General features: G+C 62.1%; 84 protein-coding genes and 41 pseudogenes (1 of these 125 running past the window's edge). 75 read left to right on the top strand and 50 right to left on the bottom strand.

The window, feature by feature from the left end:
• Both A4G99_RS24025 and A4G99_RS24020 read left to right on the top strand, forming a co-directional pair.
• On the top strand, positions 1-866 hold the 3' portion of the coding sequence (locus A4G99_RS24025; protein ID WP_066148923.1) for an aryl-sulfate sulfotransferase. It extends 535 nt beyond the left edge of the window; only the last 866 of its 1,401 coding nucleotides appear in the window; the start codon falls outside the window, past its left edge; the stop codon is at positions 864-866.
• Positions 867-988: 122 nt separating this feature from the next.
• On the top strand, positions 989-1,963 hold the full coding sequence (locus A4G99_RS24020) for a glycosyl hydrolase (protein ID WP_066148921.1): 975 nt from the start codon (positions 989-991) through the stop codon (positions 1,961-1,963).
• Between the two features lie 60 nt (positions 1,964-2,023).
• Here the strand turns inward: A4G99_RS24020 and A4G99_RS26360 are convergent, their stop codons facing one another.
• The 6 genes and pseudogenes from A4G99_RS26360 to A4G99_RS23995 form a co-directional block, all read right to left on the bottom strand.
• The gene (locus tag A4G99_RS26360; RefSeq protein ID WP_190303877.1) at positions 2,024-2,182 is read right to left on the bottom strand and encodes a hypothetical protein; all 159 of its coding nucleotides are present in this window, start codon (positions 2,180-2,182) and stop codon (positions 2,024-2,026) included.
• A gap of 54 nt (positions 2,183-2,236) precedes the next feature.
• Positions 2,237-3,897 (bottom strand): annotated as a pseudogene (locus A4G99_RS24015) (NADH-quinone oxidoreductase subunit D).
• Positions 3,894-4,505, bottom strand: a pseudogene (locus A4G99_RS24010) (NADH-quinone oxidoreductase subunit B); the annotation flags it as partial. The pseudogenes A4G99_RS24015 and A4G99_RS24010, both read right to left, overlap by 4 nt.
• Before the next feature lie 174 nt (positions 4,506-4,679).
• Positions 4,680-5,977 (bottom strand): annotated as a pseudogene (hflX, locus tag A4G99_RS24005) (GTPase HflX).
• 265 nt (positions 5,978-6,242) lie between these two features.
• Positions 6,243-6,817 (bottom strand): annotated as a pseudogene (locus A4G99_RS24000) (DsrE/DsrF/DrsH-like family protein).
• A gap of 3 nt (positions 6,818-6,820) precedes the next feature.
• Entirely contained in the window at positions 6,821-7,078 is a 258-nt protein-coding gene (locus tag A4G99_RS23995; RefSeq protein ID WP_066148918.1) for a sulfurtransferase TusA family protein, read from the bottom strand.
• 209 nt (positions 7,079-7,287) lie between these two features.
• Here A4G99_RS23995 and A4G99_RS23990 point away from each other — a divergent pair.
• From A4G99_RS23990 to A4G99_RS23970, 6 genes and pseudogenes are all read left to right on the top strand, one after another.
• Positions 7,288-8,482 (top strand): annotated as a pseudogene (locus A4G99_RS23990) (MBL fold metallo-hydrolase).
• Between the two features lie 17 nt (positions 8,483-8,499).
• Positions 8,500-9,006, top strand: a complete 507-nt coding sequence (locus tag A4G99_RS23985) for a YeeE/YedE family protein (protein WP_066148916.1) — start codon at positions 8,500-8,502, stop codon at positions 9,004-9,006.
• A complete protein-coding gene (locus tag A4G99_RS23980; RefSeq protein WP_066148914.1) occupies positions 9,003-9,473 on the top strand; it encodes a DUF6691 family protein in 471 nt (156 codons plus the stop codon). Before A4G99_RS23985 ends, A4G99_RS23980 begins: the two co-directional genes overlap by 4 nt.
• Before the next feature lie 415 nt (positions 9,474-9,888).
• Entirely contained in the window at positions 9,889-10,029 is a 141-nt protein-coding gene (locus A4G99_RS26355; protein ID WP_190303881.1) for a hypothetical protein, read from the top strand.
• Positions 10,030-10,031: 2 nt separating this feature from the next.
• Entirely contained in the window at positions 10,032-10,997 is a 966-nt protein-coding gene (locus A4G99_RS23975) for a sulfite exporter TauE/SafE family protein (RefSeq protein ID WP_066148949.1), read from the top strand.
• A 79-nt stretch (positions 10,998-11,076) separates the two neighbouring features.
• Positions 11,077-11,475: a helix-turn-helix domain-containing protein gene (locus A4G99_RS23970; RefSeq protein WP_066148912.1), complete on the top strand. Its 399-nt coding sequence runs from the start codon at positions 11,077-11,079 to the stop codon at positions 11,473-11,475.
• A gap of 56 nt (positions 11,476-11,531) precedes the next feature.
• Here A4G99_RS23970 and A4G99_RS23965 read toward each other — a convergent pair whose 3' ends face one another.
• The gene (locus A4G99_RS23965; protein WP_066148910.1) at positions 11,532-12,176 is read right to left on the bottom strand and encodes a hypothetical protein; all 645 of its coding nucleotides are present in this window, start codon (positions 12,174-12,176) and stop codon (positions 11,532-11,534) included.
• 130 nt (positions 12,177-12,306) lie between these two features.
• On the opposite strand from A4G99_RS23965, the pseudogene A4G99_RS23960 reads away from it, so the two are divergent.
• Positions 12,307-13,646: pseudogene (locus A4G99_RS23960) on the top strand (MFS transporter).
• A gap of 171 nt (positions 13,647-13,817) precedes the next feature.
• Here the strand turns inward: A4G99_RS23960 and A4G99_RS23955 are convergent.
• The 3 genes and pseudogenes from A4G99_RS23955 to A4G99_RS23945 form a co-directional block, all read right to left on the bottom strand.
• A pseudogene (locus A4G99_RS23955) lies at positions 13,818-14,578 on the bottom strand (SDR family oxidoreductase).
• Positions 14,579-14,787: 209 nt separating this feature from the next.
• A pseudogene (locus A4G99_RS30170) lies at positions 14,788-15,749 on the bottom strand (cytochrome d ubiquinol oxidase subunit II).
• The gene (locus A4G99_RS23945) at positions 15,742-17,136 is read right to left on the bottom strand and encodes a cytochrome ubiquinol oxidase subunit I (protein ID WP_066148909.1); all 1,395 of its coding nucleotides are present in this window, start codon (positions 17,134-17,136) and stop codon (positions 15,742-15,744) included. The pseudogene A4G99_RS30170 and the gene A4G99_RS23945 overlap by 8 nt, the downstream one beginning before the upstream one ends.
• A 151-nt stretch (positions 17,137-17,287) precedes the next feature.
• Here A4G99_RS23945 and A4G99_RS23940 point away from each other — a divergent pair, with 151 nt between their 5' ends.
• The 4 genes from A4G99_RS23940 (at position 17,288) to A4G99_RS23930 (ending at position 21,118) form a co-directional block, all read left to right on the top strand.
• Positions 17,288-17,719: a universal stress protein gene (locus tag A4G99_RS23940; RefSeq protein ID WP_066148907.1), complete on the top strand. Its 432-nt coding sequence runs from the start codon at positions 17,288-17,290 to the stop codon at positions 17,717-17,719.
• Positions 17,720-17,916: 197 nt separating this feature from the next.
• Positions 17,917-18,873, top strand: coding sequence for an ABC transporter permease (locus A4G99_RS23935; protein WP_223302222.1), 957 nt, complete (start codon positions 17,917-17,919; stop codon positions 18,871-18,873).
• Positions 18,874-18,945: 72 nt separating this feature from the next.
• Entirely contained in the window at positions 18,946-19,374 is a 429-nt protein-coding gene (locus A4G99_RS28280) for an ABC transporter permease (RefSeq protein ID WP_223302221.1), read from the top strand.
• Positions 19,375-19,594: 220 nt separating this feature from the next.
• Complete coding sequence (locus A4G99_RS23930; RefSeq protein ID WP_223302220.1) at positions 19,595-21,118, top strand: glycosyltransferase family 39 protein; 1,524 nt, start codon at positions 19,595-19,597, stop codon at positions 21,116-21,118.
• Between the two features lie 16 nt (positions 21,119-21,134).
• On the opposite strand, the gene A4G99_RS23925 is transcribed toward A4G99_RS23930, so the two are convergent.
• Positions 21,135-22,205 (bottom strand): phosphotransferase family protein, encoded by a 1,071-nt coding sequence (locus A4G99_RS23925; protein WP_066148902.1) that lies wholly within the window; start codon positions 22,203-22,205, stop codon positions 21,135-21,137.
• A 211-nt stretch (positions 22,206-22,416) separates the two neighbouring features.
• Here A4G99_RS23925 and A4G99_RS30165 point away from each other — a divergent pair.
• Positions 22,417-23,440, top strand: a pseudogene (locus A4G99_RS30165) (Gfo/Idh/MocA family protein).
• Positions 23,441-23,499: 59 nt separating this feature from the next.
• Complete coding sequence (locus A4G99_RS23915; protein WP_066148900.1) at positions 23,500-24,774, top strand: MFS transporter; 1,275 nt, start codon at positions 23,500-23,502, stop codon at positions 24,772-24,774.
• Here A4G99_RS23915 and A4G99_RS23910 read toward each other — a convergent pair.
• Together A4G99_RS23910 and A4G99_RS23905 are read right to left on the bottom strand one after the other, a co-directional pair.
• Positions 24,742-24,954, bottom strand: a complete 213-nt coding sequence (locus A4G99_RS23910; protein ID WP_066148898.1) for a DUF6684 family protein — start codon at positions 24,952-24,954, stop codon at positions 24,742-24,744. The genes A4G99_RS23915 and A4G99_RS23910 overlap by 33 nt on opposite strands.
• On the bottom strand, positions 24,954-26,726 hold the full coding sequence (locus A4G99_RS23905; RefSeq protein WP_082838051.1) for a cbb3-type cytochrome c oxidase subunit I: 1,773 nt from the start codon (positions 26,724-26,726) through the stop codon (positions 24,954-24,956). Before A4G99_RS23905 ends, A4G99_RS23910 begins: the two co-directional genes overlap by 1 nt.
• A gap of 330 nt (positions 26,727-27,056) precedes the next feature.
• On the opposite strand from A4G99_RS23905, the gene A4G99_RS23900 reads away from it, so the two are divergent.
• From A4G99_RS23900 to A4G99_RS23890, 4 genes and pseudogenes are all read left to right on the top strand, one after another.
• Positions 27,057-27,623: a hypothetical protein gene (locus tag A4G99_RS23900; RefSeq protein WP_066148894.1), complete on the top strand. Its 567-nt coding sequence runs from the start codon at positions 27,057-27,059 to the stop codon at positions 27,621-27,623.
• A 98-nt stretch (positions 27,624-27,721) separates the two neighbouring features.
• Positions 27,722-29,300 (top strand): annotated as a pseudogene (locus tag A4G99_RS23895) (acetolactate synthase large subunit).
• 8 nt (positions 29,301-29,308) lie between these two features.
• A pseudogene (locus A4G99_RS29230) lies at positions 29,309-29,533 on the top strand (phosphorylase); the annotation flags it as partial.
• Positions 29,534-29,622: 89 nt separating this feature from the next.
• Entirely contained in the window at positions 29,623-30,240 is a 618-nt protein-coding gene (locus A4G99_RS23890) for a purine nucleoside permease (RefSeq protein ID WP_255359206.1), read from the top strand.
• A 96-nt stretch (positions 30,241-30,336) separates the two neighbouring features.
• Here the strand turns inward: A4G99_RS23890 and A4G99_RS23885 are convergent, their stop codons facing one another.
• Positions 30,337-31,884, bottom strand: coding sequence for a hypothetical protein (locus tag A4G99_RS23885; protein WP_066148892.1), 1,548 nt, complete (start codon positions 31,882-31,884; stop codon positions 30,337-30,339).
• Entirely contained in the window at positions 31,881-32,741 is an 861-nt protein-coding gene (locus tag A4G99_RS23880) for an ABC transporter ATP-binding protein (RefSeq protein ID WP_066148890.1), read from the bottom strand. The genes A4G99_RS23885 and A4G99_RS23880 overlap by 4 nt, the downstream gene beginning before the upstream one ends.
• Before the next feature lie 195 nt (positions 32,742-32,936).
• On the opposite strand from A4G99_RS23880, the gene A4G99_RS23875 reads away from it, so the two are divergent.
• A complete protein-coding gene (locus A4G99_RS23875) occupies positions 32,937-33,581 on the top strand; it encodes a TetR/AcrR family transcriptional regulator (RefSeq protein ID WP_066148945.1) in 645 nt (214 codons plus the stop codon).
• A gap of 88 nt (positions 33,582-33,669) precedes the next feature.
• Here A4G99_RS23875 and A4G99_RS23870 read toward each other — a convergent pair whose 3' ends face one another.
• The 6 genes and pseudogenes from A4G99_RS23870 to A4G99_RS30160 form a co-directional block, all read right to left on the bottom strand.
• Entirely contained in the window at positions 33,670-34,488 is an 819-nt protein-coding gene (locus A4G99_RS23870; protein ID WP_066148887.1) for an aldo/keto reductase, read from the bottom strand.
• Between the two features lie 90 nt (positions 34,489-34,578).
• Positions 34,579-35,409 (bottom strand): phosphosulfolactate synthase, encoded by an 831-nt coding sequence (locus tag A4G99_RS23865; RefSeq protein ID WP_066148885.1) that lies wholly within the window; start codon positions 35,407-35,409, stop codon positions 34,579-34,581.
• Between the two features lie 185 nt (positions 35,410-35,594).
• Positions 35,595-35,780, bottom strand: coding sequence for a hypothetical protein (locus A4G99_RS23860; RefSeq protein ID WP_066148883.1), 186 nt, complete (start codon positions 35,778-35,780; stop codon positions 35,595-35,597).
• A 121-nt stretch (positions 35,781-35,901) separates the two neighbouring features.
• The gene (locus A4G99_RS23855; RefSeq protein ID WP_066148881.1) at positions 35,902-36,234 is read right to left on the bottom strand and encodes a hypothetical protein; all 333 of its coding nucleotides are present in this window, start codon (positions 36,232-36,234) and stop codon (positions 35,902-35,904) included.
• A 158-nt stretch (positions 36,235-36,392) separates the two neighbouring features.
• Entirely contained in the window at positions 36,393-36,731 is a 339-nt protein-coding gene (locus A4G99_RS23850; RefSeq protein ID WP_066148878.1) for a hypothetical protein, read from the bottom strand.
• 355 nt (positions 36,732-37,086) lie between these two features.
• Positions 37,087-38,429: pseudogene (locus tag A4G99_RS30160) on the bottom strand (MmgE/PrpD family protein).
• Positions 38,430-38,594: 165 nt separating this feature from the next.
• On the opposite strand from A4G99_RS30160, the gene A4G99_RS23840 reads away from it, so the two are divergent.
• From A4G99_RS23840 to A4G99_RS29220, 3 genes are all read left to right on the top strand, one after another.
• A complete protein-coding gene (locus A4G99_RS23840) occupies positions 38,595-39,056 on the top strand; it encodes a cupin domain-containing protein (RefSeq protein WP_066148876.1) in 462 nt (153 codons plus the stop codon).
• Between the two features lie 197 nt (positions 39,057-39,253).
• A complete protein-coding gene (locus tag A4G99_RS29225; RefSeq protein WP_255359205.1) occupies positions 39,254-39,778 on the top strand; it encodes an MFS transporter in 525 nt (174 codons plus the stop codon).
• Positions 39,700-40,455, top strand: a complete 756-nt coding sequence (locus tag A4G99_RS29220) for an MFS transporter (protein ID WP_255359213.1) — start codon at positions 39,700-39,702, stop codon at positions 40,453-40,455. Before A4G99_RS29225 ends, A4G99_RS29220 begins: the two co-directional genes overlap by 79 nt.
• Positions 40,456-40,630: 175 nt before the next feature.
• On the opposite strand, the pseudogene A4G99_RS23830 reads toward A4G99_RS29220, so the two are convergent.
• A pseudogene (locus A4G99_RS23830) lies at positions 40,631-41,007 on the bottom strand (MaoC/PaaZ C-terminal domain-containing protein); the annotation flags it as partial.
• A gap of 87 nt (positions 41,008-41,094) precedes the next feature.
• Here A4G99_RS23830 and A4G99_RS23825 point away from each other — a divergent pair.
• The 5 genes and pseudogenes from A4G99_RS23825 to A4G99_RS23805 all read left to right on the top strand — a co-directional run bounded on the left by A4G99_RS23825 (position 41,095) and on the right by A4G99_RS23805 (position 45,023).
• Positions 41,095-41,898: an alpha/beta fold hydrolase gene (locus tag A4G99_RS23825; protein ID WP_066148874.1), complete on the top strand. Its 804-nt coding sequence runs from the start codon at positions 41,095-41,097 to the stop codon at positions 41,896-41,898.
• A pseudogene (locus tag A4G99_RS23820) lies at positions 41,891-43,527 on the top strand (AMP-binding protein). The gene A4G99_RS23825 and the pseudogene A4G99_RS23820 overlap by 8 nt, the downstream one beginning before the upstream one ends.
• 133 nt (positions 43,528-43,660) lie before the next feature.
• The gene (locus A4G99_RS26350) at positions 43,661-43,816 is read left to right on the top strand and encodes a hypothetical protein (RefSeq protein WP_190303876.1); all 156 of its coding nucleotides are present in this window, start codon (positions 43,661-43,663) and stop codon (positions 43,814-43,816) included.
• 149 nt (positions 43,817-43,965) lie between these two features.
• Positions 43,966-44,175 (top strand): hypothetical protein, encoded by a 210-nt coding sequence (locus tag A4G99_RS23810; RefSeq protein WP_066148871.1) that lies wholly within the window; start codon positions 43,966-43,968, stop codon positions 44,173-44,175.
• Between the two features lie 146 nt (positions 44,176-44,321).
• Positions 44,322-45,023 (top strand): helix-turn-helix domain-containing protein, encoded by a 702-nt coding sequence (locus tag A4G99_RS23805; protein ID WP_066148869.1) that lies wholly within the window; start codon positions 44,322-44,324, stop codon positions 45,021-45,023.
• 2 nt (positions 45,024-45,025) lie between these two features.
• On the opposite strand, the gene A4G99_RS23800 is transcribed toward A4G99_RS23805, so the two are convergent.
• Together A4G99_RS23800 and A4G99_RS28255 are read right to left on the bottom strand one after the other, a co-directional pair.
• Positions 45,026-45,733 (bottom strand): alpha/beta hydrolase, encoded by a 708-nt coding sequence (locus A4G99_RS23800; RefSeq protein WP_066148867.1) that lies wholly within the window; start codon positions 45,731-45,733, stop codon positions 45,026-45,028.
• A complete protein-coding gene (locus A4G99_RS28255) occupies positions 45,658-45,975 on the bottom strand; it encodes a hypothetical protein (RefSeq protein ID WP_223302216.1) in 318 nt (105 codons plus the stop codon). Before A4G99_RS28255 ends, A4G99_RS23800 begins: the two co-directional genes overlap by 76 nt.
• A 472-nt stretch (positions 45,976-46,447) precedes the next feature.
• On the opposite strand from A4G99_RS28255, the gene A4G99_RS23795 reads away from it, so the two are divergent.
• Positions 46,448-46,666, top strand: a complete 219-nt coding sequence (locus tag A4G99_RS23795) for a hypothetical protein (RefSeq protein ID WP_066148865.1) — start codon at positions 46,448-46,450, stop codon at positions 46,664-46,666.
• A gap of 107 nt (positions 46,667-46,773) precedes the next feature.
• On the opposite strand, the pseudogene A4G99_RS23790 reads toward A4G99_RS23795, so the two are convergent.
• Positions 46,774-47,630, bottom strand: a pseudogene (locus A4G99_RS23790) (SDR family oxidoreductase).
• 948 nt (positions 47,631-48,578) lie between these two features.
• Here A4G99_RS23790 and A4G99_RS23785 point away from each other — a divergent pair.
• The 6 genes and pseudogenes from A4G99_RS23785 to A4G99_RS23760 all read left to right on the top strand — a co-directional run bounded on the left by A4G99_RS23785 (position 48,579) and on the right by A4G99_RS23760 (position 54,790).
• Positions 48,579-50,000: an ABC transporter substrate-binding protein gene (locus tag A4G99_RS23785; RefSeq protein WP_066148864.1), complete on the top strand. Its 1,422-nt coding sequence runs from the start codon at positions 48,579-48,581 to the stop codon at positions 49,998-50,000.
• A gap of 1 nt (position 50,001) precedes the next feature.
• Positions 50,002-50,768, top strand: a pseudogene (locus A4G99_RS23780) (ABC transporter ATP-binding protein).
• Positions 50,765-51,463 carry an ABC transporter ATP-binding protein gene (locus A4G99_RS23775; protein WP_066148863.1) on the top strand — a complete coding sequence of 233 codons (699 nt, stop codon included), beginning with the start codon at positions 50,765-50,767 and terminating at the stop codon, positions 51,461-51,463. The pseudogene A4G99_RS23780 and the gene A4G99_RS23775 overlap by 4 nt, the downstream one beginning before the upstream one ends.
• Positions 51,460-52,495: pseudogene (locus A4G99_RS23770) on the top strand (branched-chain amino acid ABC transporter permease). The gene A4G99_RS23775 and the pseudogene A4G99_RS23770 overlap by 4 nt, the downstream one beginning before the upstream one ends.
• A gap of 124 nt (positions 52,496-52,619) precedes the next feature.
• Positions 52,620-53,775, top strand: a pseudogene (locus A4G99_RS23765) (branched-chain amino acid ABC transporter permease).
• Positions 53,772-54,790: pseudogene (locus A4G99_RS23760) on the top strand (3-oxoacyl-ACP synthase). The pseudogenes A4G99_RS23765 and A4G99_RS23760 overlap by 4 nt, the downstream one beginning before the upstream one ends.
• 6 nt (positions 54,791-54,796) lie before the next feature.
• On the opposite strand, the gene A4G99_RS26345 reads toward A4G99_RS23760, so the two are convergent.
• Positions 54,797-54,952 carry a hypothetical protein gene (locus A4G99_RS26345; RefSeq protein ID WP_190303880.1) on the bottom strand — a complete coding sequence of 52 codons (156 nt, stop codon included), beginning with the start codon at positions 54,950-54,952 and terminating at the stop codon, positions 54,797-54,799.
• 141 nt (positions 54,953-55,093) lie between these two features.
• Between A4G99_RS26345 and A4G99_RS29215 the strand changes: the two genes are divergently transcribed.
• A complete protein-coding gene (locus A4G99_RS29215; RefSeq protein ID WP_255359204.1) occupies positions 55,094-55,216 on the top strand; it encodes a hypothetical protein in 123 nt (40 codons plus the stop codon).
• 148 nt (positions 55,217-55,364) lie between these two features.
• Positions 55,365-56,861, top strand: a complete 1,497-nt coding sequence (locus A4G99_RS23755) for a stage II sporulation protein M (protein ID WP_066148861.1) — start codon at positions 55,365-55,367, stop codon at positions 56,859-56,861.
• A gap of 29 nt (positions 56,862-56,890) precedes the next feature.
• On the opposite strand, the gene A4G99_RS23750 is transcribed toward A4G99_RS23755, so the two are convergent.
• Positions 56,891-58,570, bottom strand: a complete 1,680-nt coding sequence (locus A4G99_RS23750) for a TrkA family potassium uptake protein (protein ID WP_066148860.1) — start codon at positions 58,568-58,570, stop codon at positions 56,891-56,893.
• Between the two features lie 38 nt (positions 58,571-58,608).
• Positions 58,609-59,298 carry a hypothetical protein gene (locus A4G99_RS23745; protein WP_066148858.1) on the bottom strand — a complete coding sequence of 230 codons (690 nt, stop codon included), beginning with the start codon at positions 59,296-59,298 and terminating at the stop codon, positions 58,609-58,611.
• A 233-nt stretch (positions 59,299-59,531) separates the two neighbouring features.
• On the opposite strand from A4G99_RS23745, the gene A4G99_RS23740 reads away from it, so the two are divergent.
• The 7 genes and pseudogenes from A4G99_RS23740 (at position 59,532) to A4G99_RS29600 (ending at position 63,699) form a co-directional block, all read left to right on the top strand.
• The gene (locus A4G99_RS23740) at positions 59,532-60,488 is read left to right on the top strand and encodes an ABC transporter ATP-binding protein (RefSeq protein ID WP_066148856.1); all 957 of its coding nucleotides are present in this window, start codon (positions 59,532-59,534) and stop codon (positions 60,486-60,488) included.
• Entirely contained in the window at positions 60,485-61,333 is an 849-nt protein-coding gene (locus tag A4G99_RS23735; RefSeq protein ID WP_066148854.1) for an ABC transporter permease, read from the top strand. The genes A4G99_RS23740 and A4G99_RS23735 overlap by 4 nt, the downstream gene beginning before the upstream one ends.
• A 64-nt stretch (positions 61,334-61,397) precedes the next feature.
• Complete coding sequence (locus tag A4G99_RS23730; protein ID WP_066148852.1) at positions 61,398-62,183, top strand: HAD-IIA family hydrolase; 786 nt, start codon at positions 61,398-61,400, stop codon at positions 62,181-62,183.
• Between the two features lie 9 nt (positions 62,184-62,192).
• A pseudogene (locus tag A4G99_RS29210) lies at positions 62,193-62,402 on the top strand (deoxyribodipyrimidine photo-lyase); the annotation flags it as partial.
• A 103-nt stretch (positions 62,403-62,505) separates the two neighbouring features.
• Positions 62,506-62,820, top strand: a complete 315-nt coding sequence (locus A4G99_RS29205; protein ID WP_255359212.1) for a deoxyribodipyrimidine photo-lyase — start codon at positions 62,506-62,508, stop codon at positions 62,818-62,820.
• Positions 62,762-63,307 (top strand): annotated as a pseudogene (locus A4G99_RS29605) (FAD-binding domain-containing protein); the annotation flags it as partial. The gene A4G99_RS29205 and the pseudogene A4G99_RS29605, both read left to right, overlap by 59 nt.
• A complete protein-coding gene (locus A4G99_RS29600; RefSeq protein WP_342764566.1) occupies positions 63,256-63,699 on the top strand; it encodes an FAD-binding domain-containing protein in 444 nt (147 codons plus the stop codon). The pseudogene A4G99_RS29605 and the gene A4G99_RS29600, both read left to right, overlap by 52 nt.
• Positions 63,700-63,907: 208 nt before the next feature.
• On the opposite strand, the gene A4G99_RS28235 is transcribed toward A4G99_RS29600, so the two are convergent.
• The 4 genes from A4G99_RS28235 to A4G99_RS28225 form a co-directional block, all read right to left on the bottom strand.
• Positions 63,908-64,669: a BBE domain-containing protein gene (locus tag A4G99_RS28235; RefSeq protein ID WP_223302213.1), complete on the bottom strand. Its 762-nt coding sequence runs from the start codon at positions 64,667-64,669 to the stop codon at positions 63,908-63,910.
• Entirely contained in the window at positions 64,552-65,307 is a 756-nt protein-coding gene (locus A4G99_RS28230) for an FAD-binding oxidoreductase (protein ID WP_223302212.1), read from the bottom strand. The genes A4G99_RS28235 and A4G99_RS28230 overlap by 118 nt, the downstream gene beginning before the upstream one ends.
• A gap of 176 nt (positions 65,308-65,483) precedes the next feature.
• Complete coding sequence (locus A4G99_RS23715; protein WP_066148850.1) at positions 65,484-66,272, bottom strand: winged helix-turn-helix domain-containing protein; 789 nt, start codon at positions 66,270-66,272, stop codon at positions 65,484-65,486.
• Between the two features lie 28 nt (positions 66,273-66,300).
• Positions 66,301-66,633 carry a hypothetical protein gene (locus A4G99_RS28225; RefSeq protein WP_223302211.1) on the bottom strand — a complete coding sequence of 111 codons (333 nt, stop codon included), beginning with the start codon at positions 66,631-66,633 and terminating at the stop codon, positions 66,301-66,303.
• Between the two features lie 158 nt (positions 66,634-66,791).
• Between A4G99_RS28225 and A4G99_RS28220 the strand changes: the two genes are divergently transcribed.
• From A4G99_RS28220 to A4G99_RS28210, 4 genes and pseudogenes are all read left to right on the top strand, one after another.
• Positions 66,792-67,259: an HpcH/HpaI aldolase/citrate lyase family protein gene (locus A4G99_RS28220; protein ID WP_255359202.1), complete on the top strand. Its 468-nt coding sequence runs from the start codon at positions 66,792-66,794 to the stop codon at positions 67,257-67,259.
• A gap of 92 nt (positions 67,260-67,351) precedes the next feature.
• A complete protein-coding gene (locus tag A4G99_RS23700; RefSeq protein WP_066148846.1) occupies positions 67,352-68,320 on the top strand; it encodes a thermonuclease family protein in 969 nt (322 codons plus the stop codon).
• Between the two features lie 102 nt (positions 68,321-68,422).
• A pseudogene (locus A4G99_RS28215) lies at positions 68,423-69,388 on the top strand (choice-of-anchor I domain-containing protein); the annotation flags it as partial.
• A complete protein-coding gene (locus A4G99_RS28210) occupies positions 69,388-70,203 on the top strand; it encodes a choice-of-anchor I domain-containing protein (protein WP_394337494.1) in 816 nt (271 codons plus the stop codon). The pseudogene A4G99_RS28215 and the gene A4G99_RS28210, both read left to right, overlap by 1 nt.
• A 68-nt stretch (positions 70,204-70,271) precedes the next feature.
• Here the strand turns inward: A4G99_RS28210 and A4G99_RS23690 are convergent, their stop codons facing one another.
• Complete coding sequence (locus A4G99_RS23690; RefSeq protein WP_066148844.1) at positions 70,272-71,144, bottom strand: PHP domain-containing protein; 873 nt, start codon at positions 71,142-71,144, stop codon at positions 70,272-70,274.
• A gap of 304 nt (positions 71,145-71,448) precedes the next feature.
• Here A4G99_RS23690 and A4G99_RS25550 point away from each other — a divergent pair, with 304 nt between their 5' ends.
• From A4G99_RS25550 to A4G99_RS30155, 3 genes and pseudogenes are all read left to right on the top strand, one after another.
• A complete protein-coding gene (locus tag A4G99_RS25550; protein WP_150123239.1) occupies positions 71,449-71,754 on the top strand; it encodes a hypothetical protein in 306 nt (101 codons plus the stop codon).
• Positions 71,755-71,758: 4 nt separating this feature from the next.
• Positions 71,759-72,199 carry a VOC family protein gene (locus tag A4G99_RS23685; RefSeq protein WP_066148841.1) on the top strand — a complete coding sequence of 147 codons (441 nt, stop codon included), beginning with the start codon at positions 71,759-71,761 and terminating at the stop codon, positions 72,197-72,199.
• Between the two features lie 107 nt (positions 72,200-72,306).
• A pseudogene (locus A4G99_RS30155) lies at positions 72,307-73,325 on the top strand (NAD(P)-dependent alcohol dehydrogenase).
• Positions 73,326-73,348: 23 nt separating this feature from the next.
• Here the strand turns inward: A4G99_RS30155 and A4G99_RS23675 are convergent.
• Positions 73,349-73,744, bottom strand: a complete 396-nt coding sequence (locus tag A4G99_RS23675; protein WP_066148839.1) for a nuclear transport factor 2 family protein — start codon at positions 73,742-73,744, stop codon at positions 73,349-73,351.
• 211 nt (positions 73,745-73,955) lie between these two features.
• Between A4G99_RS23675 and A4G99_RS26340 the strand changes: the two genes are divergently transcribed.
• Complete coding sequence (locus A4G99_RS26340) at positions 73,956-74,111, top strand: hypothetical protein (protein ID WP_190303875.1); 156 nt, start codon at positions 73,956-73,958, stop codon at positions 74,109-74,111.
• Between the two features lie 84 nt (positions 74,112-74,195).
• Here A4G99_RS26340 and A4G99_RS23670 read toward each other — a convergent pair whose 3' ends face one another.
• On the bottom strand, positions 74,196-74,594 hold the full coding sequence (locus A4G99_RS23670) for a helix-turn-helix domain-containing protein (RefSeq protein WP_066148837.1): 399 nt from the start codon (positions 74,592-74,594) through the stop codon (positions 74,196-74,198).
• 241 nt (positions 74,595-74,835) lie between these two features.
• Here A4G99_RS23670 and A4G99_RS28195 point away from each other — a divergent pair.
• From A4G99_RS28195 to A4G99_RS23660, 3 genes and pseudogenes are all read left to right on the top strand, one after another.
• A pseudogene (locus tag A4G99_RS28195) lies at positions 74,836-75,213 on the top strand (NAD(P)/FAD-dependent oxidoreductase); the annotation flags it as partial.
• Between the two features lie 97 nt (positions 75,214-75,310).
• Complete coding sequence (locus tag A4G99_RS28190; protein ID WP_223302239.1) at positions 75,311-75,781, top strand: hypothetical protein; 471 nt, start codon at positions 75,311-75,313, stop codon at positions 75,779-75,781.
• Positions 75,769-76,407, top strand: a complete 639-nt coding sequence (locus A4G99_RS23660; RefSeq protein ID WP_394337493.1) for a class I SAM-dependent methyltransferase — start codon at positions 75,769-75,771, stop codon at positions 76,405-76,407. Before A4G99_RS28190 ends, A4G99_RS23660 begins: the two co-directional genes overlap by 13 nt.
• Here the strand turns inward: A4G99_RS23660 and A4G99_RS23655 are convergent.
• On the bottom strand, positions 76,401-77,201 hold the full coding sequence (locus tag A4G99_RS23655; protein ID WP_066148835.1) for an aldo/keto reductase: 801 nt from the start codon (positions 77,199-77,201) through the stop codon (positions 76,401-76,403). The two genes, A4G99_RS23660 and A4G99_RS23655, sit on opposite strands and share 7 nt — an antisense overlap.
• A 329-nt stretch (positions 77,202-77,530) precedes the next feature.
• On the opposite strand from A4G99_RS23655, the gene A4G99_RS23650 reads away from it, so the two are divergent.
• Positions 77,531-78,340, top strand: a complete 810-nt coding sequence (locus tag A4G99_RS23650; protein WP_066148833.1) for an alpha/beta hydrolase — start codon at positions 77,531-77,533, stop codon at positions 78,338-78,340.
• Between the two features lie 96 nt (positions 78,341-78,436).
• Here A4G99_RS23650 and A4G99_RS23645 read toward each other — a convergent pair whose 3' ends face one another.
• From A4G99_RS23645 to A4G99_RS23635, 3 genes are all read right to left on the bottom strand, one after another.
• Positions 78,437-79,090, bottom strand: coding sequence for a helix-turn-helix domain-containing protein (locus tag A4G99_RS23645; protein WP_066148941.1), 654 nt, complete (start codon positions 79,088-79,090; stop codon positions 78,437-78,439).
• Between the two features lie 239 nt (positions 79,091-79,329).
• Entirely contained in the window at positions 79,330-79,692 is a 363-nt protein-coding gene (locus tag A4G99_RS23640) for a hypothetical protein (protein WP_066148831.1), read from the bottom strand.
• A 7-nt stretch (positions 79,693-79,699) separates the two neighbouring features.
• Positions 79,700-80,839: an aromatic ring-hydroxylating dioxygenase subunit alpha gene (locus A4G99_RS23635; protein WP_066148829.1), complete on the bottom strand. Its 1,140-nt coding sequence runs from the start codon at positions 80,837-80,839 to the stop codon at positions 79,700-79,702.
• 167 nt (positions 80,840-81,006) lie between these two features.
• Here A4G99_RS23635 and solA point away from each other — a divergent pair.
• From solA to A4G99_RS23605, 8 genes and pseudogenes are all read left to right on the top strand, one after another.
• Positions 81,007-82,148 (top strand): annotated as a pseudogene (solA, locus tag A4G99_RS30150) (N-methyl-L-tryptophan oxidase).
• 181 nt (positions 82,149-82,329) lie between these two features.
• Positions 82,330-84,839 (top strand): annotated as a pseudogene (locus A4G99_RS23625) (FAD-dependent oxidoreductase).
• 33 nt (positions 84,840-84,872) lie between these two features.
• Positions 84,873-86,110: pseudogene (gene ilvA / locus A4G99_RS23620) on the top strand (threonine ammonia-lyase).
• A gap of 424 nt (positions 86,111-86,534) precedes the next feature.
• Positions 86,535-87,335 (top strand): BCCT family transporter, encoded by an 801-nt coding sequence (locus A4G99_RS29180; RefSeq protein WP_255359200.1) that lies wholly within the window; start codon positions 86,535-86,537, stop codon positions 87,333-87,335.
• On the top strand, positions 87,332-88,252 hold the full coding sequence (locus A4G99_RS29175) for a BCCT family transporter (RefSeq protein ID WP_394337492.1): 921 nt from the start codon (positions 87,332-87,334) through the stop codon (positions 88,250-88,252). Before A4G99_RS29180 ends, A4G99_RS29175 begins: the two co-directional genes overlap by 4 nt.
• 179 nt (positions 88,253-88,431) lie before the next feature.
• A complete protein-coding gene (locus A4G99_RS29170; protein WP_255359199.1) occupies positions 88,432-88,557 on the top strand; it encodes a hypothetical protein in 126 nt (41 codons plus the stop codon).
• A 221-nt stretch (positions 88,558-88,778) separates the two neighbouring features.
• On the top strand, positions 88,779-89,927 hold the full coding sequence (locus tag A4G99_RS23610; protein WP_066148827.1) for an acyl-CoA dehydrogenase family protein: 1,149 nt from the start codon (positions 88,779-88,781) through the stop codon (positions 89,925-89,927).
• Positions 89,928-90,366: 439 nt separating this feature from the next.
• The gene (locus tag A4G99_RS23605; RefSeq protein ID WP_223302207.1) at positions 90,367-90,714 is read left to right on the top strand and encodes an MOSC domain-containing protein; all 348 of its coding nucleotides are present in this window, start codon (positions 90,367-90,369) and stop codon (positions 90,712-90,714) included.
• Between the two features lie 167 nt (positions 90,715-90,881).
• Here A4G99_RS23605 and A4G99_RS30145 read toward each other — a convergent pair.
• Together A4G99_RS30145 and A4G99_RS30140 are read right to left on the bottom strand one after the other, a co-directional pair.
• Positions 90,882-91,106, bottom strand: a pseudogene (locus tag A4G99_RS30145) (PaaI family thioesterase); the annotation flags it as partial.
• A gap of 57 nt (positions 91,107-91,163) precedes the next feature.
• Positions 91,164-91,397, bottom strand: a complete 234-nt coding sequence (locus A4G99_RS30140; protein WP_394337491.1) for a hypothetical protein — start codon at positions 91,395-91,397, stop codon at positions 91,164-91,166.
• Positions 91,398-91,539: 142 nt separating this feature from the next.
• Here A4G99_RS30140 and A4G99_RS23595 point away from each other — a divergent pair.
• Positions 91,540-92,333: pseudogene (locus A4G99_RS23595) on the top strand (enoyl-CoA hydratase/isomerase family protein).
• Between the two features lie 9 nt (positions 92,334-92,342).
• Here A4G99_RS23595 and A4G99_RS23590 read toward each other — a convergent pair.
• Positions 92,343-93,932 carry a class I adenylate-forming enzyme family protein gene (locus tag A4G99_RS23590; protein WP_066148825.1) on the bottom strand — a complete coding sequence of 530 codons (1,590 nt, stop codon included), beginning with the start codon at positions 93,930-93,932 and terminating at the stop codon, positions 92,343-92,345.
• Between the two features lie 270 nt (positions 93,933-94,202).
• Here A4G99_RS23590 and A4G99_RS23585 point away from each other — a divergent pair.
• Positions 94,203-95,004: pseudogene (locus A4G99_RS23585) on the top strand (N-acyl homoserine lactonase family protein).
• Position 95,005: 1 nt separating this feature from the next.
• Positions 95,006-96,320: pseudogene (locus A4G99_RS30135) on the top strand (hydroxyacid-oxoacid transhydrogenase).
• On the opposite strand, the pseudogene A4G99_RS23575 reads toward A4G99_RS30135, so the two are convergent.
• Positions 96,317-97,990 (bottom strand): annotated as a pseudogene (locus A4G99_RS23575) (acyl-CoA synthetase). The pseudogenes A4G99_RS30135 and A4G99_RS23575 overlap by 4 nt on opposite strands.
• A gap of 221 nt (positions 97,991-98,211) precedes the next feature.
• Here A4G99_RS23575 and A4G99_RS23570 point away from each other — a divergent pair.
• The 5 genes and pseudogenes from A4G99_RS23570 to A4G99_RS30130 all read left to right on the top strand — a co-directional run bounded on the left by A4G99_RS23570 (position 98,212) and on the right by A4G99_RS30130 (position 105,017).
• Positions 98,212-99,772: pseudogene (locus A4G99_RS23570) on the top strand (long-chain fatty acid--CoA ligase).
• 169 nt (positions 99,773-99,941) lie between these two features.
• Positions 99,942-101,560 (top strand): annotated as a pseudogene (locus A4G99_RS23565) (long-chain fatty acid--CoA ligase).
• A 152-nt stretch (positions 101,561-101,712) separates the two neighbouring features.
• Positions 101,713-103,078, top strand: a pseudogene (locus A4G99_RS23560) (NAD-dependent succinate-semialdehyde dehydrogenase).
• A gap of 115 nt (positions 103,079-103,193) precedes the next feature.
• On the top strand, positions 103,194-104,576 hold the full coding sequence (locus A4G99_RS23555; RefSeq protein WP_066148823.1) for an aspartate aminotransferase family protein: 1,383 nt from the start codon (positions 103,194-103,196) through the stop codon (positions 104,574-104,576).
• 52 nt (positions 104,577-104,628) lie between these two features.
• A pseudogene (locus A4G99_RS30130) lies at positions 104,629-105,017 on the top strand (Rid family detoxifying hydrolase).
• Positions 105,018-105,027: 10 nt separating this feature from the next.
• Here the strand turns inward: A4G99_RS30130 and A4G99_RS23550 are convergent.
• On the bottom strand, positions 105,028-105,681 hold the full coding sequence (locus A4G99_RS23550; protein WP_066148821.1) for a hypothetical protein: 654 nt from the start codon (positions 105,679-105,681) through the stop codon (positions 105,028-105,030).
• Between the two features lie 448 nt (positions 105,682-106,129).
• On the opposite strand from A4G99_RS23550, the pseudogene A4G99_RS23545 reads away from it, so the two are divergent.
• Positions 106,130-107,763, top strand: a pseudogene (locus A4G99_RS23545) (BCCT family transporter).
• A 64-nt stretch (positions 107,764-107,827) separates the two neighbouring features.
• Complete coding sequence (locus A4G99_RS23540) at positions 107,828-109,165, top strand: aminotransferase class III-fold pyridoxal phosphate-dependent enzyme (RefSeq protein ID WP_066148817.1); 1,338 nt, start codon at positions 107,828-107,830, stop codon at positions 109,163-109,165.
• Positions 109,166-109,180: 15 nt separating this feature from the next.
• On the opposite strand, the gene A4G99_RS28175 is transcribed toward A4G99_RS23540, so the two are convergent.
• The 3 genes and pseudogenes from A4G99_RS28175 to A4G99_RS23530 all read right to left on the bottom strand — a co-directional run bounded on the left by A4G99_RS28175 (position 109,181) and on the right by A4G99_RS23530 (position 111,750).
• Entirely contained in the window at positions 109,181-109,486 is a 306-nt protein-coding gene (locus A4G99_RS28175; protein WP_223302204.1) for a hypothetical protein, read from the bottom strand.
• A gap of 1 nt (position 109,487) precedes the next feature.
• Positions 109,488-110,469: pseudogene (locus tag A4G99_RS23535) on the bottom strand (threonine/serine dehydratase).
• Positions 110,466-111,750: pseudogene (locus tag A4G99_RS23530) on the bottom strand (amidohydrolase). Before A4G99_RS23530 ends, A4G99_RS23535 begins: the two co-directional pseudogenes overlap by 4 nt.
• A gap of 137 nt (positions 111,751-111,887) precedes the next feature.
• On the opposite strand from A4G99_RS23530, the gene A4G99_RS23525 reads away from it, so the two are divergent.
• On the top strand, positions 111,888-112,865 hold the full coding sequence (locus A4G99_RS23525) for a D-2-hydroxyacid dehydrogenase (RefSeq protein WP_066148815.1): 978 nt from the start codon (positions 111,888-111,890) through the stop codon (positions 112,863-112,865).
• Between the two features lie 7 nt (positions 112,866-112,872).
• Here the strand turns inward: A4G99_RS23525 and A4G99_RS23520 are convergent.
• The 3 genes and pseudogenes from A4G99_RS23520 to A4G99_RS29150 all read right to left on the bottom strand — a co-directional run bounded on the left by A4G99_RS23520 (position 112,873) and on the right by A4G99_RS29150 (position 115,228).
• A pseudogene (locus A4G99_RS23520) lies at positions 112,873-114,055 on the bottom strand (M24 family metallopeptidase).
• Between the two features lie 163 nt (positions 114,056-114,218).
• Positions 114,219-115,106, bottom strand: a pseudogene (locus A4G99_RS23515) (FAD-dependent oxidoreductase).
• A complete protein-coding gene (locus tag A4G99_RS29150; protein ID WP_255359196.1) occupies positions 115,103-115,228 on the bottom strand; it encodes a hypothetical protein in 126 nt (41 codons plus the stop codon). Before A4G99_RS29150 ends, A4G99_RS23515 begins: the two are co-directional and overlap by 4 nt.
• Positions 115,229-115,343: the final 115 nt, after the last annotated feature.

Genomic DNA, 115,343 nt, shown 5'->3' with positions numbered 1-115,343 from the left:
GTCTCGAAAAGGACAAAATCGTCTGGCAGTGGCATTTCACCAACTACTACGACAAGAACCAGGGTGGCGAATTCACCGGCGACTGGACGCACCTCAACAACGTCCAGCAGATCGCGCCGGGTAAGTTCGCGGTGGACCCGCGAAACATGGATCAAGTCCTCGTCATCGACCGGAAGACGAAGAAAGTCACGATGAAACTCGGTGAACCCGGGAACACCTCCATCCTCAACAAACAGCACAATCCCGACTACCTCGAAAGCGAGTCGGGCAAACCGACGTTTCTCGTCGCCGACTCCGAGAACAACCGCGTCGTCGAGTACGAGAAGGATGGGAACGACTGGAACCGGACGTGGACGCTCGGGTCGTCCGACACGCTGACGTGGCCGCGCGACGCCGACCGCCTCCCGAACGGCAACACGCTCGTCGTGGACTCCTCGGACCACCGCGTCATCGAAGTCACTCCCGAAGGAAAAATCGTCTGGGAGTTCTACGCACCGTGGCTTCCGTACGACGCCGAGCGCATCGGCACCGGCGACGAATCCAACGGTCCGACCATCGCCGACCAGAACGCCTCCGGAACGTACCAAATCTCCGGCAGCGCGAACCTCGACCCCGGAACCGGAAAGAGCCTCAGGATGTCGGTCTTCCTCGGCCACGCCTTCGCCGGAACGTCGATGCAGGACACGATGCGCCACTACGGCGAGCGATGGGACCAAGTGACGCCGTTCATCCGTCCCATCTGGATGAGCGAGTACGCGTTCATCGCCGTCATCTTCGCCATCCTGCTCCTCGTCCTCTGGTTGCTCGGCGAACTGGTGTACCAGCGAAAACGGATTTCGAACGGGCTGAAATACCGACTGGGCTGAGTTCCCTTCGGTAACACCTCTTCTCTTGTAGCCGTCCGGTCGGCAACGCTCGAAATTGAAAATAATTCTACACAAACGCGCTTTCGGGAGCGTTTAAGCCAATCCTGACGGATTTCTTTCGTATGCTCATCGCAGGAAGCGACGACGGCGTGTATCGAATCTCCAGCGTCCGCGGGCCGGGTGAAACGACGGACGAAAAACTGCTCGACGCGGAACGCGTGTTCCGAGTGAAATGGTTCGACGCTCTTTCCGGACCCTTCGCGGCCGCGAAATCCGGGCTGTATCACGCAGCGGACGGAGACGACTGGACGAAGCTTCCGTTCCCGGACGAGGAAGTGTACGCCGTCGCCACCAATCCGTCCGGCGACAGGCTCTACGTCGGGACGCGCCCCGCCCGCCTGTTCGTCGCCGACGTGGAGTACGGACTCCCATCCGAGGCGGCGGACTGGGACGAGGTCGTCGGCTTTCGGGAGTTGCGCGAGCGGTTCGACTGGGGACTGGAGCGCCACGACGGACTCGCGCAGGTTCGAAGCCTCTGCACCCACCCGGATGCTCCCGACCGACTCGTCGCTGGCGTCGAAGTCGGCGGCGTGCACGTGAGCGACGACGGCGGCGAGAGTTGGCAGGAGCGGTGTATCGACCACGACGCGCCGAATACGGACGACATCCACCACCTCCACATGGCCGACGCGGAAACCCTCGTCGCCTCGACGGGGAGCGGTTGGTACCGCTCCACTGATGTCGGACGGTCGTGGTCGCGGTTGGACGGCGAATACGATCAGCGGTATTTCCGCGGGGCGTTCGTCCACGGCGGCACCCTTTACGCGGGCGGCGCACCCGGTTCGTCCCCGTCGTGGGACGACGGCGGCCACGCGCTGTTCGAAAGTCACGACGGGGAAACGCTGGAATCGGTGTCGTCACCGACCCCGGAGGAGGTGGCAATCGGTTGGTGCGTGGTCGATGGCGACGTGCTGGCCGTGACCCACCGCGGGACGCTCCTTCGGCGCGAATCCGACGGCTGGAACGTCGTCGGATCGGTGCCGACACCCGGACGCCTCAGGGGGCGATACCTCTCGCTGACGTGGTGTGAAGACTGAGCGGGTCGGAATCCGTGGTCTCGGACGCTCACGGAAGAAAATACGGACCGAAAATCGCGGTTATTCCGTCGCCGTTTCGAAGTCGATTTCGTCGATTTCGTCGTCCTCAAGCATCTGCGGTTTGCCGAGCGGGAGCGATCCGAAGAGGACGTAGTGGACGGCGAACGCGACGCCGACGAGCGCGACGAGCAAGGCGAGGCTGCGTTTGAGGCTTGCCATATTCGGGACCACGAAGGCGAAAAGAAAGAGTGCTTCGGTGTGTTCTCGGGAAACCTACCGATCCACCTCGCCCAACACGATGTCGAGGCTGCCGAGCGAGGCGATCAGGTCCGGCACGAACTCGCCTTCGGCCATCTCCGGCAGCGCCGAGAGGTTGTGGAAACACGGGCTTCGGATCTTGAACCGCGCGGGCTTGGCGGTGTTGTCCGAGCGGATGTAGACACCGAGTTCGCCCTTCGCCCCTTCGACCGCGCGATACGTTTCGGCGTCCATCGGCGGTTTCAGGGTTCGCGGCACGTTCGACTGCAAGGTCCGTTCCTCCTCGGGCCAGTTGGCCAGCAGTTCGACGCACTGCTCGACGATTCTGGCGGACTGTTCGACCTCGCGTAGCCGAACCAACACGCGGGCGTAGTTGTCACAGCCGTCTTCGGTGACGACGTTCCAGTCGAGTTGGTCGTAGTAGCCGTACGGGTCGTCGCGGCGCAGGTCGTAGTCGATTCCCGACCCGCGGGCGACTGGACCCGTCACGCCGTACTGTTTTGCGACCTCGGGTCGAGGACGCCGGTATCGACACAGCGCAGTTGGAAGAGTTCGTTCTCCGTGAGCAGGGCGTGGTACTCTTCGAGCGCGGCCGGGAGTCCGTAGACGAAGTCCAGCGTCTTGTCGAAGAACTCCTCCCGTGGCTCCGGAACGTCCCAGATGACGCCGCCGAGGCGGAAGTAGTTGAACATCATGCGCTGACCGGTCAAATCCTCCAGGACGTTCTGAACGATTTCTCGGTCGCGGAACGCGTACTGGAAGATGGCCGTGAAGTCGCCGTACACGTCGAGCGAGAAAGTGCCGAGCGCGAGAAAGTGACCCGCCATGCGCGAGAGTTCGACGCCGAACGTCCGCAGGATTTGGGCGTATTCCGGAACGTCGATGTCCGCGAGGTCCTCCGCGGCCCGCGCGTAGGCCCACTCGTTGGTCATGTTCGCGGTGTAATCCCAACGGTCGGGATACGGCATGATTTGGTGGCGATACGTGCCGTTTTGGGCCATTTGCTCCTCACAGCGGTGCAGGTAGCCGATGTCGGGGTGCACGTCGATCACCTGCTCGCCATCGAGGACGCGCTCGATGTGGAGGACGCCGTGGGTCGCCGGGTGGTGCGGCCCGATGTTGATGAACAGCGTATCGGCGTTGTCCGCGTACTCGTCCTTCGCGATGGGATTCTTGTGCTTCTCGAACGGGACGATCTGGGTCTTGTACTGATCGTAGTCGAGCGAGAGCGGGTGGCCCTGCCAGCCCCGCGGGAGGAGAATCCGCCGCAAATCCGGGTTGCCGTCGTACTCGATTCCGACGAGGTCGAAGGCTTCGCGTTCGTGCCACTCCGCCGTCCGAAAGACGGGTTCCGCCGTCTCGCTCACGGGGTCGTCGGTCGTGGTCGGAACGACGATGCTCACCTCCTGTGTCGGGTCCGCGTACTTCTTGAGGTGGTAGATGCTCTCGTAGCGGTCCTCGTACTGCTGGGCGGTCAGACACGAGAGATGGTCGAATCCGGCCTCGTCCCGCAGTACGGTCAGGACTTCCTGCACTTCGTCCGGCCGAATCACGAACCCGGGTGCGTTCAGGTGGTCGTCGCGGGAGAGCACGTGACCGCCGAGCAGTTCCGCCAGTTCGTCGCGGTCGAACTCCTGCGGACGCGTTCGCCCTCGTTCCTCCGTCTGGGAACTCATTCTTCCACCCAGTTGTAGCGCATGACGAGGGTGTCCTCGTCGATTTCGTCCGCGAGCGAACGCACCAACTCGTCGGGTTCCAAATCGCCGAACCGCTCCAGTTCGTACGGTTTGACCACGACCGGTGCCGCCTCGCCGTTGGCGATTCGCTCCTGAAGATGGGTGATTCCGTAGATGAGCGCCTCGGGTCGCGGCGGACACCCGGGGACGTGAATGTCGACCGGGATGACCTCCTCCGCGCCCTTGATGACGTTGTACCCCTGCTGGAACGGCCCGCCCGAGCAGGTACACGACCCCATGCTGACGACGAACTTCGGTTCGGGCATCTGGTCGTAGACGCGCTTCATCCGCGGCGCGAACTTCGAGACGATGGTTCCCGGCACGATGATGACGTCGGCCTGCCGCGGCGAGGCGCGCGGAACCCCCGCCCCGAAACGATCCAAATCGTGTTTCACGGCGTAGGTGTGCATCATCTCGATGCTACAGCAGGCGATGCCGAACTGCAGCATGAACATCGACGACCCCCTGACCCAGTTCATGAACTTATCGAACTTCGTGAGGATGAACGGCGAGGTACCGAGCGAGTCCCGGAGTTTCGAGTCGAAACGCCCCGGCAGTTCCTCCTTGCCCTGTTCCCGATTCGTCGGGGCGACGAATTCCCGTTCTGACGCCCCCTGCTGTCGTTTCGGTGGCTGTGTTTCACTACTCATGGTCCCCAGTCCCCCGTGCCCGTCGCGGGCATCGAACGAGGTACGGGCGGGAACGCTATGAATATTCGGCCGTTACCCTCGGCTTACCATCGCGTCGGCCTTCGAAGTCGCTCGTTTCGCCACGGACGGGACGGCGGCGAACTCCACGACGACGCGCTCTCCCGACGGGTAGCACACCTCCTCGACGCGAGCGTGGTCGTAGAGCCACGAGAGCAGCGCCATGCCGTCGTCCGTGTTGGGAAGCCGTATCCGCTCCTCCCTCAACGCCGGGAGTTCGTCGGCGATTCGTTTTTCGAGGCTATCGATTCCGTCGTCCTCGATGACGCTGACCACGACGGGATTCGGGGCGAGGTCGGCCACGCCTTCGAGTCGTTCGTCGATTTCCGATGAAGAAAGTTCGTCCGCCTTGTTCAGTACCGTCACGACCCGCTCGACTTCGTCGTCGAGGAGGTCGCGTGAGGTTCGCAGTTTCTCGCGTAGTTCCGCTACCGGGTCGCTCACATCGGCGACGAGACAGACGAGGTCCGCCTCGTACGTCTCGGTCAACGTCGTCTCGAACGATTCGACCAACCAGTGGGGCAGGTCCTGAATGAACCCGACCGTGTCGGTGACGAGCGTCCGTCGCCCGCGAATCTCGGCCCGTCTCGTCGTCGTTTCGAGCGTCTTGAACAATCTATCCTCGACGCCCGCGCTCTCGTGGAGGTCCTCGTGGCGTTCCGGGGAGACCTCCATCTCGTCGGCCACTCTACGCAGGAGCGTGGACTTCCCGGCGTTCGTGTACCCCGCGAGGCGACGAGGGAGAACCCCTGGTCGCGGCGCTTTTCGCGCCGCTGCCCGTCGATGTCCGAGAGGTTGTCGAGTTTCGTTTCGATCGTTTCGATTCGGTCACGGATGTCGGTGACGCGCCGGTCCTCCTTCTCGCCGAGGCCGTTCCGCGACCGCCGCTCGTTCGCGACTTCCTTCTCCAACCTGATTTCGGCCTGGACGCGCGGTAGTTCGTACCGTAACTCCGCGAGTTTGACCTGTAGCTGTGCTTCCTTCGTTCCGGCCTGCTGGGCGAAGATTTCGAGGACGAGACGGTATCTGTCGAGGATTTCGGTTTCGTCCGGACACAGTTCCCCGATTTCGAACGTCTGTTGTGGCGAGAGCGGGTTGTCGAAGACCACGGAATCGGCGTCCGAATCGTCGATCCGTTTCGCCAGTTCCTCGGCCTTTCCGCGACCGAACTGATAGTTCGAATCCTCCGTCCGCGATTGGGTTATCGTCCCGACCACTTCGTAGCCCGCCGCGTCGGCGAGCGCGCTGATATCGTCCGTTTTCGGACGTCCGTCGTCCACTCGTTTCGCGATGATTGCTGAACCTGATTGCATGCCTGAATTCTTTCGCAGTACTTCGGCGAAGACGCCGCTCTACGCTTTCGGGTTCGAATTCCGACCGGGAACGGGTCACTGGCGGCCGCTACGCTGGCGTAACGAACGGGTAAACGGCGAACTGACCCGGAGTATCCGGTCAGTGAAGGAGAGTGGTGGTCATGGTTCGACCTTGCTCACTGAAACGAGTATCTCCGCAAAAAAACTTGTGAGAGTGTGACAATCCTCGGCATGAGGAAAAGGAAATCGCGATGAGACGGCCGATCTATACGAGCAACTGCACGTCGGAATCGGCCATGTGTTCGAGAGCGGTGGCGGCCCCGACGCCCGAGACGACGCCGTCGTAGAATTCGGCCTCGTCGTAGTCCATCAGGTCCATCGTCATCTGACAGGCCTGCAGTTCGACGCCGGTCTCGATCGACACGTCGATGAGTTCCTCGATGGTCGCCGTCCCGTTCTCCTCGATCTTGCGCTCCATCATCTTCGTCGCCATCGAATCCATGTAGGGGAGCGCCGCGAGCGCGTCGGCATCGGCATGCTCGGGTTGCCGACCGCGCTGAGTTTGAGGCTCTTCGATTTCTCCTGATGGAGGATGTCGAGCCCCCAGAACGTGTGGAAGACCACGACGTCCCAGCCGAACGCGGCGGCGGTGCTGGCGAGGATGAGCGGCGGGTAGGCCATGTCCAGCGTGCCTTTCGTGGCGATGATGGTCATCTTCTTCTGCCCGCCGACTTCCTCCTTCAGGTCGGCTAGTTCCTCCTCCAACTCTTCGATACGGCTGGCGAGAGCAGTTTCGTCATCGACGCCGTCACCGGTAGCGGTCGTTGTGTCCGTGCTCATGGGTCACTCCGTCTTCCGAACGTAGTGGCGGAACACCGCTTCGCCGTTCTTTTCACCCTCTTCCTGGTCGAGGAGCTCGACGCCGTCGGTGGTGTCGGCCCATCCTTTCAAGTCGCTCATGCTCCCCGAGTCGGTCGCCACGACTTCGAGGACCTCCCCTTCCGAGAGCGAGTCGGTCGCCTGCTTGGTCTTCACGACCGGCATCGGGCAGTTCATTCCCATTACGTCGAGCGTCTCCGTGATATCGAATTTCGTACTCATGGTTCGTGTATTGGACGTATCGGACAATATTGGTTAGGACGTTAAAAGTGTGTTGATTATTGTAGAGACCATCCACTACCGATAATAAGTTATTGTACATTGTGCGCTCCTACACGCAATTAATCAGTTACGACAAATTCGGTATTGCGGGAAATTCGGAATACTATACGAACGTTTTTGTATCTGTAGGCGATAGCAGTGGATACACAATGAGCGAATCAGCGTTTCCAGACCCGGACGCCGAAGTGGCGTCTGTAACGCCGGACGAACTGTACGAGCGTATCGACGCGGGAGACGCCGTCACCATCCTCGACGTTCGGGCGACGGACGAGTACGAGAAGTGGCATATCGACGACGAGAACGTCCAAACCATCAACGTTCCCTACTTCGAATATCTCGCCGACGATCCGGACGACGAGCTTTTCGACCCCGTTCCGGAGGACGAGGAAGTCACCGTCCTCTGTGCGAAGGGCGGGTCGAGCGAGTATATCGCGGGACTGTTCGCCGAGCGGGAGTACGACGTGAACCACCTCGAAGACGGGATGAAGGGATGGGCACGCGTCCTCGAACGGACGGAAATCGAGAACGACACCTCGGACGCGACGGTCGTCCAGTATCAGCGGCCTGTCGAGCGGTTGTCTGTCCTACCTCGTGGTTTCGGGCGACGAGGCCGCCGTCATCGACCCGCTTCGGGCGTTCGCGGATGAATACGTGGCGGACGCCGACGAATATGGCGCGAATCTCCGCTACGCCATCGACACGCACGTCCACGCCGACCACGTCAGCGGCGTGCGTTCCGTCGGGGACGTGAGCGATGCCGAAGTCGTGGTTCCCGCGCTCGCCGAGAACCGTGGCATCGACTACGACGAGTCCTACCGAACGGTCGAGGACGGCGAGGAACTCCCGTTGGGCGGGACGGAAATCGAGGTCATCCACACGCCGGGTCACACGACGGGGATGACGTCCTACCGCGTGGGCGATGTGCTCTTCACGGGTGACGGCCTGTTCACCGAGAGTGTGGCCCGTCCCGACCTCGAAGAGGGTGACGACGGCGCTCCCGAGGCCGCGGGGACGCTCCACGAGACGCTGCAGGAGAAGGTCCTGTCGCTCCCGGACGGGACGGTCGTCGCACCCGCCCACTTCAGCGACGCAGCGACGAGTGCCGACGACGGAACGTACACCGCGACCGTCGGCGACCTCCGAGCATCGATGGACGTCCTCTCGATGGACCGCGAGGAGTTCGTGGAGTTCATCCTCTCGGACATGCCGCCGCGCCCGTCGAACTACGAGGACATCATCGGAACGAACTTGGGTCAACAGCACACAGACGATGAAGAGGCGTTCGCGCTCGAACTCGGGCCGAACAACTGTGCCGCGAGTACGGGTTCGCTTACGGACGACTAACGCGGCAGGAGAAAACCATGCATCCACTGCCAGTATTCGCGTTATTGGACATCCTTCCCAACGAACTGTTTCCGAACGGCGTGAGCCGATACGCCATCGGTGGCGTCTTCATCGGCCTCGGCGTCGCCGTCATCTACCTCGGCACCGGCATCATCGCCGGAGCGAGTACGTTCCTGGAGTCCACGCTGTCGTACGTCTCCGACGTACCGCGCTTCCAGAAACCGAAGTACGTCGCCTCCCGTGACTGGCGTGTGCTGTTCACGCTCGGAATGGTCGGCGGAGCGGCCATCTATCAGTTCACCTTCCACGGTGACATTTGGACGACCGACGTGCAGTGGTGGCGACTCCTCGGTGGCGGATTCCTCGTCGGTGTTGGCACGCGACTCGGTAAGGGCTGTACGTCCGGACACGGCGTCTGTGGCGTCGGCTCCGCGTCGTTCACTTCCATCGTCAACGTGGCGACGTTCATGGTGGTGGCCATCGGCGTCGCGCAACTGATGCAAGCCCTACAGGTGGTACCATGAGCGCGAAACCGGACCAGGGAGGGGTGCTGTTCTCCCTCCTCATCGTCGCGGGCGGCCTGCTGTTCGGGTTCGGACTGGGCTTCAGTCACATGGCCCAACCCGAGGTCGTCCTGCACTTCCTGCAGTTCCAGGACTTCGGTCTCCTGTTCGTCATGGGCGGTGCGGCGGTCGTCACCGGGACGACGTTCGCGGTCGCCACTCGACTGTTGGGGCGGGCACCGCTCACAGGAAAGGCCTACGTCCGCAGGCTGAAATCGTTCGACCGGAACGTCATCGTCGGTGGCGTCATCTTCGGCGCGGGTTGGGGCATCTCCGGCATCTGTCCGGGTGCCGCCTACGCCAGTTTCGGGATCGGGAACTTTCCCATCCTCTTCGCCATCGGCGGGATGTTCCTCGGCGCGTACGCACAAGGCGTCTGGCGGAAACTCGGCGCGAGCGACCGTTCGACGCCGTCACAAGCGGACTGAGTTACGCTCCTTTCTCGCGGTACCCCACTACCGATCCGAGTGACCGCCGTCGTCCGTTCTTCGAATAGTGATTCTCCCTTTTCGGTGTCATCGTCCCTACCGACGGGGTACCGAAACGGCGATTCCGGGGTCCGGGGTGTGGGACGATCAATGTTGTTCAATAAGAACACAGCCATCCGGACGATATCGCTGAATGATCCAAACCGGTTCGATGATCTACAGAAAAAACACCCCGATAACGGCGTTTTTGACCCGGTGATCTCCGGTAGGCGCTAGCGAGACGGTTTCACTCTCCCGAAGAGGTATTGTATGATATTTACAAAACTATTAAGGGGCGTCGGCGGGTAGGCTGTATCGAGCAGAAAAGTATGATCCATACACAACCGCGGTCAGTACGGAACGGGGGTCGATGAAGATGTTCGAAGCACTGAGTGGATTCAACGCGGCCGGAACGGTCGGCCTCGTCCTCGGGGAAGCGGTCGTTCTCTACGCCGGATACGGTGTCGTCGTACAGTCGGTCGGCTCGAACGTGATCGATGCGCTCACGGGTGAGTGATCGTGGACCCGCTCATCATCGCCGTCTTCATCGGTTTCGGTCTGATCATCGGAATCCTGTTCGGATTCTTCGGCATGGGAGGATCGTTCCTCGTTACACCCGCCCTGTTGGTGTTCGGCTATCCGGCGAAAGTTGCGGTCGGAAGTGGACTGGCGTTCGTCTTCGGCACGTCGGTCATCGCGGCGCTCCGCCACCGGAACCTCGGACAGGTCGATTACAAACTCGCATTGATGTTCATCGTCGGCATGACGACCGGTATCAAGGTCGGGGAGCAAGTCGTGTTGTGGCTCGAAGCGACCGGTATCGCCGATGCGGTCGTGGGAATCGCCTACGTCTTCCTATTGGCCGCTGTCGGTCTCTTCACGCTCCGTGACGCGCGTGGCGGCGGGGGCGATTCGTCGCTCCCGGACCGCTTCGAGGCGCTCCAGATTCCGCCGATGGTTTCCATCAGCGGGGGCGTGGAGATTTCGATTTGGCTCACGCTCGGCATCGCGCTGTTCGTCGGCATCCTGTCCGGTTTCCTCGGCGTCGGCGGCGGCTTCCTCCTGATGCCAGCGATGGTGTACGTCCTCGGCGTTCCCGCCGTCGTCGCCGTCGGGACTGACGTGCTCCAGATCACCATCTCCGGCGGTTTCGGTGCGTTCTCCTACGCACAGAACGGGGCCGTCGAACTCGCCGTCGTCGTCCCGCTGTTGGCCGGAAGCGCCCTCGGTGCGCGCATCGGCGCGGCCGCCACGAGCCTCACCGACGAGGACGACATCAAGGGGTACTTCGCGGCCATGCTCCTCGCGGGCAGCGTCGCGGTCGCGAGCAACCGAATCGGGGATGTGCTCGGTATCCAAATCCTCGACAAGGTGAGCCTGGTGCTCATCTTCGGGTCCGCGCTGCTGGTCGCCGCGGCGGTCGTCTACAGCGCGCTCGTCTCCCTGCGCAACCGCGAATCGCAGACGGTGGTGACCGCCGAATGAATGGCACGTTTCCAGGACGTAGTTTTGCACGAACCATGCAAAATCCTTATACGTGCGAATTACCTACTTCGACTCGATAATGGCGAACTCGATGGCCGAATACCTCCAGCAAGACATGGAGTGTGAAGGACTGCTGGAGTGTATTCACGGACTCAAAGAACTCGACAAGCAGTGTTATCAAGTCGTGATACGGAGCGACGACCCGTTGACCATCGACGACATCGCGGACCGCATCGACCGCGAACGCTCGACTGCCTACCGTTCCATCCAACGACTGCTTCAGTCCGGATTCATCCAAAAGGAACAGGTCAACTACGACCAGGGTGGCTACTATCACGTCTACAAACCGACCGACCCCGGCGAAGTGTGCCACAACATGCAGCGGATGTTGAACGAGTGGTACGCGAAGATGGGACAACTGATCCAGGAGTTCGAGGACAAGTACGACGAGATAGAACAGCCCGAACAGGCGGTCTAACCTCTCGTTTCCGTCTTTCGTCTTCGTTTCCGTCTCCATCTTTCGTTTTTCGGCAGTCAGACGACGACTTTGACTCTGTTGTACGGGAGCCATCGCAAGTCGGCGTCGAGATACTCCGCGACGTGCGCGACGAACTCGTCTTCCTTCAGCAGGCCGCCCTCTTCTCCGTCCTCGCTCAACTGAAGGGTGACTTCGTCCACGTCGTCCAGAGCGTCGCTTCCCACCATGACGGAAAACAACTCCGCGGGAGTGACGGGTTTGCCCGCGTTGATAGCCGCCGTGACGTCGTCCACTGCGGTTTGTACGGTCGTTTCGACGTCGAACTGCACGTCAACCGACACCGCCTGTCCGAGCATCTTGGCCGCGTGTGCTTCCTCCGCCTTTCGGACGGCCGGTTCCAGCGCGTGGGAGAACTCGGCCCCGCTCCCGTCCATCCCGACGTAGACGAACGAGAGCATGGCGGTCAGTCCGTCCATGAACCCGTCGTCCTCCAGCGTTCGGTCGAACACCTGTCGTCGGTCCTTCTTCTTCAAGTGGTGGATGAGTATCGGGAAGTCGAGAACCGCGTCCGTGATTCGCTGGCGAATCCGCGCCTCCGCGTTGCGCTTGGACTGCTCGTGTTCCATCGCCGCCTCGCCGAGCAAGTACGCTCGGTCGGCGGGCGAGAGTATCCCCCGACCTCTGTCTGTTTCGGGTTTCATAATCGAAATCGGATTATATAGCGTCCGATTCTATCCGAAGCTATTTGAAGAGTGTGGAACAACCACCGACAATGGCGCTTCTCAACGTGACGATGCGGATACTACACGCGGTTTTCGAGGGGGCGATCTGATGGCGAGCGAGGATTCGAGCGACGAGTCACCCGACGGGTCGGACGAGGGCTTCAACAAGGCGCTGGCGACGGTGTTCGCCATCGTCTTCGTCGACCTGCTCGGGTTCGGGATTCTGATCCCCATCATCCCGCTGTACGCGGAACATTTCGGGGCGAACGAGTTCGTCGTCGGCCTGCTGCTCGCGTCCTACTCCCTCATGCAGTTCCTCTTCGCGCCCGTGCTCGGCCGTCTCTCCGACGAGCGCGGCCGCCGACCGATACTCCTCCTCTCGCTGTTCGGCAGCGTCGTCGCGGTGGACGACTGTTCGGCGTCGCGGATAGCCTCCTCTTTCTGTTCGCCGCTCGAATCCTCGCGGGCGTGATGGGCGGCAACATCGCCACCGCACAGGCGTACGTCGCGGACATCACCGCGCCGGAGGACCGGGCGAAGGGACTGGGTCTCATCGGCGCGGCGTTCGGTCTCGGCTTCGTGTTCGGCCCGGCGCTCGGCGGTATCTTCTCCAGCGACGCCGTGCTCACGTTCGCCCGCACGTCCCTCCCCGCGTTCGTCCCGATAACGCAGTTCTCGCTCCCGAGTTTCGTCGCCGCCGCCATCTGCGGCGTGAACCTCGTCGTCGCCGCGGTCGTCCTCCCTGAAACGCGCGAACGGCGGGAGGAATCCGACGACGAAACGACATCACACGACCGGGAGTCTCGCCTCAAGCGTCTCGCAAAGTCGTTCTCCAACCCGGCACTCGCCGGACTCATCGCGGTCGTTCTTCCTCCTCTCGCTGGCGTTCTCCTCGATGGAGAGCATGTTCGTCCTCTTCACCGACCAGCAGTACGGCTTCGGCCCGGAGATGAACGGCTTCGTCCTCGCCTACGTCGGCGTCGTCATCGCTATCGTGCAAGGTGGTCTCGTCGGCAAACTCACGGACCGCTACGGCGAGCGAACGTCTTCGCGCTCGTCGGCGTCGGCCTCGAACTCGTCACGCTCTCGTCGCTCCCGTTCTCGCCCGTCATCGGGAGCTATCTCCCCTCCATCGGGCCGATTTCCGGTGGGCTGTTCGTCCTGCTGTTCATCCTCATGCCCCTCGCGGCGGGCAACGGTTTCGCGAACGTCTCGCTGACCACGCTCGTCTCGAACAGCGCGACGGAGGACACGCAGGGTGGCGCGTTCGGCCTCACCCAGAGCGCGGGCAGTATCGCCCGCGCCGTCGGCCCGATAGTGGCGGGCGCGCTCTACGCGGCGGTTGCCTACTGGCTTCCGTTCGTCCTCGGCGGCCTCCTCATGCTCCCCATCGGCTACGTCCTGTTGACGACGTTTCAGGCCAAGGGCAGACCGATAGCGGCGGACTGAGCGTCCCGATTCGATTCTCGATTCCCGAATTTTATATACGAACACGCGGCCACTCGTTCCCGAATGTCGTGGACGAATCGAATCGTCGTGTGGAGCCGAGCCAGCGAACTTCGGCTGTTTTGCCTGCTATCGTTTCTCCTTCCCGTCGTATCTCCCGTCGCTCCATTCGACTCAGAACGCGTGCCGGTGCCAGCCACCATCCACGGGCAGCGTCGCGCCGGTGATGTACTCGGCGGCGGGCGAGGAGATGTACGCGACGGCGCGGGCGAACGACTCCGGCGTTCCGAGGTCGGACAGCGGCAACTCGTCCGTCCGGCGCTCCTTCGCCGCCTCCTCGCTGATTCCCTCGCGTTCGGCCAGTTGCGAGATTTTGTACTGGATCCGGTCGGACATGACGCCACGGGGAGAGACGCAGTTCACGCGCACGCCGTCGGCACCGAACTCCTCGGCGAGCACCTTCGAGAGTCCGTAGATTCCCGGTCGGAAGACGTTCCCGAGCACGCCGCTCGCGGACGGTTCCAGCGCGGAGGCGGCGACGAGGTTGGTGATCGCACCGCCGCCGTCGCGGAGCGCCGGAAGCGCCGTCTCGCAGGTGAGTATCGTACTCCGGAGGATTCCCTGATAGGCCTCGTCGAACGCCGACAGGGACGTTTCGGAAAACGGTGCCGTCGATGGCCGCCGTGGTTCGTCACGAGCACGTCGAGCCCGTCCAAGCGCTCGATGGCGGTTTCGGTCGCGTTCCGAACCGAGTCCTCGTCGGCGAGGTCACAGACGACCCAGTCGATGGCGTCAGCGTCACAACCCGTCGCCTCCCGAATCGTCTCCGCGGCCGTTTCGAGTCGTTCCTCGTCCCGGGACGAGACGACGACGTTCGCGCCCTCCCGGACGAGCGCTTCGGCCACCGCGCGTCCCAGTCCGCTGCTCGCCGCCATCACGTACGCCCGCGTTCCGTCGTATCCGAGGTTCATACTCGCCACTCTCGCGTTGAGTCGCAAATACGTTCCCCTGAAAGGGTACCAAATTATACTCGCTTTTCGTGTGTGATTATAGAACACGATACGACGAACGACGGCGCACCGTCGTTCCGAATCCGACCATCGGTGCACCGGCAATCGGTACTCCCTACCGAACCGGTTCCGTCTCAGTACGTCTCCGAGGGCTCGGCGGGGCCGCGGAAGACGGAGTAGACGACGGCGAAATACACCACCACTATCGGCAGGATGAACGCGGCGGCGACGGTCAGCATCGTGAGCGGCAGGCTCGAAACGACGCCTTCCTGCACGGTCAACCCGGCGGCCGGGTCGATGGCTGGATACAGGAGGTTGGCGACGAACGCGACCAGCGCGTACGGGAGACCGGCGGCGGCGACGAATCCAGCGCGGAACCGCTCCGCTCTCGTGGTGACGACGAACCCGCCGACCAGCAGGACGGAGACGACGACGCTGACGATAGAGACCGGCGATACGAGCGCATCACGCAGGTCCGGGCGGTCACAGCCAGATAGCCGATGACCACGACGACGAGCGCGAGGTACACGAACGAGAGACGCCGACCGTATCGCATCATCTCGGAGCGCAACCCGCCCCGCGTCTTCAGGCCGAGGTACGCGGACCCCTCGACGAGCGTGATCGCGACGAGCGTGAGTCCGAAGGCGAGTGCGGCGATGGAGACGATACCCGATGCACCGAGCACCCAGTTGGCCGCGAACATGCCGAGGAAGAACGGTGCCGTCGTACTTCCGACGATGAACGCCCGTCCCCACCATCGGTGCCAGCGGTCGTCCGAGCGTTGTTCGTACAACTCCGGTGCGATTCCCCGGAGGATGAGCGCCGCGAGGATGGCGAACATCAGGAGGTAGTAGCGGCTGAACAGTCCGGCGTACGCGGCCGGGAAGACGGCGAAGAGCGCCCCGCCGAACACGACGAGCCACACTTCGTTACCATCCCAAACCGGTCCGATGGCGGCCAGCAGCGTCTCGCGTTCCTCCTCGTCGTCGAGGGTGGCGAACAACATGCCGACGCCGAAGTCGAACCCATCGAGGAACAGGAACGTTCCGAGGAGCACGAACACGAGCGCGAACCAGAGATTGGCGAGATCAATCATCCACGGCCACCTCCTGACCGGGCATCTCGCGGCGTGTCCGTTGCACTTCGGGTGCCCCGCCCCGGATGATACGGCGGACGACGTACCCGTACACGACCAACAGCGCCGAATACGCGCCGACGAAGCCGAGAAGCGTCAGCGTCGCTTCCCCGCCGGTGAGTCCGGACGAGACGCCAGCGCTCGTCTTCATCACCCCCTGCACGACCCACGGTTGACGGCCGACTTCGGTGACGATCCACCCGACCTCGACCGCGAAGAATCCGAGCAGGGACGACCAGATGAGCGCACGGAGGAAACGGTTATCTTCGAACAGTTCGCCCGCCCGCCAGCGGAACCCGCCCCACAGCGCGAGGGCGATGAACCAGAAGCCCAACCCGACCATCAGGCGGAACGACCAGAAGACGATGGCGACCGGCGGCGACCCTTGGAACTGGTTGAGTCCCGTGATTTGGGCCTGTGAGTTGCCGCCGCTCACGAGCCACGACGCCCCGCCGGGGATACCGATACCGAAGATGTCCTTCGCCCGTGGGTTGAGGATGTCGCTGAGCGACGTCGGGAAGGCGACGATGTACTCCGGAACGTACGACGCGGTCTCCCACACCGCCTCCATCGCGGCGAACTTCTGTGGCTGTGTGATCGCGACGTGGCGGGCGTACGCGTCGCCGTGGATGACCTGCAACGGTGCGGTGATCAGCATGGCGACGAGCGCTATCTTGAGCGTCGCACGCCAGAATCGCTCGTCGTCGGCCCGTCCGCGCCGGATGTAGTACGCCGCGACACCGGCCATGAACAGCGCGACCGAGAGGACGGCCGCGTTCTGCATGTGAACGAACATCCATGGGAATCGCGGATTGAGGTAGGCGGCGATCGGATCCACGAGCGTGATAACCGGGTGTCCGTTCTCCATCGCCACCGAGTACCCGCGTGGCGTCTGCATCCACGAGTTGGCGACCAGAATCCACACCGCCGAAAGCCACGTGCCGAGTCCGACCAGAATGGAGGAAAGTAGATACAAACGGTCCGAAACGCGTTCACGGCCGAAGACGAAAATTCCGAGGAACGTCGCTTCGAGGAAGAAGGCCATCATCCCTTCGACGGCCAACGGGCCGCCGAACAGGTCGCCGGACGCGGCGGCGAACGCCGCGAAGTTGGTCCCGAACTCGAACTCGAGAACGAGTCCGGTGACGGTCCCGACGACGAAGCTGACGGCGAATATTCGCACCCAAAACCGTCGAAGTTGTTCGTAGATCGCTTCTCCCGTCCGTACCTCCTTCCACGTGAAGTAGACGAGGAACGGAGCGAGCCCCATGCTCATCACGGGGAAGATGATGTGTACGATTGTCGTCAGTGCGAATTGAAGTCGGCTTGCAGTCGTCGGATCGAGCATGATACCTCCTGTTTCGAACTTCGCGTAGTATCGGTTTTAGAACACGGCTGATTCTCGTCCCACGATAATCAGTTACTGGGAATCATAAATGTTCGCCCCATAACAAGTCCCACCAGTACAGCTTTGAGTCTCGGTGGCGTGTGTTATCCGGATGTACGAACGGATTTTACTGCCCACGGATGGAACGCCGTCCACCGAGCGGGCCATCGAGCAAGCACTCGAACTCGCTGACATGTGTGGCGCGAGCCTTCACGTCCTGTCGGTCGTCGATAAGACCATCGTCCCGACGGACGTTCGTGCCGACATCCTTTACGACGAACTCGAAACGGAGTGTGCAGAAGCGGTGGCGGAGGTCGAAGCAGCGGCGAACGAGGCGGGAATCGACGTGGAAACGACGATAGAGCACGGAACGCCGCACAAGATCATCCTCGACTACGTCGACGAACACGATATCGACTGTATCGTGATGGGAACACACGGGCGCAAGGGACTCGACCGATATCTCCTCGGGAGCGTCACCGCGAAGGTCGTTCGCCTCTCGAAGATACCCGTGCTGACGGTCAGAATGAACGGATATGGGTGAACAGGGAGAATAAGATGAGTGAACGGGTCGAATAATTCGGTACGCCACGAACCCGAATACGGTATAATCTTGCGTTTCAGGCCGTTAAGACGGGATTTATCGTCATAGACTTTTGTCGGATGACGCCGTAGACGGTTTCGGGTGTACGAGAAAATGAGAGACACGCGAACTGACACACCGAGAACGGACACGGGCGGATGAACGTTCTCGAAAGTATTCGAATCAGCTGGCGGAACATTCGGGAGCACAAACTCCGCTCGACGCTGACGACGCTCGGCGTCATCATCGGCGTGGCGGCGGTCATCACGTTCGTCACGCTCGGCGCGAGTTTACAGGCGGATATCGTCAACACCGTCGCGGGCGGAAACGCGGCGACGATGTACGTTTCGGCACAGTCGCCGAGTCAGAACGGCATCCCGAACTTCGGAGGCACCGGCGGACAGACGATCTTTACTCAGCACGATGTCGATGGCATCCGGTCGCTCGACGGCGTGCAAGCCGCCGTTCCGGAGAGTGGTATGGCTGCTTCGACGGTAGCGTTCAACGGGACGAGCGTCGGCCGTCAGTGGGTGGTTGTCACGTCACCATCGTACTTCAGCGTGAAGGACCAGCAGTTCGTCGCCGGGAAGTCGTTCCGGAGCGGGAAACGCGAAGTCGTCCTGAACGAACCGGCCACGCGAATGTTCGGTGACGGCAACGTCTCCGTCGGGGACAAGATCACCGTTACCCGTGCGGCTACCGGTCAACAGATAAACGCGACGGTGACGGGAGTCGTGAAGGCCTCGGGCGAAAGCACGTTGGGTATCAGCAGCGGCCCGACACCACGGATTTTCGCGCCGACCGATCCCTTCTATCAGCGAACGGTGAACAGCCCAGCGACGAACAGCACGCAGCGGGTGTACGGTCGCATCCTCGTGCTCTCGAATAACCCCGCCCGCGTGGATGCGGTGCAGGGCCGCGTCTACACGTACCTCGGGGAGCACTCGGACGCACGAAAACTGAAATCGCAGAATTACAAATTCAAGGTGACGACACAGGAGGAACTCGTCAATCAGGTCAAACGGGTCAGCGACACGTTCACGGCGTACATCTCCGGCATCGCCCTCATCTCGCTCATCGTCGTGCCATCGGCATCGCCAACATCATGCTGGTGAGCGTGACCGAACGACCCGTGAAATCGGGATCATGAAAGCCGTCGGCGCGGGGAGAGCACCGACGTCCTCCAGTTGTTCCTGTTCGAGGCGATACTCCTCGGCATGTTCGGGTCCGCGTTGGGTGCGCTCGTCGGGTACCTGGGAGGCTACGTCGCCGCACAACTCATCGGGCTTCCGCTCACCTTCCGGGTGGAGTGGTTCGGCATCGCGGTGGTGGTCGGCGTCTTCGTCGGCATCGTCGCGGGAATCTATCCGGCATGGGACGCGTCCCACTCGACCCCATCGACGCGCTCCGCTACGAGTGAGACGGGTGTTGGACCGCTGGGAGAGGACGTTTGGGCGACCTTGGCCGCTCAAACCGTTCACGTGAACTGTTTCAGCGGTTCCAAAAACGACCGCGACGGAGCGAACTGTTTTTTCGCCGTTCGTTCGGAAAATCGGTCGCTGCACAACAGCGCGTTACCCAGTACGGAACCCGTACCTACCTTCCCTTCATCGTAGGTATTGCTTGCTATCTCGCGGATAGCCACTGGATAACAAAGAGTGAATCCTGCGATAGTTTTCTCCGAACGAGAACCCGGCCGCTCCTCCGCTTCGGAGCGGTCGCTCCCCACTACACACTATGGCTAGTCATCAGACGGATTCGAAAACGACGCAGGAATCACGAGGGTTGAGCTACGAGTTACCATGGCTCATTCCCGCGCTTTTAGCCGGTGTCTGTGTGCTGTATTTCTATATCGGGACACATCCGTACGGGTCGTTCGGTGCCGGACTGTACTTTCACATCGCCGAACAAATACAGACCAACGGCTACGTTCTGCCGAAGACGATTCCGAATTACACCCCTGCTGGCGTCCCGTTCGCGTACCCGCCGCTCATGTTCTACGTGGTGGCTCTGCTCCAGAACGTGACGCATCTGGATGCGTTCACCATCGCCCGGTTTCTCCCCGGATTGGTTTCGGTCGCGTATCTCGTCCCGCTCTACTTCCTTGCGCGAGACCTGTTCGGTTCGCGCCCGCAAGCGGCGCTCGCAACGCTCATCGTCGCCGTCAGTCCGCCGGTGCTCCAGTGGCACATCTCGTCCGGTGGTATCGTTCGCGCCCCGGCGATGCTGTTCTCGCTGGTGGGAATATATGCCGGATTACACCTCTTCCGTGACGGGGATGAACGATGGCTCGCGCCCGCACTCATCGCGTTCACGCTCACCGTGCTCACTCACCCGATGTACACCATCTTCTTCGTCATCAGTTTTCTCCTGCTCTACGCGCGGTTCGACAGGTCGCTTCGCGGGATGGGCTACGGCTTGATCGTCGGTCTCGGCGGCCTCGTCCTCACGGCACCGTGGTGGTTGTCGGTCATCGCCATGCACGGTTCGTCCGTCTTCAGCGGCGCGGCCGGAACCCACGGCGGCCTCGGCGGTGCGGTTCCGGCGTTGTACGCGCTCCTCAGGCAGCAGATACACGAACCGCCGTTCCTCTCGGCGTGGCACTTGCTCCCCGTAGTCGGGTGTCTCTGGCTGGTCTGGCGGAAGGAGTACTTCCTCCCCGCGTGGCTGGTCGTCATCATGGCGACGATGGACGAGGCTCGATTCGTCTTCCTCATCGGGGCGCTCATCAGCGCCCGGTTTATCTTCGAGGGCATCCTTCGATGGATCCGGAAATCGGCGTCCGTCGGTCGGAACGAAATCGTCACCTTCTCGGTCGTGTTGCTCGCCACCATCGGCCTCAGCGGCGGGATGTTGTACGCGACGGGCGGACTGAACGCTCACGCTGGCAGTCCGTCGCTGCCGGGGTTCGTCGATAACAACGACGTGGAGGCGATGTCGTGGGCGAGCACGAACACCGACCCATCGGCGCAGTTCGTGGTCCTCGGCGACGCGGCGGAGTGGTTCCCACAGCAGACACACAGGACCATCGCCGTCGGGCCGTGGGGCGTCGAGTGGAAGGGCCATCAGCAGTATCGCTATCAGTTACATCACTTCCGGACGTTATCCCGGAGCCACACCGCCGCGGCGCTGACGAGCAAACTGATGCGGATGGACGTTCACCCACAGTACGTCTACGTGCCGAAGGGGGCGTACACGATTCGCGGCATGCGTCACACCCAACCGTCGATGATGCTGTCCACGATGCAGTCGTCGCCGCAGTATCATCTCGTGTTCGAGAACGACGGCGTCGCCGTCTTCGAGATGGCTGACGGTTGGTATCCGTCGGGTCCCGGCCCGAGCGGACCGATGCCGGTGTGAGCGCCCGACGGATTCGCTACAGTTCGAATTCACCGTCGATGATGCTGTTCGCTACTATCCCCATGTACTCGATATAGGGGTCCTCTTCCGGTTCCGTCCCGGATTCGACATCGTGGCGGTGAAGGTCCTCCCACACCACCGCCAGCAGAAATGCCGCGTGCGCCCGATAGAACCGTTCGTGTTTGAATGAGAATCCCGTTCGTTCCTCGTAGCGGGCAACCAACTCACGCCTGGTCGGACTGCCGGGCTTTGCCGTGAACGGGGCCAGTCCGTTCTCGTTGTCCTCGCGCAACTCCCGTATCGAGTCGTGATTCGGATATTTCGCTTCGAGTTCGTCGAGGGATAGCGTCGGGTCCCCCTCGTCACGCCAGCGGAGCAGGAGATAGCCGAGTTCGGTCAGCGGGTCGCCGAGTTTCGCCGATTCCCAGTCGAGAACCCCGGTGATTTCGGGACGATTCGAGTTCGAGAAAAGGACGTTTCCCGGCCTGAAATCTCCGTGAATGAGGGTCGTTTTTGAATGCGAGGGAGCATTCCGCAGAAGCCATTCTCCAGCGGACTGGAGTTTTGGCACGTCGTGTTCCGTCACGCTCGTCGCCGCGTCGAGCCGTTCGACGGCATTCTCGACTTGTTCCCGTGCGGTCCGCCGCTCACAAACATCCGCGAACGGTTCGACTGCCTGCGAGTGAACGTCGGCGAGTGTGTCAATCAACTGGTGGGCTATCCGTTCCCGAGACCGTGGATTCCGAAACCGTTCGGGAAGGTCGGACCCTAAGGAGACCGTTTCGCCGTCGAGGGCGCTCATGACGAAGAACGGACCGCCGAGAACCGATTTGTCGTCACAAAACGCGAGCGGTCGCGGCATCGGTATCGGCGTATCGGCGAGTCGTCGCATCACCTTGTACTCCGTCTCCACGTCGGTCATGTAACTAGCGTCCCGCAACTTGGTTTCCCGGCGTACCACGTACTTTTCATCGTCCTCGGTCGAAATCCCGAGAATCAAATTGAGCCCGTCGGCGAGTACATCGACTTCGTCCACGTCGATTCCGAGTTCCGCCGCGAGATACGATTCGAGTGCAAGCGTCTTCATTTCTGCCGTAACGTGACGGAATACACCCTCCAGCAAAAGTCTCCCGTAAGTGTGAGATGACAACGCATGCGTTGCCGTCCTGTTACCGGAGTGACGGACCTGCTGCGACTCATGATTGGCCTGAAGAACTTCCGCCTCGACTGCCGTGAAAGATAAGTCGTGACCCTTCCTATCCACGGGTCGTACAGATTTCTTCAAACCGGAGTAACTTATGTCAGGACATTCACCACAGTCGGAAAAGGTACGCGTCGGCGTCATCGGCGGCGGATTCATCGGAACGACCGTCGGCCGTGCGTTCGAGGAGGACCCACGTTCGACCGTCGTCGCCATCGCGGACGTGAGCGAGCGGCGCGGGAGGAAGCCGGAAACGCCCTCTACGTCGGCCAAGGCGCGCGCTACGAAAGCCACGAGGCGATGCTCGACGAGGAGGAACTGGACGCGGTGCTCATCGGGACGCCGCACGTCTTCCACTACGAACAGATCATGGACGCGCTGGACCAGGGGCTTCACGTCCTCTGTGACAAGCCGCTCACGACCGACCGCGAGAAGGCCCGCGAAGTCGTTCAGCGGAGCGAGGCGGCCGAGGATCAAGTGCTGATGGTCGGCTACCAGCGGCACGAAACGAGGCGTTCGTCGAGGCGCGCGACCGATGGGCCGAAACCGACCTGTCGCCGAACTTCATCACCGCGGAAATCACGCAGAACTGGATTTCCCGGTTCGAGGACGCGTGGCGAACCGACCCCGACCTCTCGGGCGGCGGCAACCTCTACGATACGGGAAGCCATCTCGTCGACGCGGTCCTCTGGACGACGGGCCTGACGCCCACCTCCGTCCAGGCGAACATGACCTTCGCCGACGACGAGAACCGGGTGGACGAGTGTGCTCAGCTAACCGTCGAGTTCGAGAACGGTGCCTCGGCGAGTATTTCGGTGTTCAGCGACGCGCCGTGCGTCCGCGAGCACATCCACATCTGGGACGACGACGGTGCCGTCTACCTCGAAGGCCGACAGTGGGAACCCCGGCAGTTGACCGAAATCCGTGCCGACAGCACGGTCATCGTCCCGTACATCGACCACAAGCTGAGCGACGAGAAGGCGGCCGTCTTCATCGACTGCATCGAGAGCGGAGCGACGCCGCCAGCGACCGCGCGGGACGCGTACGCCGTAACCGCGCTCACCGAAGCGGCCTACGAGTCGGCCCGGAGCGGCGAGCGCGTGTCGATAGACCTCGACTGACGGTCGTTTACCTCGCCGCTTTCATCCGTTTTTTCTCCTTCGAGTGACGACACTCGACAATGACGAACCGAGCGTGGAATCGGCTTTCGAGCGTGTCGGAGTACGACACGCTGTTGTTGACGGCCGGAATCTGGTTTCTGGCGAAGTTCCTCCGCTTTTCGTTTCCGGCGCTGTTTCCCACCTTCCGGACGGAGTTCGGCGTCTCGAACGCGTTTCTGGGCGGGGTGTTCACTGCGACGATGTTGGGCTACTCGCTCATGCAGTTTCCCAGCGGCGTCCTCGCGGACCGGTTCGGGGCCGTCCAGGTCATCGCCGTCGGGGCCGTGCTCGCGGCCGCCGGAGCGCTGGTGCTCGGATTTCACATCCCGCTCGTCGTCCTCATCGTCGGCATGCTCCTCGTCGGCCTCGGGACGGGCGTCCACAAGACCGTCGCAATCCGGTTGCTTTCGCGCGTCTATTCCGAGCGAACCGGCCGCGCGCTCGGCCTGTTCGACACGCTCGGTGCCTTCGGCGGCGTGGCGGCACCCACGGCGGTACTGTTCGTCACCGGGATTGGAAACTGGCACGCGCTCTTCCTCGTCGGGGCGGCGATGGGACTCCTGCTCGCGGCTGGCGTCCTCGTGTACGTTCCGCGCCGGAGGGAGTCCGCGGACGCCGAATCGGCGTCCGCGGCGAGCGCGACTGACGGCGGGGAATCGACGGGGTCGTTCGAACCGCGGCGCTACCTCGCGCTGTTTCGAAGTCGCCGGTTCACGCTGTTCGTCGGCGTGACGGTTTGCTTCAGCTTCGCGTACAACGGCGTCGTCGCATTTCTCCCGCTCTATCTCACCACGCATGGGCTCTCGGATTCGACGGCGTCGCTGGTCTACAGTCTGTTGTTCGCCGTGAGTCTCGTTCAGATCCTTACCGGCGACCTCTCGGACCGGATCGGACGGCTTCCGTTGGCGATGGCCGTCCTCGCCGTCGCCGCGGGCGCACTGGGTGCGCTGTCGGTGGTCGGAAACGCGAGCGCGCTCGTCTTCGGCGCTATCGTCGTCGCGCTCGGACTCGGTAGCCACGGATTTCGACCGATCAGGGGGGCGTACCTCGCGGCATCGATTCCCGAGGACGTCGCCGGTGGCGGCCTCGGCATCGCCCGAACGATTCTGATGGGTGTCGGTGCGTTGGCCCCCGCGGTCGTCGGGGTGCTTTCCGACGCTGCCGGGTTCGGGGTTGCGTTCGGTCTCCTCGCGGTCACGATGGCAGGTGGAGCGCTCTTGGCCGGTGTGACCGCGCTGGTGGAGCGCCGCGTGACGTCGCCGTTATCCGACGTAACGGGCGGCGACCCACGTTAGCAGTGCGAGCAGAGCGAACGGGACGATTACCAGGATGAGACTCAGATACTGGTAGAGTAGGTTCCGCGGGTACGGCGTATAGAAGAAAAAGAGGAGGAAGAAAAACCCGAGGATGACGAGGGGAACGATGTTCACCACGATGTCGAGGAGGGTTTCACGGTCGAACGGAGAGTAGGACATCAGTTCTCACCTCCCGTGCCGTCCGATCCGCCGTCGGTTCGCCCGCCGTCATCGCCACCGTCCGCCGCGAGGGCGGTTTCCTGCTTCTTCTCGAACCACGCCCATTCGGGCGAGAGCATCCCTTCGTCTTCCAACTGCCACGGGTCGCCGGTCGTGACTTTTGCCCCGTCGAGCCAGGACTGGGCGATGTTCCAGACGAAGATGACCTGACCGATGGCGAGGATAAATGCCCCCACGGTTGCCACTTCGTTCCACGTGGTGAACTGTGGAAGGTAGGTCGCATACCGGCGCGGCATCCCGCCGTAGCCGAGGAACAGCATGGCGAAGAACGTCACGTTCGACCCGACCATCGTCAGCCAGAAGTGCCAGTGAGCGAGTGATTTGTTGTACATCCGTCCCGTGACGAGGGGAAACCAGTAGTACACCGCTCCGAAGAGGGCGACGGCGATGGCCCCCATCACGAGGAAGTGGAAGTGACCGACCACGTAGTAGGTGTCGGTGAGTATCAGATCGACGGGAATTGCGGCGAGGAAGACGCCGGTGACGCCGCCGATGATGAAGTTCTGCACGAACCCGATCATGAACAGCATCGGCGCGGTCAAACGGAGGTTCCCGTTCCACATCGTCGTGATCCAGTTGAACGTCTTGACGGCGCTCGGCACCGCGATGGCCAGCGAGACGGCCATGAAACTGAGTCGGAGTCGCGGGTCGATGCCGGTGGCGAACATGTGGTGGGCCCAGACGCCGAACGAGAGGACGCCGATGGCCAGCGTCGAGTAGACGACGAACTTGAACCCGAACAGCTTCCGACCCGCGAACCGCGGTAAGATGAGGCTCACGAGTCCCATCGGCGGCAGGACGATGATGTACACCTCCGGATGGCCGAAGAACCAGAACAGGTGTTGCCACAGAATCGGTCCGCCACCCCCGGTCGGAGCGTAAAACGTCGTCCCGAAGTTTCGGTCGAGCAGTATCATGATGATGGCGCTCCCGAGCATCGGGAACGCGAAGAGGACGAGACCCGCCTGCGTGAGCACCGTCCACGAGAACAGGTCGAGGTTCTCCCAGCCGATGTTCGGGCCGCGCTCGGTGAAGATGGTGGCGATGAAGTTTATCGCACCCATCGTGGTGCTGATGCCGGAGAGGTGTAATCCGAGGAGCATCAGGTCGGTGGCCGGACTCGGTTGTTGTACGGAAAGCGGCGTGTACATCGTCCAACTCGTCTGGGACGGCTGGATTCCCGTCCCGAGCGCGCCGAGCGGGAAGCCGACCCAGATGAGGGCTGCACCGGCCGGGAGCATCCAGAACGCGATGGCGTTCAGTCGCGGGAACGCCATGTCGTCCGCGCCGATGAGCAGCGGGACGAAGTAGTTCCCGAACGCGAATATCATCGGGGTGGCGAACAGGAACAGCATGGTCAGTCCGTGCGTCGTCATCAGGGCATTGTACTCCGTGGCCGTGAGAATCCAGGATTCCGGCTTCAGGAGTTCGACCCGCATCAGCATGACGCCGACGCCCGCCCACGCGAACGATATCATCCCGAGCACGCCGTACAGGATGCCGATATCCTTGTGATCGACGGTCGTCAGCCAGCGTATCACCCCCGATGGCTTCTGTTCGTAACCGGTTCGTTGCTCTCCGCCTTGCCTCACCCCCCCTCCAGTGGGTGTGTACGACCGCCAATCTTCCACTTGGAGGATGAAGTAGAAGACCGCGATGAGGAACACACCCATCAGAATGGTGAGCGCCAATGATGTGCTGAACGCTGCCATCGTCAAACAGTCGGTCGGAAAGGAGTAATTCGTTTCGGTGGTTTGTCATTTATTCCGGAACGACTCGGGTCCCATCTATGACCTGAATTGTGTACGACGTGAATAGTCACGTGAAAAGAAGTGTCGTTGGAGAGGGGATCACCGAAACGGGAGGTTTCGCTCGACCGCCTCGATTTCACGGGTCGAACGAGGAAACCTCCGTCACCGGCCCCACCCATTTTGTCGATCGATCCGTCCGTGGACCAACGCCGACGGGTATCCGACGAAAGACCTCTCTCCGAGACGGTCAAAAAAGGTAACATATCGCATACCCATTCTCCCTCGACTCACATGGAACCGAAACGACACACCTGGACCCGGCGAAGCGTCCTCAAACGAAGCGGCCTCGCCGTCGCGGGCACCGCTTTTGGGAGTTCGTCGGCCATCGGTGCGGCGAGCGCGACCGAGTGTTGTAAGACCTGTTGGATGGACGTGAAGCCCGGTTGCTGCCCGAACAGGATCGACGCGAGGAAAAACGAAGTGTTCACCGTCTACATCGGGTGGCCGAACGTGAAACCCGAGAGCATCCGGTTGCGGCCGTCCTCGACGCGAGCAACGTTCGACACGCCGACCTGCCAGAAGTACCGCAATCCGCGGTGGAAGCAGGTCTCCTGTTCCGACATCGAAGGTCTCCTCGCGGAGACCGACGGTCGGGCGGCGAGTCCGTGTCACCTAACGGTCGAGGACGTCGATAACGATGGGGACAACGATACGGTGGTGCGGTTCAACAGTTGTGCCCTCGAACTGCGCCGCAACGACTGCAACCTGCTCCTCGAAGCGGAAACGGGCAGCGGTTGTCGCCTGCTCGCCATCGATAGCGTCGCACCGTGCAATTGCGGAACTTCCAAGGGGAACTAATCGCGGAACTGGCAAGGAGCACAATCGCAGAACTACCAAGGAGCGCTAATCGCGGAACTGCCAACAGGCACTAATCCTCGGTCGTCCTATTTCGACCGATGAAGGCATCCGATTTACTCGTGGAGTGTCTGGAAGCGGAGGGAGTCGAGTACGTCTTCGGCCTGCCGGGCGAGGAACTCGGCGACGTGCTGTTTTCCATCCGCGATTCCGACATCGAGTTCATCCCGGTACGACACGAACAGGGCGCGGCCTTCATGGCCGACGTACACGGGCGCGTGACCGGGAAAGCGGGCGTCTGTCTCTCGACGCTCGGCCCGGGCGCGACGAACCTCCTGACGGGGGTCGCCGACGCCCACCTCGACAAGAGTCCCGTCGTCGCCATCACCGGGCAGGCGGGACTGGAACGACTCCACAAGGAGAGCCACCAACTCATCGACGTGATCCACACGTTTCGGTCGGTGACCAAGTGGAACACCCAACTGAGCGATCCGGAGATAATCAACGAATCGGTGCGCAAGGCGTTCAAACTCGCCCAATACGAGAAACCCGGCGCGACGCACCTCGAATTTCCGGAAGACGTCGCGGCCGAGGAGACGGACGCGGAACCGCTCGTCACCCGTCGTCCTGTCCGCCGTTCCGACCCCGACGAACGGTCCGTCGAGTACGCCGTCGAACTGCTCCAGGACGCCGACCGACCGCTCGTCATCGCGGGTAACGGCGCGGTTCGGGAGCAGGCCGCCGAAAGCCTTCGGGAGTTCGTCTCGGAAACGGCCATCCCCGTCGCCGCGACGTACATGGGAAAAGGGGCGCTCTCGACGCCGACGAACATTCGCTGTTCACGCTCGACTCGGGCGAAAACGGCGAAGCCGAAGACGCCATTCGGGAGGCCGACTGCGTGCTCACGCTGGGCTACGACATCGCCGAACACGACCCGGAGAGTTGGAACCCCGACCGCGACAAGGACGTCGTCCACCTCGATTCGGAACCCGCCGAGGTGTACGAACATTACAACCCGAACGTCGAACTGGTCTGTGACATCTCCGCCGGACTCGACGCGCTTCGGGACCGACTCGACGTCGCCTGTCCCGCCGGATGGTACCGCGAACAGCGCGAAGCGCTCGTGGAACAGACGACGCGGTGGCCCGACGCCGACGACCCGGTTTCGGTGGAAAACGTCCTCCCCGTCCTCCGCGAGGCGATGGCGGGTGGACGACGACGTGCTCGTCTCGGACGTCGGCAGTCACAAGATGGCAATCGCCCAGGACTTCCCGACCTACGAACCGAACACGGTCCTCGTCTCGAACGGCCTCGCCAGCATGGGTATCGGCGTTCCGGGCGGCCTCGCGGCGGACCTCGCGCTCGATTCCGAGGTCGTCGTCGCAACGGGTGACGGCGGATTCCTGATGAACGGCGCGGAGATCGACACGGCGACTCGCCTCGACTGCGATTACACCATCATCGTCTTCAACGACGACGAGTACAAACTCATCACCGAGGAACAGGAGGAGGAGTTCGGCGAACACTTCGGCACCGGACTCACGAACCCCGACTTCGTGAAGTTCGCCGAGAGCTTCGGTATCGACGGCGTCGGCCGAGACGTGGGACGAGATCGAGGAAGCGCTGACCGAGGCCGTCGAGAGCGACGGCATGACGCTGGTCGAGATTCCGGTGGAGTGAGTTCGCGTATGACGGAGACGAAGGGGCCGATTTCGCTCGACGTACTCCTGTTGCCCGCCTTCGCGGCGGACGATTTCGAGATGAAAAAAGACCTCCCCGACGAGTTCGAACGGTGGCTCTCGACCTACGAGTTCGAGAACTCTGCGTCGGTCCCCGGCGCGAACATGCCGGTTTACTACACCGACGACGGCATCGGAATCACGTCAACCGGGATGGGGAAACCGGAAGCGGCGGCCACCGTGACCGCCATCCTCGCTTCGCGGAAATTCGACTGCTCTTCGGCGTACTTCGTCACGGTCGCGTCGCGGGGACGCCGCCGGACGTGGGAACGCTCGGGTCGGTGTTCGTCGCCGACGCCATCGTCGATTGGGACAAGAAACATCGCTGGGCGGCCCGTGACGGCGAAACGGAGGAAGAACGAACTCACCCCCTCGAACCGTTCTCGTATCGACCGCACGACTACGTCTATCACCTGAACGACGAACTCGTGACGACGGCCCTCGATGCCGGGAAATCGGTCGAGCTACGCGATTCGGGGGCTTCGAGGGCGTATCGGGATCACTACTCGACGGACGTCGCGCGGTCCGATCCGAGCGTGGCCGTCGGAACGACGCTCTGTAGCGACGAGTTCTGGCACGGCGGGACGGTCGCCGAGCAGGCTCAGTGGCTCGTGGACGAGTACGACGCGGGAACCTACGCGACGACGGAGATGGAGGAGATGGGAACCGCGACTGCCCTCGACCGATTCGGGTTGCTGGACAGATATCTGAGCGTCCGCGGCGTCGTCAACTTCGACCGGCCGTACGACGGCCAGTCGATTCGGGAGAGCCTCCACGACGGCGTGGAGAAGGAAACGTTCGACGCCACGCTGGACAACGTCGTCAGCGTCGGAGCGGCCATCGTGGACGAACTCCGCGCCGTCGGCGGGGAATCGGACTGAAAGCCGTTCGTATCGGCCGTGAAAAGCGGTTCGCTCACCAGACGCCGTCCGTTCTCGTCCCGTTACAAACTAAAATACTCCATCGGCGATATCGCTCTATTTTGCGTGCCTGATGAACCACCATCCAAAAACGGAAATGGCGATACCGTGGCTACACACACCGAGAAGGAGATAAACGATCCACTCTCCGCCTCCCCCGACGCCGACGACGAACGCCTTTACCGGCCAATACATCGGAAGCACTCCGATGGCAAATTGAATCGGTTCGGGGACCAATGCGATGACCGCGGACGGTCCCAACATGATGATGTTAGCAAATTTACTCACCGCGATACCCTCGACGGTATTCGAGGCCACTGCGCCCAACGAGAAGGCGAACAGCGGTGCGGTGAGGGAACTGACTGCTGCGGTCCCGACGATGATCGCTGGCGGGACCGGAATAAGACCGGTCAACCAAACCGTGGGAATCGTGACGATAACGCTCAGGAGATAGGTGGTCGTGAATCGATACCCGAGATAGCCGGTGGAGGAGAGCGGACTCGTTACGTAGGCCGTGAGTACACTCTGTTCCCGGTCTTCGAGGACGATTATTCCGATGACGAACCCGAAGATGCCGGGCGCAGCCAACGCCATCGAACCGACGATGAGCGAATAGTACTGATGCAACGGTATCGCTGGCCCGGCCATAGTCGCAAGCCAGGGAACACCGAATCTCACCATCAGCGCCAGTAAAAGTGGTGTGAGAAACGTGAACCAGAGCAACGGATCTCGAATTAGGTTTCTGAAATCCGCACGAGCCATCGCTTTCCAGGGGGATGACGGTACTAGTTCCCGATTTCCTCGCTGTCTCGTCGAGATACGTCCACCAAATCCAACGCTCGGACGCTTCGTCTCGCCGCGAACGATGTACTTTTCGAACGCCAATTTTGCCCCTTTGTATGCGACGACATCACCGATCAGCAGATAGCTGATGGCGTAGAGGAGCTTCCAGTGAGCAATTGGACGGAATCCCGCCTCCACGATGAGTAGTACTGGCTTCGTCGGGAGTAAGTACAGGAGTGGACTGTGGACGAAGCCGAGATAACCGAATATCGGTGGAACGAACAGGACGCCTGCCCAGACGACAGAGCTGAGGAAGTATTGGTTGATCGAATCAAACCGCGCGACACCGATCACCCCGATGAACACGAACAGCGGTGCCGAAAGCGCAATTCCGATAATCAGTATCGCTATTCTCGGTGTCGTACTCCGAACGAAGAGCGCGATGAGAACTCCCGATGAGATCGCAATGAGGGACAGTGTAACTGCTTTTGAGAGGAGATAATCACGGACGGTGAGAGACGAGACCACTAACGCGTCTAACACGCCCTCGGTCTTCTCGAATATGATCAATGTGGCGATAAAGTAGAAACCGAGGCTCGTGGGATTGGAGACGATTACGAGTACCCCGAGATCAGTTCGAAGTCCGGCCGGTCGCAGTTGAAGTCCGACGATGAAAATACCCGTCAAGATGGCGTACACGAGGTATAACCCATATCTGACCTGCAAGCGAATATCCGCGAGAACCATCGCCCGTAGCGGGGTTTGAACTGAACTCGACCCCGATTTGTTACTCTCCGCCACTTCATTGTGGTTCGAACTCATACTAAGGTTTCACCAGTGATGTCGAGGAACACATCTTCGAGCGTCGCCTCTTCCGTGTGAATCGTTTCGACGCGAGTTCGTTGCAACAACTCCTGAAAGGCCTCGTTCGTCCCGAGATTCGAAAGCGGGAATTCCGCGGATTCGAGTGCTCCGTTCCGCCGGAATTCGACACGGACTGCCGCTTGGCCGTGTTCCAATTTGAGCTCTCGGGGAGCATCGATGACCGGAAGGCGACCATCGATCATGAACGCGATAGTGTCACACAACTCGCTAGCGACGCTCATGTCGTGAGTTGTGAGGAAAACCGTATTCCCCGCGTCCCTGTACTCCTCTATGATACTCTTGACTTCTTTTGCATTCGTCGGATCGATGCCCGCGGTCGGTTCGTCGAAGAACACTAACTCCGGTTCGTGAACGAGTGCGCGGACGAAGTTCAATCGCATCCGCATGCCCTTCGAGTACTCCTCGACGAATTGATCGACTGCATCGCCCATTCCGACTCGGTCGAGCAACTCGAACGGGTCTCGCTTCGCGCCGCCGTAGAGCGACGCGAACAGTTCGAGATTTTCCCGTCCGGTTAATTTATGATACAAGTTTGGGGTCTCGGCAGCGATTCCGATTCGTTTGTAGTATTCGGGTCCCCAGTCGCGAACTTCCCGGTCAAACACGGTCGCCCTCCCTTCGTAGTCGTCTAACAGTCCGATCAGAATTTTCTGGGTCGTGGTTTTCCCCGCTCCACTCGGTCCGAGGAATCCAAATATCTCTCCGGGTTCGACATCGAACTCCAGTCCCTCTAATGTTGGTGAGTTCGCTCCAGCGTACGTGAATCGAAGGTCCTCGGCTTCGATGACGCTCATAGAACCCGCTCCGGACTACCTGACGTAAAAATCGCTGTGTCCTCGTTTTCGAGAACTCCACTTATAGATCGTATCGAGGGATTTCGCGTCCGGTGCATACCACTTGCTTGGACTCATAACTGTATATCCATTTCGGTCATACGATCGTGAATGAGGAACAATATAGTCATCACTCACATCACTAGTGGTAGAAGTATGCACAACTTCAGTGACGAGGAACGAGAGGAGATCAGAGAACAGCTGATCGAAACTGCACAAGAACTGTTCACGTTGCTAAGCTACCAGAAAACCACTATCGAGGACATTACTGAACCGGTGGGGATCGCAAAAAGTACGTTTTACCGTTTCTTCGACACGAAGGGAGAAATCTATGTGGAGGTTCTGCACAGACAACAAGACGGGGTAATCGATGTCGTCGAAGCCGAGTTGAAGGAATTACAAGCTCCCGAGCGACAACTCGAACGACTCTTCCAAACGTGGACCACCGAGTTCGAGAAACGACCGCTGTTATTACGGAGCCATGAAGCACCGCTGGAGATACTCCGAGAGGTTGATGCGCAGAAAGTCGAAGAAGTAAAAGCGAACGTTATCCGTCGGATCGCACCGCTAATCGAAGATATTCAAGCACGGTGCGACGGATTGATCCGCGATCTCACTCCCGAAATGGTCATCGAGCTGTTGTCCGTCCTCGAACTGGTAGTCGCTCAAAAAGAGGGTCACGAGAGCTACGGTTGGAGCGGTTATTCCCAGTTCAAAGACTCACTGATACGAATATTCATACTTGGGCTGCTGTCTGAGGGCTGGGTAAACGATCCTGCTGGGAATACCGAAAGCGACTGAGAACGCCGACGATCTATCTCTCTATGGCTGATGTTCCGCTTGTAGAACTGCTGAGTGGAGCGGATTCGACGGAGATACCGAACGGAAATTACCGCCCCAATCGACCGCGAACCATCGAGAGTCCGGTTCGGAGGCGGGACGGGCGGGCGATCAGCGCCATCTCCGTTTCGGTCAATTCGAAGTCGAACACGTCGAGGTTCTGTTTCAGGTGCTCCTCGCTCGTGGACTTCGGAATCGTGACCACCTTCTCCTGTTGTGTCACCCATCGAAGCGCGACCTGTGCGGGCGTTTTGTCGTACTTCTTGCCGAGTTCAGTGAGCACGTGGTCGTGCATGGCTCCGCCGTGTGCGAGCGGACTGTAGGCCGTCAACAGCACGTCGTTCTCTTGGCAGTATTCCAGTAGCTCTTCCTGCGGGTTGAACGGGTGAAACTGGAGTTGGTCGGTGAACACGTCCACCGTGGCCTCGTTCCGAGCCTCCTCCAACTGCTCGACGCCGAAGTTGCTCACGCCGATGTGTCGCGTCAACCCGTCGTTCTGGAGGTCGGACAGCGTCCGCATCACCTCTCCCGTCGAGGCGAGCGGGTTCGGCCAGTGGATGAGCAACAGATCGACGTATTCGGTACCGAGCTTCGTGAGACTCTCGTTGACGGAGTTCACGATGTCGGTCCGTTTGCGGTGCATCGGCCACACCTTCGTCGTCAGAAACACGTCATCGCGGTCGACGTCCGAGTGTTCGATGGCCTGCCCGACCTCCCGCTCGTTGCCGTAGGCCTGTGCGGTGTCGATGTGTCGGTAGCCGAGGTCGAGCGCCGTCGAGACCGCATCGCGGCACGTCCCACCTTCCATCCGCCACGTTCCGAGGCCTATCTTCGGAATCTCCTCGCCGCCCATCGTCTCGTACTCCATGTGCTGTTGGTGGACGGACAACCCTAAATATCGACTGGCGGACTGGTGGGGTTCGGGTCGATCACTCCCCCTCGTACGTGCTTCGAGGCTTCAATCGGTGCCGAACGTGACGGTGCGCCCCCAACTGTCGAACTTGCCCCACAGGCCGGAACGCATGCATTCGAGTTCGACGACCTGTGAGTTGTCGACGAACAGGTTGACGTTCGGGCCGAAGTTCTTGATGTACCACTCGAACATATCGGGGGCGGGTGCTTCGAACACCAGGTTTTCGATACCCAACTCGTTGGCGATCTGGAAGGCCACGTCCGTGCGCCATTCCGTGACTTCCTCGGTGATTCCTTCCGCTTCGACCATCAGTAATTCGGCACCGGCTTCGAGGTGTCGCTTTCCTTCCTCGATGGCCTGCTCGGGACTCTGCTGTCCGCCGCGCTCCAAGTCCTCCGGATCGGAGGCACCGCCCGCACCGAATTGGACGTTGATCTCGGGTTTCGGCTCGATGTCGTACTGCTGAACGAGTTCTGTGAGCCGAATCATATCGTCGGTACCGGTCGCCAGGAACCCGCTGGAAATCTCGACGATGTCGAAGCCGAGGTTCTCCGCTTCCTCGATGTACTTCTCGACCTTGTCGTGGTCGCGCACGAGGACGTTCTCGATGAACCCGCCGGTCGAGACCTTGACGTCGTGCTCGTGACAGATGTCGATGAGTTCGGTGACGGCGTCCTCGGGCATCAACGCGAACGATCCGCCGCTGAATTTGTAGATGTCGATGTACCACCCCATCGTTTCGAGGATGTCCTTCAGTTCACGGGGCCCCATCGGATCGTAGTATGGCCCCCGCATCTCGGTGATACCGGTCTCACGCGGTTTGTCTGGTCGGTCGTTGTGGTGTAGGAAGTCGAACGCTCGATTTTCTATAGGCATGGTTGTTGATGGAACTATGGTTGTCGGTTACGGGGCGATTCGCGGCTCGTTACTTTGCAGAAGTCGAATATCCTGCCGGTCATGAAACCCCCGAACGGGCTACGACGAACAGCTACAAAAGGAGTTGGGCGGCACGCGTTCGTTGGACTCGGACGAGGTTCGTTGGATCCAGTCGAGAACCGAACTCAGTCACGGGCGCGGACGTAATGTATCACCCCGAAGACGACGATACCGGCGATCAACCCGGTCGGAATCCCGACCAGTAACGAGGGCCAGATGCGCTCCCGGAGGAGTTCCGTCGCGAGCACGCCCACGACGAGAAACGAGAGCACCGCGATACCGACTTCGATAACAGCGTCCCGAGCGTTCATCGTACAGTGATTCCGCTACCGTGTAGTAACGATTTCGCACGTCCGCCGCCGCACAACGGTGTGAGTTCGTCAATCCCCGTGAAATTCAGTATTTTCGGTGTAGTTCGCTATTGCCCGTCGCCTACAGCGGCACCCACGGCGGATCGCCGATGTGGTCTATCTGTTCACCTTCCGGAAATCGGGTAAACTCGTTCTCGTGACAGCCAGCACCGTAGCGTTTGACGTGCCACGCGACGTGGTCGCCCGCTCCGGCGTCCGGGGAACAGCTATTGGCGACCGAATCGGGGTGCTGCGGCGATGGTGCTCCCGCGAGGACGCCGACGCTCGCCATCGACGAGAGGACGACGACGAAAACGACGGCGACGACGTGTGCTCTCCGACTCACCTTCCTACGTCGTTCGTCACGCTCGGTCGAGTCGTCCGCGTCGGCCGGGATTCCTTCGTGTATGGTCATAGCTTGATGAAATGACGGATCTATCGTGCTTTGTTATTTGGCGACCACTCGACGCACAACACCGATTACTGGTCGTCGTGACGTAGACGGCCGGAAAAATTGACGAATTGGTTATCAGTTGGGGACGAATCCCCTGCGGTCAGTACCGCGTTGAAAGCTTAGTTTTCTTGTTCGTTCCAGTTGCCTGCTCCGGACCACGCGGCTTGCGTGTTGTCGTTGTTCTGGTAGCTCGCTTGAACCGAGTACGCGTCGCCCGATTCGGCTTCGCCACCGTTCCAGCCGACCGCAGCGGAGATTGCGTAGCTGTCTTCCTGCGAGTTGGCGTTACCCTGTGCGACGTACTGCTCTTGGTCTACGTGCGAACTTGCCCACTGGGCACTGTGCTGGGAGTCTCCTGCGTGATGGTGTCCGTATGCGGCCGCGTTACCGGCGAAGCCAACCACGAAGACACTGGCCACGACGGTCATCACGAGCAGCATTCTAAGTCCTTTTTTCATTGTATCTACCTTGGACGACACCGGCACGTTGCCTGTGTTCGTCGTCCACTTTCTCGTGTCGCCGCAACTGTATTTCAACCCCTGGTACCGTTTTATCGAACGGTTTGCCGGGTATCATTCGGCTATCCGACTCGGAACCGAATAAGCGCGACATGACGTCTGCAATGCTTGAATTCAGGCCTTTCAGACCGAATTCTTCGAGCGACCTTATCCGATAAAGCCCACCCGACCGGATTCGTAGTGTCTGGTAATCGTCAGTATTGTCGAACTGATTGCTGAGTTATATGCTATCCATTCACAACCTATACGTCGAGTAGCCTCACACGAATCACGAGATTACCCAGGACTACCTCTGTCAGTCCAACAGTTCCACGAGGTCGACGACGGTGTGATCGTCCATTCCGCGTACCGTCCCGACGATTTCCTCGCGCCGCGAGTCGTCGTAGGCGCTCGCTATCCGGTCGAACTTCGATTCGACCTGTTCCCACGACATCGAGTTGTTCGGATGCCCCGCGAAATCGTCCTTCTCGACTCGGTAGGTCGTGCCATCGTCCATCTCTATGTCGATGTTGGCCGGCATCTCGCCAGCCTCGAAACGGTCGGTCAACGCCTCGTCCTCCTCGACTTCGACGGTTCGGAGCAGTTCCTGAACGTCGTCCCGCTGAATTCTGTCGGGGTCGTACTGTGTGTTGGTCATCTCGCGGTCGATGAGCGCGGCGGCGAGCATGTACGGCAGGGAGTGGTCCGCCTGCGCTTTCGTCTCGACTTCGTAGCGCGACCCTTCGCCGCCGCCGATGATGAGTTTCGCGCCCGCGAACGTGTCGAGATGGATCGACTCGACGTGCTCGGGGTCGATGTCCTCCTGCTCGGCCAGTTCGATGATCCCCTCCACGGCGGATTGGGCGTACGTCTCGGCGACGTAGCGTTTCGTCATCACGTCGTGGACGCGCTCGCCCGGCGACAGGTCCACGTCGAACTCCCCGGCGACTATCTGTTTCCATCCTTTCTGTCCCTCGAAGAGGTTCGTCGGTCCTCCACGCCGTTCTTCGCCAGCATCGCGGAGTAGACGGCGTTTCGGGCGGTGTTCGCGGAGGCGAGTCCCTTCCACTCCGAGATTCCTTCGGTTCGCGTCACCCGGAGGGCGTTGTGCGCAGTCCCGGCGATACCGATCGCCGACCGGGTTTCCTCCCGATTCAGGCCGAGCAGTTTCGACGCCCCCGCACTCGCGGAGATGACGGTGTGGGTGACGTGGTCCCAACCGCGGTCCCGAACCGGCGCGTTCCACGCCAGTTCCGCCTGTATCTCGTAGGCGATGGCTATCGCGGCGATGAGTTCCTCGCCGGTGCTATCGGCGTACTCACCGCAGACGATGGCCGCCGCGATGTTGTCGCTCGGGTGCGGCGTCTCGCCGGGTGCGAGAAACGAATCCATGTAATCGAGGTAGCGAACGTACGCGGTGTTCAGCATGGTCGCGTCCGGGGGGGACGCACCCCCTCCTCCCCAGAGGGTGCAATCTCCTCCGTCGTTCATCTCCTCGACGGTCGCTCGCACCGCTTCCACGGGTTCCTCCCCCATCGCACCCACGGCGATTCCAACCGAGTCGAGCACGCGCTTTTTCAGTTCGTCCACCGTGTCCGCCGAGAGGTCGTCGTAGCTCGTTTCCGCCACGAAATCCGCCAGTTCGGCTGTCGTCGTCATGGGTCATGTGGGCAACGGGCACGGGTAAAAATACAGTGGGCGAGTTGGCCCGGGTCGAGCGGCGGACTGCGAGCGAGCACGGCAAACCCGGCGACCCAGGCGATCCCGGCGACAGTTTCAGTGCACGCCAAACCGTTATGCATCTCGCCGCGAATCCCGACCGGAATGAAAAAAGTCGCAATCGAAAACCCCGGTGAGGACGAGGACCGCTCACGGTTTTTCCACCCGCTCTCGGAAGCGCTCGGGACGACCGGCCTCGCGATCAACTACTTCGAACGCGCTCCCGGCGAACACGTCGGTCATTGCTATCACCGTCACCTCGAACAGGAGGAGGTGTTCTACGTGCTCTCGGGGACGGCGACGTTCGAAACCGAGGACGGTGACGTCGTGGTCGTTTCGGGTGAACTGATACGGTTCGCGCCGGGCGAGTGGCAACAGGGACGGAACAGCGGCGACGAACGACTCGTCGTCCTCGCCCTCGGCGCGCCGCGCGACGACGAACCGATGGAACTCCGCCGCACGTGCCCGTCGTGTGACGAGCGGACCCCGGCAGTCCCCGAGGAGATAGATGGCGGAGTCGCGTTCTATTGTGAAACCTGTGGTGCTGAAACCGGGAGATACACCTGACCAACGAGTCCGGGAGCGTTCGTGTGCCACCTCTCCCGACTTCGTGTTTACTGACCAGTCAGTAAGTTGCATTCTGACCGTCTATCGTCCGTTACGAAACGAAAGAAGATGTTGGATAAACACCCGATACGGGCCGTCACTGGTCGGTGGTGACGAAACCAACAAGTTAAATGGGGAGTTAGACCTATGACTGTCCGATGAGTACATCTACACGAACAGTTACGGATCGTTTTTCCCCTGCCGTTCTGGCGACGGCGTTCGCAACGTTCGTCGCGTTTCTCGGAATCGGCGTCGTCGACCCGGTGCTCCCCATCATCGGCGACAAGATGGGCGCGTCGGGGGCGGAAGTCGAACTGTTGTTCACCACCTACCTGATCGTGATGGCGGTCGCCATGCTCGTATCGGGCGTTTTGAGTGCCAGATTCGGCAACAAACGAGTCATCATCGTCGGTCTCGCCATCGTCGTCGTGATGGCGACACTCGCGGGACTGTCGAACTCCATCACCGAACTCGCCATCGTGCGCGGGGGGTGGGGTTTCGGTAACGCGTTGTTCACCTCGACGGCACTCGCCGTCATCGTCGGCCTCGCGGAAGGCGGGACTGAAGAAGCCATCATGCTGTACGAGGCGGCGCTCGCCTCGGCATCGCGGGCGGCCCGCTTCTCGGCGGCTATCTCGGTTCGTTCTCGTGGCGCTACCCCTTCTTCGGTACGGCGACGCTGATGGCGCTCGCCCTCATCGTCTCGCTCGCCTTCCTCCGTGAACCGGAAGGAAAGGAGCAAGCGACGCCCGCGGACATGATCATGGCGCTGAAAAATCCGCCCGTGCTGGTCAACGCCCTCATCGGTCTCTGTTACAGCTTCGGGTTCTTCACCATCCTCGCGTACTCGCCGCTTACGCTTCCGGACCTCTCGGCCACGGCGCTCGGCGTGACGTTCTTCGCGTGGGGTGCGCTCGTGGCGATTTCCTCGGTGTTCGTCGTGAACTGGTTGACGAGCAGGTTCGACGCATCGAAAGTGTTGTTCGCTGACGTGCTTGGAATGGCCCTCGTCCTCGCCGCGGCCGGATTCGCGGAAGGACAGGCGGAACTACTGCTCCCAGTCATCGTGATTTCGGGTATCTTCTGCGGTATCGCCAACGCGATGTTCACGACGTTCGCCATTCAGGTGTCGCCGTTCACGCGCTCGGTCAGCAGCGGCGCGTACAACTTCCTGCGGTGGTCGGGTGCGGCCATCGCGCCGGTCCTCGCCGGATACTTGAAGGACGCCTATTCGCCGGGCGTCCCGTTCTTCGTCGGCGCAGTCGTCGTCTTCGTCGGCGCGGTCGGTCTCTTCGGCGGTGGATCGTTCCTGCTCAACGCCATCAACCGAAACGCGGCGGAGCACGTTTCGGCTGACTAATCACCCCCGATCATTCTCCATCTTGTACCAACACTGCTCCAGCCGATGCTATCGACCCCGAAAACGGAAATCGGCGGATTCGAGGCGGTATCGTGTCGAACTTCGCGTAAGGTGAGAAAACCGCCGCCAGTAGAATATCGGGACCGATCGAACTACTCGGCGCTATTCGTGCCGGCGACATGATCGTCGTCTCACCTGAGAGCACCTGTCTGTCGGTTTCAGCGTCGATTTCCACCGCGAGTCGGTCCGTTCCCAAATCCTCGGTTACGGTCGCGGTTGCGCTGACGGTTTCGCCCGGCCGGACGGGTTTTCGAACTCCAAATTTTGCGAGAGATAGACGATGTCGCCGGGAAGCGCCGCGAGCGCGGCGCTGACGACGCTGGCCGTGAGCGCGCCGTGGGCGACGCGGCCGCCGAAGAGGCCCTCTTCGGCGTACTCCTCGTCCACGTGGAGCGGGTTTTCGTCGCCGGTGAGTGCGGCGAACTGGTCGATGCGTTCCTGAGTCAGTTCCAACGTCGCCGTTTCGGCGTCCCCGACGGATGCGACTGGCATACCCGAACTCGGTTCCGCGCCGGAATGAATCTCCGGGTTAACATGTAAAACAGGGGGTTGATTACGCGAACACGCGTCGCCCTTCGTATGCCATTTACCGACAACGACGGCGTCTCGCTCTTCTACGAGGAGGGCGGTCCGACGGACGCCGAAACCATCGTTTTCGTGGAGGGACTCGGCTACGGACGATGGATGTGGCGTTGGCAACGCGAAGCGTTCGAGGACGACTACCACGTCGTCGTGTGGGACAACCGCGGAACCGGTAAATCCGACGCGCCGGACGGCCCGTACAGCATCGAGGAGATGGCGAGCGACCTCGACGCCGTCATCGACGCGGTCGGCGTCGAATCCGCCCACATCGTCGGGGCGAGCATGGGCGGGATGATCGCCCAGGAATACGTCCTCGATTACGACCGCGCGGAGACGCTGTCTCTGCTCTGCACTACGCCTGGCGGCGAGAACGCGGTGCCGACGCCGCCCGAGACGCAGGAGAAGATGTTCGACGTGCCCGAGGGGTACGACGAACGCGAGGAGATTCGCTACAAGATGGATCCCGCGATGACCGACGAGTTCGCCGCGGAACACGACGACGTCGTCTCCGACATCGTGGACTGGCGACTGGAGGGCGATGCCTCCGACGCGGGGAGGGAGGCGCAGGCCATGGGTGTGATGAACTTCGACGCCAGCGACCGACTCGGTGAAATCTCGATTCCGACCCTCATCGCGCACGGAACCGCTGACCGCGTGCTTCCGGTCGAAAACGGGGAACTGCTCGCGGAACTGCTTCCGCACGCCGAACTCGAACTGTTCGACGGCGGCCCACACCTCTTCTTCATCGAGCAGGCCGACGCGGTAAACGAACGACTCCGCACTTTCATCGACGATGCCTGATCACTCCACACGACCGTACGACTGGGTCGGCGCGTGGAGCGAAAAACGGGCGCAACTCTCACCCGAACGGGTGGGAGTCGTGGAGCGCCACGACGGGCGAGCGCTACACCTATCGGGAACTCGACCGGCGGGCGAACCGAACCGCCCGTCTGCTCCGCGAGCACGGGGTCGAAGACGGGGAACGCGTCGCCGCTATCTCCCGAAACCGGCCGGAACTCATCGACTGTTTCTTCGGCACGGGAAAGACCGGCGGCGTGCTCGCACCGCTCTCACACCGCCTCGCGGCGGGCGAACTCGTCCAGATGCTGAACGACGTGGATCCGGAACTGCTCGTCGTGGAGGAACCGTTCTCGGAACTCGCGGACGACGTGCTCAACACACCACGCCCGCGAGTTCGAGAGTTCGGTACTCCGTCTACCGACGAGCGATTCGGACTCGCCGAACGAGTCCGAATCGCAGGTTTTGGAGGCCAAATCGTGGAATGCGGCGCTTCCGGCGGACGATTCGCCGGTCGAGACGGCCTCGCTGTCGATGGACGACCCGCATCTCTTCCTGCACACGGGCGGTTCGACGGGCGTCCCGAAGGAGACGGTTATCACGCACGGGTCCATCGTCTGGAACTCGTTCAACACGATTACGGCGTGGGGGCTTCGCCCCGAGGACGTGACGCCGATGGTGTTCCCGCTGTTCCACACCGGCGGGTGGAACGTGCTGACGGTTCCACTGTTCCACCTCGGCGCGCGGGTCGTCATCGCCCGCGAGTTCGACCCCGAATCCGTGCTCCGGATGGTGGAATCCGAGGGTGCGACGGTTCTCGTCGCGGTGCCCGCCGTCCTGCGGATGATGTGCCGCCACGACGAGTGGGCGGACACCGACCTCTCGACGCTTCGATTCGCCAAGAGCGGCGGCGGCCCGTGTCGCCACTCCGTGATGGAAGCGTGGTGGGACCGGGACGTCGAACTCACGCAGGGCTACGGCCTCACGGAGTGCGGGCCGAACAACTTCACCCTGCCCGACGGGTGGCCCCACGAGAAATCCGACAGCGTTGGCGTCCCGGCGATGCACGTCGATGCCCGCGTCGTGGACGACGACGGCGAACCGCTTTCGACCGGTGAAATCGGCGAACTCGAACTCGCCTCGCCCCACGCCGCCGACCGTTACTGGAAGAATCCCGAGGAGAGCGTGGAGACGTTCGGTATTCCCGTGAGCGAAGCGAACGGGAGCACTGAAGGCGAGCGGAGCGAGTCTTCCGGCGACTGGGTTTCGACGGGGGACCTCGCGCGCGTAGACGACGAAGGATACGTCTACATCGAGGGGCGGAAGAAGAATATGTACGTCAGCGGCGGCGAGAACGTCTACCCCGCCGAAATCGAGGACGTCATCGCCGACCATCCGAAGGTCGAGGAGGTCGTCGTCATCGGTGTCCCCGACGAGAAGTGGGGACAGGTCGGGAAGGCCGTCGTTCAGGGGGACGAGTCGCTCACGCTCCCGGACGTGGAGGAATTTCTGGACGGCAAACTCGCCCGGTTCAAGCGTCCGCGCTACCTCGCGTTCGTGGGCGAGATGCCGATGTCCGGGCCGTCGAAAATCGATCGGGAAACCGTTACGGCGGAGTTCGGCGGGGAATAGACTGGAATTCCGTTTTCACGGAAGTGGCGAACGGTTCGGATCTGAGGTTACCAGTACTGGTTAGTTAGTTGAAAATAATGTGACGTTCATGAAGACGATGCGCCCGGAAAATCCGTCGATATTCATACCCGGTATGGTAGTCTTCGGAATGGTGACGTGGCTACTCGTCGGTCTCTTATTTTCGGGTGACCCGGTCGATCAGGTGGTTTCGGGTGCCCAGACGGGGTTCCTTCTCTCCCTCGTCTTCATCCTCGAACGATGGATAAGAGACGGATATCGACGTAGTTGATCCGCGTGAGAGCTTTCGGCTTTTCTGGAGCGCCGCCGAAGTTTCCGTTCCTGCAGAATTTCGGTGGGGAACGGGCTTCAAGGGTGAACGATTCGGTGCACACCCCCATCTTCCAACATTTATTTGATTGTGTGAAACAAATATCGGGTATGGTGGAATTCAACCTCCAAAACCCGTGGATTTTCGTTCCGGTCATGGTCGTGATTTGGGCTGTCATCTGGGCGGCCATCGGGACGCTCGTCTTCGACAAACAGGGGTCTTACCAGTTGTTCATTGGTGGTATGGGTGGCCTGGCGTTCGGACTCATGACCGTCTATCTCCGCCGAGACGAATGGAAAGCGCCGAAAAATAATTCCTAGTTTCGTTTTGGACTTCGGTACGACTCCCTGACCGCCCTCGATTACCTCGCTCGGAAATCGACCGTCAGTAATCAACTTCCTCCAACAGATAAGAAAACTATTTTAACTCGTCTTACGTATGGTTCGCGGTAACAGAGCGAACGATAATGATAGACCTCACGATGGACATGGAGCAGTACGACTGCCCGTTCATCGACACCTCCGACGACTACGGGGTGACGTACTCCGCCGTCCACTGGGATTTCGACCGCTCGGCGGAGGAGTTGGAGACGCGGCTGGTCGTGGAGGGGGAGGACAGGAACGAACTCGAACACGGGTTGCAGGCGCTCCGCGAACACGACAACATGCACGGTTGTTCGCTGCTGTCGAAGCGGGACAACGTCGCGCACATCCGTACCGTCATCGGACAGACGGAGGCGATGGAAGCGATCAGAAACCACGACGGCTACATCACCGGCCCGTTCTACATCGAGGACGGCCACGAACTGTGGCACGTCGGCTTCGACCACGAGGACGTGGCCAACGGCGCGCTCTCGGAACTCGAATGGAAGAACGAGTTCGACGTGGTGTCACGCGAGACGCCCGACCTGCCCGACCTCCAGAACCTCGTACAGAACGCCGGGGCCGCGATGACGCTCATCGACGGCTGTCGTGACCTCTCGGACGTCGAGCGCGACGAACTGGAACACGCGGTTCGGGACGGCTACTTCCAGAGTCCGCGCTCCGCGACGCTCGGAACGCTGGCCGACGAGTTCGGGGTCTCGAAACCGGCCGTCTCGAAGAACCTGCGACGCGGCCAGCGAAAGATGATCCAGCGCGTCGTGGACGCGCTGGAACTGCTCGACTGATTTTATTCCTCGAACGCGTCCCGTAACCGCGCGCCAGCGTAAGCCAGAAAATCGTCGGTCCGGTCCACGGCGCCGACCATGCTCGCAAAGCCGTGGATCATCGCCTCGTAGTTGCGGTGCTCGACCGGCACGCCGTCCTCCGCGAGTCGGTCGGCGTAGGAGATTCCCTCGTCGCGGAGCGGGTCGAAACCGGCAGTCACGACGGTCGCCGGTGCGAGATCCGAAAGGTCGCGGGCCAGCAGTGGATGGGCGTACTCGTTTCGCGCGTCCGAGGGGCGGGCGAAGTACTGCTCCTCGAACCACTCCATCGCGTCGGCTTCGAGGAGGTAGCCCGTGGCGTTCTCCTCGATGGAATCAGGTGCCGGTTGGACCGGCGAGCGGACGACCGGATAGATGAGCAGTTGGTGGGCGAGGTCGGGGCCGCCGCGATCCCGAGCGGCCAGCGCGACGGCGGCCGCGAAGTTTCCACCTGCGCTGTCGCCGGCGACGGCGATTTTGTCGGAATCGACGCCGAGGACGGCGGCCTGTTCGCTCGCCCACGCGGCGGCGGCGTAGGCATCCTCGAACCCGGCCGGGAAGGGGTGTTCCGGCGCGAGTCGGTAATCGACCGACAGGACGACGCAATCGGCTTCGTTCACGAGTCGCCGACAGATGGGGTCCACGCCGTCCAAGTCGCCCAGCACGAACCCGCCGCCGTGGTAGTACACCACCAGTGGTCGGGTATCGCCATCACCGTCGGGTTGGTACAGTCGAACCGGAATCGGTTCGTCCGGGCCTTCGATCTCGAACTCCTCGATTTGCCCGACCGATTCCGGTTGGGCGAGGGTCGCCGCTCCTCCATCATCGAGCGGGCGGCCGAAACCGTGAGGCCGCGACCCTGTAACCGGGCGACCGTGGATTGACCCAACAGCGACAGGACGTCCTGCACTTGCGGGTCCGGCTCGTCTACCATGTGACCCGTCCGTTCTTTTGACGATCGATAAGTGAGTCCTCCATTTTCGTGTACATTGCTGTCCTCACGGGTAATTATTTGAACGGGGAGCTATTGGAGGTTTGGTGTGTTCCGGAGTACTCCCGGTAACCGCGTCGGAACGACCGACGGACGATCGTTCGAACGTGTGTGTCGTCGTGGGAGTCGGTTCAATGATCGCTTAGATCGTACTCTCGGACGGGAAACAGACACAAACGGGGACGTACCGATGAAATGTCGTATACGTCGCCGCCGCTCGGGGGACGTGGTCCATCGAAACGGCTTCTATCGCCCGGTCGGTCCCTTCGAATCGAAAAATACGATGTTCGCGTATTAAATCGGACATTCCCATGGGAATATAACGTGGAAATGACTCCATCAGATACGATCTGATTTCGTGAACTGACGGGGGAGGGAAATAGGGTCGTCCCCTCTGCGTATGCGGGGGAAAGATATGGCAACCGAAGAAACCGAACAGAACGTATCTACCGAACAAGAGGACAACAGATCGTTGTTCGTCCGGTTCACAGAAGAGTACGCGGAAGAGGAGTTGGCAATCCTCTTGATCGCCGCCGGAGTAGTCATGCTGATCATTCCGCCGTTCCAACCGATCGGCATCGCATCAGTCCTCCTCGGCCTCGCCGTATGGTTCACGGATTGGCTGTGGGGATGATCGACGGGTAACTCTGGACCCGCCAAATGACCACGTCGGCAGTTCGATGTGGTCCCTCGTTTTCGGCGTTATTTTCGTCCCGTTCCATCGAAACCGCGCGTCGGGACTCAGTCGTAGGTCAGCGTCATGCCGCCGTCGAACAGTAGGTCGCCGCCGTTCAGATGACTCGCGTGCTTCGAGAACCCGAAGACGAACAGGTTCGCCACCTCCTGTGGCGTCATCATCTCTTTCGTCCGGGATTGGCCGAGCATCACGTCTTCGACCACTTCGTCCACCGAAATCCCGCGTTGTTCGGCGGTGTCCGGGATTTGATCCGTCACGAGCGGCGTCTTCACGTAGGCGGTACTGATCGAGAAGGCGCGAACGTCGCCGTCACCCTCCGCCGCGATGGACTGGGTGAGACCGCGGAGGCCGAACTTGGAGACGTTGTACGCGACCTTGTCCGAGGTGACGTAGTGGCCGTGGACCGAGGCCATGTTGCCGATACAGCCGGTTCCGTCGTCGCTGTCGCGCATGTGTGGAAGGCAGGCTTTCGCCAGCAGGAACGGGGCCCGAACCATCACGTCGTGGAGCAGGTCGAACTGCTCGGCCGGGAACTCGTCGATGGGGTCGATGAGCTGGAGTCCGGCGACGTTGACGAGATATTTCACCGCGCCCGCGTCCGCCGCGTGCGAGACGATGCCGTCGATCTCGTCCTCGTTGCTGAGGTCGGCGGCGATGGTCTCGACGTTTTCCGCGACGCCGTACTCCTCGGCCCGGTCGGTCGTCTCGCTCAGTCCGTCCTCGTCCACGTCGGTGCCGACAACGGTGAGGCCGTTCGCCGCCAGCGCGACGCCGCCGCGCGTCCGATGCCGGAGGCCGCGCCCGTGACGATGGCGACGTTCTCGGGCCTGAAACGGTCGTCTTCGACGTACAGTACTTCGTCGGGGTCGAACTCGGGCGGCGTTACCGCGTCGTCTGCCATATCTACGAACGCGTGAGGCAACGAGGAAAAGCACCGGGTTGACATGTGAACCGCCGTATCGCCGGTCAGTTCACATGGTACTCCAGACGTCTTTGGTACTTCTCACATCCGTCCGTTTGGTATGGAACAGGCTCTTGCCGTTGGTTAGGTGCCTACCGCCTCGACTGTGTAGTTGCCGGATCGATTGACAAACACAACTGTGGACAGATGTCGCGTCCAAAACAAAATGCAGGGCGGAAAATTCCCTCACAGACACGACGGTTGCAAAGCGGGGAACGTCGAAGGGAGAGGATGTCTATGCGCTTTCCCTTCGACATACGTTCAGTAGGGTGAGCGGACCGTGAGTGAGTTGGTTGCAAATGCTAACTGCTTATCCATCCACTTCTATGACTGCATCTTTCTAACGAGCGTCGGTACGAAAAACGTGGGTGGGCAGCAAACGACGTGTCATCCCCACGTCTCGTCGGGAGTTGCTGTGGACGATGCAATCATGGAATTCCCGACAATCTACGGTAGCTCCGTATCTTGCATTGATCTTTTGGCCGAAACGATGTCCATTTACAATCGATAGTTCGTACGTCTGTCATCCACTAACGAGCGTCAGTATCGAAAGACCGTGAGGAGCCATTGGGTGCACATGAGCGCTTCTCACGGTTGTCGGGAGAGCGAATCGATTCAACCACAATCATGGAGTGATGCCCCGACGGATTATTGTATTCCATCCGCCCCATTCAGTTTTTTGGCTTTCTAATTGTGTAATTAAATTCGAGTTTATTTGCATATATCACGCTTGTTTATTCGGGATGGATGGTTGCTTACGAGACCGTTTTCCTCGAAACCAGTAATCGAGGGAGTCGGCGATCAGTGCCGTTTCCCACTCCCATGCGCCAGTCAGTTCACATGTTAACCCAGCAGTATTTGCCACTTCTCGCACCCGGTATAGATGGTATGACGAACCGGAGACTGACACGGCGCAACGTCCTCACGGCGGCGGGTGCGGTCGGCATCGCTGGACTGGCAGGGTGTACCGGAAACGGAAACGATGACAACAACGATACAACGAGCGACTCGAAAGATGGTAACGATGCTGGAACGGGAGGTAAAACGACGATGAAGGACGTATCGGGAACGGTCAAGGTCGGTGTACTCCAACCGATTTCAGGGAGCCTGAAGTACTACGGACAACAGAGCCTGTGGGGCTTTCTGTCCGGTCTGGCGTACAAAGCCGACGCGAAGCCGAAGACCGGCGTCAAGACCGGGAAGACAACCGTCTCGGTCGGCGACGTGGATTTCGAACTGTACGTCCGTGACACGAAGTTCAAACAGGCGACGGCACAGAAGTTGGCGACGAACCTCGTCAAGGACCAGGACGTGGACATGCTGTTCGGGTGTGCGTCGTCGTCCTCGGCGACGACGGTCATCAAGACGGTGGCGAAAACGGCTGGCGTCCCGTACATCGCCGGTCCCGCGGCGTCCGCGGACATCACCTCGAACGGCGAAACGTGCAACAACCTCGTCTTCCGCGCGAGCGAGAACACCGCGATGGACGCCCGGAGCGGCGGGAAGTACGTCGCGACGCAGACGGACGTGAAGAAGGTGTACCTGTTCGGCGCGGACTACAGTTTCGGCAAGGCCGTCGTGAACAACTACGAACAGGTCCTGAAGGACGAGGGCGTGGAAATAGTCGGCAAGAAGTTCGTCCCGCAGGGTCACTCCGAGTGGAAGGGCCTGCTCGACAACGCGCAAAAGGCGGGCGCACAGGGAATCGTCGGCGGGTTCACCGTCGCCACGCTGCCGAACCTGTTCACCGAGTACCTCTCCGGCGACTACGATTACCGCGTCTTCGGTGGCTTTGCGACCCAGATCACGAACCAGGTCGTCGGCCAGACGATGCAGAAAGTCATCGGCAAACCGTTGACGAAGGAGAAGATCGAAAAAACGAAGCTCGGACCGTTCACGACCCGCTACCACTGGAACCAGTACGACAACGACATCAACTCCTCGTTCGTCGATTCGTACACCAAAGCCTACGGCGTCGTCCCCGACCTGTTCACCTCGGGAACGTTCACCGCGGCGTCGGCCATCGTGCAGGGCGTCCGCGAGAGCGGGTCCACGAAGGGAACCGACATCGCGGACGCCATGCGCGGCATGACCGTGAAGGACACGCCGAAGGGAGAGGACGGCTACGTCTTCCAGAAGTACAACAATCAGGCCCGCTCCTCGATGACCGTCGCCAACCCGGTTCCGACGACGGACGAGTGGGCGGATAGCTGGGACGCCGCCGTCATGCCCGGAAAGCCGCTCGCCACCATCGACGGCGAGGAGGCGACCATCCCGAAGGACGCGAGCGGCATGTCCTGCTCGCTCTAACATGCTCCGAACCACGGGGCTGACGCGGCGATTCGGCGGCCTCGACGCCGTCGATGACGTGGATTTCTCGCTCGAAGAGGACGAACTCTGTTCGCTCATCGGCCCGAACGGTGCCGGAAAGACGACGTTTTTCAACCTGTTAACGGGCGTCCTCACACCGAGCGAGGGCAGTATCGAGTTTCGAACGAACGGGTCGTGGCGAGATATCACCGATACGCCGCCGCACGAGACGGCGCGGTTGGGACTGCACCGATCCTACCAGATAACGAACGTCTTCCCGACGAGTTCCGTCCTCGAAAACGTTCGCGTGGCAGTCCAGGCCCACGGCAACGGGTCGGCCAACGCGTGGCGGAATACGCGCGCGTTTCCGGAACACACGGAGCAAGCCCACCGGATTCTGGAACGCGTCGAACTCTCGGAGTTCGCGGACACGACGGCACAAAACCTGAGCCACGGGCAGACCCGGCAGTTGGAAGTCGCCGTCGCGCTCGCGGGTGACCCCGACGTCCTCCTGCTTGACGAACCGAACGCGGGCGTCTCCTCGGAGAGCGTCGGAACGATCATCGACCTCATCGAGACGTGGCGGAAGACCACGCCGTTCTGCTGGTCGAACACAACATGGACATCGTGATGCGAGTCAGCGACCGCATCGTCGTGTTGAATCAGGGCTCGGTCATCGCCGACGCTCCTCCCGAATCGGTGCGCGACGACGAACGGGTGCAGAAGGCGTATCTCGGCGGCTACGAGACCGAGGAGGGTATCGCGTGAGCCTGCTTTCGGTCGAAGACGCCCACACCTACTACGGCGAAAGCCACGTTCTGGAGGGCGTTTCGATGGACATCGAGGAAGGCGAAGTCGTCGCCCTCGTCGGCAGAAACGGCGTCGGCAAGACGACGACGCTCCGCACCATCCTCCAACTGAATCCCCCGCGACGGGGCAGCGTTCGGTTCCGCGGGACCGAACTCGTCGGCAAGGGGACCCACGAAGTCGCCGAGATGGGAATCGGTTGGATTCCCGAGGAACGACGTATCTTCACCCAACTCACGGTCGAGGAGAACGTCCGCGTCGCGGTGCCGAAAGGGAACGACGTGGACGACGCGCTCGCCGTGGCGTTCGAGACGTTCCCCGCCCTCGAAGAGCACCGCGACCGCGAGGCCGGAAATCTCAGCGGGGGCCAACAGCAGATGTTGGCCCTCGCCCGCGGACTCGTCGGCGACAACGAGATTCTGCTGGTGGACGAACCGAGCGAGGGACTCGCCCCGCTCATCGTGGAGGCCGTCGCCGAGGCGCTGGCCGAGGCGGCGACCGACACCACGATCCTGTTGGTCGAGCAGAACCTCCCGCTGGCGCTCGACCTCGCGGACCGATTTTACGTGTTGGACAACGGACGCGTCGTCGAATCGGGTGACTCGAACGACGTCTCGATGGACGACGAGCGACTCAGGAGGTATCTCTCCGCATGATTTTCCAAACAGTCGCTCCGCTCGTTCCGCTCGTCCCGCTTGCCAACTTCGGCAGCGCACTGGGTGACTTCCTCGACCCATCGACCCTCGCGTCGGTGTTCGTTCAGGGTCTCGCCAAGGCCGCGCTGTACGTGATGATTGCGAGCGGTCTGACCCTCATCTTCGGCCTGATGGGCGTGTTGAACTTCGCCCACGGGTCGCTGACGATGCTCGGCGCGTACCTCGGGGGGGTGATAATGGTCGTGCTCGTTTCGGCGGGGAGCAGTTCGCTCACCCAGATGGGCGCCTTCTTCGTCGCCGTCGTCGTCACCTTCGGTCTGCTGGCCGGGTTGGGGACGACCGTCGAAGTCGGCCTCATTCGCAAACTGTACGACAGACCGCCGGTGTACCAGATTCTGTTGACGTTCGGGCTGACGCTGGTGTTGGACGAACTCGCCCGCATCGTCGTCCAGTTCTACGGCATGCAACCGCAGACTGCGTGGCAGGACGCCTTCGCAACGAAACCCGGATTCCTGACCACGCAGGTCGGCTTCGCCGGGATTTCGGTGAACGGCCTCGCCCTCTTCGAAATCGCGTTCGGCGTCCTCACGGTCGCCGGAATCTGGGCCTTCCTGACCCGGACCCGCTACGGCCTCGTCATCCGAGCGGGCAGCGAGGACGCGGAGATGACCGAAGCGCTCGGCATCGACGTTCGCCGGGTGTTCACCGTCGTCTTCGCGCTCGGCACCGGATTGGCCGGAATCGCGGGCGTCCTGCTGATGTGGGATCCGAAATGGGGTGCGAGCGTTCGGTCGCTTCGACAAGCGTTGCTTCCGGCGTTCGTCGTCGTCATCGTCGTGAGTCGGAACGTTCCGGGGGACCGTCGTCGCCGCACTGATTGTCGGGTTGGTCGATGCGGTGATGTCGTGGTGGTTCGTCAACGCCATCGACTTCGCCGGACTGCCGGAGATGACTGTCTTCCTCATCCTCGTGGTCGTGTTGGTTCTGCGCCCGCAGGGACTGTTCGGCGTCGAGGAGGTGGGGGGCCATTAGCACCGAAACCGGGACCGACGGACAAACGGTATCGAGGGAAACGGACACCTCGTGGGTGGCGGAGTATGCCCGCGACCACACCGTCCACTTCGCCGTCATCCTCGTCCTCGCGGCCTATCCCGGAATCTACACGCTGTTGGTGAACTCGCCGTTCGGGACGGAGGCGGCGACGGTCCTCCCGCAGGTCGAGACGATGATTCCGGTGTTCTACTTCGGCCTGTTCGCCATGTCGTTCGACTTCATCAGCGGCTACACCGGCTACCTGTCGTTCGGCCACGCCGCGTTCTACGGCACCGGCGCGTACTTCGTCGTCCTCACCGCGAACGACAAGGTCCCGTTCCTGCCGTCGAACACGCCGTTCATGATTCGCTGGTCGTCGGCGGACTCGTGGCGTCTCGCTCGCGCTGGCAATCGGGGCGGTGTCGTTCCGACTGACGGGCGTCTACTTCGCCATGATCACCCTTGGCTTCGCGCAGGTGTTGTACGTCTTCATCAGCGGGTGGGACTACGTCGGGTCGAACCCGCACGACGGAATCTTCCTGAGCGGCGCGAATGGTCTCAACGTCGGCGTGCCGGGCGTCGATGCGCTGAACCTCGCCATCGGGTCGTTGACCGGCGACGAGGTGACGTTGGGATTCGTCCACCTCGGGCAGACCGAGGTGTCCTACTACATAGTCGGTCTGGTGGTGCTCGTCTGCTACTTCGCCATGCAGCGAATCATCCACTCGCCGTTCGGAAAAGTGATGATCGCCATCCGCGAGAACGAGGAGCGCGCGATTGCGGTGGGCTACGACACCTTCCGCTACAAACTCGGCGCGTTCGCCATCAGCGCGTTCTTCGCGGCCGTCGCGGGCGGCCTGCTCGCAGGTTACCAGCGAAACGTGTCGCCCGACGGGTCGTTCAACTTCCTCGTGGCCGGGGACGCGCTGTTGGCATCGATCATCGGCGGGTTCGGAACGCTCGCCGGACCGCTGTACGGGCAGTTGTTCGACGAGACGTTCCGCGAGTTCCTCTCGAAGGCGGGCGAGGGCGGCGGACTCCTGCCGTACCTCAGGACCCACCTCGGCGCGGGAACGATGGGAACCGAGATTTACAACGGGTTGACGGTCCAGGGAGCCATCGAGACGTTCCTGAACGGCCACGCCGACCTGTACGTCGGCGCGCTGTTCGTGCTGTTCGTGCTCTTCGTCCCCGACGGACTGCTCGGCACCCTGCGTGACCGCCTCGGCGGTCCGGTTGCGAAGACACTTCCCGAACACGTTCGGAGGTATTTACGATGACGGATACGACCGTCGGACTCACCGGCTACGGACTCTACGTCCCCGAGAACACCGTGACGGGCGCAGAAATCGCCCGCGAGAGCGGCATTCCCGAGGACGTCGTCGTCGAGAAGATGGGCGTGCGTGAAAAGCACGTCTGTCCGCCCGACGGCGACCACGCGACGGACATGTGCGTGAACGCCGCAGTGAAAGCGCTCGATTGCGCCGAAATCGAGGCGTCGGAACTCGACGCCGTGCTGTATCACGGCAGCGAGTTCAAGGACTTCGTCGTCTGGAGCGCCGCCGCGAACGTCGCGGAGCGAATCGGTGCCGATGGCGCGTTCGCCAGCGAGAGCTACGCGCTCTGTGCTGGCGCGCCTATCGCCATCCGGCAGGCGAAGTCGATGCTCGTCGCGGACCACGTCGAACGAATCCTGCTCGTCTCCGCGAGTCGGGAGGAGGACCTCGTGGACTACGGGAACGAGGACTCCTCGTTTATGTTCAACTTCGGGAGCGGCGCGTGTGCAATGGTGCTCGAAGCGTCACCGGAGGACCCGCTCGCCACGGTTCGTGAGAGCGCCGCCGTCACGGACGGCAGTTTTTCCGAGGACGTCGTCATGCCCGCGGGCGGGTCGCGCAACCTGTCGAGCGAGGCGACGGTGCGGGCGGGCCTTCACACCTTGGACGTGCCGACCCGGACGGCATGAAGGAGCGACTGGCGGAGGTGAGCCTCGACAACTTCCTCTCTGTGGCCGACACCGCGCTCTCGCGGTCGGACTACGAGCGGGACGAGTTGGATTTCGTGGCGCTCACGCACATGAAGCGGTCGTTCCACGACTACCTCTGTTCGACGCTCGACGCGGAAAACTACTATCTGGACGAGTTCGGACACGTCCAAAGCGTGGATCAGATACTCGCACTCGATGCGGGACTCGAAAACGACCTACTGGAGGCGGGGGACGTCGTTTGCTTCCTCGCGGCCGGAACCGGCTACACGTGGGCGGCGACGGTGCTCGACTGGCACGGCGAGCGGTAATCCTCCTCACTTCTTCGGATAGCGAACGTACGGACCGGGAAGCAGGGCACGGAGTGAATAGGACCGACGGGACGTCTCCTCTTCGTCAGCGTGCTTCGTTTCGCCGTCCGCCTGGCTCGCTTCGTGTCCCGCCCGCCGCCAGTTGATTTCAAAGGTGCTCATCAAATCAATATGATACCTCATCTCTCTTTATTATACGCCCGATAACCACCCGACAGGGACGGTGTGAATCGAAGTACCGAGCTGACTAATCGGATAACTTGTCCGTGTGGACGTCCCATCCGGCGGCCGCGCGCCGTCGGTGTGATCGTCGCCGCCCTCACCGTCGTCGTCGGTGGTGCCGTCCTCCCGTGCCGCGCGTTCGGTCGCCGATCGATCGAATACGGGACGCTCCGCCTCGCCAACTTCTCGCTCGAAACGCTGTAGGGTCGGACTACTTTCGGAAAAACGACGTTACGACCGGTGAAACCCTGTCAGGGAAACGGACGAACTGGCGGAGTTCGTCCGTTCGGATTCCGCCCGGGGCGACCGACCACCGCCAAACATATTTAATTCGAATGAGATGTGGGGATATATGAAACTCCGCGACGCTAGCTCGTCGGCCCGGTCGATCCTCTTCGGCCGCCCGGCGACCGTCCTCCCGTTCTTTCTCGCCGGTTCGAGCATCAACTTGATCGCCCAGACGTTTCCGATCCTCGGGTTGGTGCTGTGTTACCTGCTTCTCGCCGGAACGGGGCGTCTCGACACCGTGGTCACCGCGCTCAGACACACGGACCTGGCGAATGCCGGAACGAATCCCGAGGGGGCAAATCGATTGGCGGACGCACTCCAAGGCCTTCTCACACCCGAGGTCATCCTCATTCTCGTCGTGTCCATGTTGCTGGCATTGGTCGCCGTGTTCGTCGCTCGTGCCGTCGTCGGTGCGGCCCAAGTCCACGCGGTGACGGCCGCCCTGCGAAACGAGCGACCCGTCCCGGCCGGTGTCGTCGGAGCAGGCGAGGACGCGACGAGGTTCCTCCTACTCTCGCTCGCCAGACTGGCGGCGTTCGTCGTCGTCTCCGTCGCCTTCGGAGTCGCTTTCCTCGCCTTCGTGTTTCTCTCGGTCCTCGCACAGGCGGATTCGACCGCGGTCACCCTCCTCGGAGGCCTCGTCCTCTTCCTCGTATTTCTCGTCGTCTCCCTCGTGGTCTACCTGCTGTTCATGTTCGTCCCGCAGGCCATCGTCATCGACGACGTCGGTATCTGGACCGGAATCCGTCGAAGCGGCGGGTTCGTCCGGCACAACGTGGCGCGCACCGCGGCGTACATCATCATCGCCGTCGGGTTGTTCGGCGTGTTCGCCTTCGTGACGGCCGGGTTCGGACTCGTCGGCGTCAGTCGCGTCTCGGGTATCATCCTGCTTTTCTTTTTGTTACCCGCGCTGAGCGTGTTGAAGACGGCGGTGTATCTCGATGCAGAACCGACGCTTTCGACGGGTCGTGGGTCGCTTCGCGGCGCGTTCGCCCGCGGGCTTCACGAACTCAGGTCGTTTCTCGCACGGAAACCACTCCTGTTTCTCGTCACGCTCGGGTTGTTCGCGCTCGGCGGCGTCGGCGGGTGGTTCGCGGCGCAACCGTTCACGCTCCGGAGCGTGCGTCCCGACCTAACCACCAACGTCTTCGGCACGATTCCGGTGGACGTGTTCGTCAAAATCGCCGCGAACAACTGGTTGGTCGCCATCTCGGCGGCCTTCGCCGGGATCGGATTCGGCGTTCCGACCCTCGTCACGGTCCTGTTCAACGGCGCGGTCGTCGGCGCGGTCGTCGGCTTGCTCCCGAACCCGACGCTCGCGCTCGCCCTCATCCTTCCGCACGGCGTCATCGAAATCCCCGGCCTGTCGGTCGCGGGCGCGCTCGGTCTCCATCTCGGCGGCGTCTCGTGGTCGTACGTTCGGGGCCGAACGTCGGTCGAGGAGTTCTCCGACGAACTCGTCAGGGCCTACTACGTCGTGCTCGGACTGCTCCCCGTCTTCATCGTCGCGGCGTTCATCGAGGCGTTCGTGACGTGGTGGGTCGCCGCGCGCATCGTGTGAGACGGCGTACCCGTCGAATTTCGACCAAATTACTGTGCGATTTCGGCGAACTCGTTCGTGTCCTCGTCGGTACCGGCGATGATGAGTTGGTCGTCCGCGCGAACGACGAAATCCGGTCCGAGGTCGGTGATGACCTCGCCGTCGCGCTCGACTGCGATGACGGTGCACCCGGTTCGCGTTCTGACGGCGGCGTCCCGGAGGGTTTGGCCCGCTATCCGTGGTGCGGTCGTCCGCAGGATTTCGATCTGTTTGTCGGGGGAGATGATCTCCTCGCCTTCGAGTATCGTCGAGGCGAGCATTCGCCCGCTCACCGTTTCGAGGGCCAAGACGTAGTCCGCGCCCGCGCTGTACAACTTTCCGATGTTGTCCGTCTCGTTGGCGCGGGCGACGATTTCGACCCCGGGAGCGAGTTCCCGGGCGATGAGCGTGGCGAAGATGGTCGTCGTGTCGTCCGCCAACGCGAAGATGATCGCGTTGGCGTACTCGACCCCCGCTTCGAGGAGCACGTCCTCGTTCCGTACGTCGCCGAGCACGTCCACGCCGTCTTTGTCCTCCCTGTCCACGACGGTCGTCCGCATCGATTTCTCCTCCATCGCCTCCTCGACCGTCGAACCGACTTCCCCGTATCCGGCGACGATTATCGACCCGCGGGTGGGACCGCGGCCGTCCGAGATGGTCATCTCCTTCAGCCGTTCGAGTTGCTGTTCCCGCCCGGCGGCGAGCAGAATCGTGTTCTCGTCCAGTTCGGTCGTCGGCGAGGGCGAACTCTGAAACTCCCCGCGTCGCCACAGACCGATGATGCTCGCGCCGGTTCGTTCCCGAACGCCGCTCTCCGCGAGCTTTCTGCCCGCGATTTCCGACCCGGCCTGGATCGATAGCTCCAGGATTTCGAAGTCCTCTCCGATGGTGACGGTTTCGCCGAGGTCCGCCGTCACCGACGCCGTGACCTTTTCGGCGAGGCTGTGGCCGAGCAGGTGTCGCGGCGAGAACACTTGATCCGCCCCGGCGTAGCGGAGGTAGTTCGCCAAATCCGGGTTCTCCACGAGGCTGATGATCCGGACCGTCTCGGACACCTCGCGGACGGCGAGCGCGATACTCGCGTTCTGTTCGTCTGTCGCGTCGGCGACGACGGCGTAGGCGTCCTCGACGTGGACGTTTCGGAGCGTGTCGGCTGACTCCGGGTCGCCGTGGACGACCGGGATGTTCGCCTCGTACAGGTCGAGCGCCTCGTCCCGGTCGCGGACGACGACGACGAACTCCCTGTCCCACGACTGAAACTCGTCGATGAGCGTCTCGGCGCGCGGCGAATACCCACAGATGACGACGTGATCATCCACGTCGTCGATGACCGTCGGGGGACTCACCCGCAGCGCTTCCTGTACCCACGGCGCGACGAACACCGGGAGCGCCATGAAGATGAGCAGTACTCCGGAGATCTGCATCGCCACCATGAGCAGGTGCATCTGCGGCGTCGTCCATTTCGAAGCATCGACGCCGAACCCCGTGGTCGTGAACGTCTCGATGACGATACCGAACGCCTCCAGCGCGGTCCGATGTACCCCTTCGTACGTCTCCATCCCCCACATGTACGCGACGGTGTACAGCACGATGACCCCGGCAAACGAAGCGAGATAGAGAAACGCCCGTCGTCGCTGCCGTGACACTTCGGGGAACACGGTGAACGGAACGCGTCGCGGTCGCGAAACCATTGTCCTAAGACTGTCAGTCAGGTGCCTTTATTCTGCCGTCACACGGACTCCCCTGAGTCACGTAGCCGACTCCGGAACGAGGGAATCGTAACGTTCATCAGCAGGTGATATCCCATGATGAGCGACCACCCCACCACACCGACGAAAATGAGGAGAAAGAGAATTTGCTGAACCTCATCGAAGCCGCCTCGCCACAACTTCGTCCCGAGGAGCTGATCCGAGAGCCAAAACAGGGTGCTGATGCCGATAGCAACGCCACCAATGCCCATGGCGGCGTTCGCGCGCTTCACCCAACGGTCCATCTGCAACCGGTCGCTTACTTCGGCCGCCGTCTCGCGTTCCGTTTCGGTTTCGGTGCGCAGATCGAGTCGGTGGAGCGATTCGACGTCCGTGTGCGTCCCGTCGGCGGTAACCTCCTCGCTACAGGTACGAGCAGTGGAGATCAGCTCTTCCCGGTCGATTCCACGAAGTTCACGGAGGCGCTCGACGGTGAGATACGCATCCGCCAGTGCGTCTTGTAGTTCTTCGTCGTCCGTCGAATCGACCGCCATCGAGAGCTGTTCGTCCGGGTAGTCAGCAAGCAACTGGAAATCGAGAACTCCCGACTCGATTCGTTCCCGAACCCGCCGTTGATCTCGGCGTCGCTTCTCCTCGTCGAGATCCGCGAACTGGTTCCGAATCCGGCGTCGCTGTGTCTTCGTCAGCAGCGAGGCGGACTTTCGTGTCATATTCGATTATAGTCAGTACGTCTGTTATATCCATCGCTCGTTGCGTCGTTCTCAACGTCGTATATCGTCATACACCCGGTTTTTCAGTCCCCCGCTGACGAATCTCGGACTCTCTGAACACGCGATATTCGGTCGGTAGAGCGCTTCAGAGGAAGGTATAGCTATATCCCGTTGGAATCCGCCGGTGAACGGTGTGGCCCATTTAGTACGGAACTGCGGAGACTGTAACTCGAATGTTCACAATCGAAACGAACGGATTCTGCAAGCGATATGGGGACGTGAACGCGGTCACCGACCTCAACCTCTCGGTCGAGGATGGATCCGTGTTCGGATTTCTCGGGCCAAATGGCGCGGGAAAATCGACGACTATCGACGTGCTACTCGGGTTTCTGACCCCGACCAGTGGCGAAGTTCGTGTTCTAGGAGCGGACCCGACGACCGACGCGAAAGCGGTCCGCTCCCGGACCGGTCTCCTGACGGACGGGTTCGAACCGTACGAAAACCTCACCGGACGACAGCACATCGATTCCGCGATTCGGACGAAAGGTGCCGACGACGACCCCGACACCATCCTCGGCAGGGTCGGCCTCTCTCCCGAACAAGCGGCGCGGAACGCTGGCGGCTACTCCAAAGGCATGACTCAGCGGTTGGCGTTGGGAATCGCGCTCGTCGGCGAACCTGATCTGCTCGTTTTGGACGAACCGTCCGGCGGACTCGACCCGAACGGCATCAAACTCCTTCGGGAGGCGATTCGGGTAGAGAACGAGCGTGGTGCGACCGTATTTTTCTCCTCACACATCCTCGATCACGTCGAACAGGTTTGTGACCGAGTCGGAATCATGCGCGACGGGTCGCTCGTCGCGACCGACTCAATCGGCAACCTCCGCGAACGACTGGGAACCTGCGCAGTCGAAGCGACGGTCGAGAGGGTTCCAGATCTCGAAGACATCCGTTGCGTCGAAGGAGTGACGGACGCGACGATTTCCGGGGAGAGTGTCCACATCGTCTGCGCTCGGACGGAGGCGAAGATCCGGGCGCTGGTTCGGTTGGACGAGCTAACGACGGTTCGAAACTTCGACACGGCGGATTCGTCGCTGGAATCGCTGTTCGAGGCGTTTACCGACGGCGACGAACCAGCGGGCGACCCGACCCGCACGGAGGCCGCAGTCAGTGGCGGTGAGCGGCTGTGACCGTCGGAACGGTCGCGCGGGACGACTTCCGAAACGCCGTCGGGTCGCGGTTGGTGGTCGGCGTCGTTGCGGTGCTGATCGCGCTCATTTCGCTCACTTTCGTCGCCGAGTCAGGGGTGTACGACGACCCGTATCGGACGCTGTTCGACGTGACGGAGGTTGTCATCGTCCTCGGGCCGATTCTGGTGGCACCGCTCGTGTACCAGTGCATCGTCGGCGACCTCGCGAGCGGTCGAATCAAGTTTACGATGGGGCTCCCCAACGGTCGCGCCGAATACTTCGCGGGGAAGCTGCTCTCGCGGCTTTGTCTCGTCCTGATCGCCGTCGTTTGTGGCGTCCTCCTCGGTTTCGTCGTCGCCGCCGCGACGTTCACGAAGGGGCCGGATCCCGGTCGATTCGCGGTATTCGCGGCCGCGACGGCACTGTATCTCTGCTCGTTTGTGAGTATCTACCTCGCCCTGTCCGCGCTCGTCGCTAGTCGGACGACGGCGATGGTAGCGGCCGTCGGTGTCTACTTTTTTCTGGTCCCGTTCTGGGGGAACTTCGTCCCGTTCGTGAACCTCGAAACGCTCCTCACCGGGATCGGTCACGTTCTCGGAACGCCAGTCTCGGACACGACGCGAGAGGCCATACGGAACCTCACCCCGTGGAAGGCGTACAGCGGTTCGACCGCCGCGATGTACGTGGATGTCGGGAATCACTACCGACGACTTCCCTCGATCCCTCCCGATAAGATGGACGATATGTACCGACAGACGGGACGGAACGTTCTCACGTTGTTCGCATGGTCCGCCGCGTTCCTCCTTGCCGGGTTCGCCAAGTTCCGGACCGCCGAGTTACGTTGACGGGTCACGTTCGACCGTCATCTCACCGGACGACTCAACATCCCCCGGTCCGTTGTCCCACCAAATGACCCGCTATCGTGGCGCGATTCTCGACGTGGACGGGACGCTCGTCAGGGGAAACAACGGCGTCCCCGGTGCGTCCGAGGCCGTTCGAACGCTTCGAAACCAGGGAACGAACCTTCTGTTCTTCTCGAACAATCCGACGCAACCGCCGGAACACTACGTCTCACGGCTTGCCGCCGCCGACATCGCCATCGACGACGCCAACGTGCTCACGTCGGCGCTCGTCACGGCCGAATTCCTCGAAGCCGAGTACGAGGGACACGACGCCCTCGTCGTCGGCGAGGGGTATCTCTCCGAACTGCTCGAAGAACGCGGGTTCGTGGTGTGTGAGGACCCTGACGACGCCGAACTCGTCGTCGCCTCCATCGACCGCGAATTCGACTACGACGACCTCACCGCCGCGCTCTGGGCGCTCGAAGGCGACGTCCCGTTCGTCGGCACCGACCCGGACGTGACGATTCCGGTCCACGAGCGACTCGTCCCGGGTTCGGGGGCCATCATCAACGCCATCGCGGGCGTCGCGGGCAGGGAACCGGACCACGTCCTCGGCAAACCGTCGCCAGACGCGGGGCGGGCCGCGTTGTCCCATCTCGGCGTTTCGGCGGAGGACTGCCTCGTCGTCGGCGACAGACTGGACACGGACATCGCTCTCGGCGAGGAAATCGGCGCAACGACGGTGCTGGTCCGTTCGGGCGTGACGTCACCGGACGTGCTCGCCGGATCGGAGATTCAGCCTGACCACGTAATCGACTCAGTTAGGGAGATAGACGAAGTGCTCGCGGACTGAATCGGGTGCATGGAAACCGCGCTCGTTTGGTTTCGAACCGACCTCCGAGTTCGGGACAATCACGCACTCGCCGCCGCGACCGAGGCCGAGCGACTCTGCTGTGTGTACTGTTTCGATCCGCGGGAGTTCGGTTCGCGGGAGTACGGGGGGACGAACTCGTTTCGGTACGAGAAGACGGGAGGCCACCGGACGCGATTCCTCCGGGAGAGCGTCGCCGACCTCCGAACGTCGCTCCGCGAGTTGGGGTCCGAACTGCTCGTTCGTCACGAACCGACCGAAAACGGTCGTCCCGGAACTCGCGTCGGCCATCGACGCCGACTCCGTGAGCTTTCAGGCCGCCCCAACCCCGGAGGAACGCGCCGTCGAACGGACGGTGACGGCCCGACTGAAAAGGACCGAAACGAATCCCGATATCGAATCGTTCCGGGGCCACACGCTGTATCATCCGGACGACTTGCCCGTCCCGGTCGCCCGAATCGAGGACACGTTCACTCCGTTTCGGCGAACGGTCGAAAATTCGGACGCGACGGTTCGTCCCACGGTCGAAGCGCCGTCGACGCTTCCGCTGATTCCGGGAGGTGGGGACGGCGGCGGAAGCGGACGCGTCCGCTCCCGCCGGGGCGCTCGTTCCCGGTGAGATACCCACCTTCGAAGCGCTCGATGTCGAACCGACGCCATCGGACGAGCGTGCGGTCCTTCGGTTCGAAGGCGGCGAAACCGCGGGTCTCGAACGATTGGAACGCTACGTCTGGAAGCGCGACCGGTTGCGGGAGTACAAGGAGACCCGAAACGGGTTGTTGGGATCCGATTACTCCTCGAAACTCTCGCCGTGGCTCAATCTGGGCTGTCTGTCGCCCAGGACGGTGTACGAAGCCGTCGAACGCTACGAGCGCGAGCGTGTCGAGAACGAATCGACGTACTGGCTCGCGTTCGAACTGCTGTGGCGCGATTTCTTCCAGTTCCAGTTCGAAAAGCACGGAAATCGGCCGTTCGAACGTGACGGGATTCGCCGTCGGGCCGACATCGATTGGCGGAGCGGGACCGACGGGGAGAGCGAGGAGGAGTTCGAGCGGTGGAAACGCGGCGAAACCGGCATCCCGTTCGTGGACGCGAACATGCGCGAGTTGAACGAAACTGGGTACATGTCGAACCGGGGACGACAGAACGTCGCCAGCGTGCTGGCGACGACCTCCGAATCGACTGGCGGAAGGGCGCGGCCTACTTCGAGACGAAACTCGTGGACTACGACCCGGCGAGCAACTACGGCAACTGGGCGTACATCGCGGGCGTCGGCAACGCTCGCGGAACCGCTCGTTCGACGTCGAGGTGGCAGGCCGAGCGGTACGACCCCGACGCGACGTACGTCAAATACTGGCTCCCGGAACTCGACGGTGTGCCGGGCGAGAAGGCCCACGAACCGTGGACTCTGTCTCCCGACGAACAGGAGCGATACGGCGTCACGCTCGGCGAGGACTACCCGGAACCGCTGACCCGGTGGCTCGGGTCGAACGAGTGAGGGATCGTAGACCACCTCGCCTTTTGTGCGGTCAATTTCGAGAGGCTACGGATGAACGCCGGGGTCGTGATCAAGAGCTTACGGATGAATTCCAGGAGCGACGATAGTTGAATAGTTGTTCATCTGTTCAACTGTACTCATATCATCGTGTTACGAACGCGCTCGTGGGTCGAGGGGATCGATGTCGCCCCCCGTCGAGCGACCGCCGTCACCCCTCCGCGAGCGGTTCGATGTTCTGGTTGACGTGGAAGAAGTTCTCGGGGTCGTACTTCGCTTTGATTTCTTGGAGTCGTTCGTAATTGTCTCCGTAGGTCGTCTGGACCCTATCCTTCCCCTCTTCCATCATGAAGTTGACGTACGCACCACCCATCGAGTGCGGGTGGGTTGCCTCCCAGTACCCCCGTGCCCAGTCTGTTATCTCGTCTTTTTTCGCCGGGTCCCCGTCCACGCCAAAGATGACCATCGACCACGTGGCGTCGCGGTTCGACCACGCCGTTTCGTCCGGTTCGGGGCGGTGGGCCGCGCCATTGACCGGATACAGGTGCATCCCGGACTGCGGGGTCGGAACCTCCGCGAAGCGTCGGTGTTCGTCGATGGCCTCGTCGGTCAGGTCGTGGACGAAGTCGCCCTTCCAGTACCACTGATCGCCCGGCGGGTAGAGGTCGTCGAACATGCTCTGGAGCGCCGGGTAGGGCATCTCACCGACGTGTTCGAACAGCGGTTCGGCGACGTCGTGTGCGGGTCGTAGCACGCCGTCGATGTCGTCCGGGTCACCCAGGTAACACCACATCACCCCGCACACCTTCTCGCCGTGTATCTCCTCCGGGAACGGCTCTCCCGGCACTTCCGCGATCAGATAAAACGCGTACACGTCCTCCGGCGCGTTCGGAAGCCACTCGCGGTACCAGCGCATGGTGTCTTCGAGTTCGTCGATGGGCCAGAAGGTCGGCCCGGCGACGACGGTGTCCACCGGGTGCAGTTCGAATCGAACGCCGTGACGACGCCGAAGTTGCCGCCGCCGCCGCGGATTGCCCAGAACAGATCCGAGTGCTCGTCCTCGCTGGCGTGAACCAGTCGCCCGTCGGCGAGCACGACGTCCGCGCCGAGCAGGTTGTCGATGGTCAGCCCGTACTTCCGGGTCAGATAGCCGTGACCGCCGCCGAGGGTAAGCCCGGCGACGCCGGTGGTGGAGATGACGCCGCTCACCGTCGCCAGTCCGTGCTCGTGCGTCGCCCTATCGACGTCGCTCCACGTACAGCCCGGTTCGACGCGCACGGTCCGCTCCTCGGCATCGACGCTGATATCGGTCATGTTCGACAGGTCGATGACGAGTCCGTCGTCCACCAGCGCCAGTCCCGCACCGTTGTGACCGCCGCTCCGAATCGCCACCTCCATCTCGTTTTCGCGGGCGAACTCCACGGCCGTGATCACGTCGTCCACGGTGTCACAACGGGCTATCAACTGCGGATGCCTGTCTATCATCGCGTTGTAGATCACGCGCGCTTCGTCGTACTCCGTCCCGTCGTCCGGTTGAAACACGTCCCCGCCGGAACGCCGTTTGAACTCCTCGATTACCGCTTTGTCTACCGGTTGACTGTCAGTCGCCATGATTCCCTCCCGTGTGGAAAAAAGACCGTGGACAAAAATGTAGCTATCTAGTGAAATTCTCGCACGTGGTGGGTCGCTTGCAGGGCCTGCAAGCGAGTCGGTGGTTGCACGGATAGAGCCAAACCCAGTAGCGGGCCGCGGTCTCGATCCGAGGCCCTCACGGCGGCCGTCCGTTACTACGCTTCGAGGAGGTCGGGACCGAGCGGTCGGGCCTCGTCCCGATAGGATTCATAGAGCGCTTCCGCCCACTCCCGCGCCTCGGGCGAGTTCGTATCGACGACCGCCCGTAACATGCCGGTATCCGGGTCGTAACCCGTGAGGGCGACGCGGTCGTCGAAGAGGGTGAGACCACACGGGAGCGCGTCGTGCATCAGGATGGTGAGGTTGCCCCCTTCCAACCCCTTCTTGGCCGCCGTCGGCGACCACTCCAGTATGGCTTCAACGATGGGTGGCGGATAGATTATCTCGGTGGTCATCCCCTCGCGGACGTTCCGATACAAGGTCCCGGCGTTGGCGGATTTGAGCGTCGCCGTTCCGAACGCCCGCATCGTCCCCGCGTCCGCTATCAACTCGTCGTAGCGACGCACGGGTTCGTACGGGTCGTCGTCGTCGGCGACCGTGACGACGGCGTCGGCAAACGATTCCATCGAGATGCCGAGTTTCTCCGCTGGAAGCCAGCGCGCGACGTCGCGCAACCGCTGTCTCGTTTCGATCCGATCGAGCAGGGTCGTGACCTCCCCCGCGACGAACAACCCGTCCGACGTCGCCCGATGCTGACGGCCGTCCCGGCGAATCCAGCCGCGAACTTCGAACTCGTGGAGCGTGCGCCCGATAGTCGAGGACGACGCACCGGTCAGTGCCCGTAGGTCGTCCCGACTGCGCGGACGCTCGGCAAGCGCGTCGAGTGCCACGACGCGGTGTTCCGACCGTACGAGAAACTCTATCTCGTCGAGCGCAGTTCCCATGGTTATAGTTAGCACCGAACAGTATATCTCAGTGTGGGGTCGCTCGTCCGAATCGACAGCGGGCGGGACGGAAGCGGAACTGTCGAACCATCGAACCATCGAACCATCGAACCATCGAACCATCGAACCATCGAACCATCGGACCGTCGAACCATCGAATCATCGGACCGTCGCCCCACTCGACTCGATACGTCCCTTTTTGTGCTCCGCCTCGCAACAGTTCGGAAATGGCTCCCGTGAATCGAACACTGCGGACGCTCGAAGGCGGTGACGACGTCGTCGGCGCGTGGCTTCTCTCGCGCAGCACGCGTGCGGCCGAAGTCGTCGCACGAACCGACGTCGATTGGGTCGCCGTCGACACCGAACACGCGCCCCATTCGCCCGAACGCGTCGAGGCGTTGATTCGGGCCGTCGAACCCCACGCGACGCCACTCGTCCGGCTTTCGTCGGTCGAAACGACCGTCTCGCGGGGCGAAACACGCCCTCGATTCCGGGGCGCAGGGTGTCATCGTCCCCGGCGTGGAATCCGCCGCGGACGCGGAACGGGTCGTTCGTGCCACCCACTTCCCGCCGGTCGGGGAGCGGGGCGTCGCCGGAACCACACGGGCGAACGAGTACGGGGAACGGTTCGACGACTACGTCGAGACCGCGAACGACGAGACGCTCGTCGTCGTCCAAATCGAGTCGCCGTCGGCGGTCGAATCGGTCGAGGACATCCTCGCCGTCGACGGCATCGACGTCGCGTTCATCGGCGAAAACGACCTCTCGTCCGCGTACGGATATCCGGGCGAAAAGGACCATCCCACCGTGACGGAGGCCGTTCAGCGGGTGTTCGAGGCGGCCGAGGCCAACGGCGTGTACCCGGGCATCGCGGGTCGAACGCCGACCACTCTGACGGAGCGGTCGAACCGTGGCTTCCAATTCTTCCTCCTCGGGGCCGACCTGAGTTTCATGCGCACCGGCATCGAGGAGTTCCTAGACGGGTAACGGCGACTCGTCGGAGTCACGAATCGAGGGGAATTATTTCACTAAAACAAAGGAAAAATAAATGGTCCTTCGGGTGGTATACGTGTTCGAACATGGCAGCCAATACCGCCGGGACGACGCTCGAAGTCGAGGTAGCAACGGTCATCGACGGGGACACCTTCAAAGTCCACTTCGACGAGGCGACGACGGGGGAGTCCGACCTCGTGAACCTCCGCATTCTCGGACTCGACACCGAGGAAACGCACGCCGGTGTCGGAAAGCCGAAGACGCCGTGGGGTGAGAAGGCCAAGGAACACGCCAAAGGGTTGGTTCCGGAGGGGTCTTCGATCACCATCGAGTTCCCGGGGACGGAATCCATCGACGAATGTCTTCGTCGCTACCGGGGCAACTACGGTCGGCCGCTCGTCTACGTCCACGTCGATGGCGAGGATTATCAGGAACACATGATCCGGAAGGGGTACAGCCCGTATTTCACGAAGTACGGCTACGCCGTCTTCGACGACCACCACCGGCGGTATCGTGACGCGGAGCAGAACGCCCAAGCCGACGACATCGGCGTCTGGAACCAGTCGAAAGTCAACGGTTCGGTGATGCGCGAGTACGAACCGCTTCGTTCGTGGTGGACGCTGCGCGCGGAGATTGTACGTCGGTATCGAAGCGCGACCGACGACGAATCGATACTCGATACCCGACAGGACTACCACCGGATCGAAAACAGCGTCGGGGACGAACTCACCGTCTTCACCGAACTCGACGGTTACGAGCGCGCCGGGGAGAAACACGCCATCGTCAAGATCGGTTCGAAAGAGCAGCCATTCCAACTGTTCCTCCCGAACGCGCTGGAAACGGAGGGCGGCCAGCGACTCATCTCGCTGATGGAAAAACGGTACATCGCCAAATCGGACGGCGAGTCGGTACAGCGCCCCAATCGAAGCTACGCGTTCGTCACGGGGACGGTGAAGCAGTACCCGGAGGAAGATGGCAACCCTGAAATCGTCGTCGAGTCCATCGACCAACTCGCCGACGTTCCGCCGGAAACGAGCGACTCCGACGGGAAATAGCTCCGGAGAGCTGCTATTGATACAATATCTCACTGAAACGAACACAACATAAATATAATCAAATATATAAAATTTTAGAAAGTTTAATGTGATATAATTAGAATGGGTGAACTGATGTCAGACGACACGGTACCTCGACGCAAGTTTCTCGCGCTGAGTGGAATAACAGGCGCAACGCTCCTCACCGGGTACGCCGCGGCGACGGGCCGGTCATCGACCGACCGACGGCAGGACCAAAGCGAGGGGGACGAATCGATGCACGCGGAGGATTCAAACCCGTCGTCCGGTCGCATCGAACTGTCCTTCCTCGGCCGATACGAGACTGGCCAGTTCGACGAGGGCGCTGCCGAAATCGTCAGCTACGACCCGGACCTACAACGCGCGTTCTTCGTCAGCGCCGAGGAGGCAACCGTCAACGCCGTCGATCTCGGCGATCCGTCGACCCCCGAAAAAGTCGGAACCGCCGACCTCTCGGACGCGTGGACGGACGCGGGGGATGCCACGAGTGTCGACGTTCACGACGGACTCGTGGCCGCCACGGTCGCCGCTGACGACGCGACGAATCCCGGGAAGGTCGTGTTTTACGACGGCCGAACGCTCGAACTGGACTCGGTGGAGACCGTCGGCGCGAACCCGGACATGGTGACGTTCACGCCCGACGGAAAACGGGTGCTCACCGCGAACGAAGGCGAACCGAACGACGAGTACGACACCGACCCGCGCGGTTCGGTGAGCGTCGTATCGGTCGCCGGACGGGACGGTAACTGCGCCGTCGAAACCGCCGGTTTCACGGCCTACGACGGGAGGGAGGACGAACTTCGGGAGCGGGGCGTTCGAATCTTCGGTCCCGACGCCAGCGCATCGCAGGACTTCGAACCCGAATACATCACCGTCTCCGCCGATTCGAAGACCGCGTGGGTCTCGTTGCAGGAGAACAACGCCCTCGCAATCGTCGATATCGTGAGTGCGACGGTCACGGACATCCTCCCGCTCGGCTACAAGGACCACATGCTCCCCGGCAACGAACTCGACGCCAGCAACGAGGACGGCGGGATGAACATCCGCAACTGGCCGGTGTACGGGATGTATCAACCCGACGGCATCGCCTCGTACGAGGTCGGCGAGGCGTCCGCCGACGCCGCTGCTGTCGGACGAACTCCGGCGATGACAGCGAGACGTACATCGTCACCGCGAACGAAGGGGACGCCCGCGATTACGACGGCTTCTCGGAGGAAGTCTCGCTCGAAGACCTCGAACTCGACCCGGATGCGTTCGACTTCGACCGGATCGAAGGAATCGACGACGTCGAGGAACTCCAGGCCGAGGAGAACCTCGGTTCGCTCCACGTGACGAACCAACTCGGCGACGTCGACGGCGACGGCAAATTCGAGGAGATATACGTCTTCGGCGGTCGGTCGTTCTCGATCTGGAACGAGGAAGGGAAACTGGTGTACGATAGCGGCAGCGAGTTCGCCCGTATCATCGCGCGTCAGTACCCCGACCACTTCAACACGGACAACGACGAGAACGACCCGGACAGTCGGAGCGACAACAAGGGTCCCGAACCCGACGTCGACGTCGGCGTCGTCGATGGACGAACCTACGCGTTCATCGGCCTCGAACGGATGGGCGGAATCATGGTGTACGACGTCTCGAACCCACAGAACGCCGAGTTCGTCCAGTACCTGAACGACCGCGATTTCAGCGTCGACGTCGGGGATCAGATCGACGACGGCGACCTCCCCGCCGGTGCCGCTGGCGACCTCGGTCCGGAGGGTGTCACGTTCGTTTCCGCCGAAGAGAGCCCCACCGACGCCCCGTTAGTGCTCACCGGCAACGAAATCAGCGGTACGATGGCCGTCCACCGCGTCGATTCGCTCTAAGTGCTCAAACATGGACGTCACCTGTCTCCTCGATAGTATCTAAAACAACTTTCAGCCCCCAAAATCGCTTAGAACAGTCGGTCGATGAGGCGGTTCGCCGTGATCGATCCCTCGATCAGATACCACCAGCGGTGGTTCCGCGAGGAGAGCGTCGCCGCGCCGAAGAGCAGTGCCCCTCGTCGCCGTTTCCCCCGGTGGAACGCGTACGCCGACTGCGTGAGCAGCGTGAGCACGTTCAGGTTCGACGCCGTAACCGCCGCGTCGATCCGTTTGCTCGCGCCCTTCGTGTAGTGGTTGGCGCTGTGCGGAATCGGCGTCCGCCGTCCGTTGATCTCCGTCGTCCCGGAACGGAACGCCTCCACGATGGTGTCACAGTCGATCTCCGCCTTGTTCGACACGCCGTCGATGGTGAGTTCGGTGTACGCCCGTCCGACCATCGACGCGGTGTGTGCGTCGCTCGCCGCGATTCCCGGATAGCCGTGCTCGTCCGCGAACGCCCCCGCACGCCGATTCTTGTACCCCGTGAAGAGCCACGAGTTGTACACCTCGATGGCGTCACACGCGACGAGGTCGCGTTTCCGAACACCGTGGCGACTCCACTGGAACGGATGGGGAACGATGGCGACGCCGCCGAGTTCGTGGACGTCCTTGACGGTCGCCCCGAGCGATTGGCGCGGCGTGGGACGTTCGTCGACGCCGATGGCGAGGAGGTGGCCGTCCGCCGTCGAAATTTCGACGCCGGGAATCCCTATCAGGCCGTATTCGGCGGCGAGCGCCGCGGCTTGCCGTGACTCCTCGATGACGTCGTGGTCGGTGATGACGATGGCGTCGAGACCGATGTCGCTGGCCTGCTCCAGCAGCAGTTCGATCGAATCGTGCGCATCGTACGATCCCTCCGAGTGGACGTGAGGATCGATCCTGACGGTTACTCCAGTTGGCACTTTATTATCTCACGGTCGTATCGAATATCAATCTGTCTACTTCACCCCTGCCGAAATCGTTATCGTCCGCCGTTCGTTGAACGCGGCTCCAAACCGGGACGTCCCCGACAGCGACGCTCCCATTCGTCGGTTGTTCGTTGGAGAGACCACAACCGCGCCCGCATGGAGGACACCGACGAGAGTGACTCCCGTCTCCTCGCTTCCAGATGCCGAATTTCCCGTTCCATTCCCAATCTACGCCGTGTTTTGATGAACTGGTCAGAATTCCTTTTATCGAACCATCCGTGGATCGAAACGGGTCGGGATGCCACCACCCACTGTCGATTCGGACAGAGGCAAACACCTCGGCACGATACGCCCACAAGCGACGCTCGCTACCGGCTATCTGAACGTCACGTGGCTTACCACATCATCTCTCCCCGACCCATCGTGCCGAATCGTCCGGCCCCGTCGCCGGACGATTTCTCGGCACCAGGTAGACGAAGGCGGCATCGTGCCGATACCTGTCATCATCCTCGTCTCGATACCGATCATCATCCTCGTATTCGGCCCTCGGTACCGACAGACGACGCCGCGAGACGAAGCGTTTTACTCGGGGAGAACGAGATGAAACCATGAGCCAGTTGAGTCTCCACCACCACGGTGTCTCGGTAACCGACCTCGATCGTGCAGTCGAATTTTACAGCGACGTCCTCGGGTTCGACGTCATCGACCGGTACTCCCTCTCCGACGACGCACTTTCGACGGCCGTCGGCGGCGACGAACTGACGGGCCACTTCGCCCAACTCGACGGCGGAACCGGCCGCGTCGAACTCATCGAATACGAAGCCAACGATGGCGACGACGGCGACGGCGAAAACGACGTTCGCGGCGCGGCGGTGTACGACACCGGGGCGAAACACCTCGGGATAGAAACCGACGACCTCGATGCCGTGTACGAATCGCTCCCCGACGATGTCGAAGCCATCAGCGAACCGCAGACGACCGGCAGCGGCACGAAAATCCTCTTCATCCGCGACCCGGACGGCAATCCAGTCGAGATTCTCGAACTCTGAATCGGCTCTCGTCGCCCCGACGCGCCGTATCGAGGATGACGCGAAAAGCGGTCAAACTGTGGGCGAACGCAGGAACGAAACGCTCGGGGGTCGAACTCCCGACGAAAATGCGAGCCTACGAAGTCCAACGGACGGATTCCGAGTACGACGGGGTAGTACAGGCCGAGCGGTCAAAGCCGAGTCCCGACGCCGACGAGGCGCTGGTTCGCATCCACGCGTGCTCGCTGAACTACCGCGATTTGGCCATCGCGAACGCCGACCTCGTTTATCCCGGAGCGGAGCCTCCGGTGATTCCGCTGTCCGACGGGGCCGGTGAAGTCGTGGAAGTCGGAGACGATGTCGAACGGATTTCGGCGGGAACCCGCGTCGCAACGCCGTTCGCTCCCGATTGGATCGAGGGGACGGGAACGCCGGAGAAGCTAGCGCGAACGACGGGCGGTTCAACTGACGGGGCGCTGGCGGAGTACGTGACGTTCCCGGCCGAGAGCCTCGCAGTCCTCCCCGACTACCTCTCCTACGAGGAGGGCGCAACGCTCTCCTGTGCGGGACTGACGGCGTGGCGTGCGCTCGTCGAGGACGGGAATCTCCGCGCCGGGGAAACGGTTCTCGCGCTCGGAACGGGCGGCGTCTCGACCTTCGCGCTCCAGTTCGCCGCGATGCACGGCGCGCGCACGGTCGTCACGTCGTCGAGCGACTGAAAAACTCGAAGCGACCCGCGAACGTGGGGCGAACGAGACGATAAACTACGAATCGACCCCCGAGTGGGGAGAAGTCGTCCGAGAGCGAATCGGCGGCGCGGATCACGTCGTCGAAGTCGGCGGTCCCGGGACGCTCGGGAAGTCGCTCGAAGCGGCGGCCGTCGGCGGCCACGTCCATCTCATTGGCGTTCTCGCCGGGCAGCAAGGACGCGTCGATCCCGCCCCGATCATGCACAAATCGCTCGACGTCGAGGGCGTGATGGGCGTCGGAAGCCGCGCGATGTTCGACCGGATGACCGACGCGATGGCGGTCGAGGAGATGCACCCCGTCATTGACCGCGTCTTCGACTTCGACGACGTCCGCGAGGCGCTACCGCTACGTGGATCAGGGGGAGCATCGCGGGAAGGTCGTCATCTCCGTCGAATAATTGAGAGTCGAAGTTTTCGGGTATCAGAGCTGTTGCGGGGCGCTCACGTGCATCCCGACGAACAGCCATTCCCCGTCACGTTCCTCCAGCGTGCCGCTCCAGCGCGTGTCGAACTCGCGGCGCGTTCCGGTTTCGGTGTCGGTGTCGATATCGGTCCACGCCATGTGAACGTCGTCGCTGAACCACGCGTGGCGGTCGCGTTCGGTCACACGCAGGTCGCTGCTCGTCACCGTCCAGTCCTCCGATTCGCGGGTCTGATCGCGTAATCCTTCAGCGACGGCCTCGTACCCGACGAGTCGTTCCGAGATTCCGAACTTGACCAGCGACTCGTCCGCCGCGAAAAACGGCGGTAACGGTTCTCCCTCACGAAGCGCCTCGTAGTACTCCCGTACCGTCGCCTCCGCGTCGTCTGCATTCATCTCGGGTTGACATCGACCCGCGTGCTTCAAAGCTCTTGTTCGTGGGTGACTGTCGGACCCATGGAAACCGCCGCGCTCGAAGCCGTCCGCTCCGCTACCCGCTACTTAGTTGACTTGCCGCTGCAACCACGTTGTATCTGCCTCTGTGGAAAGGATTATAGTCGTACGAATGGAGGGTATTATCGAAGAAAGAAGTTCGGATGGTCAACAAATGAAACAGTATCTGTACGGATATCCACAACACGATCTGCAGCGGGACGACGACGAACGGTCCGTCTACGGTTCGCCGCAACACGAGGTGACGGACGCGAAAACGAGCGGTTCGACGGATTCGGACCCGCGACTTCGAGCACGGCTGTTTCCGTAACCGGCGCGCACCAGTCAGGAGACAGTAGATCGGGTCGGTTTTTCTCGTTTCCATTTTTACCGTTACGGCGACTGGAACGACGATTTACGGATCGATTTCCGGAGGACGGTTCTCCCCGTACGTCTCTCGGAACTCCTGAATCAACTGTCCCGTCTCGGCATACCAGTCGTTGAGCATTCGTTGGAATCCGTCCGCGATTTCGTCCGGGTCGGTGATTCGATACACGTGGTGGTAGCCGCCGCAATCGCAGTTTTCCTGTTCTTTCTCGACGAGCCCGGTTTCCTGAAGGCGTTTGACCGAACGGTACGCCGTCGTCCGTTCCCGGTCGATGAACTCCGCCACCGCGTCCACGGTGAGCGGTTCGGGACTCTCGATCAGCAGTCTGAACACGCCCCTATCGAGTTCGTTCAATCCGAGCATTCCTTCGAGCAGATCCTCGCACTCCCGCTCGGTTCGGTTCTGTTCCAGTATGGCATCCGTCATCGTTGTCTCTGTTCGGTGTTACTACCCGATAAAGGTTGCACATTCACTGCAAACATTTGTTGCGGTTCGGATCGAAAGACGACAGGTATCGACATCCCTGCGAAACAAAAGAGATCGTCTGCTGTGGTCTTTGTCGGATAGAATCCCCATATTCGGCGAATAGAGTGACTCTGGTGATGATGCTCGGTTGAGACCGCCGCTTGCACAATCCTTATACCTTCCAATCCTGATTGCACTAACTATGCAAACAACTCGCGGCGAACCGGATTACGACGTCCTCGTCATCGGTGGCGGGCCAGCAGGTTTGAGCGCCGCTCTCCAGTTAGGTCGCTCGCTCCGCAGCGTCCTGGTCTGTGACGACGACGAACCGCGCAACGGTCCGGCGGACGAAGCTCACGGGTACCTGACGCGGGACGGTATCGCGCCGACGGAACTCCGTCGTCTCGGTCGCGAAGAAGTAGCCGAATACGGGGCCGAGTTCCACGATTCGCGGGTGACGGCGGTCGAGAAAGACGAAAACGAATTCATCAGCACACTCGATGACGGCGAGACGTACACGAGCCGAAAACTCGTTCTCGCGACCGGTGTCATCGACGTGTTTCCCGACATCGACGGATTCGAAGAACTGTGGGCCGACGGGGTGTACCACTGTCCGTACTGTCACGGGTACGAGGTCCGCGACGAACCGCTCCGGGGTCGTGGTCCATGCCCCGGAAATGCTCGAATACGCGAAGCTCATCCACAACCTGAGCGACGACCTCGTCGTGTTCACCGACGGGAACGACGTTTTCGACGCGGAAACCCGGTCACAGTTCGTCGAACGCGGGGTCGAAATAGTGGACGATCCGATCACCGCGCTCGGCGGTGATGCGGGGCTCGAAAGCGTCTCGCTCGCGGACGGACGCGAGGTGTCCCGCCGCGCCCTCTTTTACCCACCGCCGATGGAACAGCACGGCGAGTTCGCCGAACAACTCGGCCTCCCGGTGAACGAAATGGGCCTCGTCGAAGTGACGCGGTCACAGCACGGTGCCGGTTTGACGTCGGTCGAGGGTCTTTTCGTCGCGGGTGACGCCGCGAGCGGTTCCAGCCTCTCGGTCCCGAGTGCCGTCGCGGACGGGTCGGAGGTCGGTGCCACGGTCAACATGGAACTCTCACGCGAAGCGTTCGAGGAGGGATGGGAACCGTGAACGAACGACTCGAAGAACTCGCGGACCGGTTCTCTCGAATCGCCGCGGATTACGACGAGAGTCAGGTCGGCGAAGAGTACCGGGCGTGTGCCACGCTGGTCATCGACCACGCCGACCCGCGTTCCGACGACGTGGTGCTCGACCTCGGAACCGGAACGGGCCTGCTCGCGCTCGCGCTCGCCGCGGATGCCGGACGCGTCGTCGGTCGCGACATCAGCGAAGGAATGCTGGAACAGGCTCGCACGAAGGCGGCCGACAGCGGTATCGAGAACGTGGAGTTCGGCTACGGAGAGTTTCTCGACCCGCAGTACGACGGCAGACTAGATATCGTCGTCTCGAACTTCGCCTTGCACCACCTACCCGACGAGGAGAAACTGGCGGCCATCGACGCCGTCGCCGACCTCGACCCTCGCCGTTTCGTCCTCGGCGATGCGATGTTTTTCGGCGATTCCGATCCCGATGAGCCGTTGTACGGGCACGGGGTCGATGCGGCGACCGTCGGCGTGCTCGTGGACGCGCTGACCGATGCCGGATTCGCGGTGACGGCGGTCGAACGCGTTCACGATCAAGTGGGCGTCCTCGTCGCAGAACGGAGTTCCGACGACCTATCGGACGGCGTTCACTGATTCCACGGCGCGTCGTCCGGATCGATGAACCGCTCCTCGTGCTCGATGCCGTCGATGGTGGCGATGTCCTCCTCGCTCAGTTCCAACTCGCGCGCCGCGAGGTTGTCCCGGAGGTGCTCCTTGCTCGACGTCTTCGGGATGGCGGCGACGTTCTCCTTCGCGGCGAGCCACGCCAGCGACACCTGATACGGGGTCGCGTCGTGTCGCTCGGCGACCTCCAGAATCTCGTCCACCTCCGCGACTTCACCGCGCGCGACCGGCGCGTAGGCGACGAGCCAGTGGTCGTCCTCTCGCGCGTACTCCTGCAGTTCCTCCTGCTGGAGCAGCGGGTGCATCTCGACCTGATGGGCGACTATCGGCGCGTCGAGGATCGAACGCGCCTCGTCCAGTTGCTCCGGCGTGAAGTTGCTCAGGCCGACGTGCTCGATTTTCCCCTCCTCGCGCAACTCGTCGAACGCGGGGAGCGTTCCCTCCGCGTCGTAGGTGTCCCGCGGCCAGTGGACGTACAACAGATCGATCGCGTCCACGCCGAGGTCGTCGAGGCTCGCCGCCGCGCCGGCGAGCACGTCGTCGTGCGCGAGCATGTCGTCCCACACCTTCGTCGCCAGAAACACGTCCCCGCGGTCCACGTCGGCTTGCTCGATACCGTCGCCGACGTACTCCTCGTTGTCGTAGGCACGTGCGGTATCGACGTGATGATAACCGAGTTCCAGTGCGGCCGCCACGATGTCCGCACACTCCTCAGGGTCGGTGTTCTTGTACGTTCCCAATCCGATCGGCGGTAGTTCGTCCATACCGGTCCATGTTCCAGCGCGCTTGTGAATGATGTGGCCGTCGTGGCATCGGCTATTTTTCACACGCCGTTCCACAGTACTATTGACTCGGTGACTCGTACTATTGGTCAGGTAGCTCCCTCGTCTGTTCTCGACGATAGTACCCTGGAATACCGCAACCTCCGCAACTATCCGTCGATACGACAGACGACGTTACGGCGCTGGCGAGCGTACGAACGGGCGATGAACCCCATGGCAAACACCGTACGTCCGGTATCCGGTATCCTCCGTCAGGTATCGGTGAACCGACTCCTCGGCGGCGATTGTGGGGCGGTCGGTAGTGAAATCCCATGACCACGTTCGTCCTGATTCACGGTGCGTGGCTGACGCCCCGCAGTTGGGAGGGTTTCGAGGAGTACCTCTCCGAACGTGGTCACGAAGTAATCGTCCCGGCGTGGCCGGGACACGACCGCCCCGTCGAGGAAATTCGTGCCGACCCGTCGCCGATAGACGGTCTCACCCTTCAGGAAATCGTAGATCACTACGCCGACGTGATTCGAGACCTCCCGGAACAACCGGTCCTGGTCGGCCACTCGTTCGGCGCGCTGATCGTTCAACTGTTGTTGGATCGGGGATTCGGCGCGGCAGGGGTGGCCATCGACACCGCCCCGCCGAAGGGGGTTCGACTTCCGCTGTCCTCGCTCCGGACGGCGTGGCCGGTACTCTCCAACCCCGCGAACCGTAACCGCACCGTGGAATTGTCCTTCGAACAGTTCAAATACGCGTTCGTCAACACGTGGCCGGACGACGATGCGCGCGCCGCCTACGACCGATACGCGGTGCCGGAAACCGGCCGTATCTTCTTCCAAGCGGGAACGTCGAGTCTCACGCCCAACGCGGCGAACACCGTCGATTACGGAAACGACGACCGACCACCACTCCTGCTCGTCGCCGGTGAGCGAGACCACACGTCGCCGCCGTCGCTCTCCCGTTCGATCAATCGAAAGTACGGTCGCAGTCGGGCGGTCACGGACCTCCACGAGTTCGTCGGGCGGTCCCACCTACTCATGGTCGGAGACGGCTGGAAGGAAATCGCGGAAGACATCGAGCGCTGGGCGGACCGGACTCTCTCCGACGGCAGTGACGCCGACCGTCCCTGAGGGCCGACGGTTCGGCGTCCGTCTTCACAATCCTTCGTCCAGTTTCCACGGACGTTGCATTTCCACCGCTCCGTCTTGGCGTTGCTACCGCTCCGTCTATTCGTCCGGCACGAGCGTCGTTTCGATGAGACGCGACGTTCCGCGTCTGATCCGCCCGCCGACCGCCGTCGACGAGATTCCCAACTGCTCGGCGAGGGCTTCGTGTGAGGTCTGGCGCGGTTCCTCGAAATAGCCCGCCTCGAACGCCGTCAACAGGGCCGTTCGCTGTGCATCGGTCAGGGATTCCCCGTCGGCGGTCAGGCCCTCCTGTTGATACATCCGGTCCAATTCGAACGAGATGTCCTCCTCTCGACAGTAATCCCATAGCTGTGACAGCGACTTTCGGTCGGGGAGTTGGAGACGGAGGAGCCATCCCTGCCGCACCGACCTCGCTTCGAGCATCAGGCCGCCGACCTTGGTCGTCTTCGGCGTGAGCAGTTTCGTGCCCGGCGTGTAGCAGAGCCGGTAGATTCGGGTGTCGCCGTGGTTCGCCACCATCTCGGACTTCTTCACCGTCGAATCGTCCCGTAGCGCGTCCTCGAATGGGCCGAAATCACCGTCCTCGGTTTCGACGAGGAAGAAGAACAGTCCCGTATCCGGGTCCGTCCCCGTCGTCGGAACGACCTTGATGGCGACGTTCGGTACCGCCGCTATCGTGGGTGCCAGCGCGAGGTCCGGATGGTGAACCGTGACGTGCGAGATGAACGACATAGCTATTTCCGGTGATTCCCTCGACATCCGACCCTCGTCGGCATGCGTGTTAAACATTCGGTACCACAATCGGAATGAAAGGTTCGATACCACGTTCCGAATGAAACGTTCGGTACCACGGTCGGAATCGCACGCCACGGTCGGAATCGCACGCGATAGCCACCATCCGGTCTTCGAAGAGACGGTAGCCCTCCCCGTCTCCCGGCAGAAAACGCGGTCGTCCGACCGCGGCCCCCCGTTTAGAACGCGCTGACGTGGTCGTCCTTCGGTTCCCAGACGTGACCCGTCATCCGCAGTTCGCGGAGTTCGTCCAACGTCTCGCCGACGGTTCGACCCCGCTCGCCCATCGCCGCCGTCACGAGACCGAGCGGGACGCCGTCCTCGAAGCGCTCGCCGAGTTCGAGGACCACGGATTTGAGGTCCGCGTCGTCGGGTGGTTCTCCGGCCGACCCGTAGTCGGCGTACTCCCACTCGACGTCGTGCCCCGTGAGCGCACGGTGGCGTCTGTAGAACTCGATCACCTCGTTGGGCGTTCCCGCCTCCTTTCGCTCCCCGCAGTCGGGACAACCGGCGACGAACGGCGCTGGTTCCTGTTCGCTCATCGTCGGTTCAGGCGTTGTAGGCCTCTTGGGCCAGTCGGTGGAACTTGTGGAGCGTGTGCTCGTTCGGTCCGAGTTGGGCCTGTGCGAGCGCTCCCGACTTCAGCCCCTGGTACTGACGCTCGACCAACTCGAAATCCTCCTCCTGCAGTTGGCGGCTCGTTCGAACGAACTCCAGTTCCTCGTTGCTCATCTCCGCATCCCTGAAGAAGTAGTCGGCGACGAGTTGGAACCGTTGCTCGTCGATGGGGTCGATGATGTACGTCCCGTAGCCGTCCGCGGTGCCGTACATGTTCACCGTGAAGTTCGGCCACATGTAGTAGAACTTCGCCTCGTGCTCGTCGTGAATTCGGAGTTCGTCCTCGACGTCTTCCTCGTGGGTATAGTGGAGCACCCAGTGGTAATCGTTCACCTCCAACTCCGACTCGTCGAGTTGAATTCCCTTGATCCAATCCTGATGGTTGGCCTGGCAGTGGTCGCACTCGGAGTAGTTCCCGCCGAACGTCTTCCAGTTGCATTCGACCTCCGAGACGAACCGCGCGGCGTGTTCGTACTCGTCCAGCGGGAGCGCTTCGAGTTCCGTTTGCATCTTCCCGGCCTGTTCGGAGAGCGGTATCGGGTCGGTGTCGAAGTTGACGAACACCAGCGGGCCGATTCGGTCGGTCGAAACCTCCATCAAACTGTTTTTCCCGGCATCGAGTTCCGACACGTCGTCGTCCTCCAAGTCCGGGTTGAGGCTCGCCTCCTCGAAGCTCTTCGGCGTCGTCGCGAGGTCCCCGTCCAGGTCGTACGTCCAGAGGTGGTACGGACACTGGATCCGATTCACGTGACCGGGGTCGCTCATCGGCGTATCGTCGACGATTTTCGACCCTCGATGGGCACAGACGTTGTAGAACGCCCGAACGTCGCCCTCGTCGTCCCGGAGGACGATTATCTCCTTGTCGCCGACGTTCCGGGTGAAGAACTCCCCGGACTCGGGGATGCAGTTGGCGTGGCCCGCGTACACCCAGTAGCGCGAGAACACCTTTTCCTTCTCCATTTCGAACACGTCCGGGCTGGTGAAGTACTCCGCGGGGAGGGCGTTCGTTTCGTCGGTGATGTCGGGACTGACCGCTTCGACCCGGTCGGTCCCGTCGTTCCATCGTGTCATGTGACAACTTGTCACTATCTGGGGGTATAAATATGAACCACAGATAGCTCCCCCATTCAAGTGCCCCCGGTTTCGAGACGGATCGTTCGAGCGGGGACGAACGCGGGTTCATCCGATTTTCGCGGGGAAAACGTGAAGACGGTCGATTCGAAACTACGGGGACGAGTATGAGTGACAGTAACAACCGACGGGACGTCATCGTCATCGGCGTCGGTGGAATGGGGAGCGCCGCGACGTACCACCTGGCGCGGCGCGGCCTCGACGTCCTCGGATTGGAACGGTTCGACATCCCGCACACACAGGGTTCCTCGCACGGCATCACGCGAATAATCCGGCGTGCGTACTACGAACATCCGTCGTACATCCCGCTCATCGAGCGTGCCTACGAACTGTGGGACGAGTTGGCCGACCGGACGGGACGACCGGTCATCCACCGAACCGGTTCCATCGACGCCGCCCCCGAGGGGAACGTCGTCTTCGAGGGGTCGCTACGCTCCTGCGAGGAACACGACATTCCGCACGAAATCCTCACCGGCGCGGAACTGGCCGACCGCTTTCCCGGCTATCGACTTCCGGACGACTACAAGGCGCTGTACCAATCCGACGGCGGGTTCGTCGTCCCGGAGGAATCGATCATTGGACACGTCGAGGCCGCACAGGAGGAAGGAGCGGATATTCGCGCCCGCCAACGCGTCCTCGACTGGACCGAAACCCCGGACGGCGGCGTGCGAGTCGAGACGTCGGCCGGTCGTACGAGGCCGATAGCCTCGTGCTCGCTGCCGGTGCGTGGAACTACAAACTCGCCGACGCGCTGGACGGACTCGCCGTCCCCGAACGGCAGGTCCTCGCGTGGTTCCAACCCGAAACCCCGTCGCTGTTCGAACCCGACTCGTTCCCGGTGTGGAATATCAGCGCCCCGGAAGGGCGGTTCTACGGCCTCCCGATATACAGCGTGCCCGGGTTCAAACTCGGCAAATATCACCACTTCGACGAACAGGTGGACCCCGACGACTGGAACACGGAACCGGGACCGGCGGACGAACGACTCCTCCGCGATTTCACCGAGAAGTACTTCCCGAAAGCCGCGGGCCAGACCATGCGGTTGGCGACGTGCATGTTCACCAACTCGCCGGACGAACACTTCATCCTCGACACGCTTCCGAACCATCCACAGGTCGCGGTCGCGGCCGGGTTCTCCGGCCACGGATTCAAGTTTTCGAGCGTCGTCGGCGAAATCCTCGCCGACCTCGCCGCCGAGGGGGAGACCGACCATCCCATCGGGATGTTCGAGTTGGATCGGTTCGAGTGAGGGATCGAATCGACCCGTTTCGAGAGTAGATTCGAGTCGAACGGTTCGAACGACGATTCGAGTCGACCGATTCGGACGACGGCGTCCCGCTCGTGAGCCTCGAATCGGGTCCCTATTTTCAATACCTGTCTTATCTCACATTGACCCTTTTCACCCGGTCCGACGGACGTTCATGTGACAAATGAGTGCAAATAGCACACTCCCCGACGAAGTCGGGACACTCGTCGTGGGTGCCGGTTGTGTCGGCTGTAGCGCGGCGTATCACTTGACGGAACTGGGCCGCGAGGACGTCGTCGTCGTCGATCAGGGACCGTTGTTCGAGACGGGCGGATCGACGTCCCACGCACCGGGCTTGGTGTTTCAGACGGCCGGTAACAAGCTGATGTCGAAGATGGCCCAGTACACGCGGACCCTGTACGAGGACCTCGACGGATTTCGGACGTGCGGCGGCATCGAAGTCGCCTACACGGAGGATCGATGGGAGTTCCTGAAGCGAAAGCGCGAGTGGGGCCGCTCGTTCGGCGTCGAGGACGGTGAACTGTTGTCGCCGTCGGCGGTCGAGGAGCGCGTCCCGCAGGTGAACGCGGACGCCATCCACGGCGGTTACTACGTCCCGTCGGACGGCAAGGCCCACGCCGTCGACGTTTCGGAGACGATGGCGAACCTGGCGCGCGAACGCGGGGCCGAGTTCTACGGGAACGCGCAGGTCACCGACCTCGACGTCGAGGACGGCGAGATAGACGCCGTCGTCACCGAACACGGTCGTATCGAAGCCGAAGAGGTGCTCCTAGCGACGAACATCTGGGGGCCGCTGTTCGGCGAGATGGTCGATATCGATATTCCACTCAAACCGTGCGCTCACCAGTACCTCGTCTCGGACGCCATCGACGAACTGGCCGGTGCCGACCGGGAAATCGAACAGCCCATCCTCCGCCACCAGGACCGTTCGCTGTACTTCCGCCAGCACGGCGACTCCTACGGCGTCGGATCGTACAACCACGAACCCCTGCTCGTCGAACCCGAGGACATCTACGGCCCAGAGCAACTGGACGACCTCGGCCTGAAATATCCCTCGCTCCGGGAGTTCACGGCCGAACACTTCGTCGAGAACACGCATCCCGACCACGAGCAGACAGCGGCCGACGCCGCGAGCGAACTGATTCCGGCGTTCGAGGACTGTGACTGGGAAACCCAGATGAACGGGATGTTCTGTTTCACCACCGACGGAATGCCCATCTTGGGCGAAACGGAGGACATCGACGGGTTGTGGTGGGCGCTCGCCGTCTGGGTCACCCAATCGGGCGGCGTCGGGAACATCGTCGCCGAGTGGATGGAAAACGGTACGCCACGACTCGACGGCGAGCGCGAGGACGTGACCGGCGCGTCCATCGACCGATTTCAGGAACATCACGGGTCCGACGGGTTCGTCCACGACCGGGCGGCACAGCAGTACCGCGAGGTCTACCAACTGACCCATCCCCGCAATCAGCCGGAGACGCGACGCGGACTGCGACGGAGTCCGTACTATCCGCGCCAGCGGGAACTCGGCGCGGAGTTCTACGACAGCGACGGCTGGGAGTCGCCGCAGTGGTACGAGGAGAACGAGACGCTGCTCTCCGAGTACGACGTTCCCGACAGACCCGATTGGCTCGGGAAGAACTGGTCGAAGGCCCACGGGGCAGAACATCAGGCCGTGCGCGACAGGGTGGGATTGTACGACCTCACCTCCTTCACGGCCATCGAAGTACGCGGCTCCGGCGCGGAGCAGTTCCTGCAGGGACTGCTCTCGAACGACATCGACGTTTCTCCCGGTCGGGTTCGCTACACGACGATGCTCAACGAGGACGGCGGCATTTTGGCCGACCTGACCGTCTCCCGCCTCGGTGAGGACCGGTTCCTCATTCTGACCGGCGGCGGCAGTTCCGGAACGACGCAGGGTCGTTGGATTCGAGACCACGCTCCCGACGACGCACCGTCGAGGTCGTGGACCGGACCTCCGCTCGGTGCGGTCTCGGCGTCTGGGGACCGAAGGCGCGAAAAACGCTCGAAGACGTGGTCGAAACCGACATCTCGCACGACGCCTTCCCGTTCTTCTCCTGCCAGGAGACGTCCGTCGGGGGCGTTCCGGTGACGATGCTCCGGGTTTCGTTCGTCGGCGAACTCGGATGGGAACTGTACGCTCCGCAGGAGTACGGCGCGCAGTTGTGGGACACCGTCTGGGAGGCGGGCGAGGAACACGGCGTCCTCGCGATGGGTGACGCGACGCTCAACTCGATGAGCATGGAGAAGGGGTTCAGGTTGTGGGGGACCGACATATCGCCGGAGTACAACCCCTACGAGGCGAACCTCTCGTTCGCGGTGGACATGGAGACGGAGTTCGTCGGGAAGGAGGCGTTGGCCGAGGCGGCGGACGCCGGTATCGACAGAAAACTCGTTCCCGTCACGCTTGACGAACCGGGTGTCGTCGTGGACACGGGCCACCCCATCGTCGACGGCGACGAGGTGTTGGGGTACACGACGCGCGCCGATTACGGCTACACAATCGACGCCGGAATCGCCTACGCCTACCTGCCGACGGCGTACGCCGACGCCGGTCAGTCGGTCGCGGTTGAGTACGAGGGCGAGCGATTCGCCGCGACGGTGCGGGACGAACCGCTGTTCGACCCCGACCGGGAGAAGATACTGCGCTGACCGAACGACGATACTACGACCCCCGAATCACGAATGACTACCAACACGTCGGACCGACTCCCGTTTTCCGCTATCGAACAGGCCATCGACCGACTCGACGATCCGTCGGTCGTGAAACGAACGCCCGTCGAGCGAAGCACGTCCCTCGACGACCGAACCGGCGGCGAGGTATCCCTGAAGATGGAACACCTCCAGTGGACCGGATCGTTCAAGACGCGCGGGGCGACAACAAGATCGAACGCGACGTGGTGGGAACGGAGGTCGACCGCGTCGTCGCGGCGAGCGCCGGAAATCACGCGCAGGGCGTGGCGCTGGCGGCGACCGAACTCGGCATCGATTCGACCATCGTGATGCCGAAGACCGCCCCGCAGACAAAGATCGACGCGACGAGGGGCTACGGCGGCGAGGTGGAACTCGTCGGCCGGGACTTCCGCGAGGCGATGAACCACGCGGAGGACCTCGTCGCCGACGGCTCCGCTGAACTCATCCACGCGTACGACGACCCGGCGATCATCGCCGGACAGGGGACGCTCGGCGTCGAGATGTACGAGGACCTCCCGGACGTGGACACCGTCGTCGTCCCCATCGGCGGCGGCGGTCTCATCTCCGGCATCGCGACGGCGTTTTCCGAACTGTCCCCCGAAACGCGAATCGTCGGCGTGCAGGCCACCGGCGCGGCGACCGTTCCGAGCAGTCTGGACAAGGGAATACCGCAGACCCTCGACTCCGTCGACACCATCGCGGACGGTATCGCCACCGGCGGCATCTCCGAGTTGACGCTCTCGCTCATCGACCGACACGTGGACGAAATCGTCACGGTGACCGACAGCGAAATCGCGCGGGCAGTCCTCTTCCTGCTCGAACGGGCGAAGCAGGTGGTCGAAGGTGCCGGTGCGGCGAGCGTTGCCGCCATCATGGGCGAGGACCTCGACGTGAAAGGGGAGACGGTGATGCCGTTGCTCTGCGGCGGAAACCTCGATATGACGATGTTACAGACCGTGCTGGTCCACGCCTTGACGAACCGCGAGCAACTCCTCCGACTTCGCGTTCGCATTCACGACCGGCCCGGCGAGATGCGAGAACTGTCCGGCATCATTGCGGACCACGGGGCGAACATCCGAAACGTCCGACACGATAGGTCGGCCCCCGAACTGGACGTCGGCGAGGCGTATCTCGTCTTCCAGGTCGAAACGAGCGGTACCGGACAGGCGAGGAGCATCATCCGCTCGATACGCGGCCACTCCTACGAGGTCGTCCACATCAACTCCTGATTCTGTATGATATATGACATTCGTGGCCAGCTACTCGCCGTGCGTCGGCTACTCACCGATTTTGTGGATCTGACGGTTTTAAATGAAACCTTCCGGAACGGGATTACGGTAAAACGAAACGGCCGTTAAATTTTCATCTGTGCTTAAGTACACCACAGTATACAAACACGAGCTATTATTATCGACTCTCAAGAGAAACGCATGTAGTATTGTGTCATGGTATGACGGGGCACGGATTCGCGCACGCCGTCGAATCCGCATCGTTCGTCCATCGTCCCGGGTCACGATCTGATAATCGTGATACAACCGGTTCGGAAATCACCGTCGCGGGGACCGCGATTTGCCGGGGACCGAAGATATCGTCGCCGACCGCTCGAACGACGCAGTACGGCGTCCTGCACACTCCGATAGGAGTAGGAGCAACATGAGCCAACAACAAGGTTACATACGCGAGTTCGTAGACGAGATCGATCCGCTGGTGTTCGGGTTCGGTATTCTGACCGCGGTTGCGTTCCTTCTGTACGTCGCAATCGTCGGCCCGGAAGCAGCAGGAACTGCAATGAAAGGGGTCAACCACTGGCTGTGGTCCAACTTCTCGTGGTTCTACCTCTGGGCGATGTTGATATTCGTCGGCTTCACGACGTTCCTCATCTTCGGCCCGTGGGGAAAGATCAAACTCGGTCCGCCCGACGCGGAACCGAGACACAGTTTCCTCTCCTATTTTGCGATGTTCTTCTCCGCCGGAATCGCCGCCGGAATCGTCTTCTGGGGTCCGGCGGAGGCCATCTTCCACTACGGGAGCGGGACGCCCCTCGCCGGTGCGGACGCCCCCGCGAAACAGCGTATGTTGGGGTCGCTTCAGTACACGTTCTTCCACTGGGGAATCTCGGCGTGGGCGGCCTACCTCATCGTCGGCGTTCCCATCGGCTACTACGCACACAAGAAGGGTGCGCCGTTCAAGTTCTCGACGGTCATCGCGCCCATCGTCGGCGTCGATAATCTAGACGACAGCTACTTCGCGCGCGTCGTCGACCTCATCGCGGTGTTCGGGACGATGGGCGGCATCGCCACGTCGCTCGGGTTCATCGGCCAGCAGTTGCTGATGGGGATGGACTACCAGTTCGGGTCGGCGCGACGCCGTCGCAGGCGGCGTCCGCGCTTCCGATCGATATCTTCGGCGTCCAACTCGGCGACCTCGGCATCATTCTCGTCATCATCGGCGTGACGACGGTGTTCACGCTCTCGGTCCTCAGCGGCGTCGAGAAGGGTATCAAACGCCTGTCGCAGTTGAACGTCATCGTGTTCGTCCTGCTGGGGGTGTTGGTCTTCTGTATCGGCATCTACAACGGGATGGCCTCGTTCGTGCTCAATCTTGGGACGCAGTCCGTCGGCCGGTATCTCAACCAGTTCATCAAGATGAGCCTGTTCACCGGCGCGGCGACCGGTTCATCGTTCGTCGGGGCGTGGACCATCTTCTACTGGGCGTGGTGGTTTTCGTGGGCCCCCTTCTCGGGTATCTTCCTCGCGCGGATTTCGTACGGACGAACCATCCGCGAAGTGACGTTCGTCGGCGTCGTCGCGACGACGCTGGCGACCGTCCCGTGGTTCCTCGTCATCGGCGGGATGTCGATGCGGATGCAGCAACTCGGCCGGGCGAACATCCTCGGCGTCCTCGCGAACTACGGCAACAACGAGGCCGTCGCCGGGTATCCGTTGTTCGGCGCGCTCCCGGCGGGTGCCCTGTTATCCGGTCTGTTCTTCCTGCTGGTCATCACGTTCTTCGTCACGTCGGCCGACTCCTCGACGCTCGGCATCGCCATGCTGACCACCGGCGGGGAGGAGCACCCCTCGGAACTCAACCGCCTCATCTGGGGCGTCCTTCAGGGACTCGTCGCCGCCGTCCTCATCGTCATCGGCGGAACCAACGCGCTCCAGCAGGCCGCCATCATCACCGGCGGACCGGTCGCCATCGTCGGACTCGTCGGCGTGTACGGGATGATAAAGGAGTTCAGCAGTTTCAAAGGACGCGTGCTCGTTCAGGAAGGTGCCTCGATACGGGAGGACGACGACGTGCTGCTCGGGGGTGGTGGCGGCGGCGGTGGGACTTCCGCCCGCCCCGCCGATGGTGACGAGGGGGACTGACGTCGCTGACGCGGCCAACCGCCATCCAATCCGTCCAATCCATTCCATCCCCTCATCCATTCATCCAATCCATTCCATCCATTCCATCCAATCCATCCGGTCGGCGGCGGAGGCGGCTTCCTCGCTGGACAAACTATTAACTTTCCGGAGGAACGAACGTCAACCGGAGGTACAATCGCATGGTATCCGATACAGAATTTCCGTCGGAAGAATCGGACGGTCGAAGCGCACCCGACCTCGGCGACCTGGTCGACCGCATTCTGAACGGCGGGAACGATCCATCGCCGTCCGCCGGTAGTCGGTAACTCCGACCCGAATCGCCGACGAGTTGGCCTTTTTTCGTTCCGAACCCCTCAGCTGATGGTGTCCGAAATCCGATCACTGACGTCCGTCGCGACGACGGGAATCGACTTCGGAAAGCGTCTCACGGACCGCGGTCCGTTCGAGCAGGTTAGACCGGGGACCGGTCCTGCCGGAAAAGAGTCTCGGCAACGGTACCTTTGGCACTCGAAGCCGAAGGTGAGCCATGGAACTGCTGGACGAGTCCATCGTTCCCGAGGACGCCCGTGAGATAAAAGCGGACGCCCGGGAGTTCGCCGAAGCGTACATCGAACCCAACGCCGAGGAGTACTTCCGGAGCGGCGACTACCCGTTCGACATCCTCGAAGCCGGACAGGAGGCGGGACTGGTCGCCCAAGACCTCGGCCCCGAAGTCGGCGGGCGAGGGTTGAATATTCGACAGATGCTCGCCATCGCCGAGGAATTCTACCGGGCGGACGCCGGAATCGCGCTCACGCTCCAACTGGCGAGTTTCGGCGGTGAGATCGTCGAATCGTACGGAAGCGAGGAGCAGAAGGAGGAGTACCTCCGCCCCGTGGCCGAATGCGAGGCGATAACGGGGCTCGCCGTTTCCGAACCGCAGACGGGGAGCGACTTGGCTGGGATGACGACGAGCGCCGAGAAAGATGGCGACGAGTGGGTGATAAACGGCGAGAAGTACTGGATCGGAAACGCCGTCGAAGCCGACTGGGTGACCGTTTACGCGAAAACCGGCGATTCGGACGACCGCTACTCGAACTACTCGATGTTCATCGTGCCGACGGACACGGACGGCGACGACGCCGAGCACATCCCCGAGAAGATGGGCTTCCGGGCGTCGAAGCAGGGCCACATCGTGTTCGACGACTGCCGGATTTCCGAGGAAAACCTCGTCGGCCCCGAAGGGACGGGATTCTACATGCTCGCCGAGTTCTTCAACCACGGGCGGGTCATCGTCGGCGGTCACGCCTTGGGCTTGGCGGCGGCGGCCATCGAGGAGTCGTGGGAGTTCGTCCACGACCGCAACGCGTTCGGACGGGACGTCAGCGAGTTTCAGGCGGTCCAGCACGACCTCTCGGACATGCTCATCGAGTTCGAGCGGGCACGGGCGCTCAACTGGCGCGCCGCTGAAAAGGTAGAAAACGGAGAGAACCCGGGTTACTGGGCGGCCCTCGCCAAGACGACTTCGACCGAGGCGGCCGTCGAGTGCGCCGAGACGGGAATGCAACTGCACGGCGGTCGCTCCGTCCTCACCGACCGCAAAATCGCGCGGATCTATCGTGACGTCCGGATTCCGGTGATCTACGAGGGAGCGAACGGAATCCAACGCAACCTCATCTATCGCCAGCGCCCCTGACCGCTGGCGACGTCACTTCCGAATCCGACATCTCGAAAAGGAACGAACGGGGGTGGATTCGAACCACCGGGGCTATCGAGGATAGCCGCCATCGGTCGGACGAGAGCCTTCGTCCGACGATGGTGCTCTTACCAGCGAGCGACCCGTTCTCCGGGATTCCATCGAAAACGCGAGTACGGTCGGCGTTGCGCCGACCGTGCGAGCGTACGACGGATGACTACTGACAGACGGACACGTCGGCCGAACCAACGGCCGAACGGTGTGGCACGTGAGACCTGATTCAGTGCGACCTGCATACCAACCAATGGCCGGTTCGATCATTGTTATGTGGTGGCTGTCGTCCTGCCAGTCGGTGCTTGCGTCGTCGGTATACGGTGCCTGAACCGGTATCGACCGTCACGTCCGTCGTCATTATCCCCGTCCATGACCAAGGTCGCGTATGGCTCACATCACGGCGCTCTTCGTCACCGAGAACGGCTCAGAGCCGATGCGGTCGGTTTCGGACGTACAGGCTGTCGCCGACAGGGGGCTCCTGAACGACCGTTATTTCAACGGCACCGGCTACTACTCGCCGTACGACGTCTGTCAGGTGACGCTGATCGCGTCGGAAGCGATAGACGAAATCAACCGGGAGTTCGGTCTCGATCTGACCGCCGGGGAACACCGACGCAACATCGTTACGGAGGGGATCGATGTCCACGACCTGCTCAAGCACCGATTCCGGATCGGTGACGCGGTATTGGAGGGAACGCGGCCGCGGCCGCCTGTGCGCACGTCGAGCAACTGAACGAGCAGGACGGCGTCGCCCGCGCGCTCAAGGCCGGACGAGGTGGGGTCTGTGCGGACGTAGTCGAAGGCGGGGAGATAGCCGTCGGCGACGAGATCACCGACATCGAGAAGATGGACAAGACCGACAGCATCATCGAGCGACTTCGGTCGAAGACTCGCTGACTATTACCGAAAGATCCGGTACGAAGTTCGTCCGACGGCCGTTTCCGTCCGTTCCCCGTCGGGTCCGCGCGTCCACACGGTCACGCGGACGACGCCCATCGAATCCCCGGAGCGGACGACCCTCGCTTCCGCGAGGAGGTCGTCGCCCGCCGGACGGATGTACGAGACGTTGAGGTCCGTCGTCACGAGGCGGGCGCTCTCGGCGTCGTCCAACGTCGTCCGAAGCGCGAAACCGCTCGCGGTTCGCCGAGTGTCGCCGCGATACCGCCGTGGACGACGTCGTCGTCATAACGGGTTGAGGAGTTTTTCGTCGAACGGCACCCGCATTTCGAGGTGTCCCGCTTCGACCGTTTCGACGCGGAGATCGAGCCACGAGAGGTAGCCGTGGTCGTCGACGAACGACTGAAAGGGGTCCCGCTCGGTCATGGCGACCCTCCCGTCCACGCCGTCGTCCACCACCATCGTCCCCGTCGCTTCCCACGAGAAACGCGTATCATCGTCTTTGGAATCGGTGACCATCCGTTGTAAGTCTTTGCCGATACGAAATCGTTGGAAGGGGAATCCGGGAATAAATACACCATCGTTCAGTATCCCTCCGAAGTTTTATTCCACAGTACGAAGATGATGGTCGTATGCATTCGAATCACGTCGGGTGTTCACGATGACCGATCCGGTCTCGCTGACCGTCGATAACGGCGTCGCGACGCTCACGCTGAACCGCCCCGACGAACGCAACGCGCTCACGCGGGAGATATCCGACGCCCTCCGGGACCGATTCGTCGCGCTCGAAGAACGTGACGACGTCGCTGTGTGATTCTGGAGGGGAAGGGCAGTGCGTTCTCGGCGGGTGGCGACATCAAGGCGATGCAGGCCCAACTCGAAGGCGACAGTTCGTTGGACGACGCCGTCGCCACGCTCGAACGGACGACGAGCGAGACGATGGCCCGGGTCGTCACCTGTTCGTACCCGACGGTCGCCAAAATCGACGGCCCGGCGGTCGGGGCGGGCGCGAACCTCGCCATCGCCTGTGACATCCAACTGGCGAGCACCTCGGCGAGCATCGGGTTCCTGTTCCGCCAAGTGGGTCTCAGCATCGACGCCGGAACGTCGTACCTGCTCCCGCGAATCGTGGGCGAGAACGTCGCCAAGGAACTCGTCTACACGGGCGAAGTGCTCGACGCCGACCGCGCCGATGAACTCGGTCTGTTCAACCACGTCTACCCCGACGAGGAGTTCGACGAGCGCGTCGCGGAGTTGGTCGGTCGAATCGCGGGCGGGCCGACCGTCGCGTTCCGCCACGCGAAACGCCTGCTCCGGGAGGGAACGGACAAATCGCTCGACCGCGCGATGGTGGACGAGGCGACGGCACAGGGAATCGTGTTCGAGACGCGGGACCACGAGGAGGGCGTTTCCGCGTTCTTGGAGGGGCGGACGCCCGAATTCGAGGGACGCTGAGATCGGACGTTACTCGTTTCCGTTTCCGTTCTCGCCCTCGCTCACGAGTTTGAACTTTTGAACCTTGCCGCTCGCGGTCCGCGGCAGTTCGTCCACGAACTCGACGTCGCGGGGGTGTTTGTACGCCGCCAGGTTCGACAGGCAGTACTCCTTGATGTCGTCGGGGGTCACCTCCGCGTCCGGATTCGAATCCGTATTCGGCGTGGGTACGACGAAGGCTTTGACGGTCTCGTTGCGCCGGTCGTCGGGTATCCCGACGACGGCGGCGTCCGCGACGGCCGGATGCTCGAAGAGGAGTTCTTCCACTTCGCTGGGATAGACGTTGTAGCCCGCCGTGTTGATCATGTGCTTCTTCCGGTCCCTGATTTCGTAGTAGTTCTCCGCGTCCCGGCGGGCGATGTCGCCCGTCCGGAAGTAGCCGTCGTCGGTGAACGCCTCGGCGGTCGCGTCCGGCCGTTCGTGGTACCCCGCCATCACTTGCGGACCGCGGACGAGCAGTTCCCCTTCCTCGCCGGTCGGGAGTTCCTCGCCGTCGGGTCCGACGATTTTGCAGTCGGTGATCCGTAGCGGTTGCCCGATGGTGCCGGGTTTCGGGCCGAACGTGGTTCCGACGCTCGTGTGGGTCGCCGCCGTCGTCTCGGTCAGTCCGTACCCCTCCGACAGTTCCACGCCAGCGGTCTCCTCGAACCGCTCCTGAACCGCAACTGGTAGTTTCGCCCCGCCCTCGTTTACCGTGTCGAGGCTCGTCAGGTCGTGGTCGCCGAAGGACTCGTCGTTGACCATGTCCACGAACATCGCGGAGACGCCGACGAAACTCGTGATACCGAACTCCTCGATGGTTCTCATCGCCTCCTCGGCGTCCCACTCTCCCGGATTTCGAAGATGGACGGTTCCACCCCGCAGTAGCGATTGCCACGTCGAGTGGACGAACCCGGTGATGTGATAGAGCGGCAGGACGGCCAACGCTCGTTGCTCGTCGGGGGAATTCTCGGTGAACGTGAACCCCGAGAACCCCTGCGCTCGGAGGTTGCAGTGCGTGATGTGAACGCCCTTCGGGCGGCCCGTCGTCCCGGAGGTGTACGGTTGCATCGCCACCTCGTCCGAATCGCGGTCGATGAGGAGTTGCTCGCCGGTCACGTCGCCGAACGGAACGGATTCGGTTTCGTCGTCGCCACTCCCCACGGTGACGATGGTCGGGTCGCGGCCGGTTTCGGCACAGGCATCGATGAGTTCCTCGCGCAGGGCCGGGTGCGTCACCGCGACCGAGGCGTCCGTGTCTTCGAGTTGGTAGGAGAGCTCTCGGGCCTTGTACTGCGGGTTGACGGGAGAAACGACGACACCAGCACGAAACGCGCCGAGGAGGACGACGACGTACTCCGGGCAGTTCGGCAGGTAGAGCAGGAGGCGGTCGCCGGGGTCGACCCCTCGCTCGCTCAGTCCTCCCGCGAACTCTGCCGCGCGCTCGTTCAGCGATTCGTACGATAGCTTACGACCGTCCATCTCGATGGCGACGGCATCGCCGCGGCGGGCGGCGGTCGCTTCGAACAACCGGGCGACGTTACCGCCCTCGACCGATCGCAGGGTAACAGGGACGTCCATACCCTCTGTGCGACGGTATCGTACATTGTTTTACCGGACGGACGCTCATTGCCGATAACAGTTACCAAACACAGAAGAATTACGCTGTGTTGTTACCGATGGTCGGAAAATGGGGTTGAAAACGCCGTCCGACGACGCCCAGTTCCATGACGTGGTTGCTACACGCCCGGAACTCGCCCCGTCGAACTTCCATCCGTGTGGTTTGATAGCACATGTAATATGTCCGTTAACGAGAGATACGCTCTTTCCTAACGACGTTCATCATTAACTATGGTCGAAGCTACCATCGACGTGATCGACCGCGGGGGATTGGAATGTGACCTCAACTACCTCATCGAGGGGAACACGCTCGGAAGCCACGACGAGCCAAATCCGGACACCGACTACATCGAAATCCCGGTGTTCAACCTCGTCATCGACCACCCCGAGGGGACCATCCTCTGGGATACGGGCAACACGAGGACGCGCTCGACGGCCACTGGCCGGAGGGCTTGAAACAGGCGTTCTATCCCCACGACGTCCGCGAACACGACCTTCGGGACGACCTCGGGGACGCGGTTACGACATCGACGACATCGACTACGTGTTCCAAACGCACCTGCACCTCGACCATGCGGGTGGTCTCCATCACTTCGACGGGACGGACACGCCGGTGTTCGTCCACGAGAAGGAGTTGAAGTTCGCCTACTACAGCACGAAGACGGACGAGGGAAGCGGCGCGTACATCCTCGGCGATTTCGACCACGACCTCAACTGGCAGGTGATACACAAGGACCGGGAGACCCACTTCGAGGACGTCGAATTCGTCCACCTCCCCGGTCACACGCCGGGGTTGACGGGAACGGTCGTCCACCTCGAAAACGACGGGACCGTCGCGTTCGCGGGCGACGAAATCTACCAGACCGAAAACTACGAGAACGGGACGCCGCTGGGTGCCGGTCTGCTCTGGAGCCATCGCCACTGGTTCGACAGCCTCCAGAAACTCAAGGAGATAGAACGCAAACACGACGCCGAAGTCGTGTACGGCCACGACCCGGACCAGTACGAAACCATCAAAGGCGGGTGGTCCTGAGATGAGTTACGAGCGGTCGGTCTCCGCGCCGTCCCACGAACTCTCGCCGGAAACCGTCTGGCACATCCAGATGCCACAGATCCGGTTCGGCAGGGACGCGACGGACGAACTCGCCTTCCAGTTGCGCGATTTGGGGATTGACGAGGACGCTCACGGTCTCATCATCACCGACGAAACGCTCGCGGACATCGGCCACGTGGACCGCGTCGAGACGCACCTCGACGACGCCGAACTCGCCGTCGATGTCTACGACGAATCGAACCGCGAACCGTCCGTTTCGGATATCGAGGACTGTCTGAAGTTCGTCCGCGACGAAAAAGGCGAGGAGGGCTACGACTTCTACGTCGGTCTGGGGGGCGGCAGTTGCATGGACACCGCGAAGACGACTCGCGCGGTCATCGCCAACGGTGGCGGTCCGCTGGACTACATTGCCGCCCCGACCGGCGAAGGGGAGGCGCTCACGGAATCCGGTCCGCCGCTCGTCCTGATGCCGACGACTGCGGGAACCGGGGCGGAAATCTCGCCGGTCTCCATCCTCTCGGTGGAGGAAAAGGAGATCAAGGAGGGAATCTCCAGCAACCACGTTCGTCGCCGACGCCGCGGTGCTCGACCCGACGCTCACGACCACGCTCCCGCCGGAGTTGACGGCGAAGACGGCGATGGACGCGCTCGGGCACGCCATGGAGGGATACACCACCCACGAGTTCGACTCGCTCCTTCGGCCGACCGACCCGGCGGAACGTCCCGTCTACGCCGGACGGACGCCGCTCACCGAGATGTTCTCCGAGAAGGCCATCGACCTCCTGTCGAACAACGTCCGAAAGGCAGTTCACAACGGCGACAACCTCGACGCTCGGGCGAACATGCTACAGGGTGCGCTCTTCGGTGCCATCGCGGGGTTGACGGCGGGCGCGAGCCTCTGTCACGCGATGGCCTATCCGGTCGGAAACAAGTATCACACCTACCACGGCGAAACCATCGGGGTGTTGACCCCCGCGAGTACCATCGACTACAACTCGGCGAGCGACCCGAAACGCTTCGCCGCGCTCGCCCGCCGGTTCGGGGTCGATACCACGGGAATGACCCCCGGCGATGCCGCGGACGAGTTGAAAGCCGAGTACATTCAGCTTCAGCGCGACCTGAACGTCCTGCCGAGCGGACTCAACGAACTGGCCGGAATCACCGAGGACGACGTCGATTGGCTGGCGAAACAGACCGTCGACACGCAGGCGCGACTGCTCCGCTGTAATCCCCGTCCGGTGACGGAAGAGGACGTCCACGGTATCTTCGTGGACGCGCTGTACAACTGGGATTAGGGCTCCGCTTCGCGGAGGTCCGCCCGTCGAATTTTACCCGTCGTCGTTTTCGGGAGTTCGTCGAGGAACTGGATTTCGCGCGGATATTCGTACTTCGCCAGCCGTTCTTTCACGTACGATTGGAGTTCGTCAACGAGCGCGTCGTCCGGGTCGTACCCGTTCGCGAGGACGACGAACGCTTTCGGTATCTCCCCCCGTTCGTCGTCGGGAACGCCGACGACGGCCGAATCGGCCACGCTTTCGTGACCGGCGAGGCTCTCCTCTATCTCCTCCGGGCCGATTCGGTAGGAACGAGATGATGACGTCGTCCGTGCGCGAGACGAACGTAATGTAGCCGTCCTCGTCGCGCGTTCCGAGGTCCTCGGTCAGAAGCCAGCCGTTTCGAACCTTCCGCTCGGTTTTCTCGGGACGGTTCAGATACTCCTTGAAACAGACGGGGTCGCCGTCGTATCGAACGGCGATTTCCCCCACGTCTCCGTCCTCGACCGTCGGTTCCGCCGTCTCGGGGTCCACGATTCGGACGTCGTGGCCGGGACCGGCGAGGCCCATCTTCCCCTCGCGGAACTCGGTGAGGGCGGTACAGTCGCCGATGGTCAGGTTCGCCTCCGTCTGTCCGTACGCCTCGTGAACGGTCGCTCCGTCGAAGGTGGTCTCTCCCCAATCGACGATACTCTGGCCGAGCGACTCGCCGCCGCTCGGGATGACGCGCACCGAATCGACGTCGTACCGGTCGGCGGGGTTATCGACGTTCATCATCATCCGAAGCGCGGTCGGCGGCGCGAAGAGGATCGAGACGCCGTACCGCTCGATGGTCCGAAACGCCGTTTCGGGGTCGAACGGCCCGCCTTCGTAGGCGACGATTGGTCGGCCGTAGTACAACGCGGGGAAGACGATGTCGAACAGCGACGCGACCCACGCCCACTCGGAGGGCGTCCACGCCACGTCCGTCTTGGACGCGAGGTTACAGAACGAGGTCAGGAACAGCGGGAGGTGGCCGAGGAGCATTCGATGGGCGTGGAGGACCCCTTTGGGATTACCCGTGGTTCCGCTCGTGTAGATGATGATGGCGTCGTCCTCGGCGTCCGTTTCGACGATATCGCGGTCCCGCGAGTGCCGCTCCATCGCGTCCCAGATATCGGTTTCGTCGTCCTCTGGCTCGTCGACATCGACCGTGAGGACGGTTTCGAGCGTATCGAGGTCGTCGCGCACGGTCCGGAGGGTCTCGACGTTCGATTCGTCGACGACGCAGGCCACCGATTCGGAGTCGGCGAGTCGATACGAGAGGCCGTCGATTCCAAAGAGCGTACTCAACGGAATCGAGACGGCCCCCAACTTCCACGCGGCGATGTGGGTGATGAGCGTTTCGGGCTTCTGCGGCGCGTTCACGCCGACCCGGTCACCGCGACCGACGCCGCGGTCCGCGAGGTAGTTTGCAAGCTTGTTCGTCAGGTTTCTGAGTTCCCAAAACGTGTAGGTTCGCTCCCGCCCGTCCCCGTCCGTGGCGAAGAGGGCGACGCGGCCCCGCTCGTCCGCCCTATTCTGTCGCAGACGTACTCGGCCATGTTGAACGCGGAGGGAACTTCCCACTCGAAGGCGTCGTGAAGGTGGTCGTAGTCGTCCCACTCCTCCTCGTAGAAGTGGTACGCATCGAGCCGCTGATCGTGACTCATGCTATATTCAACCACATCGTTCGTGATAATACTGTCCTCGATTCGAGGGACTGCGGGTTCGATACGACCGAATGATTCCGAACGACGGGTCGTTCGGAATCACGTTTCCTTGACAATGATAATCAAAATCCTATGTATGAATAACGAGAATAACTCTTGTTGCGATAATCTCGTCCATCGATAAACGCTTTTGCGATGGCGCTACGTAGCACGGACAACGCATGAATTTGGTTCAGCACGTGGCGGACGCGGCGGCCGAACGCGGGGACGCACCGGCAATCGTCTTCGAGGGGCGGGAAACCTCCTACGAGGCGTTCTGGACGCGAACGGGGCAGTTCGCGGCCGGGCTCGCCGAGCGCGGAATCGGGAGCGACGACCGGGTTGCGATCTATCTTCCGAACTTGCCGCAGTTCGTCACCGCATTTCACGGCACGCTCCGGGCGGGCGGCGCGGTCGTTCCGATGAACCCGCAGTACAAGCGCCGCGAACTCCGCCACCTCCTCGCCGACAGCGGCGCGAAAGTCGTCGTGCACGCTTCCGGACCTCGTTCGACACGTCGATGCGGTCCGGGAGGAAACCGACGTCGAAGCGGTCGTCACGGTCGGAGAGGGTGCGGAAGGGAACGACGTCGTCCGCTTCGAACAGTTCCTCGGCGACGGGACGCTCCCGGTCGTCGAGCGCGCGGACGACGACGTGGCCGTCCAACCGTACACCTCCGGGACAACCGGAACGCCGAAGGGAGTCCTGCTCACGCACCACAACCTCGCGTGGGACGCGCGCGCGGCGACGAACCCCATCCCCGACGGAATCCGCCCGGACGACAAACATCTCGGCGTCCTCCCGCTGTTCCACATCTTCGGCATGACGGTGACGATGAACGCCACGCTGTTCGACGGCGGAAGCTACTATCCGCTACCGACGTGGGACGCCGAGCGGACCGCCTTGTTGATCGAATCGGAGATGCTGACGCTGAGTCACGCTGTTCCCGCGATGTACAACGACCTCGCGAACTTGCCCGAGGACGACGATTACGACCTCTCCTCGATCAGGTTCGCGAACTCCGGCGGGAGCGCGTTGCCGAACGAAGTTCGACGGGCGTTCGAGGAGGCGTTCGACGTCGCACTGTACGAAGGGTACGGACTCACGGAAACCAGTCCCGTCACGCACGCGAACCACGTCGGCAATCGGCGTCCCGGCAGCATCGGCCAACCGCTCGACGGCGTTTCGGCGCGAATCGTGGACGACGAGTTCGAAGAGCGCCCGCCGGTCGAACGCGGTCCGGTCGAGGAGGGGAGCGTGAACCTCGGCGAGATAACCGGCGAACTCGTCGTCTCCGGCCCGAACGTCATGAAGGAGTACTACGAGCGCCCCGAGGCGAACGCGGCGGCGTTCACCGAAGCGGACGGAAAGCGGTGGTTCCACACCGGCGACATCGGGTACTGGGACGAGGACGGCTTCTTCTTCATCGTGGACCGGAAGAAGCACATGATCAACACGGCGGGCTACAACGTCTACCCGCGCGAAGTCGAGGAATTGCTCTTCGAACACCCCGACGTCGAAGATGCGGCGGTCGTCGGAATTCCCGACGACCGCCGCAACGAGACGGTCAAAGCCTTCGTCGTGCCCACGCCGGATGCGGACGCGACGCCGGAAGCGGTTCGGGAGTTCTGTCTCGACCGACTCGCGGCGTACAAACACCCGCGCGAGGTCGAGTTCGTGGACGAACTGCCGCGCACGACGACCGGAAAGGTACAGAAGTTCCATCTGGAGAGTCGGGAGTAACAACTCGTCACCCGCGCGTTGCAACGCGCGGGCGACCGTCGAAACGATCAGAGCGACCGCCGAAACCATCACGATAATTTTTGATCGATGCGTGCGTTGGGTTCGACGGACGATTCGGTCGGCGACTCCGGATTCATCACGAACCGACCGACCCTCGCGCTCACAACACATGACATTCGATCTGACCATTCGCCCGTTCTTCTGGCGGGCCACGAAGCTGTTTCCCGAGAAGGAAATCGTCTCTCGCACGCGCGACGGAACACGCCGCTACACGTACCGCGAGTTCGGCGAGCGAGTACGGGCACTCGCTAGCGCGTTGGACGCGCTCGGCGTCGAATCGGGGACGCGAGTGGGAACGTTCGGGTGGAACCACTCCCGTCACTTCGAGGCGTACTACGCCGTTCCGCTCATGGGCGCACAGCTACACACCGTCAACGTCCTGCTCGGGGACGACCACGTCGAATACATCCTGAACGACGCCGCCGACGAGGTGTTGCTCGTGGACCCCGGCGACCCGTTCGAAACCGTCGAGCGCCTGTGGGACTCCCTCGATTCCGTCGAGGAAGTCGTCGTCATGGCCGACGAGATTCCGGACACCGACCTTCCGGCCCACTCGTACGAGGAACTGCTCGAAGACCACGACTCGACCGAGTTCGCGTGGCCCGACCTCTCGGGCGACCAACCGGCGGGAATGTGCTACACGTCGGGAACCACAGGGAAACCGAAGGGCGTGGAGTACAGCCACGAGATGATCTACGCCCACGCCATGATGGTGCTGACCCCGGCGGCAATCGGCATCGAGGAGGGCGACGTGGTGATGCCGGTGGTGCCGATGTTCCACGTCAACTCGTGGGAGTTCCCGTACACGATGACGATGCGGGCGCGAAACCGGTGTATCCCGGGACAGAGCCATCGACGGAGGACCTCGTGAACCTCATCGAGACGGAAGGCGTGACGCTCACGGCTGGCGTTCCGACCGTTTGGATCGACGTGCTCGACTACCTCGACACGCACGAGGCCGACATCTCCAGCCTCGACCGAATCGTCGTCGGCGGGAGCGCCGCACCCAAGGGCGTCATGCAGCGGTATCAGGAGGAGTACGACGTGACCATCGAGCACGCGTGGGGGATGACCGAGACGATGAGCATCGCGAGCGTCTCCCGACCGAAGGACACGATGACGGATTTGAACGACGAGGAACGCTACGGAGTTCGGGCAAAACAGGGGTTGCTCTCGCCGGGATTGGAGATGAAGGTGGTCGGTGACGACGGCGAGGAGGTGCCGTGGGACGGCCAGTCGGTCGGCGAATTGTTCGTCCGCGGGCCGTCGGTCGTGGACGAGTACTACAACCGCCCGGACGCGAACGAGGTGGATTTCGAGGGAGACTGGTTGAAGACCGGCGACATCGCCAACGTCGATTCGGAGGGCTACATCGAAATCGTGGACCGCACGAAGGACGTCATCAAGAGCGGCGGCGAGTGGATTTCCAGCATCGACCTCGAAAACGAGTTGATGGCCCACGAGGACGTGGTCGAAGCGGCCGTCATCGCCGTGCCGCACGAGCGCTGGCAGGAGCGCCCGCTGGCCTGCGTCGTCGTCCGGGACGGGGCCGACCTCACCGCCGACGAGTTGCGAGCGTTCCTCGAAGCCGAACACCCCAGTTGGTGGCTTCCGGACGACGTCGTCTTCATCAGCGACGTTCCCAAGACGGCCACCGGAAAGTTCGACAAGAAGGTGTTGCGCGATGAATTCTCGGACACCGACCTGCGATACACCCCCGGGACGTAGCAGGGTGATCGAACCGACGAACTGATCTTTTGGGGCGATCGAACAGATGAACTGATTTTTGGGTGATCGAATCCATGAACCGGTTTCCGGCGGCAGTACTTTTATGCCACCATACACACGATAATCGTTGACGGCATCAACGAACACAGACCATGAACGTCATCAATCCCGCAACCGGCGACCGGATCGAAACGTACGAAGACGACGATATCGGCGATGCGAAAGAAGGACTCGAAACCGCGATGGACGCCTACGAATCGTGGCGGACCCGTCCGCTCCGTGAACGCGAGTTGCTCCTTTCGAACGTCGCGGACATCCTCGGCGAGAACACGGAGAAGTACGCCGAGTTGATGACTCGGGAGATGGGCAAGCCGATTTCGCAGGCCAGAGGGGAAATCGAGAAGTGCGAATGGCTGTGCAACCACTACGCGGAGCACGCGGACGCGTACCTCGGGGACGACTACCACCCGAGTCCCGCCGGGTCCGCGGCCAAAACGTCCTACGAACCGCTTGGCGTCGTGCTGGCGGTCATGCCGTGGAACTTCCCGTTCTGGCAGGTGTTCCGGTTCGCGGCCCCGTACCTCACGGCCGGGAACGTCGGTATCCTGAAGCACGCCTCCAACGTGCCGGGGTGCGCGAAGGCCATCGAGGAGATATTCCGCGACGCGGGCTACCCCGAGGGCGTGTTCCAATCCCTGCTCCTCCCCTCCTCGTCCGTCGAGGACCTGCTGGCCGACGACAGGGTGAAAGCCGCGACCCTCACCGGAAGCGGTCCCGCGGGTCGGGCCATCGCCTCGACGGCCGGTGAACATCTGAAAAAGACCGTGCCTCGAACTCGGCGGGAGCGACCCGTTCGTCGTGCTCGAAGACGCGGATTTGGACGACGCCGCGGAGACAGGGGCGTGGGCGCGCAACCAGAACAGCGGCCAGTCCTGTATCGCGGCCAAGCGGTTCATCGTTCACGACGACGTCTACGACGAGTTCGTGGACCGACTCGTGGACGAGTTCGACGCGCTGACCGTCGGCGACCCGATGGTCCGAGGACACCGACATCGGCCCGCAGGCGCGCGAGGACCTGATGGAGGAACTTCACGAGCAGGTCGAGGTGAGCGTGGACGCCGGTGCGACGGTGGAAATCGGCGGCGAACCGCTCGACAGGGAAGGCGCGTTCTATCCACCCACCATCCTCACCGACATCCCGGAAGGCTCTCCCGCCGACACCGAGGAACTGTTCGGCCCCGTCGCGTCCGTGTATCGCGCGACGCCGACGAGGAGGACGCCATCGAAACGGCGAACGACACGGAGTTCGGACTCGGTGCGAGCATCTGGACGCAGGACCGGGACCGCGGCGACCGCCTCGCCGGTCGAATCAATGCCGGTTGTGTGTACGTCAACCAACTCGTGAAGTCCGACCCGCGCGTCCCGTTCGGCGGGGTGAAGGAGTCCGGATACGGGCGTGAACTCTCCGAAATCGGCATTCAGGAGTTCGTCAACCGGAAGACGATTTGGGTCGAATAATCGCGCGGACGGTCCGTTTCGGTCGATGAACCACGGCAAAAATTTCAATTTCTGTTTATGGCTTCTATGATAATCGTGGACAAATTATTTATAACTGTTTCGCATGGTATCGCGTATGACGTCGAGTCCACCGATAGACGAACTCCATTTCGAGGACGCACCGGACGTCGGAACCGTTCCGGGTCCGAACACCCGGGAACTGTTGGACAAACAGCACGAGATCGACAGCAGCGCGGTTTCGTATCCGAACGACATCCCCATCGCGTTCGAATCGGGCAAGGGTGCGACGGTTCGGGACGCGGACGGCAACACGTTCATCGACATGTTCGCCGGTATCGGCGTGCTGAACGTCGGCCATTCGAACCCGTACGTGCTCGAAGCGGTCCACGAGCAGACGGACAAACTCGTTCACACCGTCGATTTCCCGAGCGAGGCCCGTCTCGAACTCATCGAGAAACTCGACGAAATCGCCCCGGCGGGGCTTCAGGGTAACAGCAAGGTGGTCTTCGGCGGACCGACCGGCAGCGACGCCATCGAGGCCGCGATAAAACTCGCCAAGCACAACACGGGCGGCGACGGCCTCATCGCCTTCCGCGGGGCGTACCACGGCGCGACCAGCGGCGCGATGAGCCTCACCGGAAACAAGGGGTTCAAAGGCGATTACACGCCGCTCCTCTCGGACGTCGTCCACGCGCCGTACCCGCATCCGTTCGGACAGGACAAGACGCCGCAGGAAGCGGTGGACCACGCGCTCGAAGAGGTTCGAGCGATCCTCGAAGACCCGTACGGCGGGTTGGCGAATCCGGCGGGAATCTTCGTGGAACCGATCCAAGGCGAGGGCGGCGTCATCACGCCACCCGAGGGATTCCTCCGTGGCCTGCGCGAGATTGCGGACGACAACGACGTCGTGCTCGTCTTCGACGAGATTCAGTGCGGTCTCGGCCGCACCGGCCAGTGGTGGGCCAACGAGTGGTACGACGTCACGCCGGACGCGATGACGACGGCCAAAGCCCTCGGCGGCGTCGGCTTCCCGCTCTCGGCGACCATCTATCACGAAGACCTCGACACGTGGGGGCCGGGCGACCACGCGGGCACGTACCGCGGGCACGTCGTGGCCATGCGCGCCGGGACGCGTGCCATCGAATACATCCAGGACCACGACCTGCTGGCGCACGGACGCGACCTCGGCGAGTACATCCGCGGCCGACTGCAGGACGCGGCGACGGAGACCGACGTCATCGGCGAGGTCCGTGGCAAAGGGCTGTTCGTCGGTACGGAGTTCGTGGACGCGGACGGAAACCCGGACAGCGACATCGTGGACGCGATTCAGGACTACTGCTACGAACACGGCGTTCTCGTCTGGAAGGCCGGACGGCACGGAAACGTGCTCCGCCTCCTCCCGCCGCTCGTCCTCACCGAGGGACTGGCCGAAACCGCGATGGACGTCATCGTCCAAGCGGTCCAGCACGCGAGCGAGGAACAGCAACAGGTCGCCTGAAGCGCCGGGACACGTTTTCGGACCAAAATGCACACGTTTTCGAACCCAAACAATGAGTGACACTGATCGAATCGTAACGGAGGATGCACCGCGCAACGACAACCCGTACTCGCAGGGCGTTCGCGCCGGGGAGACGCTGTACGTTTCCGGCTACGGCCCCGTCGATCCGGAAACCGGTGACGACGTCGAGGGCGACGTGGGAACCCAGACGAACCGAGTGCTGGACAACATCGCCGCTGTCGTCGAGGAGGCGGGCGGCGACGGCCTCTCCGACGTGGTCAAGGTGACCGTCTACCTGACGGACCTCGACGACTACGACGCGGTCAACGAGGCGTACGGCGCACGGTTCGCCGACACGCCGCCGCGCGGGTCTGCGTCGAGGTCGCACGGCTTCCGGGCGACGTCGAGGTGGAGATGGACGCTGTCGCGTATCTCGGATAGCCGAGTAAAATCAGTCGTTCAGTTCTTCGACGCGCTGGTCGCGCTGCTCTGTCGCGGCGTTGACCTTCTCGATGAACGCGCTCATCTGTTCTTTCATCTCCGAGCGCATGGACGTGGCCGAGAACTCCTCGGATTCGGTGAGGAGGCGGATGAACGCGCGGAGTTCCTCGTCGGTTATCTCCTCGAAGTCGCCGAATTCGAGTTTGTCGATCACCTCGTCCACGTCGATTTGCCCCACCGGTTCGACGTTGAAGTCCACCGTCACCATGCGATAGTCCGACCCGGCCAGTTCCTGTTCGGCCTCATTGACGCCCTGTGCGAGCATGTCCTTGAACGGCGTGTAGTAGCCCATCGTCCCGAGATGGAGGAACGCGAGCATGTCGGTGATTCCCTGCGTGTAGGCGTCCCGCGCGTCGTCGTCGGGGTTGAACACCGTTTCGCGGTCCCGTTCTTCGAGATGTTCGAAGAGGATGGTGAAATCGAGGATCGCGTTGCGAAGGCGGCGGCGGATCCGGTTCCGCTTCTGCTTCTTCGAGTGTTCCGTGTAGTCGGACTTCCGTCCGATCAGGAACTCCCTGTCGCTCGGCGTGAGGATGCCACGGTCCCGGTCCGCGGAGTACGCGAGTCCGTCCCGTGACTCCTGTTCGTCCGAACCATCGGTCATAAACGAATTTTGTGTACGACCATGATTAAGGGTTACGGACCGCGCCCCGACGTTCGATCGAATCACGGGAATCGAACCGGACTACGGGGCGATTCGGGTCGAAATGATTACCAATCAGAATGTTTTTTCATCATTTATTTTTCACTCAGCTGTGTTACACCATACCAATGATATGTTCTGTTACTGTCGTACACAGTTAACGTTCTCCGCGCAATTTTGTAAACGTATTTTGTAACCGCTAGTAGCAATATCCGTAATATTTATGGGTACCTTCCACGATGACTAAAAAGTGTGTCATAGCACACCACGGGCAATGCCACCATACACTACTCATGAGATACAAATCGTGCAACCGGAACGTGTGCAGACCGACGAATCGGCCGCTGAAGACACGGGTTGAACGACCCGAACTGCCGTCGCCGTCCGTACGAAACGGAGGTGGTGTGAGATGAGCCAATCCGACGAGCAGGGGGCCGTCTCGGAGTTCCTCGACGAAATCGAACCGACGATTTTCTTGTTCGGTGCCGCTATCACGCTGGTTTTCGTCGTCGCGTTCGTTCTGAATCCGAACGGCTCATACGATTTCGTCGAAGGGATACGGTACTGGATTCAAGAGTACTTCAACTGGTTCTTCCTCTTGGTGATGTTGGCCTTCGTGCTCTTCCTCGCGTTCCTCATCTTCGGCCCGTGGGGGAAACTCAGGTTGGGTGACGAAGAACCGGAGTACAGCTACCTCTCGTACTTCGCGATGATGTACTCCGCCGGACTCGCGGCGGGAATCGTCTTCTGGGGTCCGGCCGAATCGCTGAGCCACTTCGCGAAAGTTCCACCGTTGTACGACGCGCCACCGAAATCCGGGGCGGCGATGCCCATCGCGGTGGAGTACGCCATCTTCCACTGGAGTCTCACCCAGTGGTCCTGTTTCACCGTGATGGGGCTCGCCATCGGTTACTTCGTGTACAACTATGACGCCCCACTCCGGGTGTCCGCCGTACTGACGCCGATACTCGGTGCCGACAACGTCGACGGGTACATTGGGAAACTCGTCGACATTCTCGCCGTGTTCGCGACGCTCGGCGGCGTCGCCACGTCGTTGGGATTCGTCGGAAGCCAGTTCATCACGGGCCTCGACTTCCGGTGGGGTATCGCACTCGGTGACGTCGGAACCATCCTCATCATCACCGGGATGACCGTGATTTTCACCGCCTCACTCATTCTCGGCGTCAACAAGGGTATCAGGTGGCTCTCGAACTTCAACATGGTGCTGTTCTTCCTGGTGATGGTCGCCACCCTCATCTTCGGTCCGACGTTGCGCATCCTCGACCTCGGAACGCAAGCGTTCGGTCGGTTCGTCACCGACTTCTTTAGGATGAGTCTCTACACGCAGGCAGCCCAACCACCGAGTTGGGATCGGTGGGTGAACAACTGGACCGTTTTCTACTGGTTGTGGCCACTCGCGTGGTCGCCGTTCGCGGGGCTGTTCATCGCCCGCATCTCGCGCGGCCGGAGCGTCCGCGAAGTCGCGTTCGCCGGGATCGGTGCCACGTCGATGGCGACAGTTCCGTGGTTCATCATCGTCGGAGGGTCGGCGGTCATCCTACAGAATTCCGGTGTCGCACACATCCTCGGCCCCATCAACCAGTACGACGCGTCCGTCTCGGGATTCGTCCTGTTCAACGCGATACCGGTCATCGGCCCGCTCCTGCTCGTCGCCTTCCTCATTTTGGTGACGACGTTCTTCGTCACCTCCGCCGACTCCTCGACGTTGGCGGTGTCGATGATAACGACCGGCGGGAAGGAACACCCCTCGTCCATCAACCGCATCTTCTGGGCGGTGGCACAGGGCGCAGTCGCGTCCATCCTCATGGTCGTCGGCGGTCGTCGAAGCGCTGCAATCCGCCGCCATCATCACCGGCGCTCCGTTCGCCATCATCTGTTTGCTCGCCATGCTCGGGCTCATCAGAACGTTCCAGAAGGAGTCCGGTGGCGTGCTCCTTCAGGACCGCACGAAGCTCATCGGCGCGCGACGAAGAGGAGGAGACGACGGACACACCGGGGGTGGCCGGTCAGGACGACGACTGATCAGTGACGGCCGTCACCGCTTGACGATAACAAGTTTTAATAACGGGATATACGAACATTGTGTATGGATAGGGACACGGCATATCCCGACGCGGCCACACTTCCCGGTCCGAACGCGGAGCGGTGGATCGATTTTCATACCGAACACGCGGCACCGAGCGAGTTCTCACACGAGTTCGTCTGGGACATCACGGGCGAGTCGCACGGCCCGTTCGTCTCCGACGTGGACGGCAACGTGTTGCTCGATTTCACCTGCCACATCGGCGCGGCACCGCTCGGATACAACAACGAGAAGATCCTCGACAGAGTACGGGAGTTCTCGCTCGTCGAACCGATGAAGATAGCCGGACAGGACATCTACTTCGGCGACGGCCCGGACCCGAAAACGGCGGAGTTCCCCGCGTCCAGTCACCTCATCGAGAAACTCGTGGACGTTTCCGGCCAATACGGAATGGACACCGTCTTCCTCTCGAACTCCGGGGCCGAGGCCATGGAGAACGCGATGAAGATCACCCACGACCACAACCCGGCCGCGAAGTACGCCTACACGTTCGACGGGAGTTTCCACGGGCGAACGCTCGGTACCCTCTCCATCACCCGCTCGAACGAGGTGTACACGAGACATTACCCCGAAATCGCCGGGGTTCGAACCGTCCCGTTCTGTGATGCACACGACGGTAACGATTCCTGTGACTGCGGATTCTTCACCGGTGACGGCTCACAGCTACGAAATTCCCTCCAACCCGAAGGCGGCCACGTCAACCCCGACGAGGTCGCGTTCATGGTCATCGAACCGGTTCAGGGCGTCGGCGGGTATCGATTCCCGAGCGTCGATTTCATGGAGGAAGTGGGTGACGTCTGTTCGACGTACGACATTCCGCTGATCGCCGACGAGATACAGTCCGGCGTCGGTCGAACGGGGAAGATGTGGGCCTCGGACCACTACCCCATCGAACCGGACGTCATCGCCAGCGCGAAGGCGCTTCGAACCGGTGCGACCATCTCTCGGTCGGACCTCTTCCCGGCCGAGAAGAACCGTCTGGGTTCGACGTTCGGCGGCGGCGACCTGCTCGCGTCGATGCAGGGGACCTTCACGCTGGAGGCCATCGATGAGTACGACCTGCTCAGCAACGCGACCGAACGCGGGCGGCAGGCCAAGGAGTTGCTCCGCGACGCCGCACCGACACACGTCGAGGACGTGCGGGGCAAAGGTCTGATGCTCGCCGTCGAGTTCGACACGGCGGAGCGACGCGACGCCGTCGTCCAGGCGGCGCTGGAACGGGGACTCCTCACGCTCGGTTGTGGGAAGAAAACCATCCGCCTGCTCCCGCCGCTGGATTCGACCGAGCGCGAAATCGAACTCGGCATCGGGATTCTGAACGAGGCCATCGCGGCGGTCTGAACGAACGTCGAATTTTTATCCGTCGAGGCTATCGCTGACGACCGCGATTCCGTTCCGGTGATCCAGCGCCACCAACACCGACGAAAGTTGTTCCGGACCGCTCCCCGCCACGCCGATTTTCACCGGCGTCCGGTTCGGTTCGTCCGCGTTCGTTCGACGCGTTCGCTCCAGTTCTTCCAGTTCCGCACCGTGGTTATCGACGGTGTCCGTAAGCGCCTCCAGACCGCTCGGCCAGTCGGCGACCGAGAGGTTCGCTTCCGCGTAGCGGCCGAGTTCCATTCGGCCGGTACGCGTGAGTTCGGCGTGCTCGGCGAGGTTCACGTTACCGCCTGGCGACGACGACTGCGACGTGTTCGTCCGCCGCGTCTACCGCGCCTGAGCACAGCGCCGCGAGCGGCGCTGCGCCCGCGGCTTCGACCACGGTTTTCGCCCGCTCGGCGAGCAGGGTGACGGCGACGCTCATCTCGCGGTCGGTGACGCTCACCACGTCGTCCACGCGCTCGCGGACGACGGCGAAGGTCCTTTCGAGCAAGCGCGTGTCGGCGATTCCCTCCGCGACGGTGTCCACGTCCGGCAGTTCGTGAATCTCGTCGCGTTCGAGCGACTGGCTTGGCGTGGAACGCCCCCTCGGGTTGGACGCCGACGACGCGGATGTCCGGGTCGTGTGCCTTGAGAACCGTCGCGATTCCCGAGATAAGGCCGCCGCCGCCGATGGAGACGAGGACGGTGTCCAGTTCCGGGTACTGTTCCAGCAGTTCGAGTCCGACGGTTCCCTGTCCCGCGATTATCGCCTCGTCGTCGAACGGGTGGACGAAGGTCAACTCCTCCACGTCGGCGAGCGAGAGCGCGTGCTCGTAGGACCGCTCGTAGATGTCGCCCTCCACCACGACGTCGGCACCGTACCCGCGCGTCGCTTCTATCTTCGATGACGGCGTCACCTCGGGGACGACGATGGACGTGTCGATGTCGAGCATCCGCCCGCGAAGGCGACGCCCTGCGCGTGGTTGCCCGCACCTCGATGCGATGACGCCGCGCTCGCGTTCGGCCGGAGGGAGTTGCGCCATCCTGTTGTACGCGCCGCGACTCTTGAACGACCCCGTCCGTTGCATGTTTTCCAGTTTGAGTCCGACCGACGCCGCCCGGCTGCGCTCGGCGAACGTCGTCGAACGGTCGAGCGGCGTCCGATGGACCACCCCGTCGAGTCGTTCCCGGGCCGCCTCCACGTCGGCGACGGTGACGATGTCGTCGGCCGTCGGTGGATCGTCGCCTGCCGGTGGCCCGTCGCCCGTCCGCTCCGAATTCATGGCCCGTCGTCCGCGACGGCGAGTATCGATTCGACCAACACGTCCACGCCGATGGGGAGGCTTCGTTCGTCCACGTCGAACGTCGGCGTGTGATGGCTCGTCGGGTGGTCCGTTCCGACGATGAGGTACGTGGCGAGGCCGCCGTCCTCCTGCACGCGCTCCATCAGGAACGTGGCGTCCTCGCTCGCGCCGAAGTCCGCGGACGGGAGCACGGTCTCGACGCCCTCGACGTTCCGTGCAACGTCCGCCACGACCTCTGCGAGTTCCGGGTCGCTATCCGCACGGGGGGATTTGCTCCGGACGTCGATGTCCACGTCACAGCCGTGCATCTCGGCGGCGGTTTCGAGCGTCCTATCCAACCGGGACTGCATGTACTCCATGAGTTCGGTCGTCTCGCCCCGCGCAACTTCCGCCTCCACGTGGGCGAAATCGGCGATGACGTTGCTCGACGTTCCGGCCTCCGCCCGTCCGAGGTTCACGCGCGTCATCCCGTCCTCGTGGCGCGGAATCGCGTAGGCGTTCTGGATGGCCGTCCCGAGCGCCTGCATCGCGTTGTCGCCGTCTTGGGGCGCTTTCCCGGCGTGGGCGGTCGTTCCCTCGAACGTCACGTCGACGTGGGACATTGCCAGCGGCCGTTCGATTCCGGCGACGACCTCTCCCGTGGGATGGTCGAGACCGACGTGGACGGCGAACAGGTAGTCCAAGTCGTCGGCGAACCGGCTTTCGGCCATCGGGTGACCGCCGCCGGACACCTCCTCGGCGGGTTGGAAGAAGGCGACGAACTTCCCGTCGAAGTCGCTCTCGGCGACGGCTTCGAGGGTCGCGAGCCCCCACGTCATGTGTGCGTCGTGACCGCAGGCGTGCATCGTCCCGTCCCCTTCGGACCGGAACCCGGCGTCGGCGGGCGCGTGGTCGTCCCCCGTCGATTCCTCGATGAACAGGCCGTCGATGTCGACGCGGAGTCCGACGACGGGTCCGGAACCTCGGTCGAGAACGGCGACGACGCCCGTGTTACCCCCGTCGATTTTTTCGAGGAGGTCGGGGTCGGCACCGCGTTCGAGCGCCCGTTCCTGCCATTCCTCGACCTCGTCGGCGTCCGGAACGGCCATTCGCTCGTCGCTGTCGTACACGTCGGTGCCGACGGCGAGTTCGTCGACGCCGATGTCCCGAATCTCCTCGACGAGACGATGCGTCGCTGTAGAACTCCCGCCACGCGGGTTCCGGGTACCGGTGGAAAGACCGTCGGACGTCCGAAAGTCGATCACGGATTGACTCTGCCATGCGTGGTACTGGCACGCCCACCCACTTAATTGTAAACGCATTCCGTTGACAGCGACTACACAAAAGGACTAATATGGGGCCCCACAATCGTTCGATTATCGATTCGCGTCACCCGATACGGTACGCACTGATCTACCATGAGCGAAACCCCGGATATCGTCGTCCTCCGCGAGGGGACGGAAGGACTCTCGATGGAATCGTACGCCGAAGCGTTGCGTGAACGCCTCCCGGACCGAACGGTCGCGCACGCCACGACGCCGAAGCAGGAACGCCAACTCGTCGCGGACGCGCGGGTCGTCACCGGCATCACTATCGAGCGGGACCTGCTCGCCCGCACCGACCGACTCGAACTGTTCGCCTGTACCTTCGCGGGAACCGATCACGTCCCGATGGACGCGCTCGCGGACCGCGGCGTCGCCGTGACGAACGCCGGTGGAATTCACGCACCCGGAATCGCCGAGCAGGCCATCGGCAACATGCTCGTCTTCGCTCGCCGTCTCCACGAGGGGTGGCGACGCAAGGAGCGCGGCGAGTGGAGACACTTCCAGTCCGGGGAACTCACCGGTAGCACCGTCACGATCATCGGGTTGGGTTCCATCGGGCAGGAAATCGTCCAACGGCTTCAGGGATTCGACGTCGAAACCGTCGGCGTCCGGTACACGCCGGAGAAGGGCGGCCCGACGGACGAAGTGGTCGGCTTCGACGAGGACGCCATCCACGACGCCCTCTCCCGGAGCGAGTACGTCGTGGTCGCGTGCCCGCTCACCGAGACGACGCGTGGACTCATCGGAAAATCCGAGTTTGCGACGATGTCGCCGGACACCGTCCTCGTCAACACCGCCCGCGGCCCAATCGTCGATACCGACGCGCTCGTTTCGGCACTCCGCTCCGAAAAGATCCGCGGGGCGGCCCTCGACGTGACCGATCCGGAACCGCTCCCCGAGGACCACCCGCTGTGGACCCTCGAAAACTGTCTCATCACGCCGCACACGGGTGGACACACGCCGCTCCACTGGGACCGTCTCGCGGACATCGTCGCGGAGAACGTGGACCGCCTCGAAACCGGCGAACCGCTCGAAAACGGGGTTCTCGCCCCGGAACCGAATTCGGACTGAATTATTTTTACGTCGTGAAGAGCCGACGCGGGAAGTCCGCGAGTACTTCCGCACCGTTCGACGTGACGCGGAACGTCTCGCTCAACTCGACGCCGAAGTCGTCGAACCAGAGGCCGGGGATCATGTGGAAGGTCATGTCTTTTTCCAATAATCGTCTCGTCGCCCGGCCGCATGCTGGCGGTGTGTTCGCCCCAGTCCGGCGGGTAGCCGAGGCCCATCGCGTAGGCGATGCGGTCCTCCTTTTCGAGGCCGTACTGCGCGATGGTGTCCCGCCAGACCTTCTCGACGGATTCGCAGGTGACGCCGGGTTCGACGGCGTCGATTGCGGCTTCCAGTCCCTCTACCACTACGTCCGCCCGCCGTTGCATCTCGTCCGGCGGGTCGCCGACGAACGTCGTCCGGGCCAGCGGCGAGTGATAACGGTGCCGACAGCCCGAGAGTTCGATGATGACGGGGTCGCCGTCCTCGAACTCGCGGTCGGTCCACGTGAGGTGGGGCGTCCCGGTGTGGTCGCCCGAAGGCATCAGAGGGACGATGGACGGGTAGTCGCCGCCGAACTCCTCGGTACCGCGGATGAGGCCGTCGTAGATTTCTGCCGCGGCCTCGTACTCGGGAACCCCTTCCTCGATTGCGTTTCGAGTCCGGCGAGCATCTTCGTTCTCGGAGATGCGTGCCGCCTCCCGCATGTAGTCGAGTTCCTGTTCGCTCTTTTTGATTCGAATCCAGTTGACGAGCAGCGTTGTGTCCTCGAAGGTGGCGTCGGGGAGGTTCTTCTGGAGGCGGGTGTAGGATTTCGCGGTGAAGTAGTAGGCGTCCATCTCCAACCCGATGCGGCCGTCCTCGGCGTCGAGGTCCTCGATGACCTCTCCCAGGTGATCCATCGGGTGGAGGTCGTACGGGGAGTGAACGTAGTCGTCGCTGTACGGGAGAATGCTCTCCTCGTCGAGCCAGGTGGTCGCACGCGCGCCGTTGGCGTCCATGCCGCGGCCCACCCACACGGGTTCGTCGCGTTCCAGCGTGACCACGACGGCCTGATGGACGTAGAACGACCACCCGTCGTACCCGGAGAGGTAATTCATGTTCGCGGGGTCGGCCACGACGAGCGCGTCGAGTTCCTCCTCGCGCATCCGCTCTTTCGTTCGTTCTAAACGCGTTTCGTACTCGGTATCGTCGAAGATTGTTCGTGGCATGCTAGCGGCTCTCACCAGAACGTTCGTGGAATAGCCGTTTAACTTTTTTGTGTACGTAGAAAACGAATGTTGTGTACAAACGTGCGTGTCGTCGGCGACTACGAGCGCCGGTAACGGCATCACCAACTCCGCCGACCGTCGGTCGGGGACGGTTCGGTTCGTTCTACTCCGCTTCCAGATACTCTCGAATTTCCTCGTCATCCAACGCGTCCAGCACGCGTTCGGACCCGTACGTCTCGACGAGGCGACTCACCCCGCGTCGGGAACGTTCCTCGACGGCGTCGTCGGGGATGCGCGTCTCGAACGCTCTGTCGATGTACCGCTCGCGTAGTTCCTCGAACCGCTCCTCGTCGATATCCGCATCGTCCTCGACTTCGTCCTCGTACCATTCGCGCCAGCGGTCGCGGTCGCCCCAGTCGCCCGAGAACTCCGAATCCCGGCGGAGCCAGTCGTAGTGGGGTGCGACGCCGCCGGAGAACCCGTCCTCGTTTCGGAGGTCCTCCAGCAGACATCGCGCGCCGTTGCCGCCGTGACCGGCGGCGATGATGGTTTGAACGCTCCGCTGTCCGGCGGGTGCGGCGACGTAGAGTCCGTCGATGGGCGTCCGGCCGTCGTCGTCGGCGTACTCCGGATCGAAGTGTTCGTGCTCCTCGCCGTCGTGTTCGTGGCGTTCGAACATCTCGTCGCGCCGAGCGGTCGGAGGTATTCGCCGTCGTACCACGCGGCCACGGACGCGGTCCGCCGTGACGTTGCGACCCTCTTGCGTTTCCACGACGAACGCCGAATCGTCTTCTCCTTGGGTGATGGATTCGACCATGTCCGGGACCAGTTCGCACCCCGCCTCCTCGACGTGGGCGTGCATCAACTCGTAGAACGTGTCGATATCGACACCGGCGGGGAACCCGAGGTAGTTCTCCAAGTACGCGCATCGCCGAAGCGCCGCGTTCCCCCGGTCGAAGACGACGGTGTCGAGGCCGTACCGTGCGGCGAACACGCCCGCCGAACTGCCGCCGGGACCGCCGCCGACGATGACCACGTCGTAGTCGGTCATCCGAACGGCCCCGCGGTGCTGTCCGTCCCGTCGTCCGACCGCGGGACTTCACGGGTATCCCGGTGCGGCGGTTGCTTCGTCCTGGCCGAGCGATCTCCGAGTTCCGTCGGATGTCCTACCATGTTTTTAGCTCGCCTAAATTTTATAGAGGTTTCGGTCGGACCGTCGGTCGATCCGATATCGGTGCCCGATCGGTCGGCTATCGTTGTCTTCCGACACCTTCCGCTCGAACGCAGT

The sequence above is a fragment of the Haladaptatus sp. R4 genome (assembly GCF_001625445.1).
Taxonomy (GTDB): domain Archaea; phylum Halobacteriota; class Halobacteria; order Halobacteriales; family Haladaptataceae; genus Haladaptatus.
This window is presented reverse-complemented; position numbering and strand designations above follow the sequence as displayed.

Bases quoted from the DNA above. Each gene is read 5' to 3' on its own strand.
- A4G99_RS24020 (WP_066148921.1), top strand. From the start codon at position 989: ATGCTCATCGCAGGAAGCGACGACGGCGTGTATCGAATCTCCAGCGTC.
- A4G99_RS26360 (WP_190303877.1), bottom strand. From the start codon at position 2,182: ATGGCAAGCCTCAAACGCAGCCTCGCCTTGCTCGTCGCGCTCGTCGGC.
- A4G99_RS23995 (WP_066148918.1), bottom strand. From the start codon at position 7,078: ATGAGTACGAAATTCGATATCACGGAGACGCTCGACGTAATGGGAATG.
- A4G99_RS23985 (WP_066148916.1), top strand. From the start codon at position 8,500: ATGCATCCACTGCCAGTATTCGCGTTATTGGACATCCTTCCCAACGAA.
- A4G99_RS23980 (WP_066148914.1), top strand. From the start codon at position 9,003: ATGAGCGCGAAACCGGACCAGGGAGGGGTGCTGTTCTCCCTCCTCATC.
- A4G99_RS26355 (WP_190303881.1), top strand. From the start codon at position 9,889: ATGTTCGAAGCACTGAGTGGATTCAACGCGGCCGGAACGGTCGGCCTC.
- A4G99_RS23970 (WP_066148912.1), top strand. From the start codon at position 11,077: ATGGCGAACTCGATGGCCGAATACCTCCAGCAAGACATGGAGTGTGAA.
- A4G99_RS23965 (WP_066148910.1), bottom strand. From the start codon at position 12,176: ATGAAACCCGAAACAGACAGAGGTCGGGGGATACTCTCGCCCGCCGAC.
- A4G99_RS23945 (WP_066148909.1), bottom strand. From the start codon at position 17,136: ATGCTCGATCCGACGACTGCAAGCCGACTTCAATTCGCACTGACGACA.
- A4G99_RS23940 (WP_066148907.1), top strand. From the start codon at position 17,288: ATGTACGAACGGATTTTACTGCCCACGGATGGAACGCCGTCCACCGAG.
- A4G99_RS23935 (WP_223302222.1), top strand. From the start codon at position 17,917: ATGAACGTTCTCGAAAGTATTCGAATCAGCTGGCGGAACATTCGGGAG.
- A4G99_RS23925 (WP_066148902.1), bottom strand. From the start codon at position 22,205: ATGAAGACGCTTGCACTCGAATCGTATCTCGCGGCGGAACTCGGAATC.
- A4G99_RS23915 (WP_066148900.1), top strand. From the start codon at position 23,500: ATGACGAACCGAGCGTGGAATCGGCTTTCGAGCGTGTCGGAGTACGAC.
- A4G99_RS23910 (WP_066148898.1), bottom strand. From the start codon at position 24,954: ATGTCCTACTCTCCGTTCGACCGTGAAACCCTCCTCGACATCGTGGTG.
- A4G99_RS23905 (WP_082838051.1), bottom strand. From the start codon at position 26,726: ATGGCAGCGTTCAGCACATCATTGGCGCTCACCATTCTGATGGGTGTG.
- A4G99_RS23900 (WP_066148894.1), top strand. From the start codon at position 27,057: ATGGAACCGAAACGACACACCTGGACCCGGCGAAGCGTCCTCAAACGA.
- A4G99_RS23885 (WP_066148892.1), bottom strand. From the start codon at position 31,884: ATGAGTTCGAACCACAATGAAGTGGCGGAGAGTAACAAATCGGGGTCG.
- A4G99_RS23880 (WP_066148890.1), bottom strand. From the start codon at position 32,741: ATGAGCGTCATCGAAGCCGAGGACCTTCGATTCACGTACGCTGGAGCG.
- A4G99_RS23875 (WP_066148945.1), top strand. From the start codon at position 32,937: ATGCACAACTTCAGTGACGAGGAACGAGAGGAGATCAGAGAACAGCTG.
- A4G99_RS23870 (WP_066148887.1), bottom strand. From the start codon at position 34,488: ATGGAGTACGAGACGATGGGCGGCGAGGAGATTCCGAAGATAGGCCTC.
- A4G99_RS23865 (WP_066148885.1), bottom strand. From the start codon at position 35,409: ATGCCTATAGAAAATCGAGCGTTCGACTTCCTACACCACAACGACCGA.
- A4G99_RS23860 (WP_066148883.1), bottom strand. From the start codon at position 35,780: ATGAACGCTCGGGACGCTGTTATCGAAGTCGGTATCGCGGTGCTCTCG.
- A4G99_RS23855 (WP_066148881.1), bottom strand. From the start codon at position 36,234: ATGACCATACACGAAGGAATCCCGGCCGACGCGGACGACTCGACCGAG.
- A4G99_RS23850 (WP_066148878.1), bottom strand. From the start codon at position 36,731: ATGAAAAAAGGACTTAGAATGCTGCTCGTGATGACCGTCGTGGCCAGT.
- A4G99_RS23840 (WP_066148876.1), top strand. From the start codon at position 38,595: ATGAAAAAAGTCGCAATCGAAAACCCCGGTGAGGACGAGGACCGCTCA.
- A4G99_RS29225 (WP_255359205.1), top strand. From the start codon at position 39,254: ATGAGTACATCTACACGAACAGTTACGGATCGTTTTTCCCCTGCCGTT.
- A4G99_RS23825 (WP_066148874.1), top strand. From the start codon at position 41,095: ATGCCATTTACCGACAACGACGGCGTCTCGCTCTTCTACGAGGAGGGC.
- A4G99_RS26350 (WP_190303876.1), top strand. From the start codon at position 43,661: ATGGTAGTCTTCGGAATGGTGACGTGGCTACTCGTCGGTCTCTTATTT.
- A4G99_RS23810 (WP_066148871.1), top strand. From the start codon at position 43,966: ATGGTGGAATTCAACCTCCAAAACCCGTGGATTTTCGTTCCGGTCATG.
- A4G99_RS23805 (WP_066148869.1), top strand. From the start codon at position 44,322: ATGATAGACCTCACGATGGACATGGAGCAGTACGACTGCCCGTTCATC.
- A4G99_RS28255 (WP_223302216.1), bottom strand. From the start codon at position 45,975: ATGGTAGACGAGCCGGACCCGCAAGTGCAGGACGTCCTGTCGCTGTTG.
- A4G99_RS23795 (WP_066148865.1), top strand. From the start codon at position 46,448: ATGGCAACCGAAGAAACCGAACAGAACGTATCTACCGAACAAGAGGAC.
- A4G99_RS23785 (WP_066148864.1), top strand. From the start codon at position 48,579: ATGACGAACCGGAGACTGACACGGCGCAACGTCCTCACGGCGGCGGGT.
- A4G99_RS26345 (WP_190303880.1), bottom strand. From the start codon at position 54,952: ATGAGCACCTTTGAAATCAACTGGCGGCGGGCGGGACACGAAGCGAGC.
- A4G99_RS23755 (WP_066148861.1), top strand. From the start codon at position 55,365: ATGAAACTCCGCGACGCTAGCTCGTCGGCCCGGTCGATCCTCTTCGGC.
- A4G99_RS23750 (WP_066148860.1), bottom strand. From the start codon at position 58,570: ATGGTTTCGCGACCGCGACGCGTTCCGTTCACCGTGTTCCCCGAAGTG.
- A4G99_RS23745 (WP_066148858.1), bottom strand. From the start codon at position 59,298: ATGACACGAAAGTCCGCCTCGCTGCTGACGAAGACACAGCGACGCCGG.
- A4G99_RS23740 (WP_066148856.1), top strand. From the start codon at position 59,532: ATGTTCACAATCGAAACGAACGGATTCTGCAAGCGATATGGGGACGTG.
- A4G99_RS23730 (WP_066148852.1), top strand. From the start codon at position 61,398: ATGACCCGCTATCGTGGCGCGATTCTCGACGTGGACGGGACGCTCGTC.
- A4G99_RS28230 (WP_223302212.1), bottom strand. From the start codon at position 65,307: ATGGCGACTGACAGTCAACCGGTAGACAAAGCGGTAATCGAGGAGTTC.
- A4G99_RS23715 (WP_066148850.1), bottom strand. From the start codon at position 66,272: ATGGGAACTGCGCTCGACGAGATAGAGTTTCTCGTACGGTCGGAACAC.
- A4G99_RS23700 (WP_066148846.1), top strand. From the start codon at position 67,352: ATGGCAGCCAATACCGCCGGGACGACGCTCGAAGTCGAGGTAGCAACG.
- A4G99_RS25550 (WP_150123239.1), top strand. From the start codon at position 71,449: ATGCCACCACCCACTGTCGATTCGGACAGAGGCAAACACCTCGGCACG.
- A4G99_RS23685 (WP_066148841.1), top strand. From the start codon at position 71,759: ATGAGCCAGTTGAGTCTCCACCACCACGGTGTCTCGGTAACCGACCTC.
- A4G99_RS23675 (WP_066148839.1), bottom strand. From the start codon at position 73,744: ATGAATGCAGACGACGCGGAGGCGACGGTACGGGAGTACTACGAGGCG.
- A4G99_RS26340 (WP_190303875.1), top strand. From the start codon at position 73,956: ATGAAACAGTATCTGTACGGATATCCACAACACGATCTGCAGCGGGAC.
- A4G99_RS23670 (WP_066148837.1), bottom strand. From the start codon at position 74,594: ATGACGGATGCCATACTGGAACAGAACCGAACCGAGCGGGAGTGCGAG.
- A4G99_RS28190 (WP_223302239.1), top strand. From the start codon at position 75,311: ATGCTCGAATACGCGAAGCTCATCCACAACCTGAGCGACGACCTCGTC.
- A4G99_RS23660 (WP_394337493.1), top strand. From the start codon at position 75,769: ATGGGAACCGTGAACGAACGACTCGAAGAACTCGCGGACCGGTTCTCT.
- A4G99_RS23655 (WP_066148835.1), bottom strand. From the start codon at position 77,201: ATGGACGAACTACCGCCGATCGGATTGGGAACGTACAAGAACACCGAC.
- A4G99_RS23650 (WP_066148833.1), top strand. From the start codon at position 77,531: ATGACCACGTTCGTCCTGATTCACGGTGCGTGGCTGACGCCCCGCAGT.
- A4G99_RS23645 (WP_066148941.1), bottom strand. From the start codon at position 79,090: ATGTCGTTCATCTCGCACGTCACGGTTCACCATCCGGACCTCGCGCTG.
- A4G99_RS23640 (WP_066148831.1), bottom strand. From the start codon at position 79,692: ATGAGCGAACAGGAACCAGCGCCGTTCGTCGCCGGTTGTCCCGACTGC.
- A4G99_RS23635 (WP_066148829.1), bottom strand. From the start codon at position 80,839: ATGACACGATGGAACGACGGGACCGACCGGGTCGAAGCGGTCAGTCCC.
- A4G99_RS29180 (WP_255359200.1), top strand. From the start codon at position 86,535: ATGAGCCAACAACAAGGTTACATACGCGAGTTCGTAGACGAGATCGAT.
- A4G99_RS29170 (WP_255359199.1), top strand. From the start codon at position 88,432: ATGGTATCCGATACAGAATTTCCGTCGGAAGAATCGGACGGTCGAAGC.
- A4G99_RS23610 (WP_066148827.1), top strand. From the start codon at position 88,779: ATGGAACTGCTGGACGAGTCCATCGTTCCCGAGGACGCCCGTGAGATA.
- A4G99_RS23605 (WP_223302207.1), top strand. From the start codon at position 90,367: ATGGCTCACATCACGGCGCTCTTCGTCACCGAGAACGGCTCAGAGCCG.
- A4G99_RS30140 (WP_394337491.1), bottom strand. From the start codon at position 91,397: ATGGTCACCGATTCCAAAGACGATGATACGCGTTTCTCGTGGGAAGCG.
- A4G99_RS23590 (WP_066148825.1), bottom strand. From the start codon at position 93,932: ATGGACGTCCCTGTTACCCTGCGATCGGTCGAGGGCGGTAACGTCGCC.
- A4G99_RS23555 (WP_066148823.1), top strand. From the start codon at position 103,194: ATGACGTCGAGTCCACCGATAGACGAACTCCATTTCGAGGACGCACCG.
- A4G99_RS23550 (WP_066148821.1), bottom strand. From the start codon at position 105,681: ATGACCGATGGTTCGGACGAACAGGAGTCACGGGACGGACTCGCGTAC.
- A4G99_RS23540 (WP_066148817.1), top strand. From the start codon at position 107,828: ATGGATAGGGACACGGCATATCCCGACGCGGCCACACTTCCCGGTCCG.
- A4G99_RS23525 (WP_066148815.1), top strand. From the start codon at position 111,888: ATGAGCGAAACCCCGGATATCGTCGTCCTCCGCGAGGGGACGGAAGGA.
- A4G99_RS29150 (WP_255359196.1), bottom strand. From the start codon at position 115,228: ATGGTAGGACATCCGACGGAACTCGGAGATCGCTCGGCCAGGACGAAG.